The organism is Chitinophaga sp. YR573, from assembly GCF_900110995.1.
In the GTDB taxonomy this organism is placed as follows: Bacteria; Bacteroidota; Bacteroidia; order Chitinophagales; family Chitinophagaceae; genus Chitinophaga.
In genome coordinates this window covers 4,587,245-4,702,587 of record NZ_FOJF01000001.1, presented here as the reverse complement: position 1 = coordinate 4,702,587, position 115,343 = coordinate 4,587,245, and the positions used below count along the sequence as shown (strand labels likewise).

The 115,343-nt window shown below is 42.2% G+C and carries 86 protein-coding genes (2 of these 86 running past the window's edge); 31 read left to right on the top strand and 55 right to left on the bottom strand.

Going from position 1 to position 115,343, the window contains the following annotated elements; all coding sequences use genetic code 11:
- The 4 genes from BMW86_RS19580 to BMW86_RS19565 form a co-directional block, all read right to left on the bottom strand.
- Positions 1-2,758: the 5' portion of a SusC/RagA family TonB-linked outer membrane protein gene (locus tag BMW86_RS19580; protein ID WP_089783398.1), read on the bottom strand. The gene continues 692 nt to the left of window position 1, outside the view; only the first 2,758 of its 3,450 coding nucleotides appear in the window; it begins with the start codon at positions 2,756-2,758; the stop codon falls past the left edge of the window.
- A gap of 164 nt (positions 2,759-2,922) precedes the next feature.
- Positions 2,923-3,972: an ROK family protein gene (locus BMW86_RS19575; RefSeq protein WP_255372955.1), complete on the bottom strand. Its 1,050-nt coding sequence runs from the start codon at positions 3,970-3,972 to the stop codon at positions 2,923-2,925.
- 333 nt (positions 3,973-4,305) lie between these two features.
- A complete protein-coding gene (locus BMW86_RS19570; protein WP_089783396.1) occupies positions 4,306-4,785 on the bottom strand; it encodes a hypothetical protein in 480 nt (159 codons plus the stop codon).
- Between the two features lie 125 nt (positions 4,786-4,910).
- Positions 4,911-5,354, bottom strand: a complete 444-nt coding sequence (locus tag BMW86_RS19565; protein WP_089783395.1) for a DUF1569 domain-containing protein — start codon at positions 5,352-5,354, stop codon at positions 4,911-4,913.
- Positions 5,355-5,459: 105 nt separating this feature from the next.
- Between BMW86_RS19565 and BMW86_RS32575 the strand changes: the two genes are divergently transcribed.
- The 3 genes from BMW86_RS32575 to BMW86_RS19555 all read left to right on the top strand — a co-directional run bounded on the left by BMW86_RS32575 (position 5,460) and on the right by BMW86_RS19555 (position 9,068).
- Positions 5,460-5,645, top strand: coding sequence for a hypothetical protein (locus BMW86_RS32575; protein WP_143056624.1), 186 nt, complete (start codon positions 5,460-5,462; stop codon positions 5,643-5,645).
- A 70-nt stretch (positions 5,646-5,715) separates the two neighbouring features.
- On the top strand, positions 5,716-8,328 hold the full coding sequence (locus BMW86_RS19560; RefSeq protein WP_089783394.1) for a sensor histidine kinase: 2,613 nt from the start codon (positions 5,716-5,718) through the stop codon (positions 8,326-8,328).
- Entirely contained in the window at positions 8,325-9,068 is a 744-nt protein-coding gene (locus tag BMW86_RS19555) for a LytR/AlgR family response regulator transcription factor (RefSeq protein ID WP_089783393.1), read from the top strand. Before BMW86_RS19560 ends, BMW86_RS19555 begins: the two co-directional genes overlap by 4 nt.
- A 37-nt stretch (positions 9,069-9,105) precedes the next feature.
- Here the strand turns inward: BMW86_RS19555 and BMW86_RS19550 are convergent, their stop codons facing one another.
- Positions 9,106-10,866, bottom strand: coding sequence for a RagB/SusD family nutrient uptake outer membrane protein (locus BMW86_RS19550; RefSeq protein WP_089783392.1), 1,761 nt, complete (start codon positions 10,864-10,866; stop codon positions 9,106-9,108).
- A 22-nt stretch (positions 10,867-10,888) separates the two neighbouring features.
- Entirely contained in the window at positions 10,889-14,023 is a 3,135-nt protein-coding gene (locus tag BMW86_RS19545) for a SusC/RagA family TonB-linked outer membrane protein (RefSeq protein ID WP_089783391.1), read from the bottom strand.
- A gap of 317 nt (positions 14,024-14,340) precedes the next feature.
- On the opposite strand from BMW86_RS19545, the gene BMW86_RS19540 reads away from it, so the two are divergent.
- Positions 14,341-15,666, top strand: a complete 1,326-nt coding sequence (locus BMW86_RS19540; protein ID WP_089783390.1) for an APC family permease — start codon at positions 14,341-14,343, stop codon at positions 15,664-15,666.
- A gap of 9 nt (positions 15,667-15,675) precedes the next feature.
- On the opposite strand, the gene BMW86_RS19535 is transcribed toward BMW86_RS19540, so the two are convergent.
- The 4 genes from BMW86_RS19535 to BMW86_RS19520 all read right to left on the bottom strand — a co-directional run bounded on the left by BMW86_RS19535 (position 15,676) and on the right by BMW86_RS19520 (position 19,903).
- Positions 15,676-16,443, bottom strand: coding sequence for an SDR family NAD(P)-dependent oxidoreductase (locus BMW86_RS19535; RefSeq protein WP_089783389.1), 768 nt, complete (start codon positions 16,441-16,443; stop codon positions 15,676-15,678).
- Between the two features lie 58 nt (positions 16,444-16,501).
- Positions 16,502-17,077 (bottom strand): Crp/Fnr family transcriptional regulator, encoded by a 576-nt coding sequence (locus tag BMW86_RS19530; RefSeq protein WP_218149168.1) that lies wholly within the window; start codon positions 17,075-17,077, stop codon positions 16,502-16,504.
- An 82-nt stretch (positions 17,078-17,159) separates the two neighbouring features.
- Complete coding sequence (locus BMW86_RS19525; RefSeq protein ID WP_089783387.1) at positions 17,160-17,582, bottom strand: secondary thiamine-phosphate synthase enzyme YjbQ; 423 nt, start codon at positions 17,580-17,582, stop codon at positions 17,160-17,162.
- Positions 17,579-19,903, bottom strand: coding sequence for a GH92 family glycosyl hydrolase (locus BMW86_RS19520; RefSeq protein ID WP_089783386.1), 2,325 nt, complete (start codon positions 19,901-19,903; stop codon positions 17,579-17,581). The genes BMW86_RS19525 and BMW86_RS19520 overlap by 4 nt, the downstream gene beginning before the upstream one ends.
- A gap of 69 nt (positions 19,904-19,972) precedes the next feature.
- On the opposite strand from BMW86_RS19520, the gene gpmA reads away from it, so the two are divergent.
- Positions 19,973-20,662 (top strand): 2,3-diphosphoglycerate-dependent phosphoglycerate mutase, encoded by a 690-nt coding sequence (gene gpmA / locus BMW86_RS19515; protein ID WP_089783385.1) that lies wholly within the window; start codon positions 19,973-19,975, stop codon positions 20,660-20,662.
- A gap of 25 nt (positions 20,663-20,687) precedes the next feature.
- On the opposite strand, the gene BMW86_RS19510 is transcribed toward gpmA, so the two are convergent.
- Together BMW86_RS19510 and BMW86_RS19505 are read right to left on the bottom strand one after the other, a co-directional pair.
- The gene (locus BMW86_RS19510; protein WP_089783384.1) at positions 20,688-21,383 is read right to left on the bottom strand and encodes a RibD family protein; all 696 of its coding nucleotides are present in this window, start codon (positions 21,381-21,383) and stop codon (positions 20,688-20,690) included.
- A 92-nt stretch (positions 21,384-21,475) separates the two neighbouring features.
- On the bottom strand, positions 21,476-22,138 hold the full coding sequence (locus BMW86_RS19505) for a GDSL-type esterase/lipase family protein (protein ID WP_089783383.1): 663 nt from the start codon (positions 22,136-22,138) through the stop codon (positions 21,476-21,478).
- Between the two features lie 112 nt (positions 22,139-22,250).
- On the opposite strand from BMW86_RS19505, the gene BMW86_RS19500 reads away from it, so the two are divergent.
- On the top strand, positions 22,251-23,303 hold the full coding sequence (locus BMW86_RS19500; protein WP_177189312.1) for an AI-2E family transporter: 1,053 nt from the start codon (positions 22,251-22,253) through the stop codon (positions 23,301-23,303).
- 6 nt (positions 23,304-23,309) lie between these two features.
- Positions 23,310-25,025: a hypothetical protein gene (locus BMW86_RS19495; protein ID WP_089783381.1), complete on the top strand. Its 1,716-nt coding sequence runs from the start codon at positions 23,310-23,312 to the stop codon at positions 25,023-25,025.
- Positions 25,026-25,103: 78 nt separating this feature from the next.
- On the opposite strand, the gene BMW86_RS19490 is transcribed toward BMW86_RS19495, so the two are convergent.
- The 7 genes from BMW86_RS19490 to BMW86_RS19460 form a co-directional block, all read right to left on the bottom strand.
- Complete coding sequence (locus BMW86_RS19490) at positions 25,104-26,138, bottom strand: Atu2307/SP_0267 family LLM class monooxygenase (protein WP_089783738.1); 1,035 nt, start codon at positions 26,136-26,138, stop codon at positions 25,104-25,106.
- 129 nt (positions 26,139-26,267) lie between these two features.
- Positions 26,268-26,513, bottom strand: coding sequence for an Atu4866 domain-containing protein (locus BMW86_RS19485; protein WP_218149167.1), 246 nt, complete (start codon positions 26,511-26,513; stop codon positions 26,268-26,270).
- 86 nt (positions 26,514-26,599) lie between these two features.
- On the bottom strand, positions 26,600-27,484 hold the full coding sequence (locus BMW86_RS19480; RefSeq protein ID WP_089783379.1) for a glycerophosphodiester phosphodiesterase family protein: 885 nt from the start codon (positions 27,482-27,484) through the stop codon (positions 26,600-26,602).
- Between the two features lies 1 nt (position 27,485).
- Positions 27,486-28,883 (bottom strand): RagB/SusD family nutrient uptake outer membrane protein, encoded by a 1,398-nt coding sequence (locus tag BMW86_RS19475; RefSeq protein ID WP_089783378.1) that lies wholly within the window; start codon positions 28,881-28,883, stop codon positions 27,486-27,488.
- Between the two features lie 9 nt (positions 28,884-28,892).
- A complete protein-coding gene (locus tag BMW86_RS19470; protein ID WP_177189311.1) occupies positions 28,893-32,021 on the bottom strand; it encodes a SusC/RagA family TonB-linked outer membrane protein in 3,129 nt (1,042 codons plus the stop codon).
- A 119-nt stretch (positions 32,022-32,140) separates the two neighbouring features.
- Positions 32,141-33,145 (bottom strand): FecR family protein, encoded by a 1,005-nt coding sequence (locus BMW86_RS19465; RefSeq protein WP_089783376.1) that lies wholly within the window; start codon positions 33,143-33,145, stop codon positions 32,141-32,143.
- Between the two features lie 66 nt (positions 33,146-33,211).
- Positions 33,212-33,811 (bottom strand): RNA polymerase sigma factor, encoded by a 600-nt coding sequence (locus BMW86_RS19460; protein ID WP_177189310.1) that lies wholly within the window; start codon positions 33,809-33,811, stop codon positions 33,212-33,214.
- Positions 33,812-33,936: 125 nt separating this feature from the next.
- On the opposite strand from BMW86_RS19460, the gene BMW86_RS19455 reads away from it, so the two are divergent.
- From BMW86_RS19455 to BMW86_RS19435, 5 genes are all read left to right on the top strand, one after another.
- Complete coding sequence (locus BMW86_RS19455) at positions 33,937-34,785, top strand: dioxygenase family protein (RefSeq protein WP_089783374.1); 849 nt, start codon at positions 33,937-33,939, stop codon at positions 34,783-34,785.
- Between the two features lie 5 nt (positions 34,786-34,790).
- Positions 34,791-35,663 carry a helix-turn-helix domain-containing protein gene (locus BMW86_RS19450; RefSeq protein ID WP_089783373.1) on the top strand — a complete coding sequence of 291 codons (873 nt, stop codon included), beginning with the start codon at positions 34,791-34,793 and terminating at the stop codon, positions 35,661-35,663.
- A 54-nt stretch (positions 35,664-35,717) separates the two neighbouring features.
- Complete coding sequence (locus BMW86_RS19445) at positions 35,718-36,125, top strand: ester cyclase (RefSeq protein ID WP_089783372.1); 408 nt, start codon at positions 35,718-35,720, stop codon at positions 36,123-36,125.
- Positions 36,125-36,508 (top strand): VOC family protein, encoded by a 384-nt coding sequence (locus BMW86_RS19440; protein ID WP_089783371.1) that lies wholly within the window; start codon positions 36,125-36,127, stop codon positions 36,506-36,508. Before BMW86_RS19445 ends, BMW86_RS19440 begins: the two co-directional genes overlap by 1 nt.
- A 119-nt stretch (positions 36,509-36,627) precedes the next feature.
- Positions 36,628-37,086 (top strand): GNAT family N-acetyltransferase, encoded by a 459-nt coding sequence (locus BMW86_RS19435; protein WP_089783370.1) that lies wholly within the window; start codon positions 36,628-36,630, stop codon positions 37,084-37,086.
- Here BMW86_RS19435 and BMW86_RS19430 read toward each other — a convergent pair.
- Together BMW86_RS19430 and BMW86_RS19425 are read right to left on the bottom strand one after the other, a co-directional pair.
- Entirely contained in the window at positions 37,070-37,534 is a 465-nt protein-coding gene (locus BMW86_RS19430; protein ID WP_089783369.1) for a hypothetical protein, read from the bottom strand. The two genes, BMW86_RS19435 and BMW86_RS19430, sit on opposite strands and share 17 nt — an antisense overlap.
- An 86-nt stretch (positions 37,535-37,620) precedes the next feature.
- Positions 37,621-38,769 carry a DEAD/DEAH box helicase gene (locus BMW86_RS19425; protein WP_089783368.1) on the bottom strand — a complete coding sequence of 383 codons (1,149 nt, stop codon included), beginning with the start codon at positions 38,767-38,769 and terminating at the stop codon, positions 37,621-37,623.
- Between the two features lie 85 nt (positions 38,770-38,854).
- Here BMW86_RS19425 and BMW86_RS19420 point away from each other — a divergent pair, with 85 nt between their 5' ends.
- A complete protein-coding gene (locus BMW86_RS19420; protein WP_089783367.1) occupies positions 38,855-39,577 on the top strand; it encodes a DUF4197 domain-containing protein in 723 nt (240 codons plus the stop codon).
- A 49-nt stretch (positions 39,578-39,626) separates the two neighbouring features.
- Complete coding sequence (locus BMW86_RS19415; RefSeq protein ID WP_089783366.1) at positions 39,627-40,496, top strand: 2OG-Fe(II) oxygenase; 870 nt, start codon at positions 39,627-39,629, stop codon at positions 40,494-40,496.
- A 161-nt stretch (positions 40,497-40,657) separates the two neighbouring features.
- On the opposite strand, the gene BMW86_RS19410 is transcribed toward BMW86_RS19415, so the two are convergent.
- Positions 40,658-42,331 carry an ArnT family glycosyltransferase gene (locus tag BMW86_RS19410; RefSeq protein ID WP_089783365.1) on the bottom strand — a complete coding sequence of 558 codons (1,674 nt, stop codon included), beginning with the start codon at positions 42,329-42,331 and terminating at the stop codon, positions 40,658-40,660.
- A 105-nt stretch (positions 42,332-42,436) separates the two neighbouring features.
- Positions 42,437-43,339, bottom strand: coding sequence for an ABC transporter ATP-binding protein (locus BMW86_RS19405; RefSeq protein ID WP_089783364.1), 903 nt, complete (start codon positions 43,337-43,339; stop codon positions 42,437-42,439).
- Positions 43,340-43,556: 217 nt separating this feature from the next.
- On the opposite strand from BMW86_RS19405, the gene BMW86_RS19400 reads away from it, so the two are divergent.
- Both BMW86_RS19400 and BMW86_RS19395 read left to right on the top strand, forming a co-directional pair.
- Positions 43,557-45,455 carry an AAA domain-containing protein gene (locus tag BMW86_RS19400; protein ID WP_089783363.1) on the top strand — a complete coding sequence of 633 codons (1,899 nt, stop codon included), beginning with the start codon at positions 43,557-43,559 and terminating at the stop codon, positions 45,453-45,455.
- A gap of 133 nt (positions 45,456-45,588) precedes the next feature.
- Positions 45,589-49,659, top strand: a complete 4,071-nt coding sequence (locus tag BMW86_RS19395) for an alpha-L-rhamnosidase-related protein (RefSeq protein WP_089783362.1) — start codon at positions 45,589-45,591, stop codon at positions 49,657-49,659.
- Positions 49,660-49,722: 63 nt separating this feature from the next.
- On the opposite strand, the gene BMW86_RS33210 is transcribed toward BMW86_RS19395, so the two are convergent.
- Positions 49,723-50,124 carry a VOC family protein gene (locus tag BMW86_RS33210; protein ID WP_089783361.1) on the bottom strand — a complete coding sequence of 134 codons (402 nt, stop codon included), beginning with the start codon at positions 50,122-50,124 and terminating at the stop codon, positions 49,723-49,725.
- A gap of 157 nt (positions 50,125-50,281) precedes the next feature.
- On the opposite strand from BMW86_RS33210, the gene BMW86_RS19385 reads away from it, so the two are divergent.
- Together BMW86_RS19385 and BMW86_RS19380 are read left to right on the top strand one after the other, a co-directional pair.
- On the top strand, positions 50,282-51,040 hold the full coding sequence (locus tag BMW86_RS19385) for an alpha/beta hydrolase (RefSeq protein ID WP_255372954.1): 759 nt from the start codon (positions 50,282-50,284) through the stop codon (positions 51,038-51,040).
- 76 nt (positions 51,041-51,116) lie between these two features.
- On the top strand, positions 51,117-52,094 hold the full coding sequence (locus BMW86_RS19380) for a bifunctional methionine sulfoxide reductase B/A protein (RefSeq protein ID WP_089783359.1): 978 nt from the start codon (positions 51,117-51,119) through the stop codon (positions 52,092-52,094).
- 74 nt (positions 52,095-52,168) lie between these two features.
- Here the strand turns inward: BMW86_RS19380 and BMW86_RS19375 are convergent, their stop codons facing one another.
- The 4 genes from BMW86_RS19375 to BMW86_RS19360 form a co-directional block, all read right to left on the bottom strand.
- Positions 52,169-55,336, bottom strand: coding sequence for an RICIN domain-containing protein (locus BMW86_RS19375; protein WP_089783358.1), 3,168 nt, complete (start codon positions 55,334-55,336; stop codon positions 52,169-52,171).
- A gap of 42 nt (positions 55,337-55,378) precedes the next feature.
- The gene (locus tag BMW86_RS19370; RefSeq protein WP_089783357.1) at positions 55,379-56,989 is read right to left on the bottom strand and encodes an RICIN domain-containing protein; all 1,611 of its coding nucleotides are present in this window, start codon (positions 56,987-56,989) and stop codon (positions 55,379-55,381) included.
- A 239-nt stretch (positions 56,990-57,228) separates the two neighbouring features.
- On the bottom strand, positions 57,229-58,746 hold the full coding sequence (locus BMW86_RS19365; RefSeq protein ID WP_089783356.1) for a family 43 glycosylhydrolase: 1,518 nt from the start codon (positions 58,744-58,746) through the stop codon (positions 57,229-57,231).
- Between the two features lie 118 nt (positions 58,747-58,864).
- Positions 58,865-59,455 (bottom strand): fibrobacter succinogenes major paralogous domain-containing protein, encoded by a 591-nt coding sequence (locus BMW86_RS19360; protein ID WP_089783355.1) that lies wholly within the window; start codon positions 59,453-59,455, stop codon positions 58,865-58,867.
- 80 nt (positions 59,456-59,535) lie between these two features.
- Between BMW86_RS19360 and BMW86_RS19355 the strand changes: the two genes are divergently transcribed.
- Positions 59,536-60,486 (top strand): helix-turn-helix transcriptional regulator, encoded by a 951-nt coding sequence (locus BMW86_RS19355; protein WP_089783354.1) that lies wholly within the window; start codon positions 59,536-59,538, stop codon positions 60,484-60,486.
- 36 nt (positions 60,487-60,522) lie between these two features.
- Here the strand turns inward: BMW86_RS19355 and BMW86_RS19350 are convergent, their stop codons facing one another.
- The 5 genes from BMW86_RS19350 to BMW86_RS19330 form a co-directional block, all read right to left on the bottom strand.
- Positions 60,523-61,902: a di-heme oxidoreductase family protein gene (locus BMW86_RS19350; protein ID WP_218149166.1), complete on the bottom strand. Its 1,380-nt coding sequence runs from the start codon at positions 61,900-61,902 to the stop codon at positions 60,523-60,525.
- 12 nt (positions 61,903-61,914) lie between these two features.
- Positions 61,915-62,994 (bottom strand): imelysin family protein, encoded by a 1,080-nt coding sequence (locus BMW86_RS19345; protein ID WP_089783353.1) that lies wholly within the window; start codon positions 62,992-62,994, stop codon positions 61,915-61,917.
- A 10-nt stretch (positions 62,995-63,004) separates the two neighbouring features.
- A complete protein-coding gene (locus BMW86_RS19340; RefSeq protein ID WP_089783352.1) occupies positions 63,005-63,439 on the bottom strand; it encodes a QcrA and Rieske domain-containing protein in 435 nt (144 codons plus the stop codon).
- Positions 63,440-63,460: 21 nt separating this feature from the next.
- Positions 63,461-64,720, bottom strand: coding sequence for a hypothetical protein (locus BMW86_RS19335; protein WP_089783351.1), 1,260 nt, complete (start codon positions 64,718-64,720; stop codon positions 63,461-63,463).
- 174 nt (positions 64,721-64,894) lie between these two features.
- Positions 64,895-66,523, bottom strand: a complete 1,629-nt coding sequence (locus tag BMW86_RS19330; RefSeq protein ID WP_089783350.1) for a serine hydrolase domain-containing protein — start codon at positions 66,521-66,523, stop codon at positions 64,895-64,897.
- A gap of 169 nt (positions 66,524-66,692) precedes the next feature.
- On the opposite strand from BMW86_RS19330, the gene BMW86_RS33205 reads away from it, so the two are divergent.
- Positions 66,693-66,824, top strand: coding sequence for a hypothetical protein (locus BMW86_RS33205; RefSeq protein WP_255372953.1), 132 nt, complete (start codon positions 66,693-66,695; stop codon positions 66,822-66,824).
- A gap of 39 nt (positions 66,825-66,863) precedes the next feature.
- Here the strand turns inward: BMW86_RS33205 and BMW86_RS19325 are convergent, their stop codons facing one another.
- Positions 66,864-67,316 carry a hypothetical protein gene (locus tag BMW86_RS19325; protein ID WP_143056623.1) on the bottom strand — a complete coding sequence of 151 codons (453 nt, stop codon included), beginning with the start codon at positions 67,314-67,316 and terminating at the stop codon, positions 66,864-66,866.
- 99 nt (positions 67,317-67,415) lie between these two features.
- Between BMW86_RS19325 and BMW86_RS19320 the strand changes: the two genes are divergently transcribed.
- Positions 67,416-68,117: a uracil-DNA glycosylase family protein gene (locus tag BMW86_RS19320; protein WP_089783348.1), complete on the top strand. Its 702-nt coding sequence runs from the start codon at positions 67,416-67,418 to the stop codon at positions 68,115-68,117.
- A gap of 23 nt (positions 68,118-68,140) precedes the next feature.
- Here the strand turns inward: BMW86_RS19320 and BMW86_RS19315 are convergent, their stop codons facing one another.
- The 4 genes from BMW86_RS19315 to BMW86_RS19300 are packed head-to-tail and all read right to left on the bottom strand — an operon-like array spanning position 68,141 to position 74,552.
- The gene (locus BMW86_RS19315; protein WP_089783347.1) at positions 68,141-69,100 is read right to left on the bottom strand and encodes a DUF5007 domain-containing protein; all 960 of its coding nucleotides are present in this window, start codon (positions 69,098-69,100) and stop codon (positions 68,141-68,143) included.
- 5 nt (positions 69,101-69,105) lie between these two features.
- Positions 69,106-69,789 (bottom strand): hypothetical protein, encoded by a 684-nt coding sequence (locus BMW86_RS19310; protein ID WP_089783346.1) that lies wholly within the window; start codon positions 69,787-69,789, stop codon positions 69,106-69,108.
- Between the two features lie 18 nt (positions 69,790-69,807).
- Positions 69,808-71,286: a RagB/SusD family nutrient uptake outer membrane protein gene (locus tag BMW86_RS19305; RefSeq protein WP_089783345.1), complete on the bottom strand. Its 1,479-nt coding sequence runs from the start codon at positions 71,284-71,286 to the stop codon at positions 69,808-69,810.
- Between the two features lie 17 nt (positions 71,287-71,303).
- Complete coding sequence (locus tag BMW86_RS19300) at positions 71,304-74,552, bottom strand: SusC/RagA family TonB-linked outer membrane protein (protein ID WP_089783344.1); 3,249 nt, start codon at positions 74,550-74,552, stop codon at positions 71,304-71,306.
- A gap of 449 nt (positions 74,553-75,001) precedes the next feature.
- On the opposite strand from BMW86_RS19300, the gene BMW86_RS19295 reads away from it, so the two are divergent.
- Complete coding sequence (locus BMW86_RS19295; protein WP_089783343.1) at positions 75,002-75,940, top strand: EndoS/ChiA family endoglycosidase; 939 nt, start codon at positions 75,002-75,004, stop codon at positions 75,938-75,940.
- A 229-nt stretch (positions 75,941-76,169) separates the two neighbouring features.
- On the top strand, positions 76,170-78,359 hold the full coding sequence (locus BMW86_RS19290) for a B12-binding domain-containing radical SAM protein (RefSeq protein ID WP_089783342.1): 2,190 nt from the start codon (positions 76,170-76,172) through the stop codon (positions 78,357-78,359).
- A 194-nt stretch (positions 78,360-78,553) separates the two neighbouring features.
- Here the strand turns inward: BMW86_RS19290 and BMW86_RS19285 are convergent, their stop codons facing one another.
- Positions 78,554-82,702, bottom strand: coding sequence for a glycosyl hydrolase (locus tag BMW86_RS19285; protein WP_089783341.1), 4,149 nt, complete (start codon positions 82,700-82,702; stop codon positions 78,554-78,556).
- Positions 82,703-82,832: 130 nt separating this feature from the next.
- Here BMW86_RS19285 and BMW86_RS19280 point away from each other — a divergent pair, with 130 nt between their 5' ends.
- A complete protein-coding gene (locus tag BMW86_RS19280) occupies positions 82,833-84,005 on the top strand; it encodes a tetratricopeptide repeat protein (protein ID WP_089783340.1) in 1,173 nt (390 codons plus the stop codon).
- Between the two features lie 64 nt (positions 84,006-84,069).
- Here BMW86_RS19280 and BMW86_RS19275 read toward each other — a convergent pair whose 3' ends face one another.
- The 11 genes from BMW86_RS19275 to spt all read right to left on the bottom strand — a co-directional run bounded on the left by BMW86_RS19275 (position 84,070) and on the right by spt (position 100,017).
- Positions 84,070-85,749 (bottom strand): RagB/SusD family nutrient uptake outer membrane protein, encoded by a 1,680-nt coding sequence (locus BMW86_RS19275; protein ID WP_089783339.1) that lies wholly within the window; start codon positions 85,747-85,749, stop codon positions 84,070-84,072.
- A gap of 23 nt (positions 85,750-85,772) precedes the next feature.
- The gene (locus BMW86_RS19270) at positions 85,773-89,057 is read right to left on the bottom strand and encodes a SusC/RagA family TonB-linked outer membrane protein (protein ID WP_089783338.1); all 3,285 of its coding nucleotides are present in this window, start codon (positions 89,055-89,057) and stop codon (positions 85,773-85,775) included.
- A gap of 630 nt (positions 89,058-89,687) precedes the next feature.
- The gene (locus tag BMW86_RS19265) at positions 89,688-90,662 is read right to left on the bottom strand and encodes a phosphatase PAP2 family protein (RefSeq protein ID WP_255372952.1); all 975 of its coding nucleotides are present in this window, start codon (positions 90,660-90,662) and stop codon (positions 89,688-89,690) included.
- A gap of 6 nt (positions 90,663-90,668) precedes the next feature.
- Complete coding sequence (locus BMW86_RS19260; protein ID WP_089783337.1) at positions 90,669-91,928, bottom strand: DUF4833 domain-containing protein; 1,260 nt, start codon at positions 91,926-91,928, stop codon at positions 90,669-90,671.
- 13 nt (positions 91,929-91,941) lie between these two features.
- On the bottom strand, positions 91,942-94,494 hold the full coding sequence (locus tag BMW86_RS19255; RefSeq protein ID WP_089783336.1) for a DUF5686 and carboxypeptidase-like regulatory domain-containing protein: 2,553 nt from the start codon (positions 94,492-94,494) through the stop codon (positions 91,942-91,944).
- Between the two features lie 9 nt (positions 94,495-94,503).
- Entirely contained in the window at positions 94,504-94,875 is a 372-nt protein-coding gene (locus BMW86_RS19250; RefSeq protein ID WP_089783335.1) for a GtrA family protein, read from the bottom strand.
- Positions 94,876-95,334, bottom strand: a complete 459-nt coding sequence (locus BMW86_RS19245) for a phosphatidylglycerophosphatase A family protein (protein WP_089783334.1) — start codon at positions 95,332-95,334, stop codon at positions 94,876-94,878.
- The gene (locus BMW86_RS19240) at positions 95,318-96,655 is read right to left on the bottom strand and encodes an inositol-3-phosphate synthase (RefSeq protein WP_089783333.1); all 1,338 of its coding nucleotides are present in this window, start codon (positions 96,653-96,655) and stop codon (positions 95,318-95,320) included. The genes BMW86_RS19245 and BMW86_RS19240 overlap by 17 nt, the downstream gene beginning before the upstream one ends.
- Positions 96,656-96,674: 19 nt before the next feature.
- Entirely contained in the window at positions 96,675-97,658 is a 984-nt protein-coding gene (locus BMW86_RS19235; protein ID WP_089783332.1) for an NAD-dependent epimerase/dehydratase family protein, read from the bottom strand.
- Positions 97,655-98,815 (bottom strand): hypothetical protein, encoded by a 1,161-nt coding sequence (locus BMW86_RS19230; RefSeq protein ID WP_089783331.1) that lies wholly within the window; start codon positions 98,813-98,815, stop codon positions 97,655-97,657. The genes BMW86_RS19235 and BMW86_RS19230 overlap by 4 nt, the downstream gene beginning before the upstream one ends.
- Positions 98,812-100,017 (bottom strand): serine palmitoyltransferase, encoded by a 1,206-nt coding sequence (spt, locus tag BMW86_RS19225; protein WP_089783330.1) that lies wholly within the window; start codon positions 100,015-100,017, stop codon positions 98,812-98,814. The genes BMW86_RS19230 and spt overlap by 4 nt, the downstream gene beginning before the upstream one ends.
- 433 nt (positions 100,018-100,450) lie before the next feature.
- On the opposite strand from spt, the gene BMW86_RS19220 reads away from it, so the two are divergent.
- Entirely contained in the window at positions 100,451-101,488 is a 1,038-nt protein-coding gene (locus tag BMW86_RS19220; protein ID WP_143056622.1) for a hypothetical protein, read from the top strand.
- Between the two features lie 53 nt (positions 101,489-101,541).
- Here the strand turns inward: BMW86_RS19220 and BMW86_RS19215 are convergent, their stop codons facing one another.
- From BMW86_RS19215 to BMW86_RS19195, 5 genes are all read right to left on the bottom strand, one after another.
- Positions 101,542-102,162 carry a GNAT family N-acetyltransferase gene (locus BMW86_RS19215; protein ID WP_089783328.1) on the bottom strand — a complete coding sequence of 207 codons (621 nt, stop codon included), beginning with the start codon at positions 102,160-102,162 and terminating at the stop codon, positions 101,542-101,544.
- Between the two features lie 96 nt (positions 102,163-102,258).
- Entirely contained in the window at positions 102,259-103,014 is a 756-nt protein-coding gene (locus BMW86_RS19210; RefSeq protein ID WP_089783327.1) for a ThuA domain-containing protein, read from the bottom strand.
- A 54-nt stretch (positions 103,015-103,068) separates the two neighbouring features.
- Entirely contained in the window at positions 103,069-103,974 is a 906-nt protein-coding gene (locus tag BMW86_RS19205) for a helix-turn-helix domain-containing protein (RefSeq protein ID WP_089783326.1), read from the bottom strand.
- 98 nt (positions 103,975-104,072) lie between these two features.
- Positions 104,073-105,347, bottom strand: coding sequence for an NAD(P)/FAD-dependent oxidoreductase (locus BMW86_RS19200; protein ID WP_089783325.1), 1,275 nt, complete (start codon positions 105,345-105,347; stop codon positions 104,073-104,075).
- Positions 105,348-105,361: 14 nt separating this feature from the next.
- Positions 105,362-106,057, bottom strand: coding sequence for an SDR family NAD(P)-dependent oxidoreductase (locus BMW86_RS19195; RefSeq protein ID WP_089783324.1), 696 nt, complete (start codon positions 106,055-106,057; stop codon positions 105,362-105,364).
- A gap of 222 nt (positions 106,058-106,279) precedes the next feature.
- Between BMW86_RS19195 and BMW86_RS19190 the strand changes: the two genes are divergently transcribed.
- The 6 genes from BMW86_RS19190 to BMW86_RS19165 all read left to right on the top strand — a co-directional run.
- Positions 106,280-107,488 (top strand): efflux RND transporter periplasmic adaptor subunit, encoded by a 1,209-nt coding sequence (locus BMW86_RS19190; RefSeq protein WP_218149165.1) that lies wholly within the window; start codon positions 106,280-106,282, stop codon positions 107,486-107,488.
- 6 nt (positions 107,489-107,494) lie between these two features.
- Entirely contained in the window at positions 107,495-110,647 is a 3,153-nt protein-coding gene (locus BMW86_RS19185; protein WP_089783323.1) for an efflux RND transporter permease subunit, read from the top strand.
- 14 nt (positions 110,648-110,661) lie between these two features.
- Positions 110,662-112,059, top strand: a complete 1,398-nt coding sequence (locus BMW86_RS19180) for an efflux transporter outer membrane subunit (RefSeq protein ID WP_089783322.1) — start codon at positions 110,662-110,664, stop codon at positions 112,057-112,059.
- A 202-nt stretch (positions 112,060-112,261) separates the two neighbouring features.
- Positions 112,262-114,652: an ABC transporter permease gene (locus BMW86_RS19175; protein WP_089783321.1), complete on the top strand. Its 2,391-nt coding sequence runs from the start codon at positions 112,262-112,264 to the stop codon at positions 114,650-114,652.
- A 67-nt stretch (positions 114,653-114,719) separates the two neighbouring features.
- On the top strand, positions 114,720-115,130 hold the full coding sequence (locus BMW86_RS19170) for a VOC family protein (RefSeq protein ID WP_089783320.1): 411 nt from the start codon (positions 114,720-114,722) through the stop codon (positions 115,128-115,130).
- A gap of 105 nt (positions 115,131-115,235) precedes the next feature.
- Positions 115,236-115,343: the beginning of a chromate resistance protein ChrB domain-containing protein gene (locus BMW86_RS19165; RefSeq protein WP_089783319.1), read on the top strand. 735 nt of this gene lie beyond the right edge of the window; only the first 108 of its 843 coding nucleotides appear in the window; its start codon is at positions 115,236-115,238; its stop codon lies off the right edge, out of view.

The following is a 115,343-nucleotide window of genomic DNA, read 5'->3' as shown; positions in this document are numbered from 1 at the left end:
TAAGCATTGCTTCATCCTGCAGTAAAGGTTTATGTGTTTTAGAATCATACACATAATCGTAACCCATAATGGTACCGAATTCATGTCCTACAACCGCTGAAATGTAGTTACCGTTACCGCCCCATATGTTAGCCATATCTACGCGGTTGGCTCCTTCTGTAAGAGATAACAGGCGATTCTTGTTATTGGACATATTTAAACTCGCATCCCATTTAAAGTTCTTCTGATCAACAATTCTCGCTCTCAGAATCATTTCCATTCCTGAGTTTTCCAGTACACCTGTGTTGATAATGATGCTGGATACACCGGAAGAAATAGGCAGTGGAGAATTTAATAATTGCTGGGTAGCACGGCCACGATAATACCGGTAATCTAAATTGATTCTGTTCTGTAAAAAGCCCAGTGTAACACCAAAGTCCGCCGTTTTATTCACCTGTGGTTTGTAGTTGATCGCAGGCAAAGCAGATGGCAGACTTGATGTTGGCTGACCGGCAAAACTTGCCGAACTGTACACTGTATTCACGATATAGGGAGGGACATCCACCGCACCTTCTGCCCATGCAGCTCTTATCTTACCAAAGCTCAACACGGAATTATCAATGTGTAAGGCATCAGTAAAGATATAACTGGCGGAGAAGGATGGGAAGAAATAGGACCACTGCGTTTTAGGTAATGTAGAAGACCAGTCGTTTCGCGCCGTGATATCCAGGTAAAGATAGTTTTTATAGGATAGGTTTAAAAAGCTGTATACTGAGTTCAGTTCTTTATCATACCATGATTCAGATGGAATCTGGCTTGTTTGCGTAGAACCGGCATAGTTAGCAAAATATGTCAGGTAAGGATTGGCATAAGCAGAAGGACTATTCGTTCCTGAAATGCCATACATTGATCTTTTATAAAAAGTACCACCAACAGACCATTTGGCGCTGATGTCTTTAAAAATATTGTCTTTATGCAGTGTTGCAAGCCAGTCGTAGTTATTGGCAATATCCCTTACTAATCCATGTCCGTATGTACCACCTACAGTACCGGTAGCATCAGTAGGACTATTAACCGTCAGATCTTCATTGTTGTTTGCATCCACACTTGCCCTTACCATTAAATTCAGGAAATCGGTGGCTTCATAATTCATCTGTGCAGATCCGATCAGTTTTCTTCTGGTAACTGTCTCATTATGTTCATAAGTATTCCAGTAGAGGTATTGTGCGGAACCGTTACCATACCAGGGGAAACCGGTGAAACTATTGCGTGATCCATCAGCCAGTTTGTAGTTACCAATATCTGCTGCTCCTCTGTAGTTCCTGCTATATGCGTAAACGAGATTAGATTGCAATGTACCTTCTGTATTTCCTAATGAAGGTGCATTCTGATATACGTTTGTGAAATAGGAAGCATTCACCTGTACATTCACTCTTTTGCTCAATTTCATTGCAGTACCTACATTGAATGAGTTCTGGTTATACTTCGAATTTGGAATGATGGAGTTATTATCTGCTCTTGTATAGGAAGCGCGTAAAGTACCCCAGTCGTTCCCACCGGAAATAGCCACATTGTGTGTGGTCTGACTACCATTTTGATAATAAGACTTTACATTATCAGGTTGAGGAACATCTGCTTTTGTAGTACCATCCCACCAGGTAATCTTTGTACCATCCATTTTATGTCCCCATGATACACCGGAGCCTGTCCAGCTAACCTGGTCTGTAACAGCCACACCAAAAGGACCGGAACCTGTTTTCTGATTCACGAACATCTGTTCCCATCCGTCTGTCAGCATCGGGTTACCGGAAGCATCTGTCTGGTACTGAGGAGCATCTAATGATACCATACCTCCCGCACCGTATTCATTCTGCATTTTGATATAACGGTATGGTTGTACTACTTTATATCCGAAGTTATAATCTACGCCTAAACCCTTACGTTGGGCACCTTTTTTAGTAGTGATCAATATTACGCCATTCGCACCACGACCGCCATATAAAGCGGCAGCAGCAGGGCCTTTCAGCACACTCATATCTTCAATATCCTGCGGATTGATCAGGTTAATAGCACTACCCCAGTCTTTAGGGGCCGTAACATCCTGTGCAGCAGCAGGTATTGTATTATCCATGGGCATTCCATCGATAATGATCAGGGGCTGGTTATCACCTGTGATTGTATTATTTCCACCTATGATAATTCTGGTGCTACCACCATCTACTCCATTAGGACTGGTAATATTGACACCGGCCATTTTACCACTCAACGCATTGATAACGTTGGGTGCATTGGATTGAGTTAATTCAACGCCTTTAATTTGTTCCTGTGAATAACCAAGTGCTCTTTTCTGTCTGCCGATACCAAGTGCAGTCACCACTACTTCATTCATGGCATTTTCACTTTTCAGTAATGTTACATTTACTGTAGAAGATGCGCCGAGTGTGATTTTGGTAGTCTGATAACCGACATAAGAGAAGACCAGCACTGCTCCTTCAGCTGCCTGGATCTGAAAATTCCCTTTTTCATCGGTGATAGTACCTTTGGATGTACCTACGATCGTTACGTTCACACCTGCAACAGGTTCTCCATTTTTATTTGTTACCTGTCCGTGTATATCTACAGGTGCGGAGATGTTTTTAGAGGAGAGTGCAATCTTCCGGGAATAGCTTTCTGCATGTAGATGCAAAGGTGTTGCCAGGATAAGGATAGGAAGAAGCATCAATTTAGCAGGCAAAAGTCGTCCGGTAAGACGAACTTTGCCATGTAAAAGTAGTTCCATACTTTTGTGTAGTTTGGTTTTGAAAGTAAACAGTCATTTTTCCAAGTGTCTCGTTTTCTGATAGATGACCAAATTTCCCCCGGGTTCTGGTGCAAACAGAATCCGGTTTTTTTTTGATCAGCCATTAATGTTCACGGTTACGTTTTCATATTTGGTTGATTTAATTAGATGTTAGTGTCGATTCCATAATGCTCAATAACTAAAGCTGCGGCTCCTATCAATGCTGCTTCATAACCCATAGTTGATACCTCTATCACTGTGTTGGACGCTAGTCGTGGAATACAATGTTCGTTTATTGCCTGTTGTATAGGCGCCTGCCATATTTTACCTGCAAGTGATCCCCTTCCGCTCAATACTACTAATTCCGGATTGAAGAGATGTATTAAAATAGCTACACCCCTGCCTATATTATATCCTGCTTCTGATAATAGTTCTACTGCAAACTGGTCCCCCCTAACGGCTGCGAAAAGGATATTTTCATGTACTTCTTCGAAAGTTTCCAGTGCTAATTGTTTTAATAAAGAAGCGCGCCCATCCTTTAGTCCCTGTCTGGCCTTTTCGGCTATTATCAGTAATGAAGTTTCTGTTTCAAGACAGCCACTTTTACCACAACTGCATAACTTACCGTTCATGAAAAGCGGTATATGACTGAATTCACCGGCAAAACCATCATGTCCCCTGAATAGTTCTCCGTTCACGATCATCCCCAGTCCTATCCCCCATCCTATATTCACTACCATGGCATCTTTCTTCTGCCTGGCTATACCAAACTTGAGTTCTGCCAGGGCAATCACACTGGAGTCGTTATCTATATATACAGGTATCCCTGTCTTTTCTGTAATATAACTGGTGACGTCTTCTCCAGCTTCCTGGAAAGAGTAGTTGATTCCTTTGCGGGCATCCACAAAGCCTGGCATGCCTATCCCTATCCCCCTTATACGATCTCTTTTGAGACCTGATGTATGAATAACTTCTTCAATTTTTTCTGTCAGTATACAGAGCCATTGAGGCTCTTTAGGCAAATGCAACTCGAATTTTTCGATGTCGGTGACATAGTTGCCCTGCATATCCGAAATAATGATCCTTGTAACAAACTGGTCCATTGCTACGGACACTACGAACATTATATCCGGCCTCAGGGAGTATATTATTGGCTTCCTGCCTCCGGTAGATGCTGCATATCCTGTCTCAACCACGTCCCCTTCTTCTATCATTTCGGCCAGCAATTTGGCTGTAAATGGAAGACTTCTATTGATTCTACTGCTTAAATCCGCACATGAAAACGTTTTCGAAAAGTACAGCTCCTTGATAACTAAGTTCTTATACAATAAGTTTTTCTCTTCCATTACCCAGGATCAATGTTTTGTTAAACTTTCTTGAAGATAATATACTTCTGTTAATTTTTTAATAACTTTTGAAAATTTATTAAAAAGTCCAGTAACTTATTAAATACTAAGGCTTCTTTGGAGAATCATTAAAAAAGAGTGCCTAAAATGGAAAATCCGCTAATAATAGCGGATTTTCCATTTTTTATATCATTGGATAATTTATTTACCACTCTTATCCCACTGATCTTTTAATCTGTACAACTTAATTAAATATATAACCAGCACAATAAGGTCTAGTCTGAAATTAAGGATAAAACTTTGTGTTGAATTCGAATGATCGGGAATAAACATAGAGACAATACAGATCACAACTCCCAACAGACCATCTACCAGCGCCATTACAATTCCCCAATTCTTTTCAGCCCATAGTCCATATGCGGCAATACCTTTCACCATAAAAAGTACTATCAGGCAAAACCCGGCAACCGAAACAGGATCCGTTGACTTCATGCCATATAAACTCAGATTTACCGGAATCCTGAACAATCCTGCTATCAGAATAAAAGGTGCTAAGGCTCCTGCTAAAAGAAACAACCAGGAGAAAGCCCTTATCCACCAGGGCAATATAAACCACCTGCGCTTAACAGGTTGTACATCATCAAATTCCGATGAAAAAATAGATTCGCTTTGCTCTTCCATAAGCAAATATAATATTTCTTTAATGTATAAAGGAGAGGGCTCAATTACTATAGTTGTCTTTTTCTTGTTGTATTTAAATTACATGGATAGAAACCCGATTCTGCGATATTGTTTTATAATGGATTTTACAATAGACCAAACTGTTTCAGATGATGCGTAAAATGCCTCCCATGCCATATCAACCACTCGTTGTGATCCATAGGGCCATATCCACCATGAATAGCTGTATTCCCCGGTATTTTAAAATAAGCATCAAAATCATCCAGCGCCTGCATCAGTTGATGAACAGCCGTTTCAATATCGGGATAGATCAGTGCAGGGAGCTCCCCCAGGAATACATTCTTTGGCAGTTCCTCATTAGACTTAAGCATCCTCTGCTTACTCTCATACGCTTCTGCGGCAGGCCTATCACAGGTAGGTATTTTCGTACCGTTCGTATATTCAACCTGGTTAATTAAATGCTCTACCATTTCCTGTGCAGTCATTTTGCCCCAAAGCGGCACAGCATCGGGTGTAAGACGCAGCAACAACCGGAGTAGTTCTTTTCTGTCACTAATATCAATAAACATATCTCAAAATTACTGTTTAGTCACTTTCTGTCAGGGGGGCAAATGTGACAGATATAGGGTGTGTTTATTCAAATATAATATAAATCAGGTGTTATCTTTGTTTCAATGAGACTAAAATCAAACAGAACCTATTCTGATAAGAGAAAAAGAAGGTACTATTACCATTATATATTGAAGGTGACGGTAAAAGATGTCGTACAATGGGAACTCAATACACAGGATGGTTTTAGTGTAGATGAATTAATAGCTGTGATGAACAATCTTAATAAACCGGATAATCAGTCATATTAACCGTTTGCTCAGTGGGGCATTCTCCGGGTTACCGTTACTGGTAGCTTTGGTACAATAAAATTATTGTATCATGAAAACAATCAATTATGTATTCTTCCTGCTTATCTTTCCTCTCCTGCTGTCAGCACAGGATAAGCATGGATATTTTCCGCTACAACCCGGAGACTGGTTCGAAATGCAGGTTACAATGGGTAATGAAAATGGTCCTTATACGACCAAAGAACCCACATTTCTACCAAACTTTCGCTTTCAGCTGCGATATCATCTTATTAAACAACTACAAGATGGTAAGCAGCAATATAAAATAGAACTGGAAAGGACCATTGTTCATACTACCAGTCTGTCTACTTCTGATGAAGGATGGATGGGATATGACAGTTACTATCCGCCATACAAGCAGCAGCAGTCCCGGAAAACAGCAAAAGGTGCATACTTGCTGGAAATCAGTTCTGATGGCAGTATTATTTCTCTTACCAAAGACTCTCTTCATCTTCCTCCCCGTATAATAACATACGACAATAGCGCTAAGAAATGGGTGAACATGTACAGAACGGTTACCGTAGATCCCATGACAGCAGACCAGGTTAAAGATATAGTGCGGCCAATATTGGCACACCGTGAGTTAACCCGCCGTATAAACGATCCCAGCCTCGAATATGCACAGCTACTCATTGCCGCCTCTTTCCCTATTCCCGGTAATGTTGTAATACAAAGCGCAGAACAAGTAACAATCACTTCCGGTGATAGTACCTGGAAATGCGTGGTAAACAGCGATGGCTCCTTTTCCCGTACTATATTTATTACCAGACCGCAGCAGGCAGAGATCTCATCCGGTGATCATCACAGCCATCTGTTCCTGATGCCAGGCGATACTTTATTTTTAAACAAACAATGGGCATTCAGCGGCAATGCAGCCATCAATTCACAACTGGCCGATAATATCGACAAACAGTTTGGAGAGACCCTCAACCCTGCGCAAGTATCGGCCCAACAAACACTCTCTGACGTTCTATTATCAGAAGAAAAAGAAACTGCCACATTCAATGCCATCATAAAAAATTATCAGGATAAAGCTACACCTGTTTGTATTGATTACTTTAAAACGTACTGGCAATATCGCATAGCTTGTGATAGATTATTCTTTCTTTCCCAGCATAATTACCAGGCTAACGGTTCTCTGCGTCCCTTCCAGGACATTCCTACCGAAGTCACAGCAGCTATTGACAACCTGCCGGTAGTCTTAAACCCATATCCGCAGGAACCGTTTTATAAATCATACATCAGCCAGTTCGTCTCTTATCAGCAGGCACGTATCAGTTTAGCTACCGGTGGTAATTCCGAATCATTCGGTTTCTATGCCGATTATTCAGCCATACTATCTACATTGAAAGGATATCCGCTGTATTTTAAATTAAAAGAGAGTATAGACAATGAACTGAAACAAAGCAGCTGGACAACCAACAGACGACTGCAACCTTATTTTGAAGATTTTATCAATAATTGTGAAGACAGTACGCTTACAGCTCCACTTATTAAAAACTGGCAGCTGATGGAGCGCTGGGCACCCGGCAATCCCTTACCCATAAAACTTACGATGGCCAATGGTAAAACATACGACCTGAATACACAGAATAAAACAACTTGCCTGCTGATAGATTTTTACGGACAGGTAAGACCTGCTGATTATCTCAAACTGGTAAACAGTCATCCCAAAGTGCATTTTGTTTATGCCTGGATACAGATAAAAGGGATGGAAAATAATAAAGATCAGCTGATCAGAAATCTACCTAATGTAACCGTCATCGAACTAAAAAACGATGAAGAGAAAAACTATGAGTTATACGGAATAGATGTTCTTCACAATAACTTTATAGTACTGGATCAGTGGGGAAAGATGATGGATGATCATATTACAGGTACTGATGACGAATGGAAAGACTTAAACGATGCTATTAAAAAAGCGACGAACTCTCCTCAATTTTCAAAAACACAAAAAGCAAACGTGATGAATATTATTGGATGGAGCCTTGGCTCCATCCTCATCACTGCGTTAATAGGTTTATGGATCTATCGCGTACGTATCAGACGTATCAAACTGAAGAACACCATCCAGCAGCTGGAAATAAAAGCCATTCGTTCCCAGATGAATCCGCATTTTATTTTCAATGCACTTAATTCCATTCAGTCGCTGATCAATACTGCTCAATATAAGGCAGCCAATACTTATCTTGTAAAATTCTCTATGTTGTTGAGAAGTGTATTAAATAACTCAGAAAAAAATACACTTCCCCTACTGGACGAGTTATTTACCATAAAGTTATATTGTGAACTGGAACAACTACGCTTCGACTTTTCTTTTGAAATGGATATAGAGGAAGATATAGACCTGGTAGAAATACCTGGCATGATCATACAACCACTGATAGAAAACGCAATTATACATGGACTTGCATCCAAAGGAAAAGATGGTTATCTTTTGATCAAAATAGAAAAACAGCATGAGTCATTAAAGATCTCTGTATATGATAACGGCGCAGAGTTCCAGCCTTCTTCGTCCTCACATAAAAGCCTGGGATTAAAACTCGTAAAACAACGATTACAGTTATTCGGCTCGGCAAGCCTTGAATATAATATCAGTAATGGTACTACCGCCATCTTAACCATTCCAATTGAAGCAGCATGAAAATAAGAAGTATTATTATTGATGATGAAGATAAAAGCCGGGATAACCTGCGTGTATTACTCACGGAATACTGTCCTTCTATAGAAATTGTAGCAGAAGCGGATTCCGCTATTACTGCACTGAAGCTCATCAAACAACTGGAACCTGCATTGTTATTCCTCGATATTGAAATGCCGGGAGGATCAGGTTTTGAATTACTGCAATCACTTCCTGCCAACCGTAACTTTGAAGTGATATTCGTAACTGCTTATGATAACTATGGCATAGCTGCCGTAAAAGCCTGTGCCATTGATTACATATTAAAGCCTATAGATGTGATGGAACTCTCTGCTGCGGTAGATAAAGCTATTGCGCAGATAGGTCCCGATAATCAACGTTTGAAAGAACTGGTGGCCAATATGAATAAGCCTGTGACAGAAAACCGTATCGCTTTCCCGCTAAGTGATAAGATCGTTTTCGCACTGCCTGAAGATATTATACGTATGGAAGCTGCCGGCAATTATACACATGTGTATTTATCCGGGCAAAAGAAACTGATCGTCTGTAAAACGTTGAAGGAATATAATGACTTACTGATAAACAGGGATTTTATTCGCACCCACCAGTCACACCTGATCAACAGACATAAAATAACTGCCTGGATCAAGACGGAAGGCGGCGCTGTTGCTATGGAAGATGGGAGCCAGATACCAGTTTCCCGTCAGCGCAGGGATGAAGTGCTAAAGTTGCTTATGAAATAATATGTAACAAGCCGAAGCTTGTTACATATTGATGTTTTTAATACCCGGGATTCTGCCTGATACGAGGATTACGGTCCATCACATCCTGCGGAATAGGGTTCAGATACATTTTCTGCAGGAATACATGCGGATGATTCAGTGGTACTACTTCATACACCCATACTCCGCTATTATCAGCAGGAACACTGTTAGTGATCTTCATACCATGCCTGTCCAGGTTCAATACATTCTCTGCTGTCTTCCAGCGGATGATATCATAAAAGCGCTTGTTCTCAAAGCATAACTCTATGCGTCGCTCCTGGTGAATGGCGGTACGCATATCATCCTTACTGAGTGCCGCTGGCAGATCAGGAAGACCAGCTCTTGCCCGTACCTGATGCATGGCATCATAAACGCTGGCATCGGGACCTGCGGATTCATTCTGCGCTTCTGCATACCCCAGCAGGATTTCCGCATACCGGTAGTAAATGAAGTTGGCCCCACTGATAGTTCCTCCCCCTGGCCTTACCAACGGGTTTAATCTTTTCTTAAAGTAATAGCCGGTGTTACTCACATCATCTGTCCCGAAATCAATCTGGTTTTTAGATGGATGCACCTTATCGATACGGGTGTAAATCGTATCCTGCTTGTCCATCCAGGCCATTTTATACGGCGCGCCATCATATACTATCCAATTATAAAAACGAGGTTCCCTGCCCACGTATGGATGTTGCGGATCATAACCTGAAGCAGGGTCCTGAATGCTTTTCCCGTTAGCCATCTGGAACTGGTCTACCAGCTCCTGGGTAGGATCGTAATTGCCCCAGGTATAATAAGCACCATTGATCCATACCGGCCCGCCATATTGTTCAAAAGAAGAACCCATCGTAGTAGGTACCACCTGCCGGTCCCACACTACTTCTGCATTGTATTCATTAGCTTCATACCATAGCGCACTGAGATCAGAGAATAAACCGTAAGGATGACCATTACCGTATAGATCCAGGAACTGTTTCAGGGTAGCCGCAGCATCCGCCCATCTTTGCGCATCGAAGTTATTATAGCCCGCCAGCGGATCAGGACCGGCAGCAGGTTGCGCCGCATTATAGGCAGGACTGGCAGCATATAACTGTACCCAGCTTTTTAATGCCAGTGCAGCGCCCAGTGTAGCACGACCAGCATCCGCTTCACCATGATTGTATTTAACAGCAAGGTGACCATTGAGTAATATGGTATCAAGATTACTGGTGATAAAATTGACCGTCTCCGCAAACGTACTGCGGGGATAATACAATCCATTGCTATCACTACGGTTAGGAAGGTTGGTAATGAGAGGAAGTCCGCCCAGATGCATCCATAATTCACTGTAAAAAAAGGTGCGCAGAAACCGTACTTCATCCAGACGTTTCTGTTTCCATTCCGGTGAAAAGTTAGCCGCATTGGCCTCTACTTCAGCCATAAAAGTATTACACTTTCTAACGGCAGTAAAAATAGCCGGCCAGTTGGTAAGATCACCAGATCCCGTAATACCACCCCATACAGTATAATCAGTACCGGAAGCCGCTACAATCCCCTGCTTCCAGTTATTAGAGGTGTAATAAAAGCCTGCATCATTATCATCGGTAAAATTATCCAGGTTCTCAGGTTGATTCCAGTAATTGGGCAAGCTGCCGTAAATATCATTCAAAAAGATATCAGCATTTCCTTCTGATGCCCATTGTATCGCATCCGTTAACTGTGTTTTATCGGTCTTCTCAAGGAAATTTTTATTACAGGAAAAAAGTAATATTAATATGAAAATCGATTTTATGTATTTCATAATAAGTCCAGTTAGTTGTGATCTAAAAAGTTACATTCATTCCCATTACGTATACTTTCTGATTGGGGTAAGCAGTTTCACCATCCGTATAACCTACTTCCGGGTCCATGAATTTCAGCTTGCTGAAGGTGAGCATGTTTTGTCCGGATACATACACACGTAGTGCCTTTATCTTTAAACGTTGCAATATTGCATCAGGTAATGTATACCCCAGCATCACCGTTTTCAGGCGCAGCAAAGCCGTATTCGCCATCCAGAAATCGGATACCTGGGTATTGTTAGCATAGGGAGATTGATTCGCCCTTGGATACTTTGCATTCTGATGATCAGGAGTCCAGCGGTTGTTGTAATATTCGTAAGCGGAGTTGCTGTTGTTGTTATTGAAAGGGATAGTCTGGAATCCTGAAATACTAAAGCTTGACATTGCTGAACCCTGAAAAAACAAACTCAGATCTAATCCTTTCCAGGAAGCTGTTGGCGTAAATCCATAAGTAATGAATGGATATACCGGATTGCCTATACGCGTTTCATCATTTGCATCAATCTTTCCATCCGGTTTTCCATCAGGACCACTCAGATCTGCATATTTTATATCTCCCGGATGCAGAGCCCCAAACTGTGTTACATTATAACCATCCGCTGCGTTGATCAATCCATCATTATTTTTATCATCGGATGTACTGAAAAGCCCTATTGCATGATAACCGAAAGGAGTACCAAAAGGTCTGCCCGTTCTGCTTCTGTTAGGATTATTCCGGGTAGCAGAAGTCTCGAAGATCTGTAACATTTTATTCCGGGCATAACTGAAATTTCCACTGATCCCTACATGCAAACCATTGGAAAACTCATGTTTGGTAGCTACCGTGATTTCTATCCCATGATTCTCCATGATGCCTTCATTTTCATCAGAAAGACCTAATCCATATTCGATAGGAACAGTAACTGCCGGCGGTAATAACATCCCTGTTCTTCTCTCATGAAAATAATCTACTTCAAGATCCAGCAATCCTTTCCACAATGATGTTTCAAAACCTATATCTGTTTTGTTAGAGATCTCCCAGGTGATATTGGGATTAGCTTCACGAGGCACGTATGATCCCTGTACCATAGTACCAGTACCATATGCATAAGCATTGCCATATAGTAAATACCCTTGCAGATACTGGAAAGGTGTTCCCGCAAGATTACCTGATTTACCCCACGACCCTCTTACTTTCAGATAATTGATAAATGATAGTGGGCGTAAGAATTTCTCTTCGGATAATACCCATCCGGCAGAGAATGCAGGAAAATAACCCCAGCGTTTTCCCGGTGCAAAATAGTAATGACCATCATAACGGCCGGATGCTTCCAGCAGGTATTTATGCGCATAACTATAACCCACTCTGTATACAAAACCTATCTGACTTCCGGCTGAAGAAGAACCTCCATTATCGAAGTCGCTCTTATCAGAACTACCCATCCCCAGCTCATCTATGTTAACACCAAAATTATTCCTGCGGGCAGAGAATGCACTGGAATCACTTTTACGGGCTTCTGCCACTACTAATCCTGTAATATCATGTTTGCCGAAAGTCCGCTGGTAGTTCAGGTATCCCTGGAAAGTATATATTCTTTGCTGTGCATATTTTTGTCCCAGCCAGGTATAAGAAGCAGCATTTCCTTCGGCAGTAGAAATCTGTCTTTTGTAGGTATAAGGAGTAGTTGACAGGTCCTGCGAATAAAAATAAAACGGTGTATGCCATCCTTTGCTGGTCATTTGTGTAGGATCAAAACTAAAAGATCCCTTAGCACTTAAACCTGGAATAAATGGCAATTGCTGGTTTACAGAAATCGTAGACAGCAAAGTATTTCTGTCGTTGTGCAGGTAACCCGCATTCAGCATACCTATAGGAGAATTGCCTGCAAACTCACCCCATAATCCATTGCTGTAGCGCAGGTTGGCAATAGGAATGAATTTATAATTACTACGGAAAAGATTAGTTACAGATATAGCTGTATCCACAGAATGTGTTTGTTCAAAAGCCCCTATCAGCGACAGGTTTACTGTAGTGGTTTTAGTGGCCTGCACTTCCAGGTTAACAGTATAATCATAACGATGATAATTAACAGGATCAAACATACCCGACTGGTTCAGATAACCCAGTGATACAAAATATTTCATGGTAGGAGATCCGCCACTCAGCTGTAATGTATAGTTCTGCATAGGCGCATGCAGATGTACCAGGTCTTTGGTATTGCTGATAGGATATTTATCAGGGTCCTGTGCATTGAGTGTGGCATAATGATCTATCAGGTCTTTTGTATAGGGAAGTTGCGTACCTGTTGGATTTTCATTCAGATAAGCTTCATTATGCAGGCGCATATAATCCTGTGCATTGAGCATAGAAGGATAATACGTAGGCGTCTGCACACCATAGTAAGCATTGAGAGATAACTGGGGCGGACCATCGAGTCCCTTCTTTGTGGTGATCAGTAATACTCCGTTTGCCCCACCTAAACCATAAGGCGCTACGGCAGCCGCATCTTTCAGCACTGTTACAGAAGCAATGGAGCTGGCGGGTATTTCATTAATGTTATTACGAATGATACCATCGATGACGATCAGCGCACCATTGTTTCCTGTAGTTGCAATACCACGGATGTGAATATCAGGATTATCTGCCCCTGGCCTTCCTCCATTAGGGCGCATGCTTACACCGGCAACCCTGCCTGCCAGTGAGTTGGAAATATTGGGCACCGGTGATTTGGCAAGGTCCTTCCCGCCTACCGATGATACAGCAGCCGTAGTAGATACCTTTTTTTGTGTACCATACCCAATTACAAGGACTTCATTTAATCCGCTGGCGCTTTCCGTTAGCGTTACCTGTAAAACGCTGCGGCCAGCTAATGCGATTTCCTGGGATTGGTATCCCATGTAACTGATTTCTAACACAGCCTTATCTTCGGCTGGTACCTGTAACTGAAAGGAGCCATCTTCTTTGGATAAAGTACCGGTGTTCGTACCTTTTATTTTGATGGTAACACCGGCCAGGAATTCGCCTTTCGTGTTTTTGATGATGCCTTTTACTAAAGCAGAAAAGGCATACGCGGGTAACATTAACAGCACAAATAGCAGCAATGCGGGCAAAGGGATTGCCCATTGTTTTTGTTTCATAGTGACTCATTAAACGGTGGAAAAATGCATGACGGTGCCATTAACAGCATCCGGATGTTGTTTTAATCGTATAGTATGAAAATTGGCTAAGTAGGGTTACTATAGGTCATAACATGGGTTTCTTAGGTTGACAAATACTATCAGATATTATTCGAGGGCCAGGCTTCTTTTTTCGGGTTAATAGCAAGATACAATTAATTAAAAGAAATAGATTTCCTTTTATCCATCAGTTTATGGTATTTTTTTGGCAATGACAGAAAAGGCAGGAGAATATCTCCGGCCTTTTCTATTCAATATTTTTTTACTTTTACCCCGCAATGAGTCAACCAGAACTTTCCCGTCGCATAAGTTTAATACAGGCTACCGCCATCAACATGACAGACATGGTAGGTATTGGCCCGTTCATCGTATTAAGTGTGGTAGCAGAAACGATGCACGGTCCCAGCTTTCTGTATGCATGGATAGCCGGGGCATTCCTCTCATTCATAGACGCTATGGTATGGAGTGAACTGGGTGCTACCTTCCCCAAGGCAGGTGGCAGCTATAACTTCCTAAAAGAGAGCTTCGGACCACGAACGGGGAAACTCATGAGTTTCCTGTTTGTCTGGCAGACGATGATCCAGGCGCCTCTGGTGATTGCTTCAGCGGCTATAGGTTTTGCACAGTATACAGGGTATATCTTCCCATTAGGTTTCTGGGAAACAAAGGCCGTGAGTGGAATGGTAGTGCTGCTGATTATCTTTCTGTTATACAGGAACATTGAAACGATTGGTAAGATAAGCGTACTGTTATGGATAGGCGTATTGGTTACCATGGCATGGATCATCAGCGGGGGTATTACCCATGGTCACTTCCTGGAGCCAATAAAACATATTAACGACGGACTGGAACTCAACTATGCTTTTGCGGCAGCACTGGGCTTTTCCAGCGTAAAAACTATTTATAGTTACCTGGGATATTATAATGTCTGCCATTTAGGCGGAGAGATCACAATGCCGGAGAAGAATATTCCCCGGAGTATGTTCATCTCCATAGCAGGGATTACCGTATTATACCTCTGTATGAATATCAGTGTGGCTTCCGTTTTGCCACTGGAACGGATAGAAAAGAGCCCTTTTGTAGTGAGTGAGTTCATCCAGGTATTGTCCGGGCATACTGCGGCTACGGTTGCCACGGTGTTAATCCTGTGGGTGGCCTTTGCGTCGGTATTCTCTGCTACATTGGGGTATAGCAGGATACCTTATGCAGCAGCGCAGGACGGCGCCTTTTTCAAGATATTTGCCAAACTGCATCCAACTAAGAACTTCCCATATGTATCCCTCCTTTTTTTAGGAGCAGTCGCTTTTGTATTCAGCCTGCTGTTTAAAATCAAAGAAGTGATCAGTGCGATACTGGCGATGAGGATATTAATACAATTTATCTCTCAGGCTGTTGGATTGATTATGCTGAGTAAGAAAAAGGGAAGAGCATTCTTTAAATGGCGCATGCCTTTGTTCCCGGTGCCGGCTATTCTTGCTATCATTATCTGGATAGGGATCTTTATCTCTACCGGGGTGCACATGATGCTGGCTGGCGCAGGAGTTACCGCAGCAGGTATTGTAGCTTATACAATTAAGAAAAGACTGTTTACTGAAAAATTATAAGAGCTGCTACTAATTAGTAGCAACTCTATTTTTCATCATACCTGATACCACATTAATCATACTCTTTCTTGGTAACAACCTGGGTAAGAATGATTGCAGATAATTAACTCTCCCTGTAATCTTATAACTCTTTCCTTTAAAAAATGCTTCCAACCCTTTTTGTGCTACATACTCCGCTGTATCCACAGCCATGTCCTTTGTATCCGCTTTTGCAGCCAACTGGAAGTTAGTTGCGGTATTACCCGGACAAACAGCTGTTATCGTCACCCCTCTATGGTAGTACTCTCCATACAGTGCCTCAGAAAAGGACAATACAAAGGCTTTACTGGCACAATACACCGCCACATAAGGGCAAGGCTGAAATGCGCCTGTAGAGGCGATATTTATCACGCCTCCTTCCCCTCGTTCCAGCATACCCGGTAATACCAGCTGTGTTAGTTTAACAAGTGCATTGATATTTAACTCCAGCATTTCCTCATAAGAAGATTCATCTAAAAAGTTGGCCCACTTTCCTATGCCTGCATTATTAATCAGCAGATCTGCTTTTACTCCGTTAAACTTTGCAATATCTTCTTTATGGGAAAGGTCGGCCACTATTACCTGCACCCTGGTCTTATACTGACCGATTATCCGGGTAGCTATGTCATTTAGCTGCTGTGATGAACGCGCTGTTAAAATAAGGTTTGCTCCTTTTTTTGCTGCTTCGAAAGCAAATGCTTTTCCTATTCCTGAAGAGGCACCTGTGATTAACACGGTCTTTCCTTTGATACTTTTCATTGTGTTTGTTTTACAATGCAAAGATCAGTAGCCCGGAATAGTTCCTGCTGAACAAATGTTAAGAACTTATCTTCTTTCGTATACGGCTTAAAGACTGGGGTTCTATACCCAAATAAGAGGAGATATATTGTAAAGGTACCTGTTGGATAATTTCAGGCTGATGAGCTAACAGTTTAAGATATCGTTGTTCAGCAGATAAACCTATCATCTCTTTTGTACGTGTCTCATTATATGCAAGTGATTTTTCATAGATAATTTTGCCAAATAAAGCCCATTGGGTGCTACGCTGATATAACCATTCCAGGTCATCTTTAGTGATCTTTAACAGCTCACAGTCTGTTACACATTCTACATTATCAGGGGCAGGAGTTCCAGAGGTAAAACTATTGAAGGATGTAATAAATCCCGGAGGACAGTTAATATGTGTGGTAATCTGTTTTCCATCCTCCCAATAAAATACCCTTACAAAGCCGGAGTTAATAAAATACAGGAATTCAGGAACTTTCCCTTCTTTCTCCAGCATCGTATTTTTTTCACAATTCAATGGGCGGAACAAGGTTGTAACGAACCCTTCATCAGGTTGATCCATCTGCACATGTTCGGCAATAAGATTCAATAATTTACTATGTACCACAATTTAAAATTACAAATAAAACCCGGCTTTATTGGGAGAGCTTTTCTATTTTAACAGGCATGAGTTCTGTGCTGGTACAATGCTATTCTCCCCATGCAGTAATAATCAGACTCCTTGGCCCTCCATGATCCCTGTGCTCACATAAATAAATCCCCTGCCAGGTGCCAAATGCAAACCTCCCATTACGCACAGGTATCATCACAGAACTACCCAGTAAAGCAGCCTTCAGATGTGCAGGCATATCATCCGGTCCCTCATCATTATGTATATACTCCGGATCATTCTCCGGTACCGTTTTACTGAAGTACATTTCAAAATCCTGCCTTACAGTTGGATCTGCATTTTCGTTAATTGTTAAAGAAGCAGATGTATGCTGGATAAACACCTGACACATCCCCGTCTTCATTTCCCTGATATGAGGAAACGCCTGCATCACTTCCGCCGTAATCAGGTGGAAGCCTCTCCTTCTTTCTCTTAAGTGTAATGATTCCTGGTATATTTTCATCGTTTGGGCGTAGCTGCCATTTTCAATTCCAAGGTACCACCTTTTACAAGATCAGCAAAAGGAACACTTAAAGCAGGCTGTCCATTCAGCATAGCCGACTGAACATATATGTTCTGCTTTGAGTTGTCGGCAGCTGTTATTACAAACGCTTTTCTTCCGGGTACATTAATCGTCACCTTATCAAACAAAGGACTGCCTATCTGGAAAGATGGTGATGGCGCTGTCAGTCCTTTTACATCAAATAAACCCATTCCTGCCATTACATACCAGGCGCCCAGCTGCCCCTGGTCTTCATCCTGACCATAACCATATCCATGTATCCCCTCTGTTCCATAAAACTCATCACAGATAGCACGTACCCATTTCTGTGTGAGATCCGGCCTGCCGGAGAAATTAAATAACCAGGAGATATGTAGATTAGGTTGATTCCCATGATTATATAATCCCTGTAATCCTGCAAAAGCATCTATCGTTTTTCCACCACCAAAAATATTTTTCCGGGAGATAGTGAAAATGCTATCCAGGCGTTTATTGAAGACATCTTTGCCTATTACTGCTACTAACTCTTCCACATCATGTGGTACAAAGAAAGTATACTGCCAGGCATTACCTTCCTGGAATCCTACCCATGGAGCAGCAGGATCAAAAGGTGTTATAAATTGTCCGTTGTTATCTTTAGGTCTGATGAATTTAACAGATGAATCGTATAACAGTTTCCATCCTTTAGACAACTTTATCAGCTGCTCATAATCTGCAGTTTTACCTAATGCTTTGGCAAACTGTGCAACAGCATAAGCGCTAAAAGAATACTCCAGTGTATGAGAAGCACCAAAAGCAGAACCTTTCGTGGTCAGCTCCCGCTGGTTTGTATCACTCTCTGGTATGTAAGGAGAAAAACCGCGTTTAACGAACGCACCTACATCCAGTTTACCCGCGCCTGGTAAACGTCCTTCATCTGCCAGTTCATTTTTGCGTGCCGCTTCATATGCCAGGTTTACATCAAAGTTTCTGATGCCGGCATTGTAGGCAGCAGCTATTGCAAGCCCTGTGAAGTTGGTACCTACACCAGATACGTATTTGCTGTTGGCGATACCATCACCCAGCCAGCCGGCGTCTTTGTAAACAAGTAACTGACTCTGTACCCAGTCGGCATAATATTCAGGATAGGCTACAGACCAAAGCTGTGTAAGATTCCAGTAAGCGCCCCAGATAGCATCTGTGTTGTAGTGATTATAAGCAGGTTTGTCACCATTGAATGGTATCTGCCCTATGCTGCCATCATTCTTTGGATAGGCACCATTTACATCACTGGCCAGTCCACGGCCCAATAAGGCATGGAATAAACCGGTATAGAACTTCGTCTTATCCTCTTCAGTACCACCTTCTACCGTGATGCGGTGCAGGTAGTCATTCCATTTATCAGTGGTTTGTTGCTTAGCTTTGTCAAATGTCAGTGCTTGGGCTTCTGTATCAAGATTCAGACGGGCATTTTCAACAGAGGTATAAGATAGCCCCACTTTGATGGTAATGGCTTCATTAGCGCTGGTATTAAAAGTAAGGTACATCCCTGCACCCGGCCCTTTTACTTCTTTTTGTCCGGCCATAGGAATACTGTCTATGAATATTCCGTAAGCAGCAGGTGTTTTATCCAGCACTGCTGAAAAATACATGTTAACAGTAGCGCCCTTCTGGTATTTCTTCACATATTCCGGACTGGTAATAACATATCCTTCAATGCGGTTGCTATCTACCAGTTTTACATCTGCATCTACAACAGCACCGCTTTCACCTTGTCTATGACCAATATCAAAAATAATATTGGATGCTTTTGAAGCAGGAAAGGTATAACGGTGAAATCCTACACGATCTGTGGCGGTTAATTCCGCTTTTATCTGATAGTCTTTCAGTATAACGGAATAATATCCTGCTGTCGCAAACTCATCTTTACGGTCGAAGTTCGAGCGGTAACCACCAGCTACGTTTTCCAGTGTGCCTGGTTGTGTTTGCAGAGGACCTACAGTAGGCGCAAAGACAATCCCTCCTACCTGGAATTCGTGGAAGTTGGGGAACCCTTCTATAGAAGTATGACGTTCGTCATATCCTACGGCTTCCCATCCACTGGCATTGCCATAACTGCCATTAGTAGACGGTGCTAATTTAGCCATACCAAAAGGACTGGCAGCAGGTGTATAGAAAAACCAGCGGCTATGTGCTACCCCGATATTCGGCTTTACATAGTGTGTAAAGTCAGTACGCTGTTTATTAGCGCTGCACCCATACAAAGTGAGCATGATAATTGAGACCCTAAATAACGATTTCATACGATGGAACTTAATTACTGACAAAATACAAACTTTATTCAGTTATATTTAATAAGCAAAATAAGACCTATGTTAAAATTGGTATTACTTCGTCACGGACAAAGCGAATGGAATTTAGAGAACCGTTTTACAGGATGGACAGACGTAGACCTTTCTGAAGAAGGTATTAAACAGGCTAAACATGCCGGAGAGCTGTTAAAAAAAGAAGGTTATTCTTTTGATATCGGGTTTACTTCCTTACTCAAACGCTCTATTAAAACCCTGCATTATGTGCTGGAAGAAATGGACTTATTGTGGATCCCGGAAGAGAAATCCTGGCGTTTAAATGAACGTTTCTATGGGGCGCTACAGGGCCTTAACAAAGAAGAGACTATTGCCAAATATGGAGAAGAGCAGGTGCATAAATGGAGAAGAGATCCTCATGAACATCCACCTGCAGTAGATCGGGCAGATCCCCGGTTTCCAGGTAATGATCCCCGGTATAAAGGGCTTACTGAAAGAGAATTACCACTAACGGAGAATTTAAGTGAAACGATGGACAGGGTACTCCCCTTCTGGACAGAAACCATTATGCAGGCGGTAAGGAATCATAAGAAAGCGATTATATGTGCCCATGGGAATAGTTTACGTGCATTGATCCAGTATGTAGATCATTTAACAGATGAAGAAGTAACTACGCTGGATATACCAACAGGGGTTCCCTGGGTGTATGAGTTAGATGAGGATTTTAACAGGATCAGACATTATTATTTAGAATAGCTTATTACGCTTGCTTTCCATTTCATTATTTAATCACTTTATACCTGATCCACCATACATTATCTTCCCACTCTTCCATGAAGAATAAGTCCAGCTGAGAAGCAGGCGTCTTGGGTAATGATCCGTTCACATCAAACAAAGTAGGTGTATTATCAGTACCATCAATTACCGGGCATGATAAAAGACTTAATTCATCAATCAGTCCTGCATTTAGAATAGAACCATTAATACTTCCTCCCCCTTCTACCAGTAATCTTTTGATATTGAATATGCTGAACAGTCTTTCGAAGACACTGTTAAAGTCTATTTCTTCTTCTCCTCCAAAAAGATAAGAGATCCCCTTTTCCTGTAAAAAGGCCAGATACTCATCAGATACAGCTGTAGTCAATACCGTAATGATATGATCTTCATCAATGACAGATGATGCCCAGTTCAGTTTACCGGAAGGATCAATAGCAATAGCAAAAGACTTTTCCTTATAAGGAGCAATAAAATCTACCCGTTCTACCGGTTTACTGACAGGCTTGAGCTGTAAAGGTTCTTTGCTGGCAAAGCCCTCTTCCATTGTGATCCTGCCGCAAAGCCATGCATTGGTATTGTGCACCAGTGCCGTTTCCTCATAGGTGTTGGTGTAAGAAACCTTTCTTTCGCCCCATTGTTTCAACAGGATTCTGCCATCCACAGAACTCATCATATGGCAGATTACATATGGTTTACTCATGAATTTTTTTTGGAAAGAAGAACAACAAATAATAAGCCTGATTCTTTGAACCTTTCACTATCTTCTTTATTAGTACCAGGCAGAAAAAGCACCTAGGATCTCTTTAACAGATAAGGTTCTACCGCGGCACGCCAGATCTTATATCCCTGCCCATTCATATGCAGCATATCTCCTACAAATAACTCAGGGCGGAGTTTTCCTTCCGGCGTTAACATCAGAGAGAAAACATCAATAAAAGTAATATTCTTATCTTCCTTCAGATATTCACGTATCAGTTCATTCGCTGCTATCGCTTTGGGCTGATATTTTTCCCTGCTGGGACTGGGTTTAATAGAGATATAAAGAATAGATATTTCAGGTAATTTAGCTCTTATCCCTTCTATCAGGCGTTTCGTTCTGTTTAAAACAGAATCGGCTGTAGACTGCTCATCCGGTAAATCATTCTCTCCCACATAAATAACAATCTGACGGGGATGATAAGGAAATACAATATCATTAAGATAATAAGTGATATCATTTACAACGGCCCCGCCAATCCCCCTGTTTAACACTACATAGTCTGCAAAAGTCCTTTCCAGGTCATTCCATTTACGGATAGAAGAACTACCGATAAAAAGGATAGGCTGATAGGGAGGCTCATACATCTGATCATACTTTCTGATCGTTTGTACATCTTCCCGGTATGCCTGTTTATTTTGTGCAGAAAGGGTTTCACCAGCAATGATCAGGAAAACAAAAAACAGTAATTTTTTCATATGACGATTTTACCTGATCAAATATAAGATATAACATTGGCATGCTTCTGGTAGCCAAATATTTATTACATTGTAAGGCCCCATTACGATGGAGTTTAAAATTACTCACTTTATGAACAGCGTTAAACTGGCCTTTTATGCACGCCTGGCCCTGATACTGCATGCGCTTATACTCGTGCTGATCCTGATGCACTTTGGGAAAACCATTATTATTCCACTCTTTTTTGCTTTGCTGATATCTTTTGCATTACTCCCGGTATCCAGACAACTGGAAAATTGGGGATTACATCGTGGATTTGCTTCCGCAGTGTCAGTATTGTTATTTGTATTGGTGATAGCCGGGTTCATCTACTTATTAAGTCACCAGGTGGTAAGTTTTACCCATCACCTGCCGGAACTGCAAACCAAATTTACAGGGATGCTGCAGGAGATCAGCTCCTGGGTATTCAATACTTATCATGTTGATTATCAGCAGCAGACGGCTTACTTAAAAAGGTCTGCCGGTAGCCTGGAAGATACAGCATTTACCTCTCTGGGAGCAACCTTTATAGGTGTGGGCGAAGTAGTCATTCTCACTATCTTCTTCCTGATCTTCACTTTCTTTATGTTATACCACCGTCGCCTGTTCAAACGTTTTATACTGGCGCTGTTCCCCGATGATCAGCTGCATAAGGTAGAAGAAGTGATCAGCAGCGCTAAGAGTATGATCAACCGGTATATTATCGGCTTACTGACAGAAATGGCAATACTGATTGTATTACTGGTATCTACCTTCGCAATTTTAGGGGTTAAATATGCGTTACTGATAAGTGTAATAGCGGCTGTGCTGAATGTAATACCTTATCTGGGTATTTATACGGCAATGGCCATCAGTATGGTGATTACGCTGGCAGACGGGACACCAGCTCAAGCATTAACGGTAGGGATTGTGTTTATTGTCGCACATTTCCTGGATGCTAATATACTGTTGCCACGTATCGTAGGTGGTAATGTAAAACTGAATCCGTTAATTACTATCATAGCCGTATTAACCGGCAAATTAATCTGGGGGATTCCCGGTATGTTCCTTTTCATTCCGCTCACGGCTATTATCCGTATTATCAGTGAGAAGGTAGAGGGACTGCAACCATGGGCTATCCTGATGGGAGAAGACAAAGAAAAATAATACAATATGTTCAGAAACATTGCATTGTTGTTGTTGTTATTCATCAACAGAGAAACTGCTGCCCAATCCCTCCCCTTTATTATGGATATGGTATATAATAATCCGGGAGAAGCGCCTTTTGTAACCAAGTACAATAATCCTGATTATTTAAAATCTGCGGGGTTTAACGCAATGGTACCTAAATGGTACGTAAGCTGCGCCATCACTTACGACAATGTTCAAAAGAACATTGTTCCCCTTAACAGTCCGGAAAGGAGATGGATAGACAGCACTGCAACTGTGATAGAACGTAAGTTGGCAGAATACAAAAAAGCCGGCATTAATGTTTATCCGTTCACGGACCTCATCGTTTTCCCTAACTCCATATGGGAAAAGTACGGAGACTCTATCAGTACCAAAGGAGATGCCCGTAAACCGGATATCAACCGCCCGATGACCCAACAGCTGCTAAGAGCACAGATAGCCGGTATTTTCGATCGCTTTCCGCAATTGGATGGCATTGTATTACGCTTCGGCGAAACCTACCTGCACGATACTCCTTTTCATAAAGGAGGGAGTCCTATCGGCAATGGAAAACAAGGCATACAGGACCATATTACATTTATCAATATTTTAAGGGATGAGATCTGCGTTAAAAGAAATAAGAAACTCTTTTACCGTACCTGGGACTTTGGCTATAACTTCCACAACAATCCTGATTACTACCTGGCAGTTACCAATGCGATCGCTCCTCATCCCAATCTTATCTTCTCCATCAAATATCAACAGGGCGATTTTCTTCGTATGACACCTTTCAACCCTACCCTGGGTATCGGTAAACATAAACAGATTGTAGAATCAGAGTCTGCGATGGAAGTATACGGTAAAGGTGCACATCCTTACTACGCTGCTTATGGAGTTATCAATGGCTGGCCGGAGACTAAATACGAGATCGTGGATGCACGTTTTACCGGTAAGCTGAATAATCCTTCCAATCCAAGAGGTATTAAAGACATCCTTAACAAGGGATTGTTATGCGGTGTCTATACATGGTCGAGAGGTGGCGGATGGACAGGCCCTTATATCACCAGTGAAATATGGACAGACCTGAATACATACGTCGTATCTCACTGGGGGATGAATACCAGTCGTAGTGAAGAGAAAATCTTCTATGAATTTGCAGCGCTGCATGGCATGACCGGCATACAGGCTGATCGCTTCCGGCAGATTGCCATGTTGAGCATAGAAGCTGTGCGTAAAGGACAATGCAACAGCTATGCAAATAACCAGGTGTGGTGGTCCCGCGATCAGTTTTTCTCCGTAAGCGTTAATAAAGATGTTATCAGCGACATCTTAAAAGAGAATGTCGCAGATAAAGTATTGGCGGAAAAAGCAGAAGCAACGGGTATGTGGAAACAGATAGAAGATATCTCCAAAAATATAACTATTCCCGGCGGAGATTCAACAGTAGAAGCCATCAGGGTATCCTGCACTTACGGACGTATCAAATATGCATTGTGTGAGCAGATGTGGATCATGATGCTGGAATATGCCAAACCCAACCCTGACAAGAATATTCTGGCTCCTGCGGTACAGAAATACGACCAGCTATGGGCAGAATGGCGTGCCTTAAAAACATCCAGTAAATATTGCGCAACATTATACACTGATATGGGCTTCCTGAATGAAAGAGGCGGCAGCATAGGAGAAATGGTAGATGCCATCCGCAAAGTTATCCGGTAAACTCCATGAATAGTTACAAGAGGTTGTCAAAATGAAATACCACTAAAGGGATGTTTCATTTTGACAACCTCTTGTACGTTATTTATCTCCCAACGCTTTTCGCACTGCCGGCGCTACTTTAGTACCGTACAATTCTATAGAGCGTAATACCTTATCATGTGGCATTTCATCTCCTACCAGCTGCGCAAGGAAACGGGTATTCCCGAATAATTTATGCTGCGCCAGTATCTTATCAATGGCCTGCTCCACACCACCTACCATCAGTGGTCCTTTCTCTCTGAGATAGTCGAACTGTGGCCTGTTAAGGGGCGACCAGCCTCTCTCCGCTCCTACGCGGTTCATCAGCACTTCATATCCGGGATAGAAATCTTCGGCGGCTTCGTCTTCATGCTCTGCAATATGGAACTGCGAGCTGATACCCAGCTGTAATTTACCGGCATCATGGCCTGCCGCTGTAGCGGCATCCCTGTACGTTTTAACGAAGGGTACAAAATGTTCCGGACTACCACCCAACAATGCCAGCATCAGCGGAAGATTCATCCTGCCGGCACGTTTGGCAGATGCAGGGGTACCTCCTGCTGCCAGCCATACAGGCAGAGACTCCTGCAAGGGACGCGGGTAGATGCCCCGGTTCACCAAAGGCGCCCTGAACTCTCCTTTCCAGGTAACAAATTCATTCTTGTTGATCGTCAGCAGCATTTCCAGTTTTTCATTGAAAAGCGCATCATAATCATCCAGTTTATATCCGAATAAAGGGAAGGATTCAATGAAGGAACCTCGGCCAGCCATGATCTCGGCACGTCCGCCGGAAATCAGGTCTACGGTAGCGAAGTTCTGAAACGTTCTCACAGGGTCCACTGAACTTAATACAGTCACAGAACTGGATAAACGTATGTTTTTAGTAGTGGCCGCCGCTGCTGCCAGTATCACTTCAGGCGCTGATACCATAAAATCAGGCCGGTGATGTTCTCCCAAAGCAAATACATCCAGTCCCACTTCATCTGCCAGCTTTATTTCAGCGAGTAATTCCTGCATGCGGCGATGTGCATTTACTGCCTTTCCTGCTCCATGGTCACGACGTACGTCCCCAAAGGAGCTAATACCTAATTCCATTTTCATCACACAAATATCGGAATGTGATCTTACTTTCAGAAATAGTTGTGCTTTCCTGTGGGGAACTATGTGCAGGTAATAAAAAAGCCTCAGACATCAGTCCAAGGCTTTCTATTCCGGAGCGGGTATTTATTTTTCTCTGAAGAAGATATATCCGCCATGATAGAGGGTATCTTCATCTTTAAAATCTCCTGTTGCTGTAAATCCGCTATCATCCCAGTACATGATATGATCTCCCTTTATTTCATATCTGCCTGTATAAGCACTTTGCTTATTCCCACGCGCTTCATCATACTTACCATTGGATAGTAATTCCTGTCTGATATATCCGTTGGCAGTTACCCACATGCCTACGTATTTGTGATGCTGTTCCATATGAATCATTTTAATAACTCAAAGTTACAGCTGCCTGTAGTCAGGGCTTCTACAGATATCAAACAGATAATTGTATAATTCAAACATCACTTATGCAATCCTTTCTTCCTTAGATAGGCCAGTAATGCTGCCGGCCTGTCTGTCTGAATAATAGTAAACCCTCTATCCAGCAGCCATTGCCAGCTATCCTTTATATTGCCATCGTCGAAAGCCATATCATCATAATGACCACCATTCAGACTGGCCCACAAAGAATTTACCCATAACCTGGATTGTTTAATATCTTTCAGATGGGATAAAATAGCAGGTGTATCACTTTTAAATATCAGCTCAAAAGCTACCGGTTTTATCTGTGATACGGCATCATGAATAGTATGCAGCGCCGCGGAATCATCCAGCGATACGATAGACATGTAATGTATCTTTTTCAATACAGCTGCATAATCATCTATTACTTTGCCGGCAGGTAAATCTCCTTTAAAAATAGCCTGATTAACAGTACCTGTTTTTTCAAGCACAGCATATGCTTCGTTTATATATCTGTAAGATTTATCCAGGTTCACCATCACTTTCCCTTTTGCAGCCAGCATAGCTTCTTCCAGTGTAGGAATACGATGATGGGTAGGAACACCACATCCGTTGCGCAGGTACAATGTTTTCAGAGAATCCAGGGTAAAATCACTCACCTTTCCTTTACCGGTAGTAGTACGATCGATCTTCTCATCATGCATGAGAACAAGCTGACCATCTGCTGTTTTCTGTATATCAATCTCCACGATATCCACTCCCATCGCAATCGCATATTTAATAGCAGCGATAGAGTTCTCAGGTGCATTGCGCCAGTCGCCCCGATGGGCAGCTACCAGTACCTCTTTCCCTAAAGGATTTTTAAATTCACTGATAATAGCATTCACCTGCGCATTTACTGCTATAGTAAGCAGCAATAATAAAAATGTAAGTACCTGTTTCATGTTAGTTATATCCCTTATTTTGTTCTACAGTCGGATCCGTATCTATCTGCGCCTGTGGCACCGGCATTAAAAGATTATGTATATCAATCGTTGTCAGTATCCCGTTATCAGAAAACCATTTATTCATAACAGTAATGGCTGTACCTGTGCGTAACAGATCGAACCAGCGTTGTCCTTCTCCTATCAGTTCCAGTCTTCTTTCCAGATCGATAGCAGCCCTTACATCATCCTCCGTAAGAGCAGTGGTGGCAGCAAGGCCGGCCCTGATCCTGATGGAATCCAGATAAGGGATGGCGGCAGTGGTATTCTTCAGTTCATTCTCCGTTTCTGCCAGCATCAGCAATACATCCGCATAGCGTAATACAACCACATCACTTCCCCCATCTGTGATCACTGTCGTTGGCAAAGAAAGTTTCTTACAATAAGGTACCCCTGAAGTAGTGACATCAATATATGTTCCTTTTCTTTTGTCAGTGGCGGTATACAGATTGTATATACTTTTTGTCGGCAGATTATGGCCTTTTGCGCCTGATTGTGTACCGGAAGGGCTAAACTGCTGAAACATCGTACTACCTTCCGTATTTCCATTTATACCTGATGCAAACTGTACTGCAAATATAATCTCTGCATTGTTCTCATTACTGATACTGAAAACATCTGCCGGATTTGTCATCAGACGGTGTTTACCGGAATTAACCACGGCCAGCAATACTGTTTCCGCATTGGAATATTCTTTCAGTGTCAGGTATACCTTTCCCAATAATGATTGCGCAGCAGTTTTGATAACTCTCCCGGCCTGTGTGGAAGAAACCGGCAATTCATCAATGGCTTCTGTCAGGTCTTTTTTAATCTGAACATATACATCGGCGGCCGGAGTACGACCCAGTCCAAAATATGCATTAGGATCTGTTGTTTCTTTCAGCACTAAAGGTACATCTCCATATAATCTTACCAGGTTAAAATATAACAATGCACGGATGAATTTCATTTCTCCTTTACGGGCATCTTTTGTAGCAGGTACCGCATAAGTGATATTATCTATACGGTTCAGCACAACATTCGCTTTCTGGATAGCCTTATAGGAATCCTGCCAGGCAGCAGCAATAATACTGTTGGAAGGGATGAGGGTGAACTGGTCCAGCTGACCGTAAATACCGTCGTCATTGGCCGGTACTTCATCATAGGTGTTATCAGAAGGGATTTCCGTAAGCGCGGGCATAAACAGGCCGTATAACCCGTTAAACTGTAAGTTGGCATATACTGAATTCACATATTCCTCTACTTCCCTTTCTGTACTCAGAAAACTACCGGATTCTTTTTCTGTAGAAGGGTCCTGAAACAACTCCTTTGTGCAGGAACTACATAAAAATAATAATATAATAAAGCTGATCTTCTTCATGATAAATAATTAAAAGGTGACGTTAAACCCGATGATGAATGATTTTGCTACCGGATAATTGGCCATTGACAATCCATTAGTCAATACATTATCTGTAGAAGTAGCATCCGGATTATATCCTCTGAAATCTGTAATAGTGAAAAGGTTATTGGCAGTAATATATACTCTTGCTGCAGACATCTTTGCCCTGGAAGTCCAGGCTGCAGGCAGGGTATATGCCAGCTGAATATTACGCAGGCGCAGGTAATCTGCTTTCTTAAAGAAGATGCTGGAGGCGCGGGTTAATTTCCTGTTGCTGGATAAATTACCGAGGTTAGGTTGTCCCAGGAAACCGTTGGGGTTATCAATGGGATGATAACGATGATCATAATAATATTTGCTGGGTACAGAAAACCCTTCTCCCGATTCATCAAATAACGCGATCTGCCTGTCGTAAGTTTTTCTTCCCTGAATACCCTGTAAAGCAAAGCTCAGTTCAAATCCTTTGTAGGAGAAATTATTTGAAAAGCCATAAGTAAATTTAGGATTGTAGGTCCCGAATCCCATACGGTCATCTGTGTCAATCTTTCCGTTGTGGTCGATATCTTCTACTTTGTAATCGCCGGTAAGTGTACCAGCCATATGTGGCGTGTTATCTATCTCTGCCTGTGTTTTATATACACCTGTTACCTTATAACCATACAACTCTGCCACTGGTCCTCCAACCCTTGTGCGGAAATTACTTTCAGCGCCTGTAATGATCTGCTTCTGACCGGGAGCCAGTGCCTGCACTACGTTCCTGTTAGTAGCAAGATTGCCGCTAAAGCTCCATTTCACAGGCCCCAGTGTTATCTCTGTTCCTGATAATTCTACCTCAAAACCTGAGTTTTTCACTTTACCGATATTCTGGATAGAGGTGCTGAAACCTGATGCATCAGGAACGGGAACATTCAGCAATAAGTCTTTTGTAATAGAAGTATAATAGTCGGCAGTAATATTGAAATGGTTCCATAAGCCCAGATCAATACCAAAGTTGGAAGATGTTTTGGTTTCCCATGAGAGGTTTGGATTAGGAGTAGTAGTCGCAGCAAAACCAGCTCCCAACGTATTACCATATACGTAATTGGAAGAATTTACCAGCGCTTTTGAGCTATAGGAACCTATCTGGTTATTACCGGATTGTCCGTAAGTAGTGCGCAGTTTGGCAAAGGTCAGTACATTTGATTGCGGGAAGAAGCCTTCCTTACTCAGGATCCAGCCTGCTGTCACCGAGGGGAAATTGCCCCATTTCCTGTCATCACCAAAACGGGAAGAACCATCTCTTCTTACAGTAGCAGAGAACAGGTATTTATCGCGGTAAGCATACTGTGCACGGGCCAGGTAAGAGATCTGTACCCAGGTATAGCGGGCAGCGACAGCAGTAAATGCACTGGCCCCGCCTATGTTGGTAATGTTATCATCTGCGATACCGGAGCCGGTTACAGTTGTTGTTGATCCTGTCTCTTTCTGAAAGGTATAACCAGCCAGTACATCCAGATCATGAGATCCCCAGCTTTTAGTGTAGTTCAGGGTATTCTCCCAGAGGTAGTTCACATTCAGGTTCCTTGTCTCGACAGCGCTTGCAGGTTTAGGTGCAGCTCCTCTGTATTGTCCTATGCTGGAAGGGTTATAAAAGTCGAACAGGTTACTGACAACATCTCCGCCTACCAGTGTTTTTAATTTCAGTCCATCCAGTAATTTATAAGAAAGATATCCATTACCAAATGTTCTGAAAAAATCTCTTTTATTCCTGATCTTCGTGGCCAGCGCTACTGCATTTTCTCCCAGTGCTCCATCTTCAGGAGTATTGGCAATAATCTGTTTGCTGATAGCCAGTGATCCGTCTGCATTACGCGGACTGAAAAACGGATACATAATGTAGATATCAGCTATCGGATCATTAGACCAGTTGGTATTGTTTTCAAAATAATTTTGTGAGTTCCAGGAAGGATTGATACTTACACCCATATCAAAACGATCAGATACTTTAGTATCTATTTTGATAGTACCGCTGTAACGCTTTAATCCATTATTGATGACAATCCCCTGCTGGTTGAAATAATTACCGGCTACATAATAGTTTGTCTTTGCAGATCCACCGGAGATAGCCAGGTTATAACTGCTCATCTGTGCATCTCTGAATACCTCATCCTGCCAGTTGGTATTGGTAAGCCCGGGTTGTTTTGCCAGATAGGGGGCCAGGTAATTCAGGCGCAGTTCACGCAGGCTACCTCCTTTTGCAATACGGGTAGCCCTGTCGTCATTAATACTCCTGTTTGCAGGGTTCTTGGATACATATCCCCAGTCTCTTGCTTCTGTGAAAAAAGTAGCGGCTTCATAAGCATCTACATATTTAACACGATCTGCACGTTGTTGTGTACCGGCATATACATCCAGTGATACTTTAAACTGATCTGATTTCCCTTTTTTAGTGGTGACTAAAATCACCCCGTTAGCGGCCCTGGAACCATAGATGGCAGCAGAAGCCGGATCTTTCAGGATATCTACAGATTCAATATCCTGTGGATTGATGGAATTAAAAGAAGATCCTTCTGATAATGGGAATCCATCTACTACTATTAAAGGATTTCTTCCTGCTGTTAATGTACCTATACCACGGATGACGATCTGCGGATCTGTGCCCGGTTGTGCGGAAGCATCGTTGATAACTACTCCTGCGGCTTTGCCTGTCAGCTGTTGAGCAAAACTACTTCCGCTATAACGACTTAACTCTTTCGACTTCACCTGCGAGATCACACCGGTTACTTTCATTCTTGATTGCTGTCCGTAACCAATCACCACTACATCTCCCAATGCTTTTGTAGCAAGACTCATTCTTACCAGTAATGAGTTATTATCACCATCATTTATCAGGTAAGCATTGGAAATATATTTTTCATACCCAACGGTCGTGAAAACAAAATCATACTTACTACCTACAGTCAAATGATCAAATGTATAGATCCCTTTTTCATTGGTCATAGTGGCTTTGATAACCTTACTCCCGGTTTCATTCATCTGCACGGTAACTCCCGGCATACTCTCCCCTTTTTCATTCACGACCATTCCCTTGATCCTGGCAGTTTGCTGCGCCTGTACCGTAAGACTCATTAACAGCATACAGACTGTTATAAACTGTCGGAAAAACTTGTGATGTTGCATTTTTTTCTTTTATAATTTTGACAATAGGTATCCCGTACCGCCCATGAAGCGGTTACAGTATGCTTATAAATCCGGATTTACTGTTGTTTGCTGATGACTATTTTCCTTCCCTCTTTATTGAATGTAAGATCATTCATATTGCATATGGCTGATAATACCACCTGCAGGGAGTCTGATTTTTCAAATGTTCCTGTGAATGACAATCCTTTTATTGCTACCGTATCTATATCAAACTGTACATGATAATAGTTGCCCAGTTGTGCAAATACATCCTGTAAGTGCGATTTATTAAATGACATGATGATGATATGCTCTCTTGCCTGTACCGTTTTTGACGGAGCAATATTCTCAACATGAAACTGTTTCAGTACCATGTTAACAACGAATTCCTGTCCTGGTGTTAAATACATTTCTTTCATCACCAGATCACTACCTCTTGCGGTCTTTACAACTACCTTTCCTTCCAGCAGTTTCACAGATAACTTATCCGATTGTGTGGTACTTACAGAAAAGACAGTCCCCAGGGCTGTAGTAGTAAACCCTTTTGCGATAACACTGAAAGGACGTTGATGATCTTTTGCTACTTTAAATAATGCCGTCCCTTCTAATGAGATATTACGTTCCAGGCTATCAAAGGATGGATAATAACTGATCACACTACCTGGTTGCAACTGCACTTCAGAACCATCAGACAGTGCTATTATTTCCGTATGTCTGCCGGTATTGCTGTGCTGCAATAATTGCTTTACAGGCGCTGTTTGTATCGCCAGCTGATGTGTATCTTTATTTATATAGAAGAATCCCCATCCTGCCATAATAATGATCATCGCAGCGGCTGCCCAGCGGCTCCACACAGGTATAATGCTTACCTTCTTAGGAACTGTTATCTGTTCACGTAATCCCTGCAACACTCTTTCTCCGGCAGGTTCGCTTAACAGTTCTTCCCGACTGTCAGCATATGCCTGCTCCATATATTCTTTCCACGCAGCATCATTGTTCATATATTCGAACAATTGCTGTTTTTCTGCTGGGGTAATCTTACCTGCCCAGAACTTTTCTATGAGATGTTGGATATCTTCCATGATTCAAGAGTAAATACTCCAAGAGGGAGTGAAAGGGGATGATTCTAATGTTACCAGATTGTTAACTCAGTAATTCTCCAGGAAAATGATCAGCAGGGATAAAGTGGTAAGACCAGAGGCGGTAGTATATTCCCCCTGTACATATCTTTTAATAAAACGTGTGGATTGCTTCAGGTAATCTTTTACGGATGGCACCGAGATACCTACTATTTCTGCTACTTCTTCATAGGGCCGGCCTTCCAGACGGCATAAACGGAATACTTCTTTCTTACGGGCGGGTAAATGGTTAATAGCATCTTCTACTATAGACAACTGTATATGATACAGTTCATCATCGTCCTGTTCTTCCTGTGGAAGGTTTTCAGGGTATTCATCCAGTATAATAGCTGATTTTAACTGCTGTTTCAGATAAGTAGCGGCCTTATTATAGCTCACCACAAAAAGCCATCCTGCTACTGATTTATCCTGGTGCACCTTCTGACGGTTCTGCCAGAGGGCCAGAAACACTTCCTGCAAAATATCTTCTGCGGCTTCCGGCTGCCTTACCATCTTATAGATATTGGCATACACAACCTGCTTGTACTGATGATACAATGTTTCAAAGGCAGCAAAATTTCCGCCGGCAAGATCATGGAGTAAAGATATTTCTGTTTTGGCCCCATCCATATACCGCAAAAGTACAGATTGGATTGAGGGATGTAGGTTATGAAATTGTGAATTCCTTATGCTATTCCTTAATTTTGTTCTTTGTTCGCGATTTGCGAACAAAGAACAGATAATCAGCATCACCAATGGAAAGGAAATCATTTATCAAAATGGCGGCATTACTGCCGTTCATTCCCTACTCATCACAGATAGAGCGGTTACTGAACCTGCCCGGTGTATTCCAGCCAACGGAGAAAATGCCTGTTTTCTTTGTAGGCCATGGTGACCCGGAAAATGCGTTCAGGGATAATCCTTTTACACAGAGTCTGAAAAAGATGGGGGATGATCTTACCCGTAAGCCATCCGCCATATTGATTATATCCGGGCATTATCTCACTGCCGAGGCTTCTTATCTGAAAGTTCCGGAACATTTCAACTGCCCTTATTATAATGTATCCGGCGCTACGGCTTTTAGTAAGGTTATTCCGCAGTTATCGGAGAAGGTGGAAGTAGATGACAGCAATGATCTTGATCATGGAGCCTGGGCCATTTTAAGGCATATAGCACCTGAAGGGAATATCCCCGTCATGGAATTAAGCATTCCAATAAGTCAGCGGCTGGATTATCACTGGAACCTTGCCCAACACCTGAAGCCTTTACGGGATAAAGGGGTATTGATTATCGGTAGCGGGAATATTGTACATAACCTGGAACTGAGTTTGTTAAAGGGTGTTTTTTCAAGGAATAAACCCTACTCCTGGGCTATTGAATTTGACGAATGGGTGAAAGGGAGGATTAATGAAAGAGACTTCGGCAGCCTGTTTTATTATAATAATTTAGGGAAGATTGCTAACCGCGCAGTACCTACTACAGATCATTATATCCCCATGTTATACAGCATCGCTTTAGCTGATAAAAATGAAGAGATCCATTATACTTATGAAGAAGTATTTTCTGCCATCAGCATGAGATGTTTCAGAATAGGTAATAACTAATTTATATGAAAGTAATCAACCTGCCGCAAGACCTGCTACCAGGGAAAACAGACCCTGATAGTGATGTCATCATCAAACGGTATACATCCGGTACCAATACTGTGAAAAACAAGATCATCCTACATAAGAATATGATCAACCTGCTGATAGAAGGGCAAAAAACAATTTCCTATACTGATAATAAAACCACCGTTCATGAAGATGAAATTCTGCTGCTCTCATGCGGGAATTGTTTAACAACAGAAGTACTTTCAGGAGAAGGTAAATTTCATAGTATCATCATTTATTTCAGCAATAAATTAATGGCCGACTTTTATGTGAAATATGCTGACCTTATCAGCCGGGCCGGAAAACAGAAAGGACTGCCTTCTCTGACATTTAAGAAAGATACTTTTATCAGGAATTATATCTCTTCGCTGGATTTACTACTTCAGTCAAGAGCAGAATTATCACCTGAACTGCGATTATTAAAAGCAGAAGAACTGATGGTATACCTCTTTGAGACAAACCCCGATGCCATTGCTTCTTTCAGACTGAATAATACCAGTGACAGCAAAGATCTTGCACTAAGACAGGTAGTAGAAACAAATATCGCTAATCATATTACAGTAGAAGAACTGGCCTTCCTTTGTAATGCCAGTCTGTCTACATTCCAGAGACGCTTTAATAATATCTATGGCCTTTCTCCGCAGAAATGGCTAGTGGAACAAAAGCTGCAATTAGCAGCACGCCTGTTACAGCAGCCAGGAGAAAAACCCAGTGATGTATACCAGAAAGTAGGTTATGAGAATCATTCCAGCTTCTCCAAATCTTTCAAACAGCAATTCGGTATTTCCCCTAAAGAATATCAGGAACAAAATCTGACCGCCCGGCAATAATTTTTGAACAGGTAGCTATAACTGTAAAGTACAGGGCATCCCTAATTTTGCCTTATGGAAAACAATAACAAAACAGTTGTATTACGCTTCAACAAAGAAGTAATTGAACAGGGAAACCAGGAAAGTTTTAAAGAACTGATGGATGATAACTTCATCAATCACACCGCCCGGGAAGGTATGAATAATGGCCCGGCAGGTATGCGGTATATGTTCGAAGAAATATTAAGACCTGCCTTCTCCGACATCAAAGTAACTATCTACGACCAGATAGCCGAAGGAGATAAAGTTACTACCCGCAAAGCTATTACAGGTATACATACCGGTCCTTTAATGGGCATCCCTCCTACAGGACAAAAAATAACAATAGATGTGATCGATATTGTTACTGTAAAAAATGGCAGGTATTTTGAGCATTGGGGGATGAATACATTGTCTGCTCTGATAGCAAAACTCTCTGAATAATGATAATAAACAGATTAGATCACCTGGTTTTAACTGTGCAGGATATTGACAAAACATGCGAATTCTATTCGCATGTTTTAGGCATGACAATCATCACCTTCGGTGCTGGAAGGAAGGCCCTGTTATTTAATCAGCAGAAGATAAACCTGCATCAGAAAGGGAAAGAATTTGAGCCTAAAGCAGATACCCCCACACCGGGTTCTGCCGATTTATGTTTTATCTCAGATACTCCTGTTGAGAAAGTACTGGAAGAACTGCGCAGTAAAAATATCCCGGTGATAGAAGGGATTGTAGAAAGGACCGGCGCCACAGGGAAAATATCCTCTGTATATTTCCGGGACCCGGATCAGAATCTGATAGAAGTCTCTAACTATCATTTATAAGTATTGTTATTTTTTAAATTTTAACAAAAATCAATAACATTTGCCATCGGGTAAATAAAATAAAGCTCCCACAAAAGAACTGATTACTTTTGCATTGTACCCAAATTTACCCCCTGCTAATGGATAAGAGTTTTATCATCCGAACAGCGACCAACAGGGACAGGGATAAAATAATAGACCTTGTAAAAAGGACCCTGCCCGAATTCAATTACGTGTACGCCCCTGATACGTATGAAAGCGACCTCGCAAATATCGAGGCAAACTATACCCGCAAAGGAGGCACCTTTGAAGTCATAGAAACCTTCGACAGTGACATCATTGGAACAGTCGCATTACAAAAGGCAGATAATAATACCTGCTGGCTGAAAAAGATGTACATCGACAGTAACTACCGCGGTCTGAAACTAGGAGACCTGCTGCTGAAAAAAGCATTACAAAAGGCTGTTAAACTGCATTTTAAAGAAGTTTGCCTGCAAACTGCACGAAGTATGTCTGCTGCTATCAACCTGTTTAAAAAGTACGGTTTTGTTATAAAGGAAGAAGGGGATGATATCACCATGTCTAAAAAACTGCTCTGAGCCAGGGTCTGTTAGCTAACGGAGAGAATGGCCAGGGGATGGCAATAAATATGATAATGAGCGCGATAATAAACCAGATTAACATCGTTTTAAACTTCTCTTCATCTGTTTCTTTTCTCTTAGCCGTCGCGGAACCTACAGTAAGTGTAACAGTAGCGATCACCATAAGGATGATATGCATCAGTGCGAAGAAAGTAATTTCCTGCTGATGAATGGCCTCACTGAAATTTCTCCAGAAATATTTGATAAGAGCACTTTGGGTATATAACAAAATACCCAGTAACATCTGGATTTGTGCAATGGTAGCCGTCCAGTGCCTGGCTGCATTATCTCTGGGAGTAAAGGCGCTATTGGATGTATAACCGGTATATGCCCTGTAAATAGCGTATAATAAACTGATTAAAACCAGCCATCTTAATAAAGAATGGAAAAACAAAAAGAAGTACATATTTTATTCACTTTAGATATTTGTAAAGATCTAAAGTGAATAAAAAAAATGTTAGGACGGAGCAATCACTTTATAGGATATTTCAATCAAAAGCCGTGCAGATCTATCTCAGCGCTTTCTTTGATCTCTACTTTCTTACCCATCTTCTTCTGGATAATTTTAAAATGATGCTGATCATCTTCACATAACAGCGAAATAGCTGTTCCGTTCGCATCTGCCCTGCCGGTACGGCCTATCCTGTGTACATAATCTTTAGGGGAACGGGGTAATTCAAAATTGATCACCACCGGTAAGTCCTTGATATCAATACCTCTGGCGGCTAAATCAGTAGCTACCAGCACACGTAATCTGCCTTCTTTAAACATACGCAGGTTGTCCACTCTTGTACCCTGACTCAAATCTCCGTGAAATGCTGCTGCCTGCACACCGTTTTTATTCAGCTTACCTACCAGGTTCTCTGCAGAGCGGATAGCAGAAGTAAATACCAGCACCTGCTCCATATTCTCACTTTTGATAAGGTATCTGAGGAAAGGGCCTTTTCTTTCAAGGGTCACATTATACGCCAGCTGAGAGATCTGGTCAATATTGCTTCCACTCTCCTCGTCAACGATCTCGATCTTTACAGGCTCATGCAGTAACTGTAACTGTATATCATTGATATCATTGTTTAATGTAGCAGAAAACAGGATATTCTGGCGCTTCTCCGGTAACAGGGCCATAATCTTATCCATTTCCTCCTTAAAGCCCAGGTTCAGCATCTTATCCGCTTCATCCAGCACTAATATGTCTGCCCTGGAGATATGCACTGCTTTAGAATCTATAAGGTCTAATAAACGCCCCGGAGTAGCAATCAGTACATCGGTATGACGCACTGCTATCATCTGCGGATTGATGGATACTCCACCAAATACCGCGGTAGTCTTTATCGTCTGAGGAAGATGTTTGCTGAAGGTTTTGAACACGTCATTCACCTGAATGGCCAGTTCCCTGGTAGGAACGATCACAAGGGCGCCTATGTGGCGGTCTCCTTTACTGGACCTGAGCTGGAATAATTCCAGGATAGGCAGCACGTAACCGGCGGTTTTACCCGACCCTGTTTTGGAGATCCCTAAAATATCTTTTCCGCTGATGATGGCAGGTATAGCTTGTTCCTGCACCGGGTAAGGGTCTTTGTATTTATGTTCCCTGATAGCCTGAAGTAAAGGTGCAGATAATCCAAGTGATGAAAATGCCATTTTTTGCGCAAAGCTAAGGTAAACTACGAAAAGTAACGCCTATATTTGCCAAACATTGTCATTATGTAATGTAATATATGTTATTATGAAAACCGGTTTTTTCTCATGTTTGCTCATTTCTCTGCTTTTAACCAGCTGTGAGACCTCTCAGCAGATCCTCAACAGCCTGCCAACTACGGTGGGTGGGCAGAACAATACCACACAGATTGCCGCTGCTTTAAAAGAGGCCTTAACGATAGGTACACAGAACAGCGCCAACCGCCTTTCTGCCGTTAACGGGTTCTTTGCCAATGCTGCGCTGAAGATCCTGATGCCACCAGAGGCTCAGAAAGTAGAGTCTACCTTACGTAATGTAGGCATGGGTAGTGTGGTAGATAAGGCAGTACTGGCCATGAACCGTGGTGCAGAAGAAGCAGCTAAATCAGCCACTCCTATCTTCGTAAACGCTATCAAACAGATGAGCATCACCGATGCCGTTGGTATCCTGAAAGGGGGCGATTTTGCAGCTACCAACTTCTTTAAACAGAAGACCACGGCTGATCTTACCAATGCTTTCCGCCCGGTAATCGCTGAAGCGCTGAAGAAAGTGGATGCTACCAAGTATTGGGGAGATGTTTTCTCCCTGTATAACAAGTTCTCTTCTACCCCTGTAAACACCGACCTCTCCTCTTATGTAACAGAGAAGGCCGTAGCGGGTATTTTCCTGGAAGTAGGACTGGAAGAGCAAAAAATCCGTAAAGATCCTGCTGCCCGTGTTACAGACCTGTTAAAAACAGTGTTTGGCAGTGCAGCCGCACAGACGAAATAATTAAGCAATTATAAATTGTTGTAAATTGTTATAAATTTAAACGTCAAAAGTGAATACTACAGTTGCAACTCCTCAGCCAGCCCAGTTATTTAATTACGATAAATGGAATGGCCAGCTACCAACTTTGAGTAGCGAATACCAGCAAGCGAGCCCTTATCCTCATATTGTACTGGAAAACTTCCTTGATCCGGAAGTATTGAATAAATGTGTGGATGAGTTTAATAAACTCAATGAAGCCGATGGCTGGATAAATTATGTCCACTACAACGAGAAAAAAGCAGGGTTGAATAAGCTGGATGCATTACCGGCAACCATAAAAAGTACTATTAACGAATTAAATTCACCTGCATTTCTTGAGTTCCTGAGTACTCTTACCGGCATAAAAGGTCTGATGAAAGATGATCTGCTGGAAGGCGGAGGTATCCATCAGTCTAAAAGGAACGGGTATCTCAACATTCATGCAGACTTCACGGTACATCCGCATCACCGCCACTGGCAAAGACGTGTGAACGTACTTGTTTATCTGAACAAAGACTGGGAAGAAGAATGGGGTGGTAAACTGGAGTTATGGGATACGCAGATGAAAGCCTGTGAGAGAAAAGTATTACCAGTGTTTAACCGTTGCGTAATCTTCAATACAGACGCTGATTCCTATCACGGTCATCCGGAACCAACTACCTGTCCTGAGGATGTTTTCAGAAGGTCTATTGCTTTATATTACTATACTGAAGAAGCTCAACCTTTCCGCAGGGCAACCCACTATATGGTAAGACCTGGTGAAGGAAAGAAAAAGTTTATGGTGAAGCTGGATAATACCATGGTGGCAATTTATACGGAAATCAAGGGAAGACTTGGTGCCAATGATAAGATCGTCAGTAAAATACTTCGCTTCTTATCAGGGAATTCCAAAAAGAAATAATAAATATATCAAATAAAAAAAGGCTCCGGAAGGAGCCTTTTTTTATTTGATTTTTGGGTGCAGGGCTTCGCCCTGCAAAACCCCTTCAATTTTTTTGTGATGGTGCGAAGCACTATCACAAAAAAATTAAAATAAATCAAACTGAGTCATATATTTCATTCCTACGGAAGCTTTGGATGAGGTACTTCCCTTTTCAGGAAAACAAACCCATTCTTTCTGTATAGTTCTTTCAGATCTGTGTATTGTTTATAATTATCGATCTTGTCGATCTTTGTAACAAAGTAAACTGGTTTATCAATATCCCCTGAAAGCAGCCATTGTTCCTCATATGCATTTGCATTCGCTGGCTTTTCTTTCATCGTATAGAAAAAGGGCGCATAACTCCAGTAGCCCAATGTATTCACATAACAATCTTCTCCCTGGCGCTGGATCAGGAAATCAATCGCAGCTCCCTGAGAATACCGCTCTACTTTGGGAACAATCATGGCAGCAGCAAAGAAAATAACAAGGGCCGTTCCGGTAAACCAGGTCCATGCAGATTTATAGTATTCTTTCTTTTTCAGGAATCTCAGCCCTACGATAATAGTGATCACCATGATTGTACCTGCAATTCCTTCGATACCGGTCCATTTCACATCCGCTTCCATGTTTGCCTGGGCAAATTTATCTTTCACATAAGGGGCCAGTTTCGAGATATTTAATCCGATAAGAGGTACCGCCAGTAGTAATAATGAGACGATAGCTCCCATCACTACTGCAAATATGCCTGCATATTTCTTATAGCCCATTTCTTTCCTGTCCCATTTGTAAAATGAATAAGCAGCAAGAAATGTAACAGGGAACCACGCAAGAGAAGAATAATGGATAATACGTGACTGTACGATCGTAAACAGTAATGTCACTACCCAGAAAAGAATGAGCATCCAGATCTTGAAATCCCTGTCGTACCGGCTACTGGATGGTGTTTTGAAAAAAGAAGGAATAGCAAACAGCGAAGCCGGAAAACATCCTATCAGCAACACTACATAATGATATCCCCAGAAACCTTCCTGTCCGGCATCATGTGTGGTAAAGAGGCGGTATTGATATTTTAAGAATTCGGTGATGAACCAGGGACCGTTTTTAGCCGTTTCATACCCATACCAGGAAAGGGTAATCAGGGATGCTACTACCAGAAATAACAGTGCATGTCCCCAGTTAAAGTAAAACCTGAACCTGTTATAAATAAAATAAACTCCCAGTACCATCAGAAAGACCATCAATGCTACCTGCCCTTTTGTTAGAACGGCAAGCCCCATAAATATTCCCGACCATATCACATATGGTAAAGACGTCTTCTTCAGTCCTTCTTTATCAAATCCATTCCTTTTCCAGTTATATAAAATGAAGAAATATAAAGAGAGAAAAATGAAAAGGTTAAACCAGGGATCGATGATACCTGATTTGAAATACATATTAGGGAAAAGGGAACCTCCATAAGCAAGCGCCCACAGGATACCAAACTTCTTATCGTAGATTCTTTGTCCGCAGAGGAAAACCACAACCAGGGTAACTATGCCACAGAGCGCATTGGGAAAACGGGCTGCAAATTCTGTAACACCAAAAACCTTCATCGACAAACTTTGCATCCAGAAGAACATGGGAGGTTTTTCCCAGAACGGCTTAAAGTTTACATAAATGCGTGTGTAGTCTCCCAGCTTGAGCATTTCTCTTGAACACTCTGCAAAATTTATTTCATCCCAGTCGAACAGATGTACCCTGCCAAGGAACGGGATAAAAAGAAGAGCAGCGATTACTGATAATAATATAACATTCCGCGCTTTATTTGAAAACATATGTTTAGCCTATTTATGAGAGGGATACAAATATATGCGCATATAATATCTTTTACAAATCAGTTAATCAAGGGGTTTTGCAGGGCTTCGCCCTGCACCCAAAAATTAAACTAAATTTAAATTTACCGTATCTCCTTTTTTAATATGATTATCCTGGGTTCTGATAGTAATCATCTTATCAGAGAGTTTGATATCCAGTTCATAGTAACTACCGAAATACAGTACTTTATCTACCTTACCTTTTAACGCTCCCTTTTCAACTATTTTAAATCTTTCCGGTCTGATAAAGGCATTATCAATGAGGTTATATTTGCCAAATAAGGCTGCTGTGTATTCGTTCACCGGTTCATTATACACCTGCTTAGGAGTCCCTCTCTGGATGATTGCTCCGTCCTGCATAATCAGCACTTCATCTGCCCATGAAAGGATATCCTGGGCATCGTGAGAAATCAGCATACAGGTGATTTCCAGCTTCTCTCCCAGATCGTAAATGATAGACTTTAAGATGTTTTTATGGATCATATCCAGGTTGGAGAAAGGTTCATCCAACAGTAATAACCTGGGAGAAGTGATGAGCAGCTTTGCCAGCGCAATACGCTGTTTTTCCCCACCGGATAGCTGGTCGTTCTTTCTTTTCATAAGAGGCATGATCCGGCATACTTCATAAATTTTATCCGCTTCCTCTTCTGATAATTTATTGGAATAGGCGAGTAATTCCTCTACCCTGTAATGATTACGCAATTCAAAATGCTGGGACAGATAGGCAATACCAGGATGCCCTGGCAATAATACCTCTTCCGGTCCTTTTACCCGCACGTTTTCAAATAATACCTCTCCCCCGTCTGCCTGTACCAGGCCCCCGATAATTTTCATCAGGGTACTTTTCCCTGAGCCGGTTTCTCCTGCTATAGCGACTTTCTGAAACTTCTTTTGTGTAAGGCTTGTATCCTTTAATATTAAAGCTCCCTGCTGTAGTTTCCTGACCCCTGATACCTGTAATAGACTCATATATCCTGTAAAATACTTATTTATACTTCAATAAGATAGTGGCAATTGCTCTAAAGTGCTCCTAAATTGCTGTAAAGGTATATACAAAGCGTATATAAATGATCTCTTTAGATCTATCCATGCTTCAGACAGGACGGAGACAGGAAGGAGAGAGGACGGAGACAGGAAGGAGACAGGAAGGAGGTATGCTTTAGCCATGCTTTATTATCTTTGCCCGATGGAGTATTTCAAAAAGCTGCTTGATCTGATGAAAATGGAGCGGGAAGAGGATAGGGAATCTTACCGGCAAATTACCGAAACATCCTCTGTAGCAGATCGCAGGGCCAATGGACTTACCTGGTATCCGATTGCCATCAAAGACACGGAAATGAGCCGGGGCGATTACCTGACCGTTGAAGTAGAACGTACCACCCACCAGGATATTAATCACCAGCTGCGCTTTGGCGTATCTGCCGTGCTTTTCTCCAATCACGATCCGAAAAAAGACCGGGTAGAAGGCACTATCTCCTACCAGAGCGGGAATAAACTCAAAATCACCTTACGTACAGATGAGCTGCCGGAGTGGTCCAGGGATGGCAAACTGGGCATAGATCTGCTCTTCGATGATAATAGCTATGATGAGATGCAAAATGCCCTTAAACAGGCGGATTCCATCATTGAACAGAGCAGCCTGGTAAAGATCCTCACCGGCAGCAAAGCCCCCGGATTTCAGCCGGATATCCCCCCTTTTATTATTCCCAGACTAAATGCATCCCAGCAGGATGCCGTAAATAAGATCCTGGCAGCCAATGAGCTGGCGATTGTACATGGCCCTCCGGGCACCGGTAAAACAACTACCCTGGTACAGGCCATCAAAGCCCTGATCAAACAGGACCATAAACAGATTCTGGTAGTTGCACCCAGCAATACCGCCGTGGACCTGCTCAGCGAAAAACTCTCTGATGAAGGCCTGAATGTACTCCGTGTGGGAAACCCCGCCCGTGTATCTGAAAGGTTAATGTCCCTTACCCTGGACAGTAAGATGGCTGAGCATAACAGCATGAAGGAAATCAAGAAGCTGAAAAAACAGGCCAATGAGTTCCGGGACATGGCACATAAATACAAACGCAGCTTCGGCAAAGCAGAACGTGATCAGCGTAAAGCACTCTTCGATGAGGCCCGCAGCATCATGAAATCTGTAGAAAACACAGAACAGTATATTATCGATGACGTTCTCACCAAAGCACAGGTGATAACAGCTACCCTTGTAGGCGCCAATCATCATACCGTGCGGAAACTGAAATACCATACCGTAGTGATAGATGAAGCAGGACAAGCCCTGGAACCGGCCTGCTGGATCCCTATCCTGAAAGCACAGAAAGTAGTACTGGCAGGAGATCATTGCCAGTTATCCCCTACCGTTAAATCAAATGAAGCTGCCAGGAACGGACTCAGTACCACGCTACTGGAAAAGTGCGTAGCCCTGCATCCGGAAGCTGTTACATTACTGGAAGAACAATACCGCATGAATAAAATGATCATGGGTTATTCTTCTGCTGTTTTCTATAATGATCAGCTAAAGGCACATGCCTCTGTAGCAGATCATGTACTTTTTACAGATGATATTCCCCTGGCATTCATAGATACCGCAGGCTGTGGCTTTGATGAAAAAACAGAAGGCACCAGTACCACCAATCCGGAAGAAGCCGCCTTTTTATTCAAACATTTAACACAACTTGTCGCTGAACTCGTACCCCATTATCAACCGGAGAACTTCCCCAGTATTGCGGTGATCTCCCCCTATAAACAACAGATTTATTTACTAAAAGAACAACTGCTGCACAGCCCTGTTTTACAGGCATATGGAAATAAGATCTCTGTAAATACCATAGACAGTTTCCAGGGACAGGAACGTGATATCGTCTACATCAGCATGACGCGTAGTAATACAGAAAGTAAGATCGGTTTCCTCTCGGATATCCGTCGTATGAATGTAGCTATGACCAGAGCCAGGAAAAAACTGGTAGTGATCGGAGATAGCGGAACGCTTTCTCAATTACCTTTTTATGCAGATTTCATCACTTATGCGGAGAAAGGAGATGCCTATAAAAGCGCCTGGGAATTCGTAGACACCTAAGGACAGTTAGTTCATTTATTCTTTTTAATTTTCTGAGGTAATCAAAATTCCCTTATGAAAACCTATGCACTATAGTTCACGTTGAAGCCTATACCTCCTTTCTCATAATCATCAACCCTCAAATCTCAAACCAATGAAACACACAAAACTTGTAAGGAATTACTTGTTCCTGTTGATCTGTATGTTATGCGGGATCCACCTCGCCAATGCTCAGGCCGTACTTTATTCTGACGTCAATTATGGAGGAACTGCCGTGTCGTTCCCCGTCGGTAATTACAGGCTCGCAGATATGAATGCGGCCGGATTCCCGGATGACGCCGTCTCTTCCTTTACCATACCCACCGGGTATCTGGTAACTTTTTATGCAGATGACAATTTTACCGGAAAAAGTTTTACTGCTACGGCATCCTCATCATGGATTGGTGCCGAATGGAATGACCAGGTAACTTCTTTTATCGTCAGCCTTATTCCTCCTTCCGAGGGAACGGCTAACTGGATCTGGTCTTCTGCCGCAGGACCAGCCAATACCTGGATCGCTTTTCGTAAAAAGGTGACTTTAGCCGCGAAACCGGCTACTGCAATCACTAAAATTGCAGCGGAGAATAAATACTGGCTGTATGTAAATAATCAGCTGGTGGTGAAAGACGGCGGACTGGATATACGTCCGGACCTCGTGAACACCTATTATGATGAAGTAGACATTGCCCCGTACCTGCAGGCCGGCGAGAATACCATTGCAGTACTGGTATGGTATAAAGGCGGTCAGAATGGTTACTCAGAGCGTGCTGTGGGTAATGGCGGCTTATTATTCGATGCAGGTTCCGTACTGGTGTCTGATGATACCTGGAAGTATAAAGTGCATCCTTCCTTTGGTGCTACCACACAGTTAATTCTGAACGGACAGGATTATAAGTGGATCGCATTCCCCGTTTCCTATAATGCCGCTAATGAACTAAGCGGCTGGACTACAGCCGCCTATAATGATGCATCATGGACCGCTGCCGTGAAAAAGGGCCTCCCTCCTGTTGCTCCATGGAACAGACTTGTGCCACGTGGCATTCCTTTCTGGAAAGAATATGATCTCAGCAATTATCAAAACCAATCCTCTTTACCAACAAGTATCAGCGCAGATGGTACTATCACTGGTACTGTAGGGATCAATATTCAGTTACGTCCTTACCTGCATGTAAATGCACCTGCCGGTGTGAAGATTAAAATAGTAGTGAACAGACATTACTGGCAGGAATATATCACCAAAGCAGGAGATCAGGAATTTGAATGTTTACCCTGGCAGAATTCCAGCGATCATACTGTTCAATACCAGTTCTCGAATGTAACTGGTACTGTACAAATCCTCGGACTGAAATACCGTGAAACCAGCTACAATGCAGCAGTGGTAGGTCAGTTCTCTTCTTCTGATGCTGCCGTTAATACGTTGTGGACCAAAGCCAAAAATACGTCCAGGATATGTATGAGAGATCAGTTCTACGACTGCCCCGACCGTGAACGCGGTCAATGGTGGGGAGATGTATCTGAACAAATCCTCTATTCACTTTATACCTATGACACCAGTGTAAGTAAACTGCCCCGCAAGGCTTTCCGGGAACTGATGAATACACAAAAGGCAAACGGGTCTTTGTATACTACCGCTCCGGGTACCAGTTTTCACCTGCCGGATCAGAACCTTGCAGCAGTAGCCATGCTATGGAAATACTATATGTATACAGGTGATAAAGCCCTGTTACAGGAAATCTATCCACAGCTGAAAAAATATATCCAGTTCTGCGTAGCCAGTTGTAACAGCGATGGGATGCTGGTATTACAAACCGATGCATGGAACTGGATAGACTGGGGTACTAATATGGGTTCTATGGATATAGGCAATGCCAATACTATCTTCAATGCCCTTTACATTAATGTCCTTGAAACTGCTATCAACACTGCAGACCTCTTAGGACAAGCTACTGATAAATCTTACTATCAGGGCTTACAGACTAAAGTAAAAAACAACTTCAATAATTACTTCTGGAACAGCACTGCCCGCGCTTATGTATACCATAATCAGAACGGTACAAAATCCACTGTTATGGATGACAGGAGTAACGCCTGGGCATTGCTTGCAGGGGTTACCGATGAATCACAAAAGGCAGCGATATTAGGTGTGCTGAAAAACAGGTATGATGCTGGTCCTTACCAGGAGATGTATATAGAACAGGCGCTCTTCCAGCTGGATGGTAAAGAAGCTGTGAACAGGATGAAAAGCCGGTACACAGGCATGATCAACAGCTGGTCATCCACCCTGTGGGAAGATTTTACTGAAAGTAACAACAACACAGGTTACAGCAGTAATGACCATGCATGGTCTGCCGGCCCGCTTTACCTGATGAGCGCTTACCTGTTAGGTATCAGACCTACACAGGCTGCCTTTACAGAATTTACTTTCTTACCGCAGCATGGTGGTTTAACTACTTTCTCTGGTACTGTACCTACTGTAAAAGGAAATATCACCGCTTCTTTTACCAACAATACGACCAGCTTCACGCAGACCATATCGTCTCCTTCGGGCAGTACGGCTATTGTAGGTATTCCTAAAGATGTACTCTCTACGCTTACTTCTGAAATACAGGTAGGTACCACCACTGTATGGAGAAATGGTACTACTGTAGGCAGTGTTTCCGGAGTAACTTTTTACCAGGAAGATGATAAATACGTACAGTTTAAAGTAGCACCGGGTACATGGCAGTTCACCGCCTTACCACGCAGTACGAATAATCCTGTTATTACGTATAGTGATTGTGGTTTCAGTGGTAATCCTGTAAGTTTAGGCCTGGGTGATTATACCCTTACTCAGATGAAAGCATTAGGTATTAAGGATGATGATATCTCTTCTTTATCTGTAGCAGAAGGATATAAAATCATTCTATATGCGGATGATAATTTCACAGGCACAACATTAGAGATTACAGCTAATAACACCTGTATAGCCACTTCTGCTTTACAGGATAAAACAACATCTATACGTGTTCGTCCTAATGGTGTCACCAATTTAGCCGGTATTTATTTCCTGAAAAACAGGGCCAGCGGATTGATGATGGATGTAAACGCTGCTTCTACTGCAGATGGTGCCAGTGTTATCCATTCAGAGTACAATGGTAACAATAACCAGAAGTTCACCTTCACACATCTGGGAGATGGTAATTATAAAATCCTGGCGGTGCATAGTGGCAAATCGCTGGATGTAAACAATGTGTCCCTTGATAATGGCGCTAATGTGATCCAGTATCCTTACCATGATCCGGCACAACCACATCAGAACTTTATAGTGGTGGCTACCGGCGACGGCTATTATAAACTGATCGCTTCACATAGTGCGAAAGTACTGGAAGTTACAGGTGTTAGCGGTGGCGGACTGGTACATCAATGGTCTAATACCAATCAGGCTAACGGACAATGGAACTTCACGCCGGGCAATTTAGTTCCTGGTACCGGTGACGGTCTTACCGGCAACTACTTCAATGGTATGAATTTCGAGACACCGGTATTCACCAGGAAGGATAATACCATTAATTTCAACTGGGGCGACGGTTCTCCTGATCCTGTTTTACAGGCGGATGCTTTCTCTGTAAGATGGACAGGACAGATTCAACCTAAATATTCTGAGACATATACTTTCTACCTGACTTCAGATAACGGAAGAAGATTATGGATCAATAATCAGTTAGTAATTGATAAATGGATTGATGACTGGGGCACTGCCTATTCCGGTACAATTACACTAACTGCAGGGCAGAGATATGATATCAGAGTGGATTACTTTGAGAATTATGGTGGAGCGAATGCTAAACTGGAATGGTCCAGTGCTTCGCAGTCAAGAGAAGTAGTTCCAAAGAACCAGTTGTATAGTTCTGCGGCTGTAGCTGCGCCAGCAGTGGCTGTTGCTGCACCATTGGCACTACCTTCTTCTACTTTATCGCTGGGTATAGATCCTAATCCTTTCGCGAATAATGTTAACATCAGGGTAAATAATACGAAAGAGGATAAACTGTTTGTCCGGGTGTATAATATATCCGGTACAGAAGTACTTCCTTTACAGCGTATTAATAACGGACAGCTGGTTAACCTGTCTAAATTACCAGCTGGTGTGTATGTTATACAGGTAACGGTTGGGAAAGAAGTGATTAACAGGAAAGTGATTAAGTATTAACATATTTAAATAAAAATCCCCCCTGATTAAATTAGGGGGGATTTTTTATAATTTAACTATGGTTTACCCTTCTTTATCCTGATCCAAATCATCTTTGGGTTCCCAAAGCTCAATAACATTCCCTTCCGGATCCAGCACATGGATAAATTTGCCATATTCATATTCCGAAATCTCGTCAATAATGGTCACGTTTTCCTTTTTTAATTCATCTACCAGCGCAACGAGATTTTCCACCCGGTAATTAATCATAAATGGCTTGGCTGACGGATTGAAATATTGGGTATCCTGCGGAAACGTACACCAGGCTGTGGACCCTTTTTTCGACGGATCATCGGCCTGCCGCCATTCAAACGTTGCTCCGTATTCGCTGGTAGCCAATCCGAGGTTTTTGGCGTACCATTCGTTCATACCCTGCGGATTATCGCATTTAAAAAATACGCCGCCAAGACCCGTTACTTTTTTCATATTTAAACGTGTTATAGAACAATTTCCAACTATTTTTGGATATTACTAAATCTGTTTTCAATTTAGCTTAAGTAAAATATACAACATAAACCCCTATTCATCAATTGCAATTACAGGTGGCCAACACTAGTTTTGCAAACAACAATTCTATATGATAATGAAAAAATTTCATCTTGTCGCAGTGCTCTTTGCCTGCATGCTTACCCTGAATACAACTTTCGCCCAGGGTGTAAAAAACATCGTACTGGTTCATGGCGCTTTTGCCGACGGTTCCGGCTGGGAAGGAGTGTATAATATCCTTAGCAAAAAAGGTTACAACGTTACAATCGTACAAAATCCGCTCACATCCCTGGAAGATGATGTAACAGCTGTTAACCGTGCCCTCGACAAACAGGAAGGACCGGTTATACTGGTAGGGCATTCATGGGGTGGTACTGTCATCACAGAGGCCGGTAATTCACCTAAAGTGGCCGGACTGGTATATGTAGCTGCATTTCAGCCAGATGCCGGAGAAACGACCTTAAAATGGGCAATGGAAGCACCCCCTGCTCCTGAAAATGGCATTCTGAATCCGGATGCAGCAGGATTTGTTTACTATGACAAGGCCAAATTCCACGCAGGCTTCTGTGCGGACCTTAGTAAAGAAAAAGCAGACTTTATGTTCGCTTCCCAGGGTCCTCTGGGCGCTAAAGGTTTCGGAACGCCTGTTAGTCAGGCCGCATGGAAAACAAAGCCTTCCTGGGGTATTGTAGCCACTGCCGACAAAAGCATCAGTCCGGATACGGAAAGAAAGATGTACAAACGCTCCGGCACTAAGGTAACCGAGTTGAATGGCAGTCATGTTATCTTCATCTCCAAACCTAAGGAAGTGGCAGCTATTATCGAGACTGCGGCAAAAGAGGCTGACAAAAAGTAACTTAATTTATGTTGCAACGGCATTTTGTCGCAAATTAAGTTACGGCATGGCTATTGAGCATGTATGAAAAAAAAGTATGAACTGGACAGATATCTTAAAACTCAGTCGTGACGGGAACCTGACACCACCAAGGAGGGTAGAAAAAACAGAGCAGGAATGGAAAGCCATCCTGACACCTGATCAGTTCCGTATCACGCGTCTGAAAGGGACAGAAAGACCCTTTTCCGGGGAACTCTGCAGCGCTTTCGGCCCGGGACGCTACTCCTGCGTTTGCTGTGGGAACCTGCTTTTTGACAGTGGTGAGAAATTTGAATCCAATTCAGGCTGGCCCAGTTTCACACAGCCAATAGCTGAAAATGCGATCTCTTATCATCAGGATACTGCCTATGGCATGGTAAGGATAGAAACCCTCTGTAGTGTATGTGATGCCCATTTGGGCCACGTATTCCCTGACGGTCCTGCTCCTTCCGGTCTGCGTTACTGCATGAACTCCGAAGCCCTGGTAAAACAGGAATCCGGTAGCAAGGAAGCCAGTATTGTACTGGGCGGCGGTTGTTTCTGGTGTACAGAAGCTGTATTCCAGGAAGTAGAAGGCGTAACAAAAGTGGAAAGCGGATACGCTAACGGAGCGCAGCCATCACCTACTTACGAACAGGTATGTACCGGCAAAACCGGCCATGCAGAAGTAGTAAAAGTGACCTACGACCCCAATGTGATCTCGCTGGAAGATATTCTTGAGATCCACCTTACTACGCATAATCCTACTACGTTAAACAGACAGGGTGCAGATGTTGGTACACAGTACCGTTCTGCTATCTTCTACAATAACGAAGAGGAAAAAGCAACGATTGATAAAGTGGTAGCTGATGTAAAACAATCTTATGATGATCCGATCGTAACAGATATCCAGCCGCTGGATACCTTCTATAAAGCAGAGGCGTATCATCAGAATTATTACCGCAACAATCCCGGTAACGGATATTGCGCAGCGGTTATCAATCCTAAATTATCAAAGTTCAGAAAGAAATACACAAGCAAACTAAAAGTATCATAACAGACTGGCTTTAGCTAAACGGAAAAGGGTGTCTCATGTGAGACACCCTTTTTGTTATACACCAATTTATAATACTATTGTTTGATAAATTTTAACACCTGATGTACTCCCTTTGATTTTAGCTTCACGAAATAGACACCGGCCTTCAGCTGGTCTACCGCAACAGATGTTCCAAAGGATGATATCTGCAATTGACCTGCACTATTATACACTTCAATACTTACAGCGTTCTTAACCCCACCTACATAAAGCGTGGTCACCGCCGGGTTAGGATATACTGAAATACCTGCTATATCTTCTTTCACCGTGGCGCTGGCAATTGTGGCCGGCAAGGCTGCACTCAGTCGGACTAATTTCCACTGACCGCTGAGTTGATTGACATCCGTCCATTGCTGAACATTCCCTCCATTAACGGTACTGTAGTCGGAAACCTCAACAAGTTTACCACTGTGTTTTGCTACTATTTTATAATAATCGTTATCAACAGGTACCAACGCAAACTGTTGATTTGCTCCACCGCCATAGCCCCATTGTTGCACATTGGCACCATCCGCAGTACTCACGCCGGATACATCAACCGATTTTCCGGATTTGACACAAATGATTTTATAGACATCATTACCCAGATGAGTAAACGTAAACTGCTGATTGGTTGCACCCGTAAAGCCCCATTGCTGGATATTGGCGCCATCCTGCGTAATCAGATTATCATCAACATCCATGTACAAATTGCTGAAACGGTTTTGAAGGTAATATGTACCTGAAATAAGATTCACTTTCTTTACCTTATTTGTACTCTGTGCCAGGTTTACGATGGGGTCTGCACTAAATACATTCGCACCATCAAGCGGTGAATAAATTTCAAGACTCGATTTCAGCAAATTATTATCGACCATGGCATTTACCTCTTCGGCAGCCATACCAGAACGATAGAAAAGTAATGTCCTGTAATTTGCCGCCGGGGCATTGGCCCCATTTAAGTCGAAGGCGGTTGAAACAATTTTTTCTGATATGGAGCCTTGTAACACCTTATCGATATAAAGTAATGTCTTACCCATTGCATAATAATGTGTCAGCGTTACTTTATGCCACTGGTTGTCATTAAGAACAGTAAGCCCTGGAATGCCGGTTGAGGAAGCCGACGAATAATCCATTTTACCGGAAGTATTGATAGTCAGTTTATTTAATCCGGCAGCCGTACTAATCTCTGCCACCTGCCCTGTTGATGAAGTTTGTATATCAAAAGAAAAAGTAAAGGGATGAAGGATTTCTTCCGGTCTGATCTGAAGCTTATAACCGCTGGCCGGACTTAAGTTTAACGACGTACCATCCACCTTGTAAGGCTGGGATTTCCCTGCTTTTAAAGCATCAAACAACGAAGGAACAATTGCGTACTCAAACTCAAGATGCCCGGCATCGTTGGGATGCAAATCGTCATATTTATAACCCGTAGCCCATCTACCCGCTCCATTGTCCAGTGCTCCTAACAAATTTACGCTTGCCACGTTCCAGGAATGAATCAGTAGATTCATCTGCTTAATAAAATTGTATTCCGTAGCGGTGTAATCCTCACGGCTGTAACAATTGGTTATAATGGGTTCGATACCTTGTTGTCTTGCTTTATTTATAAGCAATTGTAAATTGTCTCTGAACTGGTTGAATGTTGCTTGTCCACCTGTAGTAATACCCTCATTTCCCAATGAAAGTGCATAAATAACATATCTGCTGCAGAGTGGTAATAAGTCATTATCCCAGCGGTTTATAACACTAATGGTATTGTTACCGGGAACTGAAATATTCGACACATTCCATGGTTGCCCCACACCCCTGTTTGCCCGGGCAGTAAGCAGCTGGGCATATAACTGGGCATATCCCTGATTGTTGGTGGCACCGGTTCCTGACGGAACAGAAGACCCCATAACGGCTATGCGGGCAATATCCTTTGTAGGGCAATAGGGTTCAAAGACAACAGGATCAACCTGATTCATTTTCAGAACTCCCAGATAGCCGAATGATCCTTCAGTTCGGGTTAGTGTAAGGTTTATCTGACCATTATCATCAGGCATTATTATGTCTGAGGTCAGAATGGTTTTCGTATTACCATTGTAACCTGTCCCTCCCAAATCAGTCCCGGAGGTTTGCAAAGTTCCGTTGTAGAACGTAGTGCCCGTCAGTGAGTACGTGGTTACCCGTTTCTCAGGATCATTCCGGCTTCCGAACAAATTAAAAACGTAACCTTTTGTTTTATCTAAACCCCTTACGGAAAGACTGGAAGATCCGGTTGTGTGAAAATAATCCTGTGTAGCTGTAGGAATAGCAAAATCGCCTAATAAACCAGCATCTGGTGATAATAAACCTCCATTTTGAATACCATTGGATAAAAATCCGGAAGTGATTTTAATATACGCCCCGGTAGATGCATTCGCTTTATCCACCAGGTTTACCTGAGGGGCTGAGGTATTGATATTTGTTACATTGTTCCAGTAATTGCCATTTATGTCCGGACTGGTGGTGATGTTACCATTGGTAACATCATTCGGTCCAAAATCAACATACACTGTTTTTAAAGCAGTAACAGGCAACCTGACTTCCTCAATTTTCAGCGCACCAATATAGGCGAAACTACCCAGTTCCCTTTTTACAGTAATGGCTATCTGGCCCTTTGTATCGGGAGTAATAGTACCCGTAACCAAAATAGTACTGTTATTACCATTGTACCCTGTTCCTCCTAAATTTGTTCCTGAGGTTTGAAGCGTAGCGCTATAGGTTGTTTTACCGGCAAGTGTATAATTTGACTTGCGCACTTCGGGATCATTTCGGGTAGCAAAAAAATAAAAGATATATCCCTTGCTAACATCTAAACCCTTTATTATAAAACTCGCAGTGTTATCCGTATGAAAATAATCCTGCGTAGCTGTATTAATCGCAAAATCCTTTAAGAGTGCCGCACTGGGTGCTAATAAACCACCATTGTTAATACCGTTCGAGCTAAATCCCGCGGTAATGTTTATAAGTGCACCGGACGATGCGTTCCTGCTTGTTAACAGATATACCGGAGGGGCTGTCGTACTTGTATTTGTAACATTGTTCCAGTAGTTGCCATTTATATCGGGGCTGGTGGTGATGTTACCATTGGTAACATCATTGGGGCCGAAATCAACATAAAAAGTTCTAAGGGCCTGAGCATACGTATCAATCGTGCCAAGACATAGAATCAATAAATAAACAAATAGTTTTTTCATAGGTAAATCTATTTTGAGGGTACTTTCAATATAAGAATAATTCTATAATCTTACAAGTTGCCACTGCTCACTGTTACCTCCGTGGTAACCATATTGAATAACGTCTGCGCTTTCGGCAGTAGAACCACTACGAACGTCCAGAACTTTTCCGGAATGGACAAAACTCAGCGTATAATATCCGTTTTCCGGCGAAGTAATAGTCAGCATTTGATTACTCCAGCCAACATAATCCCAAATATGAACGGTAGCAAAAGCTTCTGTAGATACATCTTTCAGGTCGAGTGCCCTTCCACTACCCACATTAATTATTTTGTACTGCCCGTTGCCCAATCCGGTGATTGTCCAGCGCTGGGCGTTGGTGGTGTTCCATGTATACTGTTGTACGATAGTTCCATTTGCCGTATTGCCATCTCTGCAATCTAAAACTTTGCCGCTGTTGCGATTAACAATCCGGTAAGTGCCATCAGCAACCGGCTCGTAGGCTTCAGCCGGAGTTACTGCCTGTAAAACAACAGAACCCTCAGCTTCCATTGCACGAACATCTCCTGTAGGAGTAGCCGCAGACCATACATTCCATGAAATGTTGGAATCGTAGCGTCTCCAGCTCCATGCTGCAAGGCATTGTTTGGTAAGATACTCCCTGTATGTGTCCCAGAGGTTATTCTGGCTGGCCAGCAGACTTAATCCACGCACAAACTGATCAGCCCCAAAATCGCCATTCGCTGGTTTATCCTGATTCAGGATAGGCCACGTATTTATAACATGCGCAGTCGCAAATTTTGCGTCATCAAGATAGGAAGCAGTTCTTGTGATCTGGAAGAGTGCGTTGGCAGCGTTAATGAATAATCCACTGTTATAAATATTATCGTCTGAAGTAACACTCAGACCATTGGGTCCCCAACCTTCATAAAGTCTTCCGTTAGTTGTGTTTAAGAGCCTGCGTGCCCAGGAATATATTGCAGTACATTTATTCAGCACATCAGTATTACCGGTTGCATTGTATATCATGCAGCCCGAAATGATGAACGGATAATTACTAAGGGCAATTTTACCCCCATTCGGTACGTCTTCCATGTTCTCCCAGATTCCTCCACCATAGGTGTTATCCCAACCCCGGTTATAAACTACATTCCAATTGGTGATTGCTGCATCACGATACGCCGTATTGCCGGTGATCTGATAACCACGGATAAGCGCGATAACTGCCCATTCAATGTCATCGTTCCAACTATCCCACGAAAGGTCTTTGGAAGCTGGCACAGTGATTTCGTTGGCTATAAAGGTGTTTAGTAAATCAATGATGAGCTGTCTGGCATCCGCTCTCTGGGTCTTGTCGTAGAAATCCTCCACCCCGGTAATCATGTAAGCCTGGCCCCACATGAAAGCTCTTGACCTGTCCGTTAAACTATTGCAGAAATAGGTTTGACCACCTGACCGGATCAGGTAAGCCTTTACCCAGCCATCGAATACCCGGTCGTCAATACCCGGATCGATCCCTCCTCTTGCTGAAGTATTATCAACTTTTGAAACAACAGGTTCAGGTCCGGATTTTTTTTCAATGAGTTCTTTCCTGCTACATTGTGAGAAAAATACCATAATGCATAGCATTATCAGTAACGATTGCCTGGGTTTCGGCTCAATAGGTTTTTTCATAGACTTTTTGGTTTGGTTAATTGTTGGGTAATACGGGTTATGATGATTTAAGTGATGTTGTCAAAGTAAATCATTAATGGAGTGAGATAGGCTGCAATAGCTTCACCCGGTAAAAAAATCCAACTGTTTTTAAGATTATATATTTTATAATCAATCTTTTATATAGAGGCTTGTATAGAAAAATCTAAAGGCTTCAAAAAGAAAAGGGCCTGCTTATTGCAGCCCCTTTTCAAATAACATTAAGGTATGATCTGCCACAACTCTGCGTCATATTGGTTTTCCCACCACTGTTCCAGCTTTGTGCCTGGCGTCTGATTGCTGTAAGGCACATTCAAAGCCATCAGACTTCTTTTGTTGATGATCTTGAAATATCCATTAGCCATATCCTGCACTCTCCACTGCTGTGCAATGGTACTATTATCCGTGTACTGGATCAGGATATTACCAGCATCAAGTGAAGCATCTGCATCGTCCAGATATAACCCGGAAGCCACATTGGTGATCTTGTAATAACCATTACCCAGACTGGTGAAGATCCATTTCTGGGCAGTAGCCCCGTTATCCGTCCATTGCTGGATCTGCAATCTGATAGTAGCGCTGCCATCGGGCACATCCACACATTGAGAGGTAACCTTTGATTTAATCCTGTAGGTACCATTGGCTAAAGGCATCGCATAACTCGGCCCGATAGAAGGCGCTGCAACAGGAATCCCCTTTTCAATAGGATAACCGAAATAAGGCACATCCCCGTTCCAGGAGAACTGCTGTGCATTCACTCTCCTGTCCCAGCCAGCACCATCCGCACTGGCGCTATGGTACACGATCCACCACTGGATGTTATCAGCAGACTTTACAAAGGAAGCATGACCAGGGCCATAGATGTTCCCGAATTTAGCAAAGGCAGGAGTAGCAGCTTTCGTCCAGGATGATTTTGCCATCAGGTTGCCATTGGTGCAGGTAATTCTGCCCAGGCAATAGTCATTGGTCCAGCTACCGCTGGCAGAGTAAATGATATTGACGGTACTGTTGCTGATCAGCGAAGTCGGACCTTCATTCACGGTAGGACTGCCGACCTGTTCCCAGCTATAATCAGGTCTGGAGATCTCCACCCTTTCCCCTGAAATTGTATAGGGGTTGCTCATTTTGGCAATGTACAGGTACTGGGACACGTTCGTAGTGCCTTCCCATCCTGACCATACGAAATACTGTTCGCTGTTGAAATCAAAAGGATGCCCGTCAATAGCCCAGCGGTCGGTGGTTGCGTTCAGTTTAGCCTTATAGTTATAAGCCCCGTCCAGCGGATCGCTGGCATTGCTGCCACCTTCGAGCACGTACATTCGGTGATTGTCATTGTTACCATTATCTGCTGCAAAGTAAACATACCACCTGCCACTACGGTAATGCAGCTCAGGCGCCCACAGGTTGGAGGAATAACCAGTTCCCGGAGGAGGTGTAAAGATGAACGTTTTCGTTTGCTGCAACAGATTCTCTAATATGGCCGACTTCGTGATATACAAACTTCCGCCATTAGATCCGCAATAGTAATAATAACCGCCAATGTTGATCACCCAGGGATCATAATAGCTGCCATTATCAATAGAGGGTAATGAATTTGTGAAAATGTTCGAAGTACTTAATGCAGCACTGTTCGTTGCTACAGTCCTGGCTTTAAGTGGGTCCGATTCGCTCTTCTTACAGCTTTGCGTGGATGCGAGTGCAAACAACCCGCAGAGGACTAACAAATTGTTCCTTTTCATGGTTTTCAGGTTATGAGGGTTTGTGGATAGAGGGAGCTGCAATAATACACTATGGTTTTGAATAATGTAACACACTACTGAGAATAATATTCAACAGATTGATAATTATTAGTTTCAATCAATCCTTTAAACACCGAATGGAGAAACCGTGATACATACCCCCATTCTTGCGACCTGCAACGATTGTCTCAGATTGCAGATAACGGGTCCATGCGTCACTGGCATCAAATGCAGTACTGCTCCAAAAAAGGGCGTTGCTACCGGGAATAAAGCCACTCTTGCCGCGGAAACCGGCGGGCAAAGCAGTAAATCCACTGGAATTGGTAGCACCGGTATTGGGGCTTAACCAATGCATTGTACCGGCATCCTTCATCTTTCCGCCTGCAATGGCATCACCGCCGAGATAAGCAATTAATATTGCCCATTCGTCATCAGACGGGATATGCCAGCCGGGAGGACATAGTTTTCCGGTATTTAAGGCATACCAGTTGTATAATGCACCATAAATATTGCGGTCATTATTGTACCAACAGTACCCCGGTGCATTAAGATTGTACCATGCCGACTGCTCTGTTACCAATGGGATTTCAGTACCATCATTATACCTGGTGGTTTTCAGGTTTTCCGCCATCCATACCTGGGTTCCGATAGTTACGGTGCGATAAACATTCCCATCAATGTCTTTTATAGTTTCTTCATTTGTCTTCATTTGCTATTTTTCCAGCAAAGCTATTTTCCTTTTCATGATTTAAATAGTCGCTATTATCCTAAATTTAGTCGCAAAAAGTCATGGATAAATTATTGGCTGAAAGTGAACCCGGCTTGATCGCTTCAGTTGCTTCCATTCTGAATACTTCGATGGACAACAATGGCAGGATGATTATTCCTGCACAATTTGGCCATGGTTACCTGCAAGCCTTTAATTTTAATCCTGGCCTTAGAATGATGGTCCGGGATTATGAACTCAAAGAAAGTTTACTGATCAAAAAAAAGACATCACACTGTTTTACAGAAAGTGTCTTCCTGCTTTTTCAAAACTCTTTTTTACCGGATTCTAAACTTTTGTCCTCTGTCCAGGTATTCCCTGAGCATGTGGATGCAGCAATTTTATTTCCAGGGATAACCGTTTTCAAAAGCATCGTGATCGCCGTGAAAGTGGCGTATCTTAAAGAATTACTGAAAGGCGATTGGGGGAACGAAATATTGGCAGCCATTACCAAACCTGATCAACCTTATCTTTTTGAAGTGCTTATTCCCCCATCCATTGATAAAATTACAAAAGAGATACTGGAAGCTAATGTGCCTGTTGCCTTGCGTAACTTCTATTTCAAAGTAAAAGCGGAGGAACTTATTTATCTTTTGTTTGCTGAATTGTTCCAAAGAGAAAATATGAGTGTGGCAGCTTTGAACATCGCTGATATTCAAACGATCTATAAAATAAGAAATAGTCTGCTTACCCGGTTGGACACACCACCGGTTGTCAGCGAACTGGCCCTGCAGGCCAATTTCAGCAAGTCGAAACTCACCCGTCTTTTCAGACAAATATTTGGGACAGGAATTTTTCAATACTATCAGGCTTTCCGAATGCAGGAGGCTGCACGATTATTGAAAGCAAAGCGACTTTCAGTCAGTGAGGTCGGGTATCAAATGGGCTTTATCAATTTAAGCCACTTTAGCAGAACTTTCGAAAAATATATTGGTATGAAACCCAAAAAATATACGCAAATTAATAATCGATAAAAGAGTGCCACCAGTGATGTAGTGGCACTCTTTTTATTATAATGACTTCAGGAAACGTATCAGATTATCACGGTCTGTCTGTGCGAGTGCTACAAATTGCTGTTTAGCTTTTGCGGCTTCACCACCATGCCAGAGTATTGCTTCTTCCAGTGTTCTTGCCCGCCCATCATGCAGGTAAAAAGGAGTGCCGTTTGTTTTCTCAAACAGCCCTACACCCCATAGTGCAGGTGTTTTCCATTCACTGCCGGTAGCATTAAAATCAGGTCTTCCATCTGCAAGACCATCACCCATATCATGGAGTAGTAAGTCAGTATAAGGATGGATACGCTGATTGCTCAGTGTTGGATAACGAACGTCAACAGCTGTATACATAGTTGGTTTGTGACAACCGCTACAGCCTACCTGCGCGAACAGTTTTTCACCTTGCAGCACCTGTGCATCAGTAGTATTTCTGCGGGCAGGAACTGCCAGGGTAAGCAGATAGTAGTCTACCGCATCCAGCAGCGTATCAGGCAATTCAGGATCGTCTGTAAGGGCATCCAGCTGTGTCTGACCATAGGAGCTTTCCTGTGGAAAAAGTCTGCTGGTAACGCCCATGTCCTGCTGGTAAGCAGCTGCCGCCTGGGTGAGAATTGTTGCGGTATTGGCTTTCATTCCAAAACGGCCGAGCATCATCTTTTTGTTAGCGGCATCATATACGTAGTTTGGTCTGCCACTGATACCGTCTCCGTCTGCATCATTTTCATCTGCAAAGGAAAGGATCGTTGATTCCGGGATGAGAGACAGTAGTCCCAGTCCGAAGAAAGGTGGCGCCATACGTGGGGAGACCATCACATTTGAAGGAAGGCTTAAATATGTGTTGGTCAGTGTGTAGGTAGGCTTACGCAGCGTAGCTATATTCTGATCAGCATAAGTAAAGATTTCTTCTACATAGGAGATGTTCACTTTACCTTCCGGTGTTTTACCGAAGATGGCGAGATCCTGTAACTGCAACCCAAAGCCGGGAACTGCTACCGGTCCGCCATGTTCATCTGTACCGGGGATGCTCAGGCGCATCAGCATGGAAGAGGTAACCGTACCAGTGGTAGGACTACCTTTCCCATCGTTGTGATGGCAGCTTTTGCAGCTGACATTATTAAAAATAGGTCCCAGCCCGCTATTGTTGGGCGCAGGAGCTGTGACGAAAGTCTGATCAACACTGTTGTCTCCAAGGTCGTGGATATGCTGGTCATATTCTGAAAGACCAGTGATCATATTACCAAAAGCCTGGCTTGTTTCGTCAAATACGGTAGCAGCGCCACCACTCAGGCGCGGATCGTATTCATCTTCACTGAAGGCAGACGGCTTTGTACACATCACCAGGAATGAAGGTAATGCAAGCAGTGCTGCAACTAAATAAATCTTCCTTATCCGCATTTGTATATTTGCTTAGTCATTGACATTTGCTACAAGGTATGCCTGCAGGTCTTCTTCAAGGGTTGTCTTGAGAGTAGCCAGATTGGTCATTACCTGTAAGCTCTGTACACGTTCTGAAATGATAGCCTTTTCGTAAGGCAGTGTGATAGCATCAAAAGAGCCAATAGCTGCGGCAAACTGCTGCTGGATTTTGTTATCCAGAGAGAGATTCTTTGCAGCTACCAGATGGTGCAGTGATTTACCTTCGTTACCCAGGAATTTACCCATGTATACATTGTAAGCACCGGTGATATTGTTTTTAAAATCTGCCAGTGAGTTGCCACTGAAAGGAGATTCCACAATGCTTGGATCTTTGGCATCATAAGGTTCTTTCATTTTGGAATCACCCACTTCGCCGCAGATGTCTGCAAGACCGGAAGCGATTGCCACAAATGCACTCAGTTTGGTAGTGAAAGGCTGTGTGCCTTTACCTGCTGCCAGTACTTTAGCGCCGTAGTTACCACCAGAAGTGATCCAGCTGTCACGCAATTTGGTACAGGTGTTTTTCAGATCAGCAGTAAGGCTGTTGATGTATTTGATCTGACGAGCAGTGAGGCTTTCAGCAGTACGTTGTCCATCGGTACCCCAGAGGATATATTCGATAGGATGGTAACCTCTTAATGACAGGGTGCTTAATGCTTCGATGTCTGTTACTTCAAGTGTGTTAGCACTTGCCAGCAGGGAGTCCATCTGTACATAGTCAACAGGCCATGTATCCATATTAGGATCGTAGTTATCATCTTCAACAGGTCCTATCAGGTAACCTTCACACTGTTCCCATGTGCTGCGCATATTTCTCCAGGCTGTTTGAGCAGCTGCAAGATTTGCGGCATTAGGAGTAGCGTTTAAAGCGGTAACAACATTATCGAAAGTAGTAGCTTTTGCCACGAGGTCTTCGTAACCAGGGATAGCTGTTTTAGCTACGAAGTCAATCAGCACACTGTCCTTCAGCGTTGCGAAATCTGTCTGTGAAGTACTGTTATCGCTGTCTTTGCTGCAGGACGCCAGGGCAATACAACCCGTAGCGGCAAATAAGAAAATAAGTTTTTTCATGATGGTAAGCTTATATATGTATGATCAAATTAGTTGGCGTTGTTTCGATGGTCAGATGGGGCAATCCCTTTTCGGCAGGGCCTTTTTTCACATTTCCCTGTTTATCATACTGGCTGCCATGAAGGCTGCAGTAATAACCAGATCCGGTAGGAATCAGCTGGTTATTCTGGTGAGTACAACGTAACAACAATGCCTGGAAAGTATTGTCTGTATTTTTCTGAACAGCTATTTCATATTCATAATTCCGTGGACTGATAATCTGTGAATTGCTGGTATCAAAAAGAGATAATGGCACTTCTATTTTATTATCAGTTACAGTCGTCTTAAAGCCTTTTGCAGTAGTACCGCAGGATACCAGGAATTCTGCAATGGAAAATGTAGCAGCTCCCAACAGGCATACTTTGCACGTATCTTTCAAAAACGATCTTCTGCTATTATTTTCCATTGTTATGCAACGTTTATCAGATTAAAAAGAATAACCAATACCCAGATTGATGAATGAATTGTTTGTTCTGTAAGGAACACGGGTAGGGCTTGGATTTACTACCAGTACAGGGTTTTCATCTCCGGTATGCATTACTCTTACATCTGCTTTGATAGCTACGTTAGGTACAGGCAAATAAGTGAATCCTGCAATGAGGTGTTGTTGTTTCAATGTACCGTCGTAAATGCCATTGGAAGGAATAGAATTATTCATATCCAGCATTTCGTAACGGGCAAACACATTGAATTGCTGGTCTTTCAGTTTAGGCGATGTTTCCAGCAGGTTGTAAGCCAGTTCTGCGTAGGCGCCATACATTGATTTCCCGACATTATTAGCGTAGGCTCTGTTTACATCAGCAGCGTCAGGGAAGGAGACCATGGTACCGATTGCTTTTGCAGAAATACCGTTATGGCTCCACATGATGTTAGCTTCTCCCAGATAAACAGGCAGGCTAAATGCACCGTGTGATAATTGCAAACTGTCTGACTTACGCTGATTTAAACCATTGGTACCTCCGGCATAACCGGATACCTGGAAGCGGAACTCTTTCCAGTAATATTGTAAAGATGCTGTCACAGCGATGTTATTGGCGTAAGCGCCTTGTCCTTCTGCTTTCCCTTCTATCAAACCGGTGCCGTGTGAGAAAGTGGCATCATTTAATCCGTTGAGTATAGCAATGGAGTAGTTCAAAGGAATGCGGCGTGTACGGCCATAGAAGCCGATACCCAGTTCGCGCCAGGTGGCAGGTATGATCAGTTGTTCTACCAGCGGGCGTTCTACCCCGTTGAAATTCACCGGCAGGTGATTTTCATTGAGGATACCGATGCGTGGTACAAACAGACCGGCTACTATATATTGACGCGGATTGAGATTGAATTTAAGGTAAGCCTGTTCCATAGAGATTTCACCCTGGAACCCGTTACCTACTGCTCCTGGTGTTACTTTAGCGTTTTCCAGTTCCATTTCACTAAAGAAGGAAATTTTGGAGTTGAACTGGTGACCGATAAATAACACGGCTCTTTCCAGGGTAGCTCTGGCCATTTTCTCGTTCATGTCCCGCTGGTAAAAGGCGGAGCCATAACCGGAAATAACGGTCCTGCTTTTTGATGTACCTGCGTTCAGGGAGTCTTCCCCTGTTGTTAGCACTAATCTTTGTGCTGGTGTAAGTTGTTGTGAGTAAATTAATTGTACGGAGATTAAACAGCTTCCTACTGCTAAAAACAGTCCCTTTTTCAGTATCATGATTTGGTTTTACAGTGTGCAAAGTTCTACTGAAATAGTTTAACCTCATTTACGCAAAACGAAAATTCTTAGCTCAAAAGCGGAAATTCTTTTGAAGGGATTAGAAAATATTTGGAGAAAGTTATAAAGAGGGGGAGTAATTATTTGTTTTATAATGGGTTATCAGATATGTTGTCAATTATAAAGGATAATTCCCCAGAAGAAATTATCAGGCGGTGCAGAATCCCAGTTGTTATAAGCATGTCCTTCATCTGATTTATAATGTAAAAAGTAACTACCGGCAGGCAGGGTGATCTCCTGGTCCACTTTCTGGTTTTTGAGTGCTCCGCCGGCATGCTTTGCAGGTTGTCCCTGCATCTGCCAGATCATTTTACCGGAGGCATCTTCTATCCAGCCATAATCACACCAGGAATTAAAATCTCCTGAACAATTTTCGCCCACGCCGTACACTCTTAGCCTCGTTGCTTTTGAAAGTGTAAATGTCTTTGTAACTTCTTTATTAATCCCTATGTTCTTAATAGCAGCAATTATTTCACCAGTAGGTAATGCCTCAGTATGATTAAAATTAAGACTGCCATAAATCTCATATAAGTCCTTTGCTTTTATGGTATCTCCATTCACGAGAGCCATCGTAGCCTGTGTAATCAGTTCTTTATTATAAAAATCTTTGTAAGGGTTAGTCGTATTTAGTTTTTCCCGGATGGCCTGTACCGGAAGATGGTAGTCGAGGTGAAGAAAGTTACTGTCTTTGTTAATACAATATTTGTATAACAATTGTCCTACCGGTGATACAAACAGGTCTCCATCGGCCAGTGGAAAAGGCTGGCTGAGTTTCTCTATATTAGTGAGTACGACCAATGTCATTTTCAGAGACGGTACTTTTATAAATAACCCTGATTCTCCCTGTGTTTGTCCGTAATGCCAGTAAAAGTCAATCCCTCTGTAAGTTTGTGTAAACCATCCAAGACCATAAGGTGTAAGTTCTCCATTTTTCAATTTGTTGGGAGTGAAAATTTCCTTTTGAATACCAGCTGATACAAACTGGTTTTTATCTATGGCAGCAGAGTATTTCAGCAGGTCTTTTACTGTTGTAACCAATCCTCCAAAGGCACCAAATTGATCAAAGTACTGTGATGCTACGATCTCTCTTTTTTCATTAAGCTCATAAGGTTTTGCCAGTTGTTTAAAGGCCGTTTCAAAATAAGGGATCATATTTTTATGTTGCCGGATAAAGTTGAAATAGCTGTAAAGAGAGATCCCCGGAGCAGTTGATGCCATTTTTAGGGGTATAACTATATTCTCCATCATTAACTGATAAAATGGAACTCCCGAAGCTTTTTCTATGATAGGAGTTAATATTCCAAACCGGTAACCATTATATTGATAATGTGTACCTGGTTCCTCTTCTGAGGTATGGGTCAGTAAGTTTTTTACTGTAATATGAGGGTTACCCAGATTCAGGCCATAGGTGGATATAGGAGTCTCCAGCCTCAATTTTCCGAGCTCCACCTGTTGCATAATAAGCGTCGAAGTAAATGTTTTAGTAATTGATGCTACCCGGAAAGAAGTATTTGCTGTTGCTTTGACGTGGTTTTCAAGATCTGCATATCCGAACCCTTCTTCAATATGTACAGTATCTCCCTGCGTAAAGCCCACTGCCATAGCTGGTATTTTTAATTCAATACGGATTGAATCCAAACCCGCCATAAAAGACTGTAAGGGTGTTTTTACCTGTGAATGGCTATCTGTTGCAATGCAGTTTAAAAAGACCAGTAATCCCCAGGTGGGCAGCTTATACTTCATAAAGGTAGTTTTCGCGTATTATTAATAGACGCTGAATAAACGTAAAAGTTGCTGCTGGGGAAGCTTTATTTTAGAATTGGCTTTCTGATAAAGTATTTCCTTAAGAACGAAAACGTAGTGATTGATCAGGGAATTTATACCGTAATAATTAAAAAGGGTATCCAAGACTATGTATAATATAACTGTGAATATCAGCAGTAGTGATGGGTTTTACACATTGCCGCTTAATAAAAAACTGCTGGCGAGGATTTATTTCCTGGAAGCTACTAATAGAATTGTGAAGAAAGTTTCTGTATTATAGGAATATGAGGGTGTATCGTATGATACACCCCCTCTCTTTTTAGAATTTAAACATTTTCGTTACATCATTCAAATCCACATCACCGTCCCCATCTTTATCCAATCCCAGCTTAGCCCCGATACTACCCAGGTTACCACCGCCTACAGACTGCAGGATCTCCTGAATATTAAATCCGGTTCCGCTTCCACCGTTTCTCAGTGAATCCATCACAGTAGGGATCAGCGTAGCGGCTATACCACCGGCCGCAGACTCACTAATCCCAAACTTCTGCATGATATTGGTAATAAAGTTGCCCTGGATCTGCTGTACCGCAGGATGATCCGGATTATCCAGGATCTCCCCGGCCTTTTCAGGCTCTCCGCCCAGCACCGACATAATAGCACTACCGGCTTCTTTCATTACTCCTTCATTATGTTCATTCGGTACATCAGGATTGTTAACGACCGACTGCTGACCATATTGCTGGACCAGTTGCATGAATTGCTCGAACATTGGATTTGTATTTGGTAAACAAATTAGATTAGAGAACCCATATTAACAAATCTGTCTGTCAGAAAGTTCAAATTAATTACTTTTGAAAAAATAGTCCCGTTGAAAAAAACATTTGCAGATCATGTGATCGCTTTTAACAGCAACCTGGAATATACAGGAAAACTACCACCCGGTATCCGTATCATGAACCCTTTCCGCGAACAACCGCATATAAAGGACATTATGCGGCAGTTCTACAAGAAATTCTACGATGATCATCTCACCCGGCAAATGATTATCGGTATCAATCCCGGCAGATTAGGCTCCGGTTCTACCGGTGTGCCGTTTACTGATACCAAACGCATGACAGAAGTACATGGGATCAATATTGAAGGACTTAAAACACATGAACCTTCTGCCGTGTTTATGCACGAAATGTTCAGCGCTTATGGTGGTGTAGAGAAATTCTATAAAGACTTTTATATAGGTTCTGTATGCCCTTTGGGTTTTACTTCCATTCAACCCGGTGGAAAGGAAATAAACTATAATTATTATGATAGTAAAGCGCTCACCGATGCAGTATATGATTTTATAGTAGAAAGCTTAAAAGAGCAGTTAACATTTGGGATAGATACCAGTGCTGCTTTTTGTTTAGGTACAGGAAAGAATTTCGCTTTCTTACAACAACTGAATAATAAAGAGAGATTTTTTAAGAAGATCATTCCGCTGGAACACCCACGTTTTGTAATGCAGTACAGGTCTAAAACAAAACAGGAATATATAGATAAGTATTTACGTGAGTTTGAAGAAAACCGGGACTGATAAACAGCCCCGGTTGTTATATATCAATTCATCACTCGACTGACATGTTTTACTTTCACCAGTACTTCATACGTACCTTCCTGGTAAATATTAAACTGGAACCTTGGGTTTACGCTGTAAATCTTTTGTGTAGTTGGCGTAAACGCAGGATCTATATTCACAAACTGGCTTGGAATACGGTAATAGATCAGGTAACCATAAGCACTCTGCCTTAAAGGGAAAGGAGTGGTCTCAAAGTTACAGGTCATGGTAGAATCCGTTTTTATCAGAGGATGGAACTGAGCATAGGTCTGAAAATCGCTACGGTCTCCTCTTCTGATGATCTCTCCATTAGCAGGATTAAACGGATGTCCGTTCTGGTCAACTATCTTCAGGATAATATCAGTACCCTCATCTGATGTTTTAACGATACTCACATCCGGCGCACCAAGGTCCCCACTGGTAGTAGTTCCATCTATAAACCATGCACATCCGCCGCCACCGATGAAGTAAGGCACATCATCCACCATAGTGAATGTGGCAATGTTGCTATAGTTCATGGAACCATTCTCATTGCTGGCCTGGATATCAAATTCATAAGTCCCCAATGGTACTTTAGTAGTTGTACCATAAAATGTGAAAGATCCGGTATGCACATTAAAATCAAAAGGAGGCGAATTCACTTTCCGTCTTTTCTTATTCAGCAATTCAACCGTTGTATCGGTATCTGCATTAAACTCTCCTATCCATTCATACCGGTCGTAATTAGCAAACAGTGAATCCGCATGATGATGGGTACTGTCTCTTATATCCAGCAGTTTATACACAACAGGCGCACTGGACCCATCATTGCTTACGGCGGCTGTCTGCTGGATCTGTCCGCGTTTTATCTGCATAGGATTATCAACATACCTGATCTGTTTACTCAGATAACCATGCTCCACTTTCTTGCAGGAAGGCAAAAAGGCGATGGCAGTAAATAATATATATAAGCTCTTTTTCATGATAATTAGTTTTTCACATCAGCAAAGTAGGTGAATGTATGGTTGTTGCTCAACACATGCAGTACGCCCGTGGTGGTGAGTATTCCTGAAGTCTGACAAAGGGTTCGCAGCAATTGCTCCGGTTTCAGGTTAGGAATACCTGTAGAATCGGTTGGTACAGGCAGCCCGTTGAAAGGGATCATTTTGGTCAGATAAAGGTATTTAGGCTTTGTAGTGAATACAGAACCATCCGTATAATCGGTGGTAGGGATCAGCTGCACCAGGCGGAGTTCTCCGTCATTTGATTTAAACAGGCGGCCCGTTTCTGTTGTATTATCCCTGGTGATCTTATCTTTAAACAGATAAGCTCTTAAGGAATCTTTCATCACTGTATAGTCCAGTGAATCGAAAGTATACACCAGGTTAGGATCAACCATTTTTACCCTCAGATCTTCCTGTTTAACTTTGATATAATTAGTGATGGAATAATCAGTAAATGCAAAAAAAGTTCCGGAAGCATTTACTTCATCTTTTAGTCCTGTTCTGTCTATCAGCAGCAACAGGGTATCAAAAAGAGGATTTGTTTTCAGATAATCATAGGTAGTCATGTTCACATGCGGATCGGTCGTACTGCCACCTATGGTATATTCTTTCCTGCAGGAGAAGAAAGCTATTGTTATTATCAGAAAGATGAATATTCTATGTTTCATGCGGATGTTTTTAATTGATTAGAGTTTGCCCTGCCAGTAAGGTGTTTGTTTGAGTGTGTAATCGTCTTTGAACATGGTGGGATCAACAGGCCATAACCATCCACCCAAAGGAGATCCGTTATCGAACTGCGCTGCAGAGAAAGATTCGTTATAAACCGGCAGCTGTTTGTTCCTTACCAGGTCGTAATACGATTGTCCTTCATAATAAAGTTCCCTGAGGCGTTCTTCGAGGATTACAGTGGCCAGGTCATCTCCGGTACCGTTATAATCGGCAAGTCCTGCTCTTTCCCTTATTTTGTTTAATAATGGCAGCGCTTCCCCGTCGCGGTTTAATTTATTCAATGCTTCAGCCCTTAAAAGGAGAATATCTGCCAGTCTGAAGATGTTTAAATTATTTGCCAGTCTGGGATCTCCTTTTACAGATCCGTCTGCATAACTGATGTTGGCGTATTTGATAATCTGACCTTCTGAAGACTGTGACTGGTAAAAGAATAATCTGTATCGCAGGTCGGAGCTGTCTTTATACATGTTATTGACGTAAAAAGTACTTACAGGCCATTCGATGTATGATTTACCATAGATATAAGGTTCTTTCAGCGTATTGGCGGAACCGTTACCACCACCATTGATAGCGATACCTTCATTTTGTCCGTCGTTAATATTGATCTCAAAGATGCCTTCCATAGATTTACCAATGAATACCTGTGCATAGTTGGCAGAGTCTACTAACTGGTAACCTCCTTTAGTAATCACTTCATTTGCGGCTACTTCACATCCTGCATAATCCCCTTTCCAGGCTTTGATGTGAGCTTCCAGCGCAAAGGCACTGCCCTTATTTGCTCTTATAGCTCGTTCATTTTCGTTAGCATAGCCAAAGTCGAGGTTTTGTTCTGCAACGCTGAGGTCTGTCAGGCATTGTTTCAGTACAGAATCAGCAGAAGATCTGGGGATATTTACAGCAGCATTGGCGTCCAGGTCCGGAGCCAGTTTCAGGGGAACAGTACCCCATATCCTGCTCATATAAAAGTAAACATATGCCCTTAAGAAATAGGCCTCTCCTATTACATGCAGTTTATTGGAAGCAACTACAAATTTTGAATCCGGGATGCCGGGAACTTTTGCAATGATCAGGTTGATCTGCTGTAACAGTTTATAATATTTCTGCCAGTTCCAGAAGCTGCCTCCGTTTACATTAAGACCGGTAAAAAGTCCCTGGGCAACATTGCTGTTCCCGGAATCATAACCACCGTTTATATTGAGTTCGCCCGCCGGAACATCTCCGTATACATGCCAGGAGTTGTCTGTGAGCAGGATATTCCTTAATAACGCATAGGCGCCTGCAATAGCCGTATTGGCATCCTGTTCATTGGTGAAATATGCTTCTGTAAAAGTTGAATTATGAGGCTCCAGATCCAGTATTTTACTGCATGATGAAGCTATCATAACAGAAGCCATTAGTAACACGGTATAACTTGTATGTAAGAGTCGTTTGTTCATGATCCTGTTTTTTTAAATTAAAGGCTGATATCCAATCCGAAAGTGAACTTTTTAGGAATCGGATAACCACTGCCGCTATACACACCAAAAGCATCCACTTCTTCTGCATCAGGTACATTTTTTGATTTCTGGAAGATGTAAAGATTATCTACCAGTCCGTATACACGTACCCGTTTCAAACGTATCTTTTCGAGTAATGCAGGAGCCAGTGTATAACCCAGGGAAATCTTTTTCACACGCAGGTAAGCACCGCTTTCTACCCACTGTGAACTTACCAGTGCATATTTGTAGCGCGTACCTGTTACAGAACTTAAGGAAGGATATTGTGCATTGTCGCCCGGATTCTGCCAGAAATTAATATCATTTAAATCAGGAAGGGAATGTGTACTGATGGAATGCAGGGGATTTGAATCACCATCATCCGTTGGTACAAGCTGGGAAAGTCTTCCCGCGAGGTAATCATTGTAGATCTTACGACCTGCCGTGAATGTACAGAAGATGTCCAGTGTAAATCTCCTGTAGGTAAAAGTATTACTGAAACCTCCTGTAAGTTTAGGGTTAGGGTTACCAGAAGGCACATAATCTGTAGCATCCAGTATACCATCTCCATTAGAATCCTGCCAGATAGGATCACCACCTCTGAAAGGATAACCATAAAAATTAAGCACCTGACCGGTAACAGGGTTTACCGGTACATCAGCATCTGTTTTATAAATACCGGTTGCCTTGAAAGTATTGTAGGTATTAATAGGCTGACCTCTTCTGAGCAGGTATTTATCCAGGTAAATATCACGTCCACCATTAGGCAAAGAAGTGATCATGTTATCATTGTGCGCAATATTCAGCAGGAACTGCCACTGGAATTTAGCGGAAGGCTTGAAGATATTTGCAATGATCTGCATTTCAACACCGGTGTTCCGTACACCGATCGCATTGGCCGTATTGGTTGAGTATCCTGTAGTAACAGGCACTGCCAGCGTAAAGATACCACCATGCGTAGTTTTCACATAAGCATCGGCCACAAAGTTAAACCTGCCGTTTAACAGGGTAATATCCAAACCAAGATTCGACTGGCTTGTTTTTTCCCAACTGAGTTTAGGATTGGAAAGCCCTTTATCAAAGTTCAGCGATACAGCTGGTACTCCATTGTAAGTAAAGGACTGGTTAGTACCTGTAGCAGGATTTGTGCTACCGGGGAAATTACCAGCGCCTATGCTGTAAGTATTATAGGAAAGATAGTTATCACCACCATCCGGCTGACGACCGGTTTCTCCGTAACTCGCACGCAGTTTCAGCAAAGTAAGCCAGCTGCTCTGCTCTTTCAGCCAGGGCTCATCACTGATCACCCATCCTCCTGATACAGAAGGGAAATATCCCCAGCGGTTATCTCTACCAAAACGGGAAGATGCGTCTGCGTTCATTACAGCAGACAACAGATAACGCCCTTTGTAAGTATAGTTCACACGTAAAAAACCTGTCTGAATACCGCTTTGTAACAAGTCGGAACTGGTAGAAGCCAGATTCTTATTTAATACTGTTACAGTGCGGATCTGATCATTAGGAATACCAACGGCACTGGACATAGTAGCCCTGTACTCCATATATTCTGTATTCTGACCTAACAGTACGTTCAGTGTATGATTTTTACCGAGGCCGGTCGTATATTGAAGGGCATTACTCATCAGGTAATTATTCCTGTTTTCCACAAAGCTGGAAGCCATTCCTGTTCCATCTCTTCTTACCGCACCTGGTGTATATGAATCCACACGGGCAGTATGAGCATTGTAAGAGATGACCGTATTGAAGTTCCATTTTTTAGAGATCTTCCAGTCTATCACAGGACTAATAGACAGGTTATCATCAGAATTCCGGTCTGTCTGATTGCTTGTATTACCAAAGATGAAATCCTTGTTTGCTTCAGACAGATATAATAAGGAAGATGGCAACGGACTGGAAGCATAATAACCACCATTAAAAGGCCCGTAACCACCGGAAAGATCATTGATTGACCTTGGTCTGTCCGCCCTGTTATAACGTATCTGTGTGCTGATATTCAGTTTAGGAGATAAGTTTAAACCAGTGGTACCACTGAAGCTGTATCTCTGGAATCCTGATTTTTTAATGATCCCCTGTTCATTATAGTAATTCAGGGAATACCTGTAATTGATCAGGTTAGTACCCCCATTCACTGACAGATCATAATTATCAACAATACCAGTACGGTAAAGCTGTCCCTGGTAGTCGTTGGCATTATTAAATGCAGGGTTCAGACTGTCTGTTAAGATCTGTGGGATATTATTCAGATTGTTGTAACTGCCATAGTGATTGATAAGCGCCATTTTACCCCTGCGTTCTTCTGCACCTATTACAACCTTATCAAGATTAGGCATATCCGTTATACCATGATAAGTAGAGAAATCAACTTTAGGTTTCCCGGTGATACCACGTTTGGTAGTGATGATGATGACACCGCCGGCACCTCTTGATCCATAGATAGCTGAGGCAGAAGCATCTTTTAAGATATCTATACTCTGGATATCATTTACTGCAATACCTGCCAGTGCATCGGTGTTGGTACCACTGCCATAATTGATAGCAGCAATATCTTCTGTGCTTTGCGGTACCCCGTCAATTACATAGAGCGGGCCACTTAAAGCCCTGGCAAGGCTGGCCTTACCTGCAGAAGAGGTGAAGTCGCTGTTGATATTACGGCTTACAGCTGTGTTACCACGCATTACCACGTTGCTTCTCACACCCGGTTCACCGGAGAAGTTCTGTACATCCAGTCCGGGAGCGCGGCCCTGTAAGAGTGCATCCAGTGTAGGTGTTGGTACATCCAGCAGGGATTTAGGGTTCACGGAGGTAACGGAAGCGGTTACATTTTTACGGCTCACTTCCTGGTAGCCTATCACGACTACATCCTTGAGATCTGTCTGATCTCTTTTCATTTGTACATCTACCTTTGTATCGGGTGTTTTTACTTTGTAGGTAAAAGGAAGATAACCCAGCAGCTTAAATGTGAGTGTGCTGCCAATGTTGGCTTTGATAGTGAAGCCTCCGTCTACACCAGAGACTGTACCCGACTTAGAGTCCGACAAACTAATAGATACACCGGGAAGAGGCTGGCCATCTCCACCGTCTGTCACTGTCCCCGATATATTTACGCGCACATCCTGTGCGTTCGTAAATACAGCAATAAGTGTGAGGGAGAGTGTTAATAGCAATACAGTACAGCGATAGCTGCATTTTGTAAAATTAACAGTCATGTAATTAAAATTTGAAGCTTTGGATTATTACGAAATCGGTTGATCACACACTATTGCTGGCATGAAAGCAATAGGTGCATTATTTTTGGTTGATACTACAAGTTGACAATCACAAAAGAGTTATAGGCCTCATAACTTTTTTTACTACTCTACAGCACTATATTAATCTTGATAACGATTCTTACTCCAGGATAGGTTTACTACGTGAACTATTGTGATGAATTCTTTCCCTTGTCCTTGTCCTTTTTTTCTTCTATAGATCTTGGAAGATTTTCGTAAGGTAGAACAGAAACCAATACTAAGTTGTCAATGAAAACTAAACAGACTGCTAACGAAAGTTAAATGGGCGAAATAATTAATGTAATTCAGAAAAGAATAAAGTAAATTGTGGTAACAAGTATCTCTGCGACTTCAACCTGTATTGAACCCAAACCCATATATACATAGTTATGAAAACACAATCCTTTGTATTGACCAGCCTTGTGCTGCTTGTAAGTATTATTTCATGTAAAAAGGACGATTCTGCTAAGTTGCCTGCTACCGGAGAACTTACAGCTACGAATGCAGTTGCTGCACTTCCCAGTCCTTTTAAAGTAGCTTATTATGCCTTTGATGCAACGCCGAATGTATTACCGCTGACCAATTTTGCCAATGAGGCGAATGTAGTGGTACTGTTTGAAGGTACTGCCTGGGAAATGGCAGATTCTGTGCACTATGGCAGCAGCAGTAGTTACATCCTCAATGTTAATCCTAATTATCACTCTTACAAATCTATCCGGGACCATGTGAAGATCCTGCAGCAGAGAGGTGTGAAAGTGCTGATGAATGTGGATGATGCTGCGTCCTGGAATACGACGACTCCGTTTACGACCTACAACGGTGTTGGTTTAACTTATCTGCAATATGCTGCTTTTGCCAAAGCATGTATTATTGATTCTCTTCATTTTGATGGTATTGCCCTGGATGTAGAACATATGGGTAGTACTGCTGCCAATACCAATTTCACTAACCTGGTGAAAGCGTTTGGCGCTTACTTTGGACCGTTATCCAATAATCCAACCGGCACAGTTTATACAGCAGCAATTTATAGCGGCGGACAAGCAGGTTATGCTATTGGCCAGTCCACCTCAGTTGCTGCATACTTAAACTTTGTAGAGGATATGGGTTATTTCCAGAATAATACCACAAGGTTCAACAGGTGGGCTAATTATATTGGTGCGCCTAAAACGATGATCGGTGTTTCCAAACAGTATAATTCAGTAAGTACAGCTATTACAGCTGCTGCCTGGCAACCAGCGAATGGCACTAAGAAAGCAGGGATTATGGTGTTTGCCGGAAATGTTGATTCTTCTTATACGAACAGGATTTTCAGAGCAGTAACCAACTGATTAATATAATAATAGAGAAGTAGTCGTCTAAGGCTAGTTGAATTTTGTTCTGAATTCTAATCAACCATGCAGATTTAACATAAAATGTTAAATCTGCATGGTTAAATCATATTATCGGTGTTATTTTAACTTAAAATATCAAATTTTCATTATTTAATATCCCCTCTAATCTGACACTAATATCACTTCTTAACCTATTTAGTGATAATTTCGCATCAAAATCTTTGATTTGGGTGCTTCTGTTTTCTTAATTACTCCGCCTTTTACACAGCTGAACACGCCTTACCCGGCGACGGCCTACCTGAAAGGTTTTCTCAATACTAAAAACATTACTTCTTTCCAGGCGGACCTGGGGATCGAAGTAACCCTTGCTTTATTTTCAAAGCAGGGATTACAGCACCTTTTTGCTAATATCAATACTCCTTTATCCGAAAATGCAGCCCGTATCGTTGCACTACAGGATGACTATATATACACTATCGATGATGTAATCGCTTTCCTGCAGGGTAAAAACCCTACCATGGCACACAGAATCTGTAAACGCGATTTCCTGCCGGAAGCCAACCGCTTTGCCCAGCTCGATGACCTGAACCATGCATTTGGCTCTATGGGTACACAGGACAAAGCCAAACACCTGGCTACCATGTACCTGGAAGACCTCTCCGACCTCATCATGGAAGCCGTTGATGAACACTTCGGCTTCAGCCGTTATGCAGAGAAACTGGCCCGCTCAGCCAACAGCTTCGACGAACTGTACGAAGCCCTGCAAAAAGACTATACTTACATAGATCAGATCCTCATAGATATCCTGGAGAAACATATGGCGGCCGTACAGCCTAAAATGGTGGCTATTTCCGTTCCTTTCCCGGGTAACCTGTATACTTCCCTTCGCTGTGGGCAATGGATCAAAAAACACTACCCTTCTGTGCGAATAGCAATGGGTGGTGGCTTCGCCAATACAGAACTCCGCTCCCTTTCCGATGCCCGTGTATTCGAATTCTATGATTTCGTTTCACTGGATGATGGGGAAGCTCCATTGGAAAACCTGTTTGCCTTTGTAGAAGGGAAAAAAGAACTCAACGAATTAAAACGTACTTTCTCTGTAATAGACGGGCAGGTCACTTATTCCAATAACAAATCCTGCACTGACTATAAACAAGGCCAGGTAGGCACACCAGATTACAGCGATTTTCTCCTGGATAAATATATCTCTGCCATAGAAGTAGTCAACCCCATGCACCGCATGTGGAGCGACGGGCGCTGGAATAAACTCACCATGGCACATGGCTGCTACTGGGGTAAATGTACCTTCTGCGATATCTCCCTGGATTATATCAAACTTTACGAACCGGTAGCGGCACAACTCCTCTGTGACCGTATGGAAGAGATCATTGCGCAGACAGGACAAAACGGCTTTCACTTTGTAGATGAAGCAGCACCACCTGCACTCATGCGTTCATTAGCCCTGGAAATCATCCGCCGCAAATTAACAGTCAGCTGGTGGACGAACGTGCGCTTTGAAAAGAGCTTCACCCGCGACCTCTGCATCTTACTGAAAGAATCCGGTTGTATCGCTGTTTCCGGCGGATTGGAAGTGGCTTCCGACCGTCTGCTGGAACTCATACAAAAAGGCATTACCGTATCTCAGGTGGCACAGGTGAACAAACACTTCACCGAAGCGGGCATTATGGTGCATGCTTACCTGATGTATGGCTTCCCTACCCAAACAGCACAGGAAACAATAGACTCCCTGGAAATGGTCAGACAAATGTTCCAGGCGGGGATTCTGCAATCTGCGTTCTGGCATCAGTTTACGATGACAGCGCATAGTCCTGTGGGTATGGAACCGGAGAAGTTCAATGTGCGGAAAGAATCATTGGTCATTGGCAGCTTTGCCAATAACGATATTGTGCATATTGATGAAACAGGTACAGAACATGAACTCTTCAGCTTCGGACTTAAAAAATCCTTACTGAATTTTATGCATGGCATCTGTTTAACAGATCCTTTGCAGAAATGGTTTGATTTTAAGGTACCTAAGACTAAGATCTCTCCAGATTATATTGTAAATGCCCTTACAGAAGATCATCTTGGTACTGCTAAACCCACGGCTAAAGTAGTATGGCTAGGCAGAACGCCTGCTGTAGAAAACTTTACAAAATCCAAGAAAGGGAATACCTGGGAGATGGCCTCTCTTACTTTCCAGAATAAAAAAGAGAAATACGCAATTAGCGTGGATCAGGCACAAGGTAACTGGCTGGCAGGAATGCTGGAGAAATTATCTGTTGCTAACCCAAAGACTCATACGCTGAAAGAAGTCATGGACAGTTATACAGAAGCCGGGTTAGAAGACTTTGAATTATTCTGGGATAATAAACCGGTGAATATGTTGTATAAATTCGGGTTGTTGAAATTATAAAGTGATTAAACGTCTCTGTTTATAACAAGACACAATAGGCTCCGTTAGGAGCCACGTGTTTGTAGAAACACATTAAACTACAAAACAAGACTCCGTAGGAGTCCCCTAATATTTGCCTTTTAGGGGACTCCTACGGAGTCAATTGAAGAAAATATAAATCATTTGCTACAAACACGGAGCTCCTAACGGAGCTTTTAATGTTTGATAATCTTCTTAATTACCTTCTTCTCTCCTTTACTAATCTGCACAAAATAAATACCGGGTATTATCTTACCTAATGATAATACATATTGCAGGCCACTTACAGGTGTAGTATATAACAACTGTCCTTTAGCATCCAGCAATGATACGGTAGCACCCTGCTCAAATTCTTTATTCAGATGAATAGTCACCTGCTCAGTAGCAGGATTAGGGGCAACAGTAACTGCATTATCAGGCATAACTAATACCGCAGCTTTCCTGGCCTGTAAAGTTGTATCAGGCACACTGAATGTTGCTACATCTGCAAATACAGAACCGGCATATCCGGCATCAATCGTCTGTACACTCCAGGTGTAATTACCAGCCGGTAATCCTTTCAGCTTCCAGCCAGTATTCTGATACGCATTACCTAAACCGCTAATCATTCGCTTACCGGTTGTTAAATCAGCATTTGGGAAGATGTAATACTTACCACCCGCATCTTTCAGATACATATTGTAAGTAAGCGCATTCACATGTGTTTCTGCATCAGAACCGGCAGACCAGCTAAACAATATACTATCCCCTGCTATCACAGTCTGCAAAGTTGCCGGTGGAAGAGGTGAAGTATTTGCATTAGCAGTTGCATTCTTGTACAGGAAAGCAACAGTCCTTGCATAAGCAACACCGGAATAACCATTCAATAATAAATCGATCCTACCATTATTATTAAAATCTCCTAACTCAATCGTGCCTTTGTTTATACCAGGAACACTTTCTGCACTTTTCGTAAAGATACCAGTACCATCATTCAGATAAATATTCACTATTTCTTTGTTACCAGCAGAACTCCATCCACTAAGGATAATATCATAATCGCCATCATTGTCCCAGTCAGCAAAGGCACTACCTTTTCCATTACAATTCTGACGGAATCCCTGGAAAGTAGCACCTTCTGTAAAACTACCGCGGCCATCATTGATATAGATCCTGTATACTTCACTACTACCGCTGTCACTGTAACTATCTCCATCTCCGTTCAATAACATATCCAGGTCTCCATCATGATCAATATCTGCAAACTGCGCACTACCCCAGTGTTTTTGTTTGAAAGGAACACTTTGCTCCGCAAATGTACCATCGCCATTATTCTTCCATATTTGCGTGTATCGGCGTGAAGTAGAATTATTCCAGGCTTCTACACAAAAATCAACATCCTTGTCATTATCCAGATCAGCCCAGGTAGCATCCGGGTCTTGCATATTGTTGCCATTACTCATCCTGTTTACAGCAGTAGAAAAACCATTTGCCTGTTGGAAATAAAATCTGTTGTTATTTCCATTTCCAATCATGAAATAATCAATCAACCCATTATTATCCAGATCAGCAAAACCAGCCACTGGTGCATTCACAGCAGCCGGTGTTTCCAGTGTAAATATCCCGGTACCATCATTCCTTAAAATCCTTGCATAAGCAGGCCAGCCATTGGCCTTATCCCATCCGGAGAAGATGATATCCAGATCTCCGTCTCCATCGATATCTCCTGCATTGATAGAAGGAATATAAATACCAGGAATCGCCTGATTGGTATTCGTAAAATTACCATTGCCATCATTTTTAAGGATCCCTCCCACATAAGGATCTGTACCGGAATAAATGATATCAAGGTCTCCGTCATTATCAATATCTACCGCCAGTGATTTACCATAATCAAACCCTACTCCTGCCCCGGCATATTCAACAGGTAATACCGGAGGAATAGCATAGGGATGAGAGTAAGCGGCAGCAGCATTATACGCCATAGGAGATATTTTATCACGATATACCTCACCGGCAGGCGTCAGTAACGTAGGAGATTTGTAAAACATCTGACGCGTATCTTCCACCCATTCGTACAATGAATATCTTTCTACAAAGCTGGTAGTATCCAGCATATGCAGGAAACCTGCAATAGCTTCTGCATCCTGTGGATAGGTAGGTTTGCAGCAGGTCCAGTTAGCGCCATTGTTCCACTCCGTAATCCAGATAGGTCTTCCGGTACGGTCATGAATCGCTTTTAGTCGATTGTAGAATTGCTGTGGAGACTGGCCTCCCAGGTACCAGTGCATCGCTACAAAATCTACACGATAGTTTAATGCATCGCATTTATCAATGAACTGGTACAACCATTCCAGTCCTCCATCAGAAGGGGCCGGAGAACCTAGTCTGAGACCGGATTTTAATAATTCAGGCCATGCTGCAATAGCATCATTTACACTCATATTTGCCTGGTCGGTGCGGTCGGGTTCATTAAACCCAAGCGCATGCGTGCTTTCTTTCTTATTATTGATATTATCATAAGAGTTCCAATAGCGGTTATGCCGCATAGGAATGTATTCCACATTCGGCGCAGAGACAGCTTCATTATTCCAGTCGTACTGCCAGGAGCAGTTCAATGCTTCTGCTGAGGATAACCCGCTGGTCCAGCCTTTCTTTGTTACCCAACGCCAGGGGATAACACGGATAAATGAGACCTGCTTATATAATCCTGCCGGTAAGGTATCTATTACAATATCTGCCTTATCCGCTACATATACACGACTATATCCCGTTCCCAGTTCATCCTTTGCAAACGTAGCCATATACCCTTTCTTTAAACGGAAAGACCGGATCGTATCATTCATAACACCCAGTTCCTGAGAGCGGTAATATGTGTATAAAGACGGCTGCATGGAAGTTCCTGTAAGCCCATCTCCGGAGAATACTTCCAATGGTTTATACCCCGCAGGCTGACTGATAACAACACTCCCTTGCAGATATTGCTCCACACGGATATTCTGGTCTGGCACAGCTGCTACGCCATTAATAACTATCTGCGGCAGATAGGTACTATTCAAGACCGCAGGTTTGATAGCAGGGAAATACAACCATACATTATCTGATACAAGATTCAGTAAACTACCTCTCAACGGATCTTCTTTTGCTGTGATGGTAAGTGTAGTGTTACCACTTAAAGTAAGGATCTTATTACAGATAACAGGTACACTATCAGTAACGCCTGATTGCGATTCCACAGGCATAGCATGAGGCAGCGTTTTAACACGATAGGTCTTTGTATCTCCATTTTCTGCTGTCACAATGACACTCATTTTATTGCTCACAAAAGAAAGCACTGCAGCATTTGTATTACTACTGTCTACAATGGTAAAAGTTGCATGTGGCGCTACTTTAATAGCAGAGGACAGTTGCACTACACGGGCATTATGCGGCACCAGTACCTTTGCATGTGCGTTATCAACAGCACCTATATACACTGCACTGATAAAATCTTTAGTACTCACTGCCCGCAGGCTGATGGGATATAAGGTAGTACCATTTAACCCGGTTACTTTTACGGCCATCGTATCAGAAATAAGGGTGGTATCCTGCCCCGGGATACTGATCCCACCGGTTAATCCTACTATGTCCATACTGGCAGTAGGCGCTACATCCAACCCGCTTCTGAAATTTTCTACTGTAACAGAGGGGGATACATGCAGTACTTTAAAATTGACGGTATCGATCTTTCCTTCTTTGGTAGAAAGCAGCAGCTGGTCCTTCAGCAGGATGACCTGCAGATTATCTGCCAGTACTTCCAATGGAGCCGGTAAGGGGGATGCTGATGATCCTGTTTTCAATGCAAAGTATACATCAACGTCCGAGCCATCAGCACCCGGAGCTGTATATATTTTTTTTCCGGAACAGGAGCTGTTCAGAAAAGTACCATCCGTATAAGGCCCGCAACCCACCCAGGTAGAAAATCCCCGGACCACATCCCCGTTACTGTTGGGAGCATAGTCTGTCGTTTCACTGGGGGCTACAGTACTCAGGTATAATTCACACCAGAAACTGGCCGTATTACCAATCTTTACAGCGCCATCCACCGTATAAGACTTTCCGGCTTTGAGAGTCACCTTCTGCCAGAAAAGGATATTGGCAGGCTGTGTACTGCTTACACGCAAACAGCCCCCATTCCCGGCAGATGGGACCTGCGTAGTGTAGTTAAACTGGTAAGCAGCGGGAAAGGCCGATCCCTGGTTACTGATGTGCCAGGCCGAGCTATCATCCATGCCAGCTCCTGCCTGTGAATAGACAGCAGTATGGCATAACAGGACAGCAAAAAACAGGAGTAACATTGTTCTCATAGTGGAATTATTGTTTAGGTTATGGTAACATTGAAGTGATTGCTAATATATCTGAATATAGTGCAATAACCTTGCAGCGAAGTGATATTTATACCAATAATATTATACTTTTGCTGTATATTGAGTATTAATGCTGTTCGACCCGTCCAATGAAATAAAAACCGCGCTATCCTATGCCAGGCAATTCTCCCTGGAAAAAGAACTTTTTTACATAGATAGCCAGATGATCTTACTTGGGTTACTGGATTCCTTTACAAACACACTTGAAATTGAAGATCCTGAAAGGGAAAAGATCATCACCTGGTTACAGTCACTGGATTGGGAAAGAAGTATCATTTTTAATATTCTTACATCCATCCCTATTACACTGGAGGCAGAACGGATGTTGAAGAATGCAGCCTATTATCAGAAGAAACTGAAAGATGAATACCTGCTGCCCTCCCATATTATGCTTTCCCTGCTAAGTATTGATAATCTTTGCCGGGTGAAACTGGAAACGTTAGGGATCACCTTTAACACATATCTGTTACAGTTAGAAGCATCAAGAGGTGAGGAATTACGGGTACCATTCAGAAGTCCACGGATAAAATCTTCCCGTAACTTCCCTTACATACGCCAGTTTTATAAAGCCAGGCAAAGAATAACGCTGGCGAAAAAACACCTCGCAGAAGCAAGGGATTTCCTCCAATATTACGACAGGAAAAGTTGCAGGAGACTTTGCAGCTATATCCTGCAATTAGATCCAACACATACGGAAGGACTGTGGCTGATGGGAGTAGCATGGGCAGCAGACCGCCATTTTGAAAAAGCGATCCCCTTTTATGAGAAAGTATTACAGAAACATCCACAGCATATAGGTGTGCTTTCACAACTGGGAAATTGTTACAGTCAGACCGGCGACAAGAACCGTGCAATAGAATTGTACCTGCGCGCTTTATCCGTCAATCCATCCTCTCCTGAATTACTAAATGATGTGGGATTCGTACTGATTGATCTGCAGCAATATGACAGGGCCATTACGTTGTTCAATCAGGCTATTGCAATTGATGACCAGCACTCCAATGCGTACAGTAACAAGGGCTATGTATTAATGCGGCTCGGGTATCTTTCGCAGGCAAGGGAGCTGTTCACAGAGGCGCTGGAGATGAACAAAGGGAATGCGTATGCCTACAGGAATTTCGCCCTGCTTTATTTACAGGAACGGAATATTCCCGCTGCAAAAGAAATGTTGCTGAAAGCACAGTTATACGGCTTTAAAGGTAAATATGGGAATGAAGTAGACGCATTACTCCGCAACCTATAAAAGCGAAGCAGGTCAGGACATTGCCCGACCCGCGCTCTCAACATATGTCCCCCTTCTAAATCGTTTAAAAATTAGGGTTTAAGATAGCCGCACTACCCGATGCAGGCGGATTCAATTCTGATTCATCCGCTGGTACATCCCAGTAATCCAGGAAGTTGTAATTGATGGTAACATTAGTATTCACCACACCGGCAGAAGTCAGGAATGTATTTCCATAACTTCCTCCACCATTACTGATGTCATAAGTCCAGCCCCATCTCCTGCTATCATAAAAAGATAATCCTCTGAACGCAAGTGCCACTCTTCTTTCCTTCACCAATTCAGTAAGCGCTGCGGCCTTTGTTAAACCTGTTCCTGTAACAGTAGCAACACCGGCTCCCAGATATGTTCTTACAGCATCTATATAAGCCAGCCCGGCATCTGTATTGCCCAATCTGATATTAGCTTCGGCCAGCATCAGTGCATTCTCTTCATAACTACCTGCAATAAAAAGCTCATATACCGCAGCAGTTGTACTACCATACATATATACACCGCTTGAATCATTACCACCATCTATCATGCTATAGCGTGTACCAAAGGAAATGTCATCCAGGTATTTGGTCGCAGTATCAAAATTATTCTTGATACGCTTATCCCCGCTTTTAAAGTTCTGCATAAAGCGCTCACTTATCCTGAATGTTGAAGATGTATTAACACCCGTTGTCATAGCAGCAACGGTTCCTCCTGAAGCACTCATGAAATCATTGGCACCCGCGCTTCTGCCGGTAAATACATAATCTCCTTTCTTGATACCATTTGTTACCAGTGTGAGTACACTGGTCCAATCAGCGGTAGTCATAGCAGTAGTAGAAGATGTTGTTATTGTTGCATCCGGATTTCCATTTACAAATGGAGCCAGTTTATTCACCAGGATATTTCTGGCCAGCATAGTATTTACATTCCTTATCCACATGTCTGTTGTAAGTATTCCTCCATTGCCAACCTGGCAATAAGCAGGAATTAACTCTCCTAATACAGTAGTATAATCTGTTGCACTGGTAATACCACTTCCCAGCAGACTGGCAGTCATATTAAAGTATTTGTTCGACTCTGCAATGATAGAATCCTTTACCAGATATTTATTACTGCTTCCACCAGCATCATTCACAATAAGACCTGAATAATACATGGACCCTATAGAGGCATAGGCATATCCTTTCCACCAGTAACACCAGGCTTTAACCGTATTAGCCCGGGTAGTAGCATCTCCTGAAAAAGTGATATTATCAACAAGGCTTAATACAGTATTGCAGGCACTGTTAAGCGCATACATATTTAACCACTGATAATAAACCGGGTTATATCCTGCACCAGTCTGTGCCCTGGTATTATTAGCCCGTATCTGTGCAATGTTGGAAATTGAAGAAGAAACCTTACTACTATTATCCAGAATATAATAGTTCGGTATGCTGATCGTACTGATCAACTGGTTAGATGCCTGTGCTCCCACAACATCTCCCAATAGTTCGCTATAGCCATAAGGCAATGAAAAATAGCTATCTCCCAGCCAGTCATCCCCGTTCTTAAAACCATTTACATACACAGCTCCTATTGCAAGTGATATCAATCCCGATTCTGTATTTATATTGCCCGATACAGTAGGTAAATTGGGGTTTCCCACATTTAATTCTTTCTTACATGCAACTGTACCCAGCAAAAGTATACCGACCAAAAACGATAAAATATATTTATTCTTATTCATGACTTTCTTTTTAAGATAAAAAACTAGAACCCTACATTTAAACCAACCATATACGATTTAGTATTAGGCAGTGTACTGTGATCTATTCCTCTGTCGAAAGAAGAGTTAACAGCACCGGAACTTACTTCAGGATCAAACCCGGTATATTTGGTTACAGTAAGGATATTTCTTCCTGTAAATACCAGTTGCAGTTTTTTGAAATATTTAATTCTCATCACTTTTGCCAGATCAAATCCAAGAGATACATTTCTTAATCTTAAAAAAGAAGCGTCTTCATAAAAATAATCTTTGGTAGCATTGTTCCCTGGTCCGTAGAGACTTCCCCACGAGCCTGAATAAGCACTACCATAATATGCAGTATAGGCAGCAGTACTTCCATTTATCGTTATAGGTTTTGCAAAGTCTCCGTGAATACCATCACGGTACATCCATTCTTTTGTCTGGTTATATAAATGACTACCATATACCCAATCAAACTGGAAAGAGAAAGTGAGAAAATCTTTATAAGAAAATGCGTTAATAAATGAGGCATTGAATTTAGGGTTAGGATCACCAAACGCATAGGTCTCAGCAGAAAACTGAATACCCTTCGTAGCTGTATCCACCAGGTGGCCATTCACAACCTGGTATTTTCCAGCATCCGTTGAAGAAATGTATTTGGTACCATCTTTATAAGTGGCTCCTGTACTTGTTAATGCTTTTAATCCGTATATCTGGCCTATTTTCTGCCCTGCGGTTAATACCAATGCAGTACTACCTGCAGCAGAAGTGAGGATAATATCTGCACCACCCTGAATCTTATCTATCATAGAAGTCTGATGGCTGAAATTGGTGGTAAAGTCCCAATTAAAATCCCGGGAACGGTATACCGGCAGGTTTAACTGAAACTGAACACCTTTGGAAGACAGATTGATCGCATTATTCAGGATACCGGTAGCACCGGAAGAGAGTGCGGAACTTACTGTATAGATAACATTTTCGCTCTTACGTTTCCAATAAGTAAATGAACCATTTACGGCACTTAACCATGCTCCCTTTGTTATATTAACAGTGAAATCAGTACCTGCTTCAAATTCTTTGGAAACCTCTACATTCAGGGCAGGATTCTGCGTGGTTGTCGGAACTGAATACACCAGCGAAGAACCAATAGTACCCTGGTTCAAAGTAGGATATCTGTCAAATGGACCAGGTTGAATACCCGCTTCACCATAAGCAGCTCTCAACTTGAAATAAGAAAATGTATTCTCCAGGTTATCCTTCCAGAAGTTAAAAGAAGAAGGCAGCACATATCCATTAACGTGTGGGAAAGTAAAAGGAGAAGCACCGCTGCCAAAAGCCGAAGACCAGTCACTTCTGAATCCTCCGCCAATACCACCATAATCACCGAAATCAATCTTCTGGTTTACCAGGTAGCCATAAGTAACAAAGGTCTCCTGATAATCACCGTTGGTATTTGTAGTAGTTGAAGTAGGTGCCACATGCACTTCTGAAGCAGCAGCTAAATTAATAGGTGATGTAAGGGGCAGACCTAAACCATATACATCATATTCTTTGTATTTATTCTTGCGATAGTCGAACGAGATCTGTGTACTGGTCTGAATAGGTACATGGATATTAAAATCCTTTTCAAAATCTGTTTTGATATATGCGCTGGCGAGGAAGTTCTGGAAAGTAGTATTGTAGTTCCATTTGTCTATTTCCCCGTTACGATCGGTTGCGAACTGGTATGCTCTCGTTTTATAAAAAACAGCATTCGCGTTTTGTGTCTGGTTAAGGTAGGTCCACTGGCTGCTTTCTGTCCTGTAGTTAATACCATATTTAGCATCCAGTTCCAGGAAATGATTTACTTCATAGTTGGCATCAAAGTTTTGAATGATGTCCACCTTATTATCCAATCCGCTTGCATATTGCTGTACATAAAAAGGATTGAACGCATTGATACTTAAGAAATCAGCTGTCTGAAAAGCAGGAGAGTTACCATCTGCCATTTTATATTTCAGGTCAAAGAACGGGGAAGTATTTAAAAAGCTGTAGATGGTACCAACTTTACCGGAATAATTACCTTTACCGTATAAATAGCCACCGGCACCACCCAGTCCCGGAACAAGCGTATTCTTTGTATATACAAGTTGTGTTACCGACCGGATCTTAAATCCTTTAAACACTTCTGTACCCAGGTTCGCCGTTAAATTGGTACGGTCAACATCTCCGTTATGCATAACGGGACTGACTGTATGATTATTAGAAACAGACAATGCGAAATCAGATTTTTCAGATGCTCCTGAAACACTAATATTATTATTCAGCGCACTTCCTGTCTGAAACACCTGTTTAAAGTGATCATAAAATTTCAGATTCGCATTGTAAGGTTTATTGGCAATGTTACGGGGATCAAGTACGCCATAACGGGTAGCACCACCATAAGCATAAGATATTCCTTTAATGGCTCCCACACTGTTATAGGTGAGGATATTCCCGGAAGCATCTACAATATTATTATTCGCATCTGTTAAATAAGGATGCAGGGAAGCCTTTTGTACGTTACCACTGTTGATGAAAGAATTTGCAGTATAACTGGTAGAATAATTAACGGCTATAGCTCCACGCTTACCTTTTTTAGTAAAGATTTGTATTACCCCATTGGCACCCTGTGCTCCATACATAGAAGCAGAAGCAGCACCCTGTACCACCTCAATTCTTTCCACATTGCTCAGGTCCAGGGAATTGAAATCTGTAGCAGCAACCTGTATACCATCCACCATGATCAATGGTTTGGTACCATTCTGTACGGTATTAACACCTCTTAACAGAATATTTACAGGGTCTCCTGGATTACCGCTGGTAGAAGAGATCTGAGCGCCGGGAATTTTACCTATCAATGCCTGATCGATAGATGCAGAAGGTCCGTTCACCAGTTTATCTGCTGTAACTGATTCAACTGAGATACCCAGTTTTCTTTTGCTGGTAGCGGTACCAACACCTGTTACCACTACTTCCGACAGCATTTTTTTATCTATGTTAAGCTTCACAGTTATTGCAGAACCATCCACTGTCACTTCTTTTGTTTCATATCCAATTGCTCTGAAAATAAGGATGCGTGCCTTTGCAACATTAATACTGAAAGCACCATTACCATCGGCAATTGTAGCACCTCCACCACCTTTGATCTGAACAGTTGCACCGGGAATTGCAGCTCCCGCCTCATCGAAAACGGTTCCGGTAACCTTTGATGTATTTTGGGCCAGCAAGGGGCTGGTAACTACAAGGCATAGCAATGCCATAAAGCATAATAAACGCTTAATTTTCATAATTCTGTTTTAAAAGTTATTACCCGGAATAATCCTGTATAAGGAAGCCTGCTGACTGGATTTCGCGAAAATCCAGTCAGTTCAGCGTATTATTCATTGTTCACATAAATTAAAGCTGCTTATTGCCTTATAAGCCACGGTCTTTTAATAGTACTTATTGCACATACCTTTCCCTCTCCGATAACTGAATTTTCATTCAGATCAGCAATGACAAAAAATAGATTAATGGTAATAATATCAGCGCGGAATTAAGGCTTCATAAGACACTATACGAAAAGTCTCCTGCAGGGTGGTGCATTATACAAGATACTCTAACGACAAGTGAATTATCATTTGAACTTTAACAGACAATAGATCAAGAATGACAAGTTGGAAAATCAAAACGGCAAAAACCTAAACCATTTAAAGAATTGCAGAAGAGCAATTCCAAATCGTTCACTTACAATGCTATACACAAGTTTTTATCACAATTTTTATCACAATAAAGTCGGCGTTCTGATTTTGGTTGTATTTATCTAGTTGGTCTAATTTAGATATTTTTTTTAATTATTATCACAATTTTAACAAAAACAATGGGAAATAATTAACATATATTTAAATGTAATACGATAGTAATTCAGGTTAAACAGACTAAATAATCATTTTGTATAATCCTGCAACCATCCTTTTATAAATAGCACTCCTTATCAGCACATACTTATAAAAAATGATGGTGATAGCTGCACACGCAATACCTGCCACTACATCCAGCACATAGTGATGACTGTTATAAATAGCAGAGAACCAGATTCCCACAGCAATCAGTGCAAACAATGCCTGGAATCCCTTCTTTACATGATACCTTGAATAATATAATACTACCAGCGGATAAGCGGAATGCAGGGATGGCATCGCTGCAAATACATTGGAACTTTTGGAATACAATGCAGTGAATATATTCACCTGTAAATGCTGATCAAACCTTGTTAATCCTGCAGGATTACCGGCCGTGTGTGCAATGAAATCAAATCCATGTAACTGCACATACCAGGGTGGAGCTGCCGGGTAGATATAATACACCACAAAACCCACAAGATTTACCAGTAAGAAGGTAGCTGAAAAGTGTATGAATGCCTGTCTGTCGTTATAGAACAGATAGGCAGCGAAAGCCAGTGGTACCGGTACCCAGCATAAATAAAAGATCCCGGACGTAATATCTATCCAGGATTGTGAATGTGATAACCAGTATTCGTTGGGAGTTACTTTTACACCATTTACAACTACACCGAAAAGAGATTTTTCTGCGTCGTAAAGGTCCTTAATATGCACAGTATTATACAGGTAATTAGGGAAGGCTTTCATGTAATCAAACAGGATCCAGTATACGATGAAAATGGAGAATCCCGTAATCAGATGACGTGTATGCCAGGAGAAGTAATAACAGGCGTTAAAAATAACCACAAGCCATAACTGGTCGGTTTTGAAGCCAACCAGCCAGGCTGATAGCAACAGGTAGGCAATACTTATAGTTGTAGTAAACAGTAGTGTTCTAATATCGAAACGTCCTTTGGTCGTCATGCTTTTTGCACTTTTAATACTCGCAGGACTATCACGCTGAATCATCATTCTTTCTTATGGCTTAATTTGCTCCTTGATCTCTTTCCCACTGGCAGGATCAATTCCTTTCAACTCTATATATACAACATTCGGGAACCAGAAACTCCCACCTTCAATCTGCAAATAAATACGGTTAAGGATGGCCATCGTATTCCCGATCTTTGCATAAATGTGATAATCACCTGTAGGAGATTTCATCAGGTACATATCCTTCTTTGCGTAAGCAACCGAATGCACTGAGTACTTATCATTACCCAGAGACTTTACTTTGATACCGTAAGCAAATTTACGTTGTATGTAGTTCAGGTCTTTTTTCTCTCCGCCATCTGCATACCTCATCCAGTAAACGCTCACCGGTTCATCTTCATCCAGTGTACCATCCTTTTGAATATTCAGATCGTAGATAATGGTATTGATATTAGGCGTACGCTGCATGTAAAATAACATATGCGGTATGTTACTGGGCACAGGGAACACCGGTTCTCCGATATGTTTACCAGTATCTTTACCATCTCCTGTAAAAGTTGCATTACCATGTCCTGCAAAAGTCATCAGCGGTAATGCCAATAAAACCAGTCCTACGGACAATGCCTTTTTAGCATCCATGAGACGGCCGATAGCAGTCACGTTGGTCATGATAGCCATTACAAACAGCGGGATAGTGAAGATGGAGATAGTCTCGAATATATGGAAAGGGATACCTGGTACAAACAGTTTGTAATCCCCGCCAATATAATGTGCCGTGATGCCACAGGCAATCGCCGATACAGAGATGATCACTACCCTCTCCGGACGCTGCATTAAACCACCTTTACATTCTATTCCCAGTCCTTCTGCACGTGCCCTGGTATAACTTACCATCATAGAGCCAATCAGTGCGATGAAGGCAAATATGGAACTCAGGAAGTAGTGATGTCCTATCAGGTAATAACAGATGCCGAAGAATAATACCATTTCGCTGTAGCGGTCCAGTACAGAATCGAACAGGGCACCAAAACGGGAACCCATATTACCCAGGCGGGCTACCTGCCCGTCCAGCATATCAAATAACCCGGCAAACAGTGTTAATGCGCCTGCCCAGCCCACATAAGATAAATCTCCGCGATGTCCTTCCTCTACTCCTGATACGAATATGATAACTACACCTATATTTAATGCGAACCCTATAAGGGTGACAGCATTGGGAGTAAGTCCCATTTTGATCAGCCCTTTTACTATCGGGTTGATCACCAGATAAATCAACTGTTGTAATTTATCCCTCCATTGCTTGTTCATGCTCAGTTACTGTTTAAAAATCAAATCTGAAACGTGCCCTTATCCCGTATTGAGATACTCCCGGATTGTTCAGGTACGTAAAACGCCTTACGAGGTCTACCCTCAAAAGCTTGAATATATTGGCAATACCTATACTACCCTCTATATAAGGCCGCTGACCCAGTGTATAAGTAACCGGTATGTTCGTGGCATCCTTAGAGAACTGGATCAGTGACGGATCTTTATTCGGATTGTTTTCAGGACGGAGTCCACCGTATAAGACCTTGACTGCTGCCACTTCTCTGAACTTCAGCCTCTTGAACAGCGGAATTTTGTTAAAGATAAAACCGTTAAAGTTATGATCAATATTAATACTTGCATACCTGTCACTCACAAATTCCAGGAAGTTCATTAAGTTATATGACTCCAGCTGGTAAGCATACGACTGGTTCGCACGGTGCACGGTCAGCAGCGGATAAGGCAGCTTACCAAAGATATAACCACCTTCCAGTACGATCTCACTATACCCCAGTTGAGACAGATAGGCCATCTTATAAATATTCAGAGAGATATTCTGATAGTTGTAACCGCTTCCTACTATACCTTTCACCCCTGCAATACCCCTGAGTGTAAAGATAGGATACTTATTGGCGATAGGAATACGGTAAACTTTACCCTGATAAAACTGCTCATGAGGAGCCCAGCGTAATTCCAGGGAGAACTCCGCTGTTTTAATCGGATCTCTTCCATCTGATGTGATAGGGTCCGTGTTTTTATAATACTTCAGCTCACCGGCAGGTGTTTGTGTCCAGTGTTTGAAACCGGCATCAAAAGAGAAGTGATTATTATACTCGTTCAGATAATGCGCGATGTAAATATCATTGTACAACCACTTGTTATTATCTCCCCTTTTAAAAGACAAAAGGAAGTTATCTTCCTGTATAAACTGGAGTTCCTGACCGGGTATTTTCGTTTCGCGCTGTGCACTTACAGTGATAGACCGGATAGGGAATTCGTAAATCGACTTATGATTTAATGCATAGGTTGCCCCCAGATAGCCTTTCCATTGCTTATCCTTAAAACCATAAGCGGCATACGTTTCCACATAGAAGCTCTTATTCAGTTTAGGCGTTGATCTTCCACCAAAACGCAACCTGAAACCTTCTACCGGGTTAAAGCTGTAAAAAGCATTTACCGGACCTACTTCAAAAGGACCTACCGACTTATAACCTGCCAGTAATAAGGTGGCTATTTCCATCGTTCTTTTGAACGATTTCATATGCTGCAGACTATCGATATTACTGTATACTTTGGATTCCGCAGTAGATAAAGTATCATGACGGTTATCTGCCCAGAAGCTGTCTGGTTTCTGTAACTTCTCATCTTCTTCTACCAGCGATGGTCCTTTGTAAAAATCTTCCGGCATGGGTTTGTTAATCTCCATGTTTTTGATGGAAACCACACGTTCTCCATAAATACCGCTACGTCCCTTAAACACGCCAAAGTCCGCACGCATGGTGCTTCTGTTCATGAAGTACCTGCCGTCCGGTGTTTTTTCAAAGTCCAGATACAGATGGAAATCACGTACCCAGTTCAGGTTAATGTCTTTGTTGGCCGTCATATCCGCTTTCTGTACGGCGTAGTTGCCATCCAGTGTGATATACATTTTACCTTCCAGTAAGAGATCCGTTTTACTACGGGGATAAAACTCCAGTTCTATTAACTTTTGTCCATCGGGTGTAGCAATTGTATCCGCGATATAGTATTTGTAAAAAGTTGGACCAGCATTGGCGATAGGGCTCAGGAACTGGTTGGTAAACAACATCATATTGTTGTCGTACATGTCCACGTCCTGGTAAATATGCCTCATGTAGGCATTCAATCCCTGATTATCAATGTAGTTCTCGAAATTCACCTTTTTATCAGCGGTAACGATCACCCTCTTTTTCTCCGGGGATTTTCTGTAGTAAACGTCTGCCAGTTTCTCTTCCAGATAAACAGGTAACAGGGATTTACCCTCCATTTTGGTAGTATCCTGGTTATCGAAGATAAACTTGTACTTTTTCGTAAAACGACCGTTCTGTACTTTGGAAGACAGGTTACTCAGGGCAAATTCCATCTTCTCGTACTGGTTGTATTGCGCATAATCGTAGTGTTCCATCCGGTTCTTATCCCGGTTATCGATCACTAAGCGGATCAGTTCCACCGCCGGATTATCCTTATTGCGGTATTTTTCTTTTTTCTTCTTTACGACAAACTCATTCAGTGTTTTACTGGTACTTTCCAGTCTGAAGTTTACTGTTTGTTCCGTCCCCCGGACAATGCGTTTATCTACGGTTTTATAACCCATAAATGCAACACGTATACTGTCTTTGGTAGCATCAAACTCCAACTCAAAACGCCCGCTGGCATCTGTAGCCGTCCCAATGCTAGTGCCCGGGATGAATACATTCACGAAAGGCAGCGGTGACAGGTTTTTACTGTCGGTTATCTGTCCTTTCACTTTAGTCGTTTGAGCAGATGCTATATTAAAGCTAAAAGCGATCAGTAAAACAACACCAGCTATTATATTTTTAATTCCATTCATCTATCAAGATCATTTAAAAACGAATCGCTTCTGTATTATATAGTTATAGGTAAAACCTACGATTAAAGCCACTGTAATTTTCGCGTAAACATAAGGCAATATTTCATAATTTACCAGTATCCAGACGCCTCCTGTATTCAGCAACATATTGCCCACCCATACAAGTATATATTTGACCGCCTGTACACTGATTGCCTTATTTTCCTTCTCAAATACCCACTGTCTGTTTACAAGAAAGTTGGTAACACCACCCGCAACGTTACCGGCTATATTAGCCGCTAAATACCAGCATCCCAGGTAGTTAAGTAAAAGAGATGTTGAATAATCCACTCCTGTAGCGGCCAGTGAAGAGGCCTGCGCCTTTATAAACTTCCACGGCATCTACAGCAGGTTAAAATAAAATACCACCTGTAAAATCAGGTTTGAATAAATTCCCGCCAGCACATCGTCGAACATCACCCCCCATCCGCCTGGCAGTACTTCCAATCGCCTTATTAACAAAGGCTTACGGATATCGAAAAAGCGAAACAATACTAATCCTGCCAGCACATATTTCCAGTTTACAGGCAGGAAAAGCAGGCTGATACACATGCCTGCCACTTCATCAATCACTACTTTTTTATCGTCTTTGCCCCAGTAGGGCTCTACTTCATTTCCGGACCAAACGCCCAGTAAGGTAATGGCAATGGTAAAAATTAAAGGACCGTATCCCGGCTGATGCCGGCCAGCCAGCACCAGGTACCAGCAAAGCGCTGCCACAGCAGCTGCGACCGTTCCGCCGCCTTTACCGATGTACCCGATGCCGAGACTGGTAGCCATCATTTTATGTATTCTGATCATCCGTTGAAAATATTTCTTCGTAGTAGTCCAGTCCCAGGTGGGTGATCAGGTCTTCACCCATCAGGTAACGGAGCGTATTGTGCAATTTGGCTAATTGTTTAAAAATGTCATGTTCGGGTCGTAATCCCGGCGCTGTCTGAGGTGATTTGAAATAGAATGACAACCACTCCTGTATCCCGCTCATACCTGCACGTTTGGCAAAATCGATGAACAAAGCAAGGTCCAGCACAATGGGTGCTGCCAGTATTGAATCCCGGCACAGGAAGTTTACTTTTATCTGCATTTTATACCCTAACCACCCAAAGATATCAATGTTATCCCAACTCTCTTTATTGTCTTTACGCGGAGGGTAATAATTGATCCTGATTTTGTGGTACAAATCCCCGTATAAATCCGGCGAAAGTTCAGGTTGCAGTATGTCTTCCAGCACGCCCAGCTTGGAAACTTCCTTGGTTTTAAAATTATCAGGATCGTCCAGCACCCAGCCGTCACGGTTACCTAATATATTCGTGGAAAACCAGCCTTCCAAACCCAAAGCACGAGCCTGAAGACCAGGGGCCAGGATGGTTTTCATTAGAGTCTGACCTGTTTTGAAATCTTTACCGCCGATTGGAGTGGCTGTTTTCTGAGCCAGTTCAGTCAGGGCAGGGATATCGCAGGTAAGATTAGGCGCTCCGTTGGCGAAAGGGATGCCCATACTGATGGCCGCATACGCGTAGATCATACTGGGAGCAATGCGGGCATCGTTATCTTTCAGGCCCTGTTCAAACTTAGCCAGGGACGAATGTACGTCTGCCGCCTCATGGTATATCTCCGTAGAGCCACACCAAACCAGTACGATACGGTCGCAACCGTTCTTTTCCTTAAAGTCTGTAATGTCTTTTTTTACGGCTTCAGCCAGATCATAACGTGTTTTAAACTCTTTTACGTGTGTGCCATCGAGGTTCTTAACAAAACTTTTGTCAAATGCGGCCTTCATGGGTACAATAGATTCCAGTTCAGGACGAACGGATTCCAGGAGAAAGCGGTCCAGTACCTCTGCTTTTACAGCCGCTGTGTAAACATTATCTTCATAAACGTCCCATCCACCAAATACTAAATCATTGAGGTTAGCTAATGATACGAAATCCTTGATGAAGGGGTTTCTATTTTCCGTTCTTTTACCCAGGCGGATATTACCCATCTGTGTAACAGAACCAACAGGTTTTGAGAGCCCTTTTTTAATTGCTTCTACTCCTGCGATAAACGTGGTGGCAACAGCGCCAAGTCCGGGTATTAATATACCCAACTTACCCTGTGCCTCTTTGATTTGATGTTTCATTGGTTTACTTTAATTTAATCTAAAACCATTTATTGTTGGTGTACCATTCAAAAGTCTCTTTCATGCCTTTTTCAAGGTTATAAGCGGGATTGTAACCAAGATCCCTCTTAATTTGCTGTATGTTACAGTTCCAGCTGGGGGCGCTCACTTCCAGCAGTTTATCGTTGTTCAGTAATGGAATACCACGACTCACCTTCTCTAAAAGGGTGATTGCAGGCTTAGCCAATGCAAGGGGCACATGAATCCTTAGCATACGTACGCCAAAAATGCGCCGGGAGATGTCTGCCAGCGCATATCTGCTATAAGTATGTCCGTCGGATATATTATATCCCGTTTGTATGGAAGGCGCTGTTAATGCCAGTACCACTGCATCAGCAAGGTCTTTCACATACACAAAACTCAGTTGCTGGGGTCCCTTTCCCATATGAAATTCAAACCCTTTTTTAAATGTTTTGAACAGCACAAACAGGTCCTTTTCCAGAGGACCATATATCGCTGTGGGTCTCAAAACAATCCATGGCAAGGCAGTCATTGTGGCCAGGTACTTTTCTGCCCGCAGCTTGCTTTTGCCATACAGGGTAACCGGATTGGCATCTGCTCCGTCAGGCACAGGCCACGCTGCATTGTAAGCAACCGGGCCCAGAGCAGCCAGACTGCTGATGAATACAAATTTCTTCAGCGGGATAGCTGCCTTTTGGGCAGCCTGCGCCAGATTCAGTGTATACATCGCATTTACTGCATCGTATTCCGCCCCTGTACGTGCTTTGGTGATACCGGCCGCATGAATGATGTAATCATACTGATGCTCTTCCAGGAGTCTGCATAAACTCTCCTGGTCCGTATAATCAGGAATAACATACCTGAGGTTAAAATGTTGCAGATGGGAAATCTTACTGGAAGATCTGATAGCAGCATGTACTTCCATACCGGCATCATAAGCTGCCGATATCAGATGATATCCTACAAATCCACTGGCACCGGTAATTAAGATCCTTGGTTTCATAATGATTTTTCGTAGATCCTGTAACGCTTGTAAGGATCTGCATTTATATGCTTCAGCGCTTTGTTCATGAGATCATTATGTTCCAGTATCCAGGAGGCTTCTGCAAACTCGATTCCTTTCTGCCAGCTTCTTTGAATCAGTTCTCCGTAGAAACAGGCTTCTATTCCCATTTTCCGGTAAGGTTCCAGTACCCCAAGGGCTATTACACGCACGGCCTTTACCTTTTTGCGGTTGAACAATAATTTGAAAATACCGGACGGTAATAAGCGTCCGCGTTTTATTTTGATAAAAACCTGGTTCATATCCGGGATACAGAGTGCAAATCCTATTGCTTTGCCATTCTGTTCTGCTACCAGACAAAAATCCGGGTCCATGATCAGTTTCATATCATTGGCGAGATAGTCGAACTCCTTTTCGGTCATAGGAACAAAACCCAGGTTTTCATTCCAGGCATTGTTATAGACTTCATGGATTTTCTTCACCTCTTCCTTATATTTTTTCATATTCACCCTGCGGATAGTGATATCCCGTTTTGCCAGCCTTTCCTTTAACATAGGCATCAGCCGGTACGGTTTATCATCCAGTGCATTCACGGTGATCTTCCAGGCCAGCAGGGTTACTTTCTCCCGCAGACCTGCACTTTCCAGCAGATCAATATAATAGGGACGGTTGTAAGTCATCATGATCACCGGCGCAGTGTCGAACCCTTCTATCAGGAGCCCGCAGGTTTCGTTGGTAGAGAAGTTCACCGGTCCTATAATGGTTTTTAATCCATGCCCTTTGAGCCAGCTGGTAGCGGCATTCAACAGGGCATCGCTTACGTCTTTATCATTGATACAGTCGTAAAAACCAAAGAAGCCATCCAGTGCGTTATTGAAAGTATTATGATTGTTATTGTTGATGGCGGCAATCCTGCCCACTACAGTATCATGACGGTAAGCCAGGAACAGCTGCACCACTGAATGTTCATGAAAAGGATGTTTATTCCAGGAAAGCATGTCCCGCTGTGCGATGAAGAGTTCCGGTACATAATTATCGTCGTACCGGTAAAGCTCATGGGGGAAATCGATAAAGAGCTGGAGTTCTTTTTTGGAGGTAACACGCTGAATACGCAAACTTGTGTCCGACCTGGTTGGTTTCTCTAATGTCTCTATCATATTTTTACCTTTAAAGGAATTCCCGCCTGTATGAAGGCGTCTGATAATTTTTCGACCGCCGTTTCTATCTGGCTGAATGTATGACTGGCCATGAGGGAAAATCTGATCAGCGTTGCGTCCGGGGATACTGCCGGGGGAACTACAGGGTTTACAAATACCCCTTCGTCCTGCAGTAAACGGGTGATATAAAATACCTTTTCCTCATCCCTGATATAAATAGGTATAACGGGAGTTTCGGATACTTCCCCCATATCGAACCCATATTCATTTAATAATGTGCGGGCATAATTGGTATTCTCCCACAGGCGTTGAATATGTTCAGGTTCTGAAGTGATAAGGTCCAGGGCTGCTATTACACTGGCCGCAGAAGCGGGTGTCATGCTGGCGCTGAAGATCAGCGACCTGGCAGTATGCTTCAGGTATTCGATCATATCATTATCTCCGGCGATAAAACCACCCAGGGAAGCCAGCGACTTGCTGAATGTTCCCATGATGAAGTCTACCTGGTCTGTTAACCCGAAGTGAGAAGCAGTACCTGCGCCCTGCTGGCCCAGTACGCCTAAACCATGTGCATCATCTACCATTACATTGGCGCCATATGTTTCTGCCAGGGCCACGATTTCCGGTAAACGGGCGATATCCCCTTCCATACTGAATACACCATCTACAGCGATCAGTCTCAGAGATGATTGCGGAAGTACCTGTAGTTTTGCTTCCAGGTCTTCCATATTATTATGACGGAACTTGATCACTTTTGAAAAAGAAAGGCGGCTCCCATCTATAATGGAAGCATGATCCAGTTCATCCAGCAGGATGTAATCATTACGGCCGGTCACACTGGACAGTAGTCCCAGGTTAGCCTGGAAGCCTGTGCTGAACACAATTGCCGATTCTTTTCCTACAAACTTCGCCAGTTTGTTTTCCAGTTCCAGGTGAAGGTCCAGTGTTCCATTCAGGAATCTCGAACCTGCGCAGCCAGTGCCGTATTTTGCAATAGCCTGCATGGCTGCTTCTTTTATTTTCGGGTGATTGGTAAGCCCCAGGTATGAATTGGAACCAAACATCAATACCTTCTTCCCGTCTATAAAAACTTCTGTGTCCTGGGAGGATGAGATAGGTCTGAAATAGGGATAAATTCCCTTTTCTTTTGTACTATTCACCCTGGCCAACATGGCCATTTTCGATCCTAACATTTTGCTCATCTCATAAATCTTAAAGACATAACACCGCCTCAGACTTCTGGCAAATCTGAAAATCTGTAGCTGTTGAAAACAACAGGGAACAGACCTGCAAACGCGCAGTGTCGAAATAATATAATATGCAGTATGCGAGTTGTAGTTTAAGCAGTTCTCTAATCGGGACGCCTAACAGTTTGAGAGTTGTGGTTCAAGCAAATAAAATGGTGGTCCAAACAGCTTTGAAGTTGTAGTTTAAGTAACTGCAGGAAAGGTTTTTTGCCTAATTCCTGACTATGGCACGAAATTAGTCAAAAAAACTATATCACATACAAAAAAATATAAATGGACAACAAAAGATTACACATATACAACAATTGCCAGTTTGTTATATAATGTAATTAAACCATTTGTAAATTAATGAGTCAAACTTAATACGCGTTTTAAAAACCTTTATTTTATGCAACTCCGCTATTTTTTGCCGGCCCTGTTCCTAATGTTGCTGACTGTTACTGTAAAAGCACAGGATCAGCCTGATCAGGATTCTACAGGCTTACCCGGCGATAACTTCAGTCTTCAGGGCGCCCTGGAGATGTTCAAACAATCCTCTTCTCCCGAAGCTTTTGAAAAAGCGCTGAACTCGGAAGAAAATAAGGTGAATAACCTGGACCTGAATGGCGATGGTAACATCGATTATATCAAGGTGATTAATAAAAAAGATGGTGATGTACAGGTATTCATCCTGCAGGCAGTAGTGTCTGAAAGCGAAAGCCAGGATATTGCGGTGATCTCATTGCAGAAAACCGCGGAAGATAATGCCGTGATACAGATTGAAGGGGATAAAGATATTTATGGAGAGGCCAAGATTGCAGAACCGGCTGCGGAAGCTGATAATGCTTTCAATTATTCTCCGGCTACACATGGGCCTTCTGCATATTCTCCTGATGGTATTATTGTAAATGTCTGGTTCTGGCCCTGTGTACGGTTCGTATACGCCCCTGCTTATGTAGTATGGGTATCGCCATGGACCTGGTATTCACATCCGGTATGGTGGCGCCCATGGAGACCAATGCCATGGCATTATTACCATCCGTATTACTATCGTTATAATACCCGCTACGTAGTAGTGAACACCCGCAGAATTGCGCCTGCACGTGTGATGTATCGCCCTTACAGGACCAGTTCCGTAACCGTGATCAACCGTAACAGGGTGGTAGTGAATAACTACCGCGTAACACGTGGTACAAGGACTTATAACAATAATTATCAGCCTTCAAGGATAACGAATGGTAATTCAGGTGGAAGAACTTATCAGCCTTCAAGAGTAGGTGGTAATACCGGTGGTAGAACTTACCAGCCTTCCAGAGTAGGTAATGGTAATACCGGCGGCAGAACCTATCAGCCATCAAGATCTTCCGGTTCAGGTGGAAGGACTTACCAGGGTGGCAGGTCTTCTAATGAAAGATCTTCCTCCAGAGCAGGAAGAAGTCGTAACTAATCCAATATTTTACAAAAAAGCTGCTTAGAGGATTTCTCTAAGCAGCTTTTTTTTTAATTATTTTTCAAAGCAGTTTTGTACGACTCTCTGGTGCAAAAAGCCAGGTGAGCAGTTTTTTCGGGCAATGTGATGAGGCGTTGGTATTCAAATCCAGCACGTTTATTCAGGAGATGTATTTTTTCATTCCTGGCATCAGGTTCTACGATGAGTCTCTTTACGCTGGCATCATTAAAGAGAAAATCCATGATGATAGTAAATACATTCCAGGTGAAATTTTTGATGGGTGTACCGGGAGGAGACATCAGGATATGAAATCCGTAATCACCGGGTTGTGCGTCATAATATTGCCCTATACGATCCTTTTCTGCATCATAAAATTCAACCAGGAATGCAGGTTTATCATTATAAAATCCCATGAAAGGCTGTACATGCGGTGTATTAATAAGACCTGCATACATGTCAGTCACTTTTTCTATAGTGCTGTTCTGCAATTGCCAATATACGGCATACTCCTTATTCACCCATTCATGTATCAGGGGAATGTCTTTTTCCAGCTGTAATGGTCTCAAATGAAAATAACCGGCAGCGGGGATAATCTTATCGAAAAAAGTGCCATTTTGAGGACATAGAAATGCGGGTATCTGGTCACCACATTTGTTACGCTGTTGTTGCATATCTGTTTGCTATATATGGGTTCGCGAAGCTATCGTAAAAAGGTTTGGAGGGATGATCAAAAGCGGAATTTAATTTACGCAAGCGGGAAGAATTCATTATTTTCCAGCAGCCCAGCTGATTGCATTCCTGAAAATGGTCTGATAAGCTGCATTCTCAAATAAATCAGGAGAATGCCCCATGAAAATATAAATATTCCGGGCCTTATATTCAGGGTTAGTCCATATTACAGGATGATCTCCCATCTTCTTTTCTGAAGCAGGTACATAAGAGGATTCATCCACATTGGCAATTACGTGTACATTTGGACGTGGGCTTTTATCATAGATATACCACTCTTCTGTTTTCACGGAAAAAGTAGCAGGTACTCCCCGCATGACCGGATGTTTGCTATCTTCTACATGCACCTCTCCTACAGCAAAATCGGCGATATAATCTTTCCAGCGGATATCACCCATGAACTGGTGGAACCATTCCCACATGGGATAACCGTCAAACTCACCCAGCAATGTGGCATGATGAAATCCTATCCATCCTCCCCTACCCTCTGTGATATATTCCTCAAAAGCCTTTACGGCTTTTTCTTTCCAGGCATAAGGAGCGTAATCCAGCTGTATAAAAAGCTGGTACCTGCGCAGGTAAGCATCATCAATGCTATCTGTGTTCTGAATATAGTCAATTGTGAAGTTGCTGTCTATGGCAAGGCGGTTCAGCCATTCTTTTGCAGCTTTGGAGTAAGCCACATGATGTCCTCCATTCTCATACAGCGCCAGTACCCTGAAGCGTGGTTTGGCAGTAGTATTAAGAGATAATAACAGGGTGGTAATGCTCACCAGCAATAGCATCTTTTTCATAACTATTACTAATGTATAGCTTTACTTTTAAATGATCAATACGCTTAACAAGTTTTATTTTATTGCGCCTTTATACTTACTTGGAGAGATACCGGTGTGTTTTTTGAAAAACTTACTAAAGAAAAACTGATCACTAAACTGCAATTGTTCCGCTACAGTTGCAACTGACAGCCCGAGATCACCCAGCATTATTTTTGCTTCCATAATCACAATTTCATCTATCATTTCACCACAGGTTTTATTGGTTATTTCTTTCACCATTTTAGTAAGGTGCTTAGGTGTTATATAGAGTGCATCTGCATAGAATTGTACCCCGCGTTCTTCCCTGAAATGTTGAAAAAGCAACTTTACAAACGATGTTAATATCTCTTCTTTCCTGGTTAACTTTACTTCTTCGTTGGGTCGGTACTTTTTAAATAAAGCAGCCACTTCAAACATAAAAATATTAAACCCATGATGAATTATTTCCGTCTTAAACGGATGTTCATATGCCGGATCCTCCGCTTTACGCAACATTTTTATAACTCCATGTAATGCATCAACATCTTCCTGCTGCAATAATAAACAAGGATTATTTTGTGGTGAGAAGAAACCAAAAGATGGTATATGCTTTTCGTTAAACCGGGCCTGTCCTAAAAAATCATGTGAAAAGTTAACCACTATAGCGATGGCTTCATCATTATGTCCCTGAAACTGGTGTATAGTATTGAAAGGAATAATTATAAGGCTGTTCTTTTTTATATGGTAATTAACCAGATTGATTTGAAAATCCACTTCCCCCTCAAGTACCAGCGCAATTGAAAAATGATCTGAACGCAAAGGCCTCCCCAACATCCCCTCATTAGGTTTTACCTCATCATTCCTGAAAGTGAGAAAATCTTTAGCAGGATGCTTTCGGCCAACATCAGTACTGACGTCACTTATTGTATAAGTATGAATGGAAGAGGTATTGGCTTTCATAAACTTAACATGACAATTAACACGAATGAAAAACCAAATTAATTAAATTAAACCAGATTCTGTATTCTTCTCACTCCCTGTTTATGGAATTTAACAATCTATGTTCTTGAAGATGGTCTGATGATCATACGTAATACCTGGTCTTTTGTAAAATAGGCCAGCATCCAGTTATAAAAAGTTTTAACACGGTTACGATGATTGGCTAAATAGGTTAAATGTATAAACAGCCACATCACCCAGGCAATAAATCCATTAAAATGCATTTTTTGTTTTGGCATATCTGCCACCGCTTTTTTACTGCCAATAATAGCCATCGATCCCTTATCAAAATAAGTAAATGGTTTAAGGGGTTTGTTACTATTAATTGCCATTAAATTATGAGCAAGGTTTTTGCCCTGCTGCATAGCTACCTGTGCTACCTGGGGATGGCCATTGCTATAGTTTGAGTCACTGGTTTGCAAAGCAATATCCCCAATAGCAAAAATGTTAGAAAAACCATTTACAGTATTGTACGGGTCCACCCATAAACGATTCCCATTTCCATATGAACTTTGGGGGATACCTGGAAATACCTCGCCGGTAACGCCGGCCGCCCATATTAAAATTTTAGCAGGTATAATTTCACCCGTAGATAACATTAACATATCATCTACATAATCCGTTACACGTGCGCCAAGCTTGATATTTACCCCCATATCCTCTAATTTATTATAAGTATAGGCTTGCGAAGTCTCACTCATTGCAGATAGTAAGGAGTGATGACTATCTACTAAATAGATACCACCAACATGATCAATCAGTTCAGGATAATCTTTGGGCAAAATACTTTTTGTCATTTCGGCCAGCATACCGGCTATTTCTATCCCTGTTGGCCCACCACCTACAATAACAGTAGTAGTTAACTTTTTCTTTTCAGCAATATCCGTTACCCTTGTGGCTGTTTCAATTTGCTGAAGCAAATAATTACGCATATTGATAGCATCATCCAATGTTTTCATGGGTAACGCATTTGCTTCGATGTTTTTCAGATTTAAATAATTGCTTTTAGTACCGGTAGCTAAAACCAGGTAATCATATTCCATCTCACCTACATCAAGCAATACCTTATTTTCTGCTGGTAAAATTTCAACCAACCGGCCTAAATAGAAGTTAATATTCTTTTTACCCTGCAGCAATTTCCGGTAAGGATAACTTATACTGGAAACCTCTAAAAATCCTGTAGCCACCTGGTATAACAGCGGCGGGAAAAAATTATAATTATTTCTGTCAATCAATGTAATATGATAACCAGGCTTTTTTTGTAGATTTTTAGCCAGGTTTAACCCCGCAAAACCACCACCTACTATTACTACCTTCTTTTGAGTATGTTCCATAATTTAATTATTGATTAATGATCATTGTGCATCCATTGAAACAGCCGGGCTTTATCTTTTGTATTGCCGTCATATAGATCCAGTATTAATGCTCCCAGCTCATCCGGACGGATATAATTATTCTGGGCCTCGTTTTTTTTCTTATCAGGATCTACATACAAATGATAGTACGCCATATTCGTATTCTTTATTTCTTCGAAAAACATTTTTGCCATTTCCTTTTGCATGCATAGCGATAAGCGGGTAAGTTTAGCCTGCTCTGCTTTTAAAGAATGTCCAGTGAAATCGATACTGATGAACATACCCTGCCTCGATTTTTTTATACCAATAAAGGATAGCCTGGCAGCAACAAAAAAAGCTGTTATATTTTGTTCAATAGTGCGCTCCCAATCTGTAATTTCTACCTGATTAAGAGGTTTAGTGAGTGTAGTGCTTTCAAAACAGGCAATACTCAGATCTATTTTACCAAAACGTTCTATGATATCATCTATCATTTGCTCCGCCTTATAAAAATCGGGATAATCAGCCAGCATGGTGATGATTGAACCGCTGCCGGTAACTGCTTCAATTTGTTTGATCCATAACAGATCTCTTGCGCTTTGCGCGGGTACTATAACAATTGCATTTTCTTTCAACAGCATTTTTGCAATGCTTATAGCTATTGCACCTTTACTCCCCGCTAATACCGCGACTTTATTTTTCAATGACATGTTATAAAGATTAACTGCTTGTAAAAACAATACAAATATTGGTATTAAAAAGAGATGTATCCATGTCTGAAAGTGGTAACAATATGTCTAAATAGCTCATTCAAATTCAGGGAAAAAGTTAATGCGACATATACACATGCTTTCACTCCTTACAGACATTTTTTAACGATTGTCTAACGCTCAACTTTGTGCCATCAATTACATCAATTAATGCATATAAGTATGAAAATGTCAATAACAACCAACCCGGTACTACTAATGATTCAATTGTCAACAGCATTGGTAGTGTTAATTTCATGCGGGGGAAAACCCAAGGCTGGCGGCCCGGGAGCAGGTGCCCCGACCGGCCCCGCACCTTATAAATCTGCAGAAGTATACTCAGGACCTGCTACCATGTTTTACAGCTATCCTGCTACTGTACAAGGTGAACAGAATGTTGAAATACGTCCTAAAGTTGATGGTTTTATCCAAAACATATTTGTAGATGAAGGAGCAACCGTACATAAAGGTCAGCCACTGTTTGAATTACGGAACCCGCAATACGAAGCCGCTGTAAGAAGCGCTGTTGCAGCTGTTAAGATAGCAGAGGCCGACGTTCAGACAGCAGAAATGGATGTAGAAAAGGTAAAACCCCTGGTGGAAAGAAAGATCATCAGCGATTATGAATTACAATCAAAACAGTATGCCTTAAATTCTAAAAAAGCTTCATTGGCATCAGCACAGGCCGATCTGGTTAACGCTAAGGTGAATGTAGGTTATACCTATTTAACAAGCCCCTCTAACGGTGTTATAGGAACCATACCCTATAAGGTTGGCAGTCTGGTAAGCAGCACATCAACCAACCCACTTACCACGGTTTATAACACGAATAACATTTACGTATACTTTTCTTTAAATGAAAAACAACTGCTTGAATTTTCAAGAACGGTAAAAGGTACAACACTTAAAGAAAAACTGGCTACCATGGCTGATGTATCACTGATACTTGCTGATGGCACTGAGTATCCGGAAAAAGGAAGAATTGTTACAGCCAGTGGTCTGATCAGTACGGAAACCGGATCAGTACGTTTCAGGGCTGATTTCCCCAACAAACCTGGCTTAATACTCAGCGGAAGCAGCGCTACGATAAAAGTCCCTGTTCAAATAGTGGATGCTTTGCTGATTCCTCAAAACGCCACTTATGATATGCAGGGTCAAAAATTTGTTTATACGCTAAGCGATAAAGATAGTACCGTAAATACCGGTGTAAGTGTATCTGCAAACCCTATAGGAAATCTATATGTGGTGGAAAGCGGTCTGAAAAAGGGTGATAAGCTTGTAGTAGAAGGCGTAGGTAACTTAAGGCCGGGTATGGCTATTAAACCGCAGCCTTCTAATCCCGACAGCTTATATGCTGATGCCGGTAAATCTATGGTTCACACAAAACTTTAAAATATCATGCTTAAAATATTCATAAAAAGACCGGTTTTATCTACAGTAATATCGGTAATCATAGTAATACTTGGGGTATTAGCTTATTTAGGGCTGCCTGTTACCCAATACCCTGAAATCGCCCCGCCTACTGTTAAGGTATCGGCTACTTATACCGGTGCCGGCGCAGATGTAATTCAAAGAAACGTTATTGTACCGCTGGAAGAGCAGATAAATGGTGTGGAAGGAATGACCTACATGACATCTACAGCCACTAATGATGGTGATGCTACAATAACCGTCTACTTTAAGCTGGGCACAAACTCTGATATAAACGCTGTAAATGTGCAGAACAGGGTTCAAAGGGCCACTAATCTACTGCCTGCTGAAGTAACCAAAGCAGGTGTAACTGTAGATAAGCAGCAAAGTAGTAACCTGCTTATTTTTGCGCTTAAAAGTGATAATCCGTCATATGACCAGACATTTTTAAGCAACTATGCCAACATAAATCTTATACCGGAAATTAAACGGATAAATGGTGTAGGCAGCGTGGTGTCATTTGGTACAAAAGACTATTCAATGCGCGTTTGGCTGAAGCCGGATGTAATGGCGACTTACGGCATCACTCCTGCAGATGTGAACAACGCGCTTGCAGAACAAAATTTTGATGCTGCACCTGGTAAATTTGGAGAAAACAGCGACCAGGTTTTTCAATACACAATTAAATATACTGGCCGGTTGTTAGATACCACACAGTTTGGTAACATTATTATGCGTTCCAAAACTGACGGCCAGTTATTACGCTTAAAGGATATTGCAAGGCTGGAAATGGGTTCCCTCACTTATTCATCCACCATGAATACAGACGATCAGCCAGCAACCGTTATTTCTATAAGCCAAACAGCCGGTTCCAATGCCCAGGCCATCATTAAGGATGCCATTGCTACACTTGATAAAGCTTCCGCATCTTTTCCCGAAGGTGTAAGTTATGTGTCCTTATTGAACGCGAATGACTTTTTAAGTGCATCCATAGAAAAAGTAGTGCACACCTTAATAGAAGCCTATATTTTGGTTTTCATTGTCGTTTTTCTCTTTCTTCAGGATTTTCGTTCAACCCTGATACCCGGTATATCGGTATTGGTGTCCATCATTGGTACTTTTGCCTGTCTCAGCCTGTTTGGCTTTACCATTAACCTGCTTACTCTTTTTGCATTGGTGCTGGCCATTGGTATTGTGGTGGATGATGCCATCGTCGTCGTAGAGGCGGTACATGCCAAGCTGGATGAAGGTTATAAATCAGCGTACAATGCATCTGTTGATGCCATGTCTGAATTGGGGGGAACGATTGTAGCTATCACGTTGGTAATGGCAGCTGTGTTTGTTCCGGTTTCGTTTATCAGTGGTAGCTCGGGGGTGTTTTTTAAACAGTTCGGTTTAACGTTGGCTTCCGCAATTGTTATTTCGGCGATCAATGCCTTAACGCTAAGTCCTGCATTGTGTGCCTTGTTTCTGAAACCACATGAAGAACATGATGGGCCCAGGAAAAACCTGTTACAAAGGTTTTATGCGGCTTTTAATACTGGTTTTGATGCATTGAAAGGTAAATACCAAAAGTCAATAGGTTTTTTAAGCCGCAAAAAATGGATCATTCCATCTACAGTGGTTTTATTTACCGTACTACTGGTTTTCTTTATGAAAACATCGCCGGCCGGTTTTGTGCCAAATGAAGATCAGGGTACTATTTTCGCTGATATCAGCTTACCTCCGGGCACCTCTCTTGAAAAAACGATGCAGGTTGCCAATATGGTAGACAATATGGCGAAGCAAATACCTGTAGTTGCTAACCGGGCAAAAATAACGGGGCAAAGTATTATTAATGGTACGGGTAGCAATTTTGGATTGCTTGTATTTAAGCTAAAGCCATGGGATGAAAGAAAGGGCATAAAAGTAGATGATGTAATTGGTCAGCTATTTGGAATGACTGCCGGAATAAAAGATGCAAAAATCATCTTCTTTGCACCACCAACTGTACCGGGCTTTGGTAATTCAAGTGGTTTTACCATTGAATTGCAGGATAAAACAGGTGGTAGCATAGAAAACTTCAGTAAAGTAGCCGGTGGCTTCCTGGGAGCAATAAACCAACGTCCCGAAATTTTATACGGTGCTACAGGGTTTAATCCTAACTACCCTCAATATTTAATGAATATAAACGTCGCCAAAACAAAAGAAGCCGGTATTTTAACCAGTGACTTAATGTCAACTATGCAGGGGTATTACGGTGGTATATATGCTTCTAACTTTAACCAGTTTGGTAAACAATACAGGGTTATGATACAGGCCGATGCTAAATACCGGAGCAATTCGCAGAGCCTCAATAACGTGTATGTGAGAAATTCAGCCGGTAACATGGCGCCGGTATCCGAATTTGTGACACTTACGGCTGTTAACGGACCGCAAAGTTTATCGAGGTTCAACTTGTATAATAATATATCTGTCATTGGCAGTCCTAAACCCGGGTTTAGCAGTGGAGATGCACTTACTGCCGTAAGAGAAACCGCGGCTAAAACCCTGCCTGCCGGTTACAGCTTTGACTACTCTGGCTTATCGCGGGAGGAGGTAAATTCGGGAGGACAGACAGTCTTCATCTATATACTTTGTATCGTGTTTGTATTCTTCTTGCTGAGTGCTCTTTATGAAAGTTACATTATACCGTTTGCTGTTTTATTCTCCCTGCCGGTAGGCTTGTTTGGCACTTACCTTTTCGCCAGGATAATGGGTATAGATAACAACATATACATGCAGATATCTGTAGTGATGCTGATTGGCTTACTCGCTAAAAATGCCATTCTGATAGTTGAATATGCAGTTGCAAGGCGAGAGAAAGGTATGACAATTGTAGCTGCGGCGATTGAGGCTGCTACAGCACGTTTACGCCCTATATTAATGACGTCGCTTGCATTTATAGTGGGCTTAATGCCACTTATGTTGTCATCTGGTGTCGGCGCTGCCGGTAACCGCTCTATTGGCACCGGTGCTGTAGGTGGGATGCTGGTGGGAACAATATTCGGTGTATTTATTATCCCTGTTCTCTACATCATTTTTCAAACATTACAGGAAAAATTCAGTGGAAAAAAGAAGCTCGATGATACAACCGTTCATCTGGTAACTCCTGCACATTAATTAAATTAAACAATATGAACTTAAAATATTTTACCCGTACAGCTGCTGTAATTGCAGTGGCTGTACTGATATTGCCCGGATGTAAACTAAGACAGACTTACATACGCCCTGCTGTTGAAACAGATAGTCTGTACCGCGCCGGATATACCACAGATACAACTACCATTGCAAATTTATCCTGGAGACAAATGTTTAAGGATGACAAATTGCAGGCTTTGATACAGGAAGGCATTGCCAATAATTACGATTTAAAAATAGCCGTTGCCCGCATCAAACAAGCCGAAGCCAATTTGCGCCAGACCAAAGCAGCATTTCTTCCAACGGTAAGTGTTGGGCCGCAATACACCAGGCAAAAAGTTGCTGCTACACAAGGCGGAAACCTGGGTTTTACACCAGAAAACGTTTACGCTGTAATAGGCAATGCCAGTTGGGAAATAGATTTGTGGGGTAAATTAAGTAGTGCAAAAAAAGGTTCACTGGCATTACTTCTACAGAGTTACGCTTACCAACGGTCTGTTCAGACCAAACTGATTTCCGACATTGCTACCAATTATTATGACCTGCTGGCTTACGATAAACAACTGGCTATAACAACACAAACAGTAGATAACCGTAAAGAAGATGTAGAAACTAATAAAGCATTAAAGATAGCTAACCGTGTAAATGAAGCATCAGTTGCACAAAGTGAAGCCAACCGTTACGCAGCCGAAGTCACCATACCCGATCTGCAAAACAGTATCCGCCAGACTGAAAATGCACTGTGTGTTTTGATAGGAAGGCATCCCGGTGCCGTTGAAAGAAACATGCTTGATGCGCAACAGGTGGACACCACATTACAAACAGGTGTGCCGGCACAATTGCTAAGTAACCGACCCGATGTACAACAGGCGGAGTATAATGTCAGGTACTACTTTGAGCAGATCAATGTAGCCCGTGCTTACTTTTATCCTGCTCTTAGTATTACCGCACAGGGTGGCTGGCAGTCAGCAACTGTTGGCGATCTGTTTAAAAGTGCTACCATTTTTGGCAATATTGTAGGAGGTTTAACACAGCCTATATTTAACAAAGGGCTGAACAAACAGCGGATGCAGCTTGCTAAAGCACAATATGAAGAATACGTTGCAACGTTTCAGCAAACGGTGCTTGATGCCGGTCGCGAGGTTTCTGACGCTTTATACACCTACAAGGCAGTTGAAGATAAAGCCTTAACCCGTAAGCTGCAACTTGATGCCTGCTTCAGATCTGTGGATTATAACCGCGAACTGCTTAAAAATGGTTACGTCACCTATACCGATGTATTAACATCTGAGCAGGGTTATTTATCTGCACAGTTAAGCAGCATAGATGACCGGTTACAACAACTGACATCACTGGTAACACTGTACAGAAGCTTGGGAGGGGGATGGAAATAAGTTTTGTATACTTCACAATTGTGCAAGTGTTACTTGCACAATTGACATTGTATCATATCGAATTTCCGTTTGTCCTTAACCGAACACTTATTGTATCAAAACCGAACATATGAAATAATAATATATATTGTACTTTTTGATTAAAAGGGCATAGTAAACTGGCATTCTCTTAGTGGCATAAGAGCTTCCTAAGACTATCACCATGCTTAAAAACTATTTCAAGATCGCCTGGCGTAACGTATTTAAAAATAAAGCCTCTTCCTTTATCAATATCGGAGGATTAGCAGTAGGCATGACCGTAGCCCTGCTTATCGGTCTTTGGATCTATGATGAATTGTCCTTTAATAAATATCATAAAAACTACAATAGCATTGCGAGGGTAATGCAAAACCAGGTTCTTAGCGGGAAAAAATATACTCAGAAGTCCGCTCCTCTCCCATTAGGTAAAGAATTAGAAAATAAGTATGGTAGTGATTTTAAGTATATCGTAATGTCTTCCTGGGGAATTGAACATATACTCACAGCAGGAGAAACGAAACTTTCAAGAACAGGCATCTATATGGATAAGGATGCGGCAGCCATGTTATCGCTGAAAATGCTGAAAGGAAATTATGACGGACTAAAGGAACCCAATTCCATTCTGCTTTCTGCTTCAGCAGCAAAAGCCGCTTTCGGGGATGCAGATCCTATGAATAAACTGGTAAAGATCGATAACCAGCTGAATGTAAAAGTAACGGGAGTATATGAAGACCTGCCCCGGAATACCGAATTCAAAGATTTAAAGTTTATTGCTCCCTGGGATTTATATATTACCTCACAGCCCTGGTTAATAAAAGAAAGAGATGAACCACATTGGGATAATAATTCTTTCCAGATTCTTGTACAACTGGCAGATCATGTTGATATAGATGCTCTCAATAAAAAGATCATTCAGATTAAACAGAATAATGTAGCCCCGGAAGATAAAAAACTTCATACGGAGATATTCCTTCATCCCATGCGGGATTGGCACCTGAGATCTCATTGGGTGGATGGTAAACAAACAGGCGGATTGATTGAGTATGTATGGTTATTTAGCATTGTTGGTATTTTTGTATTAATCCTTGCCTGCATCAATTTCATGAATCTGAGTACAGCCCGTTCAGAAAAACGTGCAAAGGAAGTAGGTATTCGCAAAGCCATTGGATCATTTCGCGGACAACTGGTTAACCAGTTTTATAGTGAATCATTGCTGGTTGTTTTGTTTGCTTTTATATTCTCTTTAATATTGGTACAACTGATATTACCCTGGTTCAATCAGGTTGCAGATAAGAAAATGGTCATCCCCTGGTTAAACCCTTTCTTCTGGCTCATTGGAATAACCGTTACATTCCTCACAGGGATCATAGCCGGAAGTTATCCTGCACTCTATTTATCTTCATTCCAGCCTGTTAAGGTGCTAAAAGGAACTTTCAGGATTGGGCGTTTTGCTTCCATGCCCCGTAAGGTTTTAGTAGTACTTCAGTTTACCATTTCTCTTACATTAATTATCGGGACAATCATTGTTTACAACCAGATCCAGTTTTCTAAAAACAGGCCGGTAGGATATAACAGAGATGGATTGATGATGATTACAATGAAATCAGAAGATTTTTATGGAAAATTAGATATCCTCAGAACTGAATTGAAAAATCAGGGAGCTATTGAAGAGATGGCAGAATCATCCAGTCCTTTAACCTGGGTATGGGCCAGTAACAACGGTTTTGAATGGCAAGGAAAAGATCCGGAGCTGAATGCTGATTTTGCCACCATTTGGGTTACCCATGAATTTGGAAAAACGATAGGCTGGAAATTTAAAGAAGGAAGGGATTTTTCAAGAGAATTTTCTACTGATTCTTCTGCAATAATATTGAATGAGGCTGCTGTGAAGTTTATGGGAATTAAAAATCCTGTAGGAACAATCGTAAGATGGGGTAATAATAAATATAAGATAGTTGGTGTGATTAAAGACATGCTGATGGATTCTCCATATGATAATGCAAGGCAAACTATTTACTTTATGGATTCCCATGATGCGAATTTTATGATTCTCAAACTTAATCCAAATAAAAGCGCCAGTGAATCAATTGCCAAAGTGGAGGCGGCCTTTAAGCAATTTATCCCTTCTGCGCCATTTGATTACAAATTTGCTGACAGGGAATTTGCTGCAAAATTTGCGACAGAAGAACGTGTAGGTAAGCTGTCCACTTTCTTTACCATTCTTGCTGTATTTATTAGTTGCATGGGACTTTTCGGACTCGCTTCATTTGTAGCAGAGCAACGTACAAAAGAAATCGGTATCCGTAAAGTGCTGGGGGCTTCTGTCGCTAATCTTTGGGGGATGTTATCAAAAGATTTTGTGGTCCTGGTATGTATCTCCTGTCTGATTGCAATACCTGTTGCCTGGTATCTTATGAGCGAATGGCTGCAGAAATATACTTATCACACAGCCATAAACTGGTGGGTCTTTGTAATTGCAGGCTGTGGTGGATTAATACTTACTTTACTTACTGTAAGCTTCCAGGCTATTAAAGCCGCAATTGCCAATCCTGTTAAAAGTCTGAAAACAGACTAGGCTACTGACATAGGGTTGTCACCCGGGTAGATTTATTTTGTGTTATCCTAAACAAAATGGAACACATATGAATCTTTCTTCAATACGCATTATTACTGGTGATATTAAACGCCTGGTCGGGTTTTATGAGAACGTCACCGGAATGCCATTTACATGGTATACTGATGATTTTGCCGAACTGCGAACACCTCTTGGAGCCCTGGCTATAGGAAGTACACGTACCTTAGCCCTTTTTGGAGGGGATGATGTGGCCTCTCCCGCCAGCAACAGATCAGTTATCATTGAATTTCAGGTTGATGACGTTGATGACAAATACCAGCAGTTGACCAATATACTTAGTGAGCAGGTCGTGCAAAAACCAACCACTATGCCCTGGGGCAATCGTTCGCTGTTATTCAGGGATACTGATGGTAATCTGGTTAATTTCTTTACTCCGTTGACACAAGAAGCAAAGAAAAGATTTGAAACAACAATATAGAAATTGCAATAAAACACGAAAGCGGGCTTTCGTGTTTTATTTGACAGATATAAGCATGCGTTTCAGTAATTCTTTAAATTACATGCTGATAACAATAGCTATTACATGAAATGGATCACCCGTGAGCGGCCAAAAATTGATCGGTTAGCCTGCCCCTGGCTTATTAAAAGATTTATTGATCCTGAAGCAGAGATTATTTACGTTCCTTTTGCA

Excerpts from the sequence above, each read along its gene's own strand:
- BMW86_RS19405 (WP_089783364.1), bottom strand. The coding sequence starts at position 43,339 with ATGAGTCTATTACAGGTATCAGGGGTCAGGAAACTACAGCAGGGAGCT.
- BMW86_RS19200 (WP_089783325.1), bottom strand. The coding sequence starts at position 105,347 with ATGGAACATACTCAAAAGAAGGTAGTAATAGTAGGTGGTGGTTTTGCG.
- BMW86_RS19210 (WP_089783327.1), bottom strand. The coding sequence starts at position 103,014 with ATGAAAAAGATGCTATTGCTGGTGAGCATTACCACCCTGTTATTATCT.
- BMW86_RS19305 (WP_089783345.1), bottom strand. The coding sequence starts at position 71,286 with ATGAACAAACGACTCTTACATACAAGTTATACCGTGTTACTAATGGCT.
- BMW86_RS19330 (WP_089783350.1), bottom strand. The coding sequence starts at position 66,523 with ATGAAGTATAAGCTGCCCACCTGGGGATTACTGGTCTTTTTAAACTGC.
- BMW86_RS19455 (WP_089783374.1), top strand. The coding sequence starts at position 33,937 with ATGGAAAGGAAATCATTTATCAAAATGGCGGCATTACTGCCGTTCATT.
- BMW86_RS19355 (WP_089783354.1), top strand. The coding sequence starts at position 59,536 with ATGGATAAATTATTGGCTGAAAGTGAACCCGGCTTGATCGCTTCAGTT.
- BMW86_RS19485 (WP_218149167.1), bottom strand. The coding sequence starts at position 26,513 with ATGGAACAGCATCACAAATACGTAGGCATGTGGGTAACTGCCAACGGA.
- BMW86_RS19285 (WP_089783341.1), bottom strand. The coding sequence starts at position 82,702 with ATGAGAACAATGTTACTCCTGTTTTTTGCTGTCCTGTTATGCCATACT.
- BMW86_RS19255 (WP_089783336.1), bottom strand. The coding sequence starts at position 94,494 with ATGAATGGAATTAAAAATATAATAGCTGGTGTTGTTTTACTGATCGCT.
- BMW86_RS19345 (WP_089783353.1), bottom strand. The coding sequence starts at position 62,994 with ATGAAAAAACTTATTTTCTTATTTGCCGCTACGGGTTGTATTGCCCTG.
- BMW86_RS19170 (WP_089783320.1), top strand. The coding sequence starts at position 114,720 with ATGAATCTTTCTTCAATACGCATTATTACTGGTGATATTAAACGCCTG.
- BMW86_RS19400 (WP_089783363.1), top strand. The coding sequence starts at position 43,557 with ATGGAGTATTTCAAAAAGCTGCTTGATCTGATGAAAATGGAGCGGGAA.
- BMW86_RS19325 (WP_143056623.1), bottom strand. The coding sequence starts at position 67,316 with ATGTTCGAGCAATTCATGCAACTGGTCCAGCAATATGGTCAGCAGTCG.
- BMW86_RS19340 (WP_089783352.1), bottom strand. The coding sequence starts at position 63,439 with ATGGAAAATAATAGCAGAAGATCGTTTTTGAAAGATACGTGCAAAGTA.
- BMW86_RS19360 (WP_089783355.1), bottom strand. The coding sequence starts at position 59,455 with ATGAAGACAAATGAAGAAACTATAAAAGACATTGATGGGAATGTTTAT.
- gpmA (WP_089783385.1), top strand. The coding sequence starts at position 19,973 with ATGTTAAAATTGGTATTACTTCGTCACGGACAAAGCGAATGGAATTTA.
- BMW86_RS19195 (WP_089783324.1), bottom strand. The coding sequence starts at position 106,057 with ATGTCATTGAAAAATAAAGTCGCGGTATTAGCGGGGAGTAAAGGTGCA.
- BMW86_RS19420 (WP_089783367.1), top strand. The coding sequence starts at position 38,855 with ATGAAAACCGGTTTTTTCTCATGTTTGCTCATTTCTCTGCTTTTAACC.
- BMW86_RS19575 (WP_255372955.1), bottom strand. The coding sequence starts at position 3,972 with ATGATAGAAGAAGGGGACGTGGTTGAGACAGGATATGCAGCATCTACC.
- BMW86_RS19440 (WP_089783371.1), top strand. The coding sequence starts at position 36,125 with ATGATAATAAACAGATTAGATCACCTGGTTTTAACTGTGCAGGATATT.
- BMW86_RS19175 (WP_089783321.1), top strand. The coding sequence starts at position 112,262 with ATGCTTAAAAACTATTTCAAGATCGCCTGGCGTAACGTATTTAAAAAT.
- BMW86_RS19430 (WP_089783369.1), bottom strand. The coding sequence starts at position 37,534 with ATGTACTTCTTTTTGTTTTTCCATTCTTTATTAAGATGGCTGGTTTTA.
- BMW86_RS19395 (WP_089783362.1), top strand. The coding sequence starts at position 45,589 with ATGAAACACACAAAACTTGTAAGGAATTACTTGTTCCTGTTGATCTGT.
- BMW86_RS19540 (WP_089783390.1), top strand. The coding sequence starts at position 14,341 with ATGAGTCAACCAGAACTTTCCCGTCGCATAAGTTTAATACAGGCTACC.
- BMW86_RS33210 (WP_089783361.1), bottom strand. The coding sequence starts at position 50,124 with ATGAAAAAAGTAACGGGTCTTGGCGGCGTATTTTTTAAATGCGATAAT.
- BMW86_RS19410 (WP_089783365.1), bottom strand. The coding sequence starts at position 42,331 with ATGTTTTCAAATAAAGCGCGGAATGTTATATTATTATCAGTAATCGCT.
- BMW86_RS19545 (WP_089783391.1), bottom strand. The coding sequence starts at position 14,023 with ATGAAACAAAAACAATGGGCAATCCCTTTGCCCGCATTGCTGCTATTT.
- BMW86_RS19505 (WP_089783383.1), bottom strand. The coding sequence starts at position 22,138 with ATGAAAAAATTACTGTTTTTTGTTTTCCTGATCATTGCTGGTGAAACC.
- BMW86_RS19295 (WP_089783343.1), top strand. The coding sequence starts at position 75,002 with ATGAAAACACAATCCTTTGTATTGACCAGCCTTGTGCTGCTTGTAAGT.
- BMW86_RS19490 (WP_089783738.1), bottom strand. The coding sequence starts at position 26,138 with ATGGAATTAGGTATTAGCTCCTTTGGGGACGTACGTCGTGACCATGGA.
- BMW86_RS33205 (WP_255372953.1), top strand. The coding sequence starts at position 66,693 with ATGTATAATATAACTGTGAATATCAGCAGTAGTGATGGGTTTTACACA.
- BMW86_RS19205 (WP_089783326.1), bottom strand. The coding sequence starts at position 103,974 with ATGAAAGCCAATACCTCTTCCATTCATACTTATACAATAAGTGACGTC.
- BMW86_RS19190 (WP_218149165.1), top strand. The coding sequence starts at position 106,280 with ATGAAAATGTCAATAACAACCAACCCGGTACTACTAATGATTCAATTG.
- BMW86_RS19535 (WP_089783389.1), bottom strand. The coding sequence starts at position 16,443 with ATGAAAAGTATCAAAGGAAAGACCGTGTTAATCACAGGTGCCTCTTCA.
- BMW86_RS19270 (WP_089783338.1), bottom strand. The coding sequence starts at position 89,057 with ATGAAAATTAAGCGTTTATTATGCTTTATGGCATTGCTATGCCTTGTA.
- BMW86_RS19370 (WP_089783357.1), bottom strand. The coding sequence starts at position 56,989 with ATGAAAAAACCTATTGAGCCGAAACCCAGGCAATCGTTACTGATAATG.
- BMW86_RS19375 (WP_089783358.1), bottom strand. The coding sequence starts at position 55,336 with ATGAAAAAACTATTTGTTTATTTATTGATTCTATGTCTTGGCACGATT.
- BMW86_RS19570 (WP_089783396.1), bottom strand. The coding sequence starts at position 4,785 with ATGGAAGAGCAAAGCGAATCTATTTTTTCATCGGAATTTGATGATGTA.
- BMW86_RS19495 (WP_089783381.1), top strand. The coding sequence starts at position 23,310 with ATGTTCAGAAACATTGCATTGTTGTTGTTGTTATTCATCAACAGAGAA.
- BMW86_RS19560 (WP_089783394.1), top strand. The coding sequence starts at position 5,716 with ATGAAAACAATCAATTATGTATTCTTCCTGCTTATCTTTCCTCTCCTG.
- BMW86_RS19315 (WP_089783347.1), bottom strand. The coding sequence starts at position 69,100 with ATGAAAAAGAGCTTATATATATTATTTACTGCCATCGCCTTTTTGCCT.
- spt (WP_089783330.1), bottom strand. The coding sequence starts at position 100,017 with ATGAGCAAAATGTTAGGATCGAAAATGGCCATGTTGGCCAGGGTGAAT.
- BMW86_RS19480 (WP_089783379.1), bottom strand. The coding sequence starts at position 27,484 with ATGAAACAGGTACTTACATTTTTATTATTGCTGCTTACTATAGCAGTA.
- BMW86_RS19450 (WP_089783373.1), top strand. The coding sequence starts at position 34,791 with ATGAAAGTAATCAACCTGCCGCAAGACCTGCTACCAGGGAAAACAGAC.
- BMW86_RS19460 (WP_177189310.1), bottom strand. The coding sequence starts at position 33,811 with ATGGATGGGGCCAAAACAGAAATATCTTTACTCCATGATCTTGCCGGC.
- BMW86_RS19280 (WP_089783340.1), top strand. The coding sequence starts at position 82,833 with ATGCTGTTCGACCCGTCCAATGAAATAAAAACCGCGCTATCCTATGCC.
- BMW86_RS19265 (WP_255372952.1), bottom strand. The coding sequence starts at position 90,662 with ATGATGATTCAGCGTGATAGTCCTGCGAGTATTAAAAGTGCAAAAAGC.
- BMW86_RS19335 (WP_089783351.1), bottom strand. The coding sequence starts at position 64,720 with ATGATACTGAAAAAGGGACTGTTTTTAGCAGTAGGAAGCTGTTTAATC.
- BMW86_RS19550 (WP_089783392.1), bottom strand. The coding sequence starts at position 10,866 with ATGAAATACATAAAATCGATTTTCATATTAATATTACTTTTTTCCTGT.
- BMW86_RS19240 (WP_089783333.1), bottom strand. The coding sequence starts at position 96,655 with ATGAAACATCAAATCAAAGAGGCACAGGGTAAGTTGGGTATATTAATA.
- BMW86_RS19445 (WP_089783372.1), top strand. The coding sequence starts at position 35,718 with ATGGAAAACAATAACAAAACAGTTGTATTACGCTTCAACAAAGAAGTA.
- BMW86_RS32575 (WP_143056624.1), top strand. The coding sequence starts at position 5,460 with ATGAGACTAAAATCAAACAGAACCTATTCTGATAAGAGAAAAAGAAGG.
- BMW86_RS19310 (WP_089783346.1), bottom strand. The coding sequence starts at position 69,789 with ATGAAACATAGAATATTCATCTTTCTGATAATAACAATAGCTTTCTTC.
- BMW86_RS19260 (WP_089783337.1), bottom strand. The coding sequence starts at position 91,928 with ATGAACAAGCAATGGAGGGATAAATTACAACAGTTGATTTATCTGGTG.
- BMW86_RS19220 (WP_143056622.1), top strand. The coding sequence starts at position 100,451 with ATGCAACTCCGCTATTTTTTGCCGGCCCTGTTCCTAATGTTGCTGACT.
- BMW86_RS19350 (WP_218149166.1), bottom strand. The coding sequence starts at position 61,902 with ATGCGGATAAGGAAGATTTATTTAGTTGCAGCACTGCTTGCATTACCT.
- BMW86_RS19475 (WP_089783378.1), bottom strand. The coding sequence starts at position 28,883 with ATGAAGAAGATCAGCTTTATTATATTATTATTTTTATGTAGTTCCTGC.
- BMW86_RS19365 (WP_089783356.1), bottom strand. The coding sequence starts at position 58,746 with ATGAAAAGGAACAATTTGTTAGTCCTCTGCGGGTTGTTTGCACTCGCA.
- BMW86_RS19275 (WP_089783339.1), bottom strand. The coding sequence starts at position 85,749 with ATGAATAAGAATAAATATATTTTATCGTTTTTGGTCGGTATACTTTTG.
- BMW86_RS19215 (WP_089783328.1), bottom strand. The coding sequence starts at position 102,162 with ATGCAACAACAGCGTAACAAATGTGGTGACCAGATACCCGCATTTCTA.
- BMW86_RS19565 (WP_089783395.1), bottom strand. The coding sequence starts at position 5,354 with ATGTTTATTGATATTAGTGACAGAAAAGAACTACTCCGGTTGTTGCTG.
- BMW86_RS19185 (WP_089783323.1), top strand. The coding sequence starts at position 107,495 with ATGCTTAAAATATTCATAAAAAGACCGGTTTTATCTACAGTAATATCG.
- BMW86_RS19525 (WP_089783387.1), bottom strand. The coding sequence starts at position 17,582 with ATGAAAATATACCAGGAATCATTACACTTAAGAGAAAGAAGGAGAGGC.
- BMW86_RS19235 (WP_089783332.1), bottom strand. The coding sequence starts at position 97,658 with ATGAAACCAAGGATCTTAATTACCGGTGCCAGTGGATTTGTAGGATAT.
- BMW86_RS19435 (WP_089783370.1), top strand. The coding sequence starts at position 36,628 with ATGGATAAGAGTTTTATCATCCGAACAGCGACCAACAGGGACAGGGAT.
- BMW86_RS19300 (WP_089783344.1), bottom strand. The coding sequence starts at position 74,552 with ATGACTGTTAATTTTACAAAATGCAGCTATCGCTGTACTGTATTGCTA.
- BMW86_RS19510 (WP_089783384.1), bottom strand. The coding sequence starts at position 21,383 with ATGAGTAAACCATATGTAATCTGCCATATGATGAGTTCTGTGGATGGC.
- BMW86_RS19385 (WP_255372954.1), top strand. The coding sequence starts at position 50,282 with ATGAAAAAATTTCATCTTGTCGCAGTGCTCTTTGCCTGCATGCTTACC.
- BMW86_RS19520 (WP_089783386.1), bottom strand. The coding sequence starts at position 19,903 with ATGAAATCGTTATTTAGGGTCTCAATTATCATGCTCACTTTGTATGGG.
- BMW86_RS19500 (WP_177189312.1), top strand. The coding sequence starts at position 22,251 with ATGAACAGCGTTAAACTGGCCTTTTATGCACGCCTGGCCCTGATACTG.
- BMW86_RS19425 (WP_089783368.1), bottom strand. The coding sequence starts at position 38,769 with ATGGCATTTTCATCACTTGGATTATCTGCACCTTTACTTCAGGCTATC.
- BMW86_RS19555 (WP_089783393.1), top strand. The coding sequence starts at position 8,325 with ATGAAAATAAGAAGTATTATTATTGATGATGAAGATAAAAGCCGGGAT.
- BMW86_RS19245 (WP_089783334.1), bottom strand. The coding sequence starts at position 95,334 with ATGATCAGAATACATAAAATGATGGCTACCAGTCTCGGCATCGGGTAC.
- BMW86_RS19230 (WP_089783331.1), bottom strand. The coding sequence starts at position 98,815 with ATGATAGAGACATTAGAGAAACCAACCAGGTCGGACACAAGTTTGCGT.
- BMW86_RS19250 (WP_089783335.1), bottom strand. The coding sequence starts at position 94,875 with ATGCCGTGGAAGTTTATAAAGGCGCAGGCCTCTTCACTGGCCGCTACA.
- BMW86_RS19180 (WP_089783322.1), top strand. The coding sequence starts at position 110,662 with ATGAACTTAAAATATTTTACCCGTACAGCTGCTGTAATTGCAGTGGCT.
- BMW86_RS19380 (WP_089783359.1), top strand. The coding sequence starts at position 51,117 with ATGAACTGGACAGATATCTTAAAACTCAGTCGTGACGGGAACCTGACA.
- BMW86_RS19470 (WP_177189311.1), bottom strand. The coding sequence starts at position 32,021 with ATGCTGTTAATGAGTCTTACGGTACAGGCGCAGCAAACTGCCAGGATC.
- BMW86_RS19465 (WP_089783376.1), bottom strand. The coding sequence starts at position 33,145 with ATGGAAGATATCCAACATCTCATAGAAAAGTTCTGGGCAGGTAAGATT.